This is a genomic window from Photobacterium sp. GB-50, assembly GCF_003026755.1.
GTDB lineage: Bacteria > Pseudomonadota > Gammaproteobacteria > Enterobacterales > Vibrionaceae > Photobacterium.
The window spans coordinates 1-97131 of record NZ_PYNX01000014.1 but is presented as its reverse complement, the minus strand read 5'-3'; the positions used below and the strand labels follow the sequence as shown (position 1 = coordinate 97131).

The 97131-nt window shown below is 38.7% G+C and carries 76 protein-coding genes and 1 pseudogene; 39 read left to right on the top strand and 38 right to left on the bottom strand.

The annotated features are described in order from the left end of the window. From C9J41_RS16005 to C9J41_RS15990, 4 genes are all read right to left on the bottom strand, one after another. A partial coding sequence (locus C9J41_RS16005) for an Ig-like domain-containing protein (protein WP_146151677.1) occupies positions 1-2156 on the bottom strand: 2156 nt, incomplete at its 3' end. Between the two features lie 259 nt (positions 2157-2415). Further along, a complete protein-coding gene (hrpA, locus tag C9J41_RS16000; RefSeq protein WP_107208793.1) occupies positions 2416-6330 on the bottom strand; it encodes an ATP-dependent RNA helicase HrpA in 3915 nt (1304 codons plus the stop codon). 217 nt (positions 6331-6547) lie between these two features. Continuing rightward, positions 6548-8602: a metallophosphoesterase gene (locus C9J41_RS15995; protein ID WP_107291306.1), complete on the bottom strand. Its 2055-nt coding sequence runs from the start codon at positions 8600-8602 to the stop codon at positions 6548-6550. Between the two features lie 261 nt (positions 8603-8863). Next, entirely contained in the window at positions 8864-10258 is a 1395-nt protein-coding gene (locus C9J41_RS15990; protein WP_107291305.1) for an MATE family efflux transporter, read from the bottom strand. Positions 10259-10382: 124 nt separating this feature from the next. Between C9J41_RS15990 and C9J41_RS15985 the strand changes: the two genes are divergently transcribed. The 7 genes from C9J41_RS15985 to C9J41_RS21945 all read left to right on the top strand — a co-directional run bounded on the left by C9J41_RS15985 (position 10383) and on the right by C9J41_RS21945 (position 18586). Next, a complete protein-coding gene (locus C9J41_RS15985; protein ID WP_107208449.1) occupies positions 10383-11243 on the top strand; it encodes an AraC family transcriptional regulator in 861 nt (286 codons plus the stop codon). 128 nt (positions 11244-11371) lie between these two features. Beyond that, positions 11372-12346: a zinc transporter ZntB gene (locus tag C9J41_RS15980; protein ID WP_107208450.1), complete on the top strand. Its 975-nt coding sequence runs from the start codon at positions 11372-11374 to the stop codon at positions 12344-12346. Positions 12347-12466: 120 nt separating this feature from the next. Continuing rightward, on the top strand, positions 12467-12922 hold the full coding sequence (locus C9J41_RS15975; RefSeq protein WP_107208451.1) for a TerB family tellurite resistance protein: 456 nt from the start codon (positions 12467-12469) through the stop codon (positions 12920-12922). Between the two features lie 493 nt (positions 12923-13415). Next, entirely contained in the window at positions 13416-15590 is a 2175-nt protein-coding gene (locus tag C9J41_RS15970) for an LruC domain-containing protein (protein ID WP_107208452.1), read from the top strand. Between the two features lie 19 nt (positions 15591-15609). Then, positions 15610-16098 (top strand): hypothetical protein, encoded by a 489-nt coding sequence (locus C9J41_RS15965; protein WP_107261792.1) that lies wholly within the window; start codon positions 15610-15612, stop codon positions 16096-16098. 34 nt (positions 16099-16132) lie between these two features. Beyond that, positions 16133-17704: an LruC domain-containing protein gene (locus C9J41_RS15960; protein WP_158259618.1), complete on the top strand. Its 1572-nt coding sequence runs from the start codon at positions 16133-16135 to the stop codon at positions 17702-17704. 87 nt (positions 17705-17791) lie between these two features. Next, entirely contained in the window at positions 17792-18586 is a 795-nt protein-coding gene (locus C9J41_RS21945) for a hypothetical protein (protein WP_199194444.1), read from the top strand. A gap of 47 nt (positions 18587-18633) precedes the next feature. Here C9J41_RS21945 and C9J41_RS15950 read toward each other — a convergent pair whose 3' ends face one another. Beyond that, positions 18634-21039, bottom strand: a complete 2406-nt coding sequence (locus tag C9J41_RS15950) for a helicase-related protein (RefSeq protein ID WP_199194445.1) — start codon at positions 21037-21039, stop codon at positions 18634-18636. 227 nt (positions 21040-21266) lie between these two features. Here C9J41_RS15950 and C9J41_RS15945 point away from each other — a divergent pair, with 227 nt between their 5' ends. From C9J41_RS15945 to C9J41_RS15930, 4 genes are all read left to right on the top strand, one after another. Continuing rightward, the gene (locus C9J41_RS15945) at positions 21267-22163 is read left to right on the top strand and encodes a 1,4-dihydroxy-2-naphthoyl-CoA synthase (RefSeq protein WP_107208457.1); all 897 of its coding nucleotides are present in this window, start codon (positions 21267-21269) and stop codon (positions 22161-22163) included. 489 nt (positions 22164-22652) lie between these two features. Next, a complete protein-coding gene (locus C9J41_RS15940) occupies positions 22653-24341 on the top strand; it encodes an NAD-dependent malic enzyme (protein ID WP_107294783.1) in 1689 nt (562 codons plus the stop codon). A gap of 200 nt (positions 24342-24541) precedes the next feature. Further along, positions 24542-25288, top strand: coding sequence for a vancomycin high temperature exclusion protein (locus tag C9J41_RS15935; RefSeq protein WP_107294782.1), 747 nt, complete (start codon positions 24542-24544; stop codon positions 25286-25288). Positions 25289-25772: 484 nt separating this feature from the next. Next, entirely contained in the window at positions 25773-27143 is a 1371-nt protein-coding gene (locus C9J41_RS15930; protein ID WP_107294781.1) for a DASS family sodium-coupled anion symporter, read from the top strand. A 58-nt stretch (positions 27144-27201) separates the two neighbouring features. Here C9J41_RS15930 and C9J41_RS15925 read toward each other — a convergent pair whose 3' ends face one another. Beyond that, the gene (locus C9J41_RS15925; RefSeq protein ID WP_107208461.1) at positions 27202-27600 is read right to left on the bottom strand and encodes a hypothetical protein; all 399 of its coding nucleotides are present in this window, start codon (positions 27598-27600) and stop codon (positions 27202-27204) included. Positions 27601-28411: 811 nt separating this feature from the next. Between C9J41_RS15925 and C9J41_RS15920 the strand changes: the two genes are divergently transcribed. Continuing rightward, complete coding sequence (locus tag C9J41_RS15920) at positions 28412-29374, top strand: TerC family protein (protein ID WP_107208462.1); 963 nt, start codon at positions 28412-28414, stop codon at positions 29372-29374. A 52-nt stretch (positions 29375-29426) separates the two neighbouring features. Here C9J41_RS15920 and C9J41_RS15915 read toward each other — a convergent pair whose 3' ends face one another. The 3 genes from C9J41_RS15915 to C9J41_RS15905 all read right to left on the bottom strand — a co-directional run bounded on the left by C9J41_RS15915 (position 29427) and on the right by C9J41_RS15905 (position 32717). Beyond that, positions 29427-30155 (bottom strand): HAD family hydrolase, encoded by a 729-nt coding sequence (locus C9J41_RS15915; protein WP_107294780.1) that lies wholly within the window; start codon positions 30153-30155, stop codon positions 29427-29429. A gap of 163 nt (positions 30156-30318) precedes the next feature. Beyond that, positions 30319-32082, bottom strand: a complete 1764-nt coding sequence (locus C9J41_RS15910; protein WP_107294779.1) for a murein L,D-transpeptidase — start codon at positions 32080-32082, stop codon at positions 30319-30321. Between the two features lie 377 nt (positions 32083-32459). Beyond that, positions 32460-32717, bottom strand: coding sequence for a DUF333 domain-containing protein (locus C9J41_RS15905; protein WP_107261781.1), 258 nt, complete (start codon positions 32715-32717; stop codon positions 32460-32462). Positions 32718-32839: 122 nt separating this feature from the next. Here C9J41_RS15905 and C9J41_RS15900 point away from each other — a divergent pair, with 122 nt between their 5' ends. Together C9J41_RS15900 and C9J41_RS15895 are read left to right on the top strand one after the other, a co-directional pair. After that, a complete protein-coding gene (locus C9J41_RS15900; protein ID WP_107261779.1) occupies positions 32840-34384 on the top strand; it encodes a YjjI family glycine radical enzyme in 1545 nt (514 codons plus the stop codon). Between the two features lie 14 nt (positions 34385-34398). After that, positions 34399-35271 (top strand): YjjW family glycine radical enzyme activase, encoded by an 873-nt coding sequence (locus C9J41_RS15895; protein ID WP_255418320.1) that lies wholly within the window; start codon positions 34399-34401, stop codon positions 35269-35271. 120 nt (positions 35272-35391) lie between these two features. Here C9J41_RS15895 and C9J41_RS15890 read toward each other — a convergent pair whose 3' ends face one another. Next, positions 35392-36339, bottom strand: coding sequence for a LysR family transcriptional regulator (locus C9J41_RS15890; protein ID WP_107208467.1), 948 nt, complete (start codon positions 36337-36339; stop codon positions 35392-35394). A gap of 151 nt (positions 36340-36490) precedes the next feature. Continuing rightward, a complete protein-coding gene (gene folE, locus C9J41_RS15885; RefSeq protein ID WP_107208468.1) occupies positions 36491-37144 on the bottom strand; it encodes a GTP cyclohydrolase I FolE in 654 nt (217 codons plus the stop codon). Positions 37145-37450: 306 nt separating this feature from the next. On the opposite strand from folE, the gene moeA reads away from it, so the two are divergent. Both moeA and moeB read left to right on the top strand, forming a co-directional pair. Further along, on the top strand, positions 37451-38686 hold the full coding sequence (gene moeA / locus C9J41_RS15875) for a molybdopterin molybdotransferase MoeA (protein WP_107292304.1): 1236 nt from the start codon (positions 37451-37453) through the stop codon (positions 38684-38686). A gap of 16 nt (positions 38687-38702) precedes the next feature. Then, the gene (moeB, locus tag C9J41_RS15870; RefSeq protein ID WP_107294778.1) at positions 38703-39473 is read left to right on the top strand and encodes a molybdopterin-synthase adenylyltransferase MoeB; all 771 of its coding nucleotides are present in this window, start codon (positions 38703-38705) and stop codon (positions 39471-39473) included. A 282-nt stretch (positions 39474-39755) separates the two neighbouring features. Here moeB and C9J41_RS15865 read toward each other — a convergent pair whose 3' ends face one another. Next, positions 39756-40964 (bottom strand): NupC/NupG family nucleoside CNT transporter, encoded by a 1209-nt coding sequence (locus tag C9J41_RS15865; protein WP_105060313.1) that lies wholly within the window; start codon positions 40962-40964, stop codon positions 39756-39758. Positions 40965-41441: 477 nt separating this feature from the next. Here C9J41_RS15865 and C9J41_RS15860 point away from each other — a divergent pair, with 477 nt between their 5' ends. Next, positions 41442-41675, top strand: coding sequence for a glutaredoxin family protein (locus C9J41_RS15860; protein ID WP_107208474.1), 234 nt, complete (start codon positions 41442-41444; stop codon positions 41673-41675). Positions 41676-41776: 101 nt separating this feature from the next. Here C9J41_RS15860 and C9J41_RS15855 read toward each other — a convergent pair whose 3' ends face one another. Continuing rightward, positions 41777-42619 (bottom strand): S1 RNA-binding domain-containing protein, encoded by an 843-nt coding sequence (locus C9J41_RS15855; protein WP_005367598.1) that lies wholly within the window; start codon positions 42617-42619, stop codon positions 41777-41779. A 311-nt stretch (positions 42620-42930) separates the two neighbouring features. Here C9J41_RS15855 and C9J41_RS15850 point away from each other — a divergent pair, with 311 nt between their 5' ends. Beyond that, on the top strand, positions 42931-44340 hold the full coding sequence (locus tag C9J41_RS15850; RefSeq protein WP_107208475.1) for a hypothetical protein: 1410 nt from the start codon (positions 42931-42933) through the stop codon (positions 44338-44340). 68 nt (positions 44341-44408) lie between these two features. Here C9J41_RS15850 and cfa read toward each other — a convergent pair whose 3' ends face one another. Further along, on the bottom strand, positions 44409-45551 hold the full coding sequence (gene cfa / locus C9J41_RS15845; protein ID WP_107246581.1) for a cyclopropane fatty acyl phospholipid synthase: 1143 nt from the start codon (positions 45549-45551) through the stop codon (positions 44409-44411). 264 nt (positions 45552-45815) lie between these two features. Here cfa and C9J41_RS15840 point away from each other — a divergent pair, with 264 nt between their 5' ends. Both C9J41_RS15840 and C9J41_RS15835 read left to right on the top strand, forming a co-directional pair. Next, positions 45816-46664, top strand: coding sequence for a hypothetical protein (locus tag C9J41_RS15840; protein ID WP_107208477.1), 849 nt, complete (start codon positions 45816-45818; stop codon positions 46662-46664). A gap of 51 nt (positions 46665-46715) precedes the next feature. Continuing rightward, positions 46716-46961, top strand: a complete 246-nt coding sequence (locus C9J41_RS15835) for a hypothetical protein (protein ID WP_233217646.1) — start codon at positions 46716-46718, stop codon at positions 46959-46961. Positions 46962-47027: 66 nt separating this feature from the next. Here the strand turns inward: C9J41_RS15835 and C9J41_RS15830 are convergent, their stop codons facing one another. Together C9J41_RS15830 and C9J41_RS15825 are read right to left on the bottom strand one after the other, a co-directional pair. Then, positions 47028-47426, bottom strand: a complete 399-nt coding sequence (locus C9J41_RS15830) for a hypothetical protein (RefSeq protein WP_107261770.1) — start codon at positions 47424-47426, stop codon at positions 47028-47030. A 16-nt stretch (positions 47427-47442) separates the two neighbouring features. Beyond that, positions 47443-50043, bottom strand: a complete 2601-nt coding sequence (locus C9J41_RS15825; RefSeq protein ID WP_107294777.1) for a choice-of-anchor L domain-containing protein — start codon at positions 50041-50043, stop codon at positions 47443-47445. Positions 50044-50230: 187 nt separating this feature from the next. Here C9J41_RS15825 and C9J41_RS15820 point away from each other — a divergent pair, with 187 nt between their 5' ends. Next, positions 50231-51694 carry a YdiU family protein gene (locus tag C9J41_RS15820; RefSeq protein WP_107291298.1) on the top strand — a complete coding sequence of 488 codons (1464 nt, stop codon included), beginning with the start codon at positions 50231-50233 and terminating at the stop codon, positions 51692-51694. 76 nt (positions 51695-51770) lie between these two features. On the opposite strand, the gene gpmA is transcribed toward C9J41_RS15820, so the two are convergent. From gpmA to C9J41_RS15805, 3 genes are all read right to left on the bottom strand, one after another. After that, a complete protein-coding gene (gpmA, locus tag C9J41_RS15815; protein ID WP_107246573.1) occupies positions 51771-52463 on the bottom strand; it encodes a 2,3-diphosphoglycerate-dependent phosphoglycerate mutase in 693 nt (230 codons plus the stop codon). A gap of 404 nt (positions 52464-52867) precedes the next feature. Beyond that, positions 52868-54055: a cystathionine beta-lyase gene (gene metC, locus C9J41_RS15810; protein WP_107292298.1), complete on the bottom strand. Its 1188-nt coding sequence runs from the start codon at positions 54053-54055 to the stop codon at positions 52868-52870. Between the two features lie 115 nt (positions 54056-54170). After that, positions 54171-56069, bottom strand: coding sequence for an LTA synthase family protein (locus C9J41_RS15805; protein WP_107294776.1), 1899 nt, complete (start codon positions 56067-56069; stop codon positions 54171-54173). A gap of 266 nt (positions 56070-56335) precedes the next feature. Between C9J41_RS15805 and C9J41_RS15800 the strand changes: the two genes are divergently transcribed. From C9J41_RS15800 to C9J41_RS15790, 3 genes are all read left to right on the top strand, one after another. Then, positions 56336-57952, top strand: a complete 1617-nt coding sequence (locus tag C9J41_RS15800) for a phosphoethanolamine transferase (RefSeq protein ID WP_107208484.1) — start codon at positions 56336-56338, stop codon at positions 57950-57952. A 77-nt stretch (positions 57953-58029) separates the two neighbouring features. Next, a complete protein-coding gene (locus C9J41_RS15795) occupies positions 58030-58701 on the top strand; it encodes a response regulator transcription factor (protein ID WP_107287433.1) in 672 nt (223 codons plus the stop codon). 2 nt (positions 58702-58703) lie between these two features. Further along, positions 58704-60104, top strand: coding sequence for a sensor histidine kinase KdpD (locus tag C9J41_RS15790; RefSeq protein ID WP_107294775.1), 1401 nt, complete (start codon positions 58704-58706; stop codon positions 60102-60104). A gap of 294 nt (positions 60105-60398) precedes the next feature. On the opposite strand, the gene C9J41_RS15785 is transcribed toward C9J41_RS15790, so the two are convergent. The 3 genes from C9J41_RS15785 to C9J41_RS15775 all read right to left on the bottom strand — a co-directional run bounded on the left by C9J41_RS15785 (position 60399) and on the right by C9J41_RS15775 (position 62661). Further along, positions 60399-60797, bottom strand: coding sequence for a hypothetical protein (locus tag C9J41_RS15785; protein ID WP_146147685.1), 399 nt, complete (start codon positions 60795-60797; stop codon positions 60399-60401). A gap of 328 nt (positions 60798-61125) precedes the next feature. After that, complete coding sequence (locus tag C9J41_RS15780; protein WP_045127031.1) at positions 61126-61764, bottom strand: hypothetical protein; 639 nt, start codon at positions 61762-61764, stop codon at positions 61126-61128. Positions 61765-61887: 123 nt separating this feature from the next. Then, positions 61888-62661, bottom strand: coding sequence for a GNAT family N-acetyltransferase (locus C9J41_RS15775; protein WP_107291293.1), 774 nt, complete (start codon positions 62659-62661; stop codon positions 61888-61890). A 149-nt stretch (positions 62662-62810) separates the two neighbouring features. Here C9J41_RS15775 and C9J41_RS22185 point away from each other — a divergent pair. Further along, a pseudogene (locus C9J41_RS22185) lies at positions 62811-63019 on the top strand (phage integrase N-terminal SAM-like domain-containing protein); the annotation flags it as partial. A gap of 474 nt (positions 63020-63493) precedes the next feature. Here the strand turns inward: C9J41_RS22185 and C9J41_RS15760 are convergent. The 4 genes from C9J41_RS15760 to C9J41_RS15745 all read right to left on the bottom strand — a co-directional run bounded on the left by C9J41_RS15760 (position 63494) and on the right by C9J41_RS15745 (position 67237). Further along, complete coding sequence (locus tag C9J41_RS15760; RefSeq protein ID WP_107247676.1) at positions 63494-64006, bottom strand: methylated-DNA--[protein]-cysteine S-methyltransferase; 513 nt, start codon at positions 64004-64006, stop codon at positions 63494-63496. Between the two features lie 139 nt (positions 64007-64145). Then, on the bottom strand, positions 64146-64604 hold the full coding sequence (locus C9J41_RS15755) for an isoprenylcysteine carboxylmethyltransferase family protein (RefSeq protein ID WP_233217597.1): 459 nt from the start codon (positions 64602-64604) through the stop codon (positions 64146-64148). A gap of 458 nt (positions 64605-65062) precedes the next feature. Beyond that, positions 65063-65515: a YaiI/YqxD family protein gene (locus tag C9J41_RS15750; RefSeq protein ID WP_107286950.1), complete on the bottom strand. Its 453-nt coding sequence runs from the start codon at positions 65513-65515 to the stop codon at positions 65063-65065. 126 nt (positions 65516-65641) lie between these two features. Beyond that, positions 65642-67237, bottom strand: coding sequence for an ABC-F family ATPase (locus tag C9J41_RS15745; protein ID WP_105060337.1), 1596 nt, complete (start codon positions 67235-67237; stop codon positions 65642-65644). Positions 67238-67569: 332 nt separating this feature from the next. Between C9J41_RS15745 and C9J41_RS15740 the strand changes: the two genes are divergently transcribed. After that, on the top strand, positions 67570-68922 hold the full coding sequence (locus C9J41_RS15740; RefSeq protein ID WP_107245290.1) for a phosphatidylserine decarboxylase family protein: 1353 nt from the start codon (positions 67570-67572) through the stop codon (positions 68920-68922). Between the two features lie 125 nt (positions 68923-69047). On the opposite strand, the gene C9J41_RS15735 is transcribed toward C9J41_RS15740, so the two are convergent. The 3 genes from C9J41_RS15735 to C9J41_RS15725 all read right to left on the bottom strand — a co-directional run bounded on the left by C9J41_RS15735 (position 69048) and on the right by C9J41_RS15725 (position 72122). Then, complete coding sequence (locus tag C9J41_RS15735) at positions 69048-69521, bottom strand: VF530 family DNA-binding protein (protein ID WP_005367537.1); 474 nt, start codon at positions 69519-69521, stop codon at positions 69048-69050. A 240-nt stretch (positions 69522-69761) separates the two neighbouring features. Further along, positions 69762-70793, bottom strand: a complete 1032-nt coding sequence (gene tdh / locus C9J41_RS15730; RefSeq protein ID WP_107290332.1) for an L-threonine 3-dehydrogenase — start codon at positions 70791-70793, stop codon at positions 69762-69764. Between the two features lie 135 nt (positions 70794-70928). Further along, positions 70929-72122, bottom strand: a complete 1194-nt coding sequence (locus C9J41_RS15725) for a glycine C-acetyltransferase (protein WP_107294774.1) — start codon at positions 72120-72122, stop codon at positions 70929-70931. A gap of 265 nt (positions 72123-72387) precedes the next feature. Here C9J41_RS15725 and C9J41_RS15720 point away from each other — a divergent pair, with 265 nt between their 5' ends. Together C9J41_RS15720 and C9J41_RS15715 are read left to right on the top strand one after the other, a co-directional pair. Beyond that, a complete protein-coding gene (locus C9J41_RS15720) occupies positions 72388-73299 on the top strand; it encodes a LysR family transcriptional regulator (RefSeq protein WP_107205911.1) in 912 nt (303 codons plus the stop codon). A gap of 187 nt (positions 73300-73486) precedes the next feature. Then, the gene (locus C9J41_RS15715; RefSeq protein ID WP_107205910.1) at positions 73487-73774 is read left to right on the top strand and encodes a hypothetical protein; all 288 of its coding nucleotides are present in this window, start codon (positions 73487-73489) and stop codon (positions 73772-73774) included. A gap of 245 nt (positions 73775-74019) precedes the next feature. Here the strand turns inward: C9J41_RS15715 and C9J41_RS15710 are convergent, their stop codons facing one another. Together C9J41_RS15710 and C9J41_RS15705 are read right to left on the bottom strand one after the other, a co-directional pair. Further along, entirely contained in the window at positions 74020-74538 is a 519-nt protein-coding gene (locus tag C9J41_RS15710; RefSeq protein WP_107294773.1) for a hypothetical protein, read from the bottom strand. Positions 74539-74619: 81 nt separating this feature from the next. Continuing rightward, on the bottom strand, positions 74620-74982 hold the full coding sequence (locus tag C9J41_RS15705; RefSeq protein ID WP_146151676.1) for a hypothetical protein: 363 nt from the start codon (positions 74980-74982) through the stop codon (positions 74620-74622). 178 nt (positions 74983-75160) lie between these two features. Here C9J41_RS15705 and C9J41_RS15700 point away from each other — a divergent pair, with 178 nt between their 5' ends. The 3 genes from C9J41_RS15700 to C9J41_RS15690 all read left to right on the top strand — a co-directional run bounded on the left by C9J41_RS15700 (position 75161) and on the right by C9J41_RS15690 (position 79343). Then, the gene (locus C9J41_RS15700) at positions 75161-76921 is read left to right on the top strand and encodes an ABC transporter ATP-binding protein/permease (RefSeq protein WP_107294771.1); all 1761 of its coding nucleotides are present in this window, start codon (positions 75161-75163) and stop codon (positions 76919-76921) included. A 218-nt stretch (positions 76922-77139) separates the two neighbouring features. Beyond that, entirely contained in the window at positions 77140-78255 is a 1116-nt protein-coding gene (locus tag C9J41_RS15695) for an anhydro-N-acetylmuramic acid kinase (RefSeq protein WP_107205906.1), read from the top strand. 119 nt (positions 78256-78374) lie between these two features. After that, entirely contained in the window at positions 78375-79343 is a 969-nt protein-coding gene (locus C9J41_RS15690; protein ID WP_107290335.1) for an LD-carboxypeptidase, read from the top strand. Positions 79344-79403: 60 nt separating this feature from the next. Here the strand turns inward: C9J41_RS15690 and def are convergent, their stop codons facing one another. From def to C9J41_RS15675, 3 genes are all read right to left on the bottom strand, one after another. Continuing rightward, entirely contained in the window at positions 79404-79916 is a 513-nt protein-coding gene (gene def, locus C9J41_RS15685; protein ID WP_005367524.1) for a peptide deformylase, read from the bottom strand. A 187-nt stretch (positions 79917-80103) separates the two neighbouring features. Continuing rightward, complete coding sequence (locus tag C9J41_RS15680; protein ID WP_233217600.1) at positions 80104-81981, bottom strand: ATP-binding protein; 1878 nt, start codon at positions 81979-81981, stop codon at positions 80104-80106. Positions 81982-82133: 152 nt separating this feature from the next. After that, on the bottom strand, positions 82134-83024 hold the full coding sequence (locus C9J41_RS15675; protein WP_233217601.1) for a sulfurtransferase: 891 nt from the start codon (positions 83022-83024) through the stop codon (positions 82134-82136). Between the two features lie 342 nt (positions 83025-83366). Here C9J41_RS15675 and C9J41_RS15670 point away from each other — a divergent pair, with 342 nt between their 5' ends. Beyond that, the gene (locus tag C9J41_RS15670; protein WP_173425657.1) at positions 83367-83648 is read left to right on the top strand and encodes a hypothetical protein; all 282 of its coding nucleotides are present in this window, start codon (positions 83367-83369) and stop codon (positions 83646-83648) included. A gap of 121 nt (positions 83649-83769) precedes the next feature. Continuing rightward, positions 83770-85137: a DEAD/DEAH box helicase gene (locus C9J41_RS15665; RefSeq protein WP_107290336.1), complete on the top strand. Its 1368-nt coding sequence runs from the start codon at positions 83770-83772 to the stop codon at positions 85135-85137. Between the two features lie 103 nt (positions 85138-85240). On the opposite strand, the gene fruA is transcribed toward C9J41_RS15665, so the two are convergent. The 3 genes from fruA to fruB are packed head-to-tail and all read right to left on the bottom strand — an operon-like array spanning position 85241 to position 89101. Beyond that, the gene (gene fruA / locus C9J41_RS15660; protein WP_107294770.1) at positions 85241-86980 is read right to left on the bottom strand and encodes a PTS fructose transporter subunit IIBC; all 1740 of its coding nucleotides are present in this window, start codon (positions 86978-86980) and stop codon (positions 85241-85243) included. 40 nt (positions 86981-87020) lie between these two features. Continuing rightward, positions 87021-87971 carry a 1-phosphofructokinase gene (gene pfkB / locus C9J41_RS15655; RefSeq protein ID WP_107290338.1) on the bottom strand — a complete coding sequence of 317 codons (951 nt, stop codon included), beginning with the start codon at positions 87969-87971 and terminating at the stop codon, positions 87021-87023. Positions 87972-87982: 11 nt separating this feature from the next. Then, positions 87983-89101, bottom strand: coding sequence for a fused PTS fructose transporter subunit IIA/HPr protein (gene fruB, locus C9J41_RS15650; RefSeq protein ID WP_107286958.1), 1119 nt, complete (start codon positions 89099-89101; stop codon positions 87983-87985). Between the two features lie 306 nt (positions 89102-89407). Between fruB and cra the strand changes: the two genes are divergently transcribed. The 3 genes from cra (at position 89408) to C9J41_RS15635 (ending at position 92075) form a co-directional block, all read left to right on the top strand. Then, the gene (gene cra, locus C9J41_RS15645) at positions 89408-90391 is read left to right on the top strand and encodes a catabolite repressor/activator (RefSeq protein ID WP_107294769.1); all 984 of its coding nucleotides are present in this window, start codon (positions 89408-89410) and stop codon (positions 90389-90391) included. Between the two features lie 140 nt (positions 90392-90531). Beyond that, positions 90532-91581 (top strand): FUSC family protein, encoded by a 1050-nt coding sequence (locus C9J41_RS15640; RefSeq protein ID WP_107205897.1) that lies wholly within the window; start codon positions 90532-90534, stop codon positions 91579-91581. A gap of 119 nt (positions 91582-91700) precedes the next feature. Beyond that, the gene (locus C9J41_RS15635) at positions 91701-92075 is read left to right on the top strand and encodes a hypothetical protein (protein ID WP_107205896.1); all 375 of its coding nucleotides are present in this window, start codon (positions 91701-91703) and stop codon (positions 92073-92075) included. Between the two features lie 97 nt (positions 92076-92172). Here C9J41_RS15635 and C9J41_RS15630 read toward each other — a convergent pair whose 3' ends face one another. Beyond that, positions 92173-93057: a putative PEP-binding protein gene (locus C9J41_RS15630; RefSeq protein WP_107205895.1), complete on the bottom strand. Its 885-nt coding sequence runs from the start codon at positions 93055-93057 to the stop codon at positions 92173-92175. A gap of 339 nt (positions 93058-93396) precedes the next feature. Between C9J41_RS15630 and C9J41_RS15625 the strand changes: the two genes are divergently transcribed. The 3 genes from C9J41_RS15625 (at position 93397) to C9J41_RS15615 (ending at position 96968) form a co-directional block, all read left to right on the top strand. Further along, on the top strand, positions 93397-94455 hold the full coding sequence (locus tag C9J41_RS15625) for a 3-deoxy-7-phosphoheptulonate synthase (RefSeq protein ID WP_107205894.1): 1059 nt from the start codon (positions 93397-93399) through the stop codon (positions 94453-94455). Between the two features lie 147 nt (positions 94456-94602). Next, complete coding sequence (locus C9J41_RS15620) at positions 94603-95085, top strand: YajQ family cyclic di-GMP-binding protein (RefSeq protein WP_005367504.1); 483 nt, start codon at positions 94603-94605, stop codon at positions 95083-95085. A gap of 593 nt (positions 95086-95678) precedes the next feature. Beyond that, positions 95679-96968: an HAAAP family serine/threonine permease gene (locus C9J41_RS15615; RefSeq protein ID WP_107205893.1), complete on the top strand. Its 1290-nt coding sequence runs from the start codon at positions 95679-95681 to the stop codon at positions 96966-96968. Positions 96969-97131 lie beyond the last annotated feature (163 nt).

The following is a 97131-nucleotide window of genomic DNA, read 5'->3' as shown; positions in this document are numbered from 1 at the left end:
GAACTTTGCGTGAAGGTTAAGTTATCACCGTCAACATCGGTCGCGGACAGTTGACCACTCACAGCCACTTCTTCATCAGTCGTAACGGTAATGTCTGTGCCTAATGGATCATTGTTATCATCAACCAATACTGGTGCATCATTGATTGGATTAACTTTGATATTCACGGTGATGGTGTCGGTACCACCTTTACCATCACTGACTTCAACCTTAAAGCTATCATCACCGTTAAAATCATTGTTTGGTGTGTAAGTCCACGTGCCGTCAGTATTCACGACGACGGTGCCATTGGTTGGATTAGAACTTTGCGTGAAGGTTAAGCTATCACCATCCGCATCGGTCGCGGACAGTTTGCCGCTCACTGCCACTTCTTCATCAGTCGTGACAGTAATGTCACTACCCAGAGGATCATTGTTATCGTCAACCAATACTGGCGCATCATTGATTGGCTTCACGGTTACGTTAACAGTAATAGTATCGATGCCACCGTTGCCATCACTGACTTCAACCTTAAAGCTATCATCACCGTTAAAGTCATTGTTTGGTGTGTAAGTCCATGTGCCGTCAGTGTTAACCGTCACTTGACCATTTGACGGGTTAGAACTTTGCGTGAAGGTTAAGCTATCACCATCTGCATCTGTCGCAGACAGTTGACCGCTCACTGCGACTTCTTCATCGGTCGTAACGGTAATGTCACTGCCCAGTGGATTATTGTTGTCATCAACCAATACTGGCGCATCATTGATTGGCTTCACGGTCACATTAACAGTAATAGTATCTGTACCGCCGTTGCCGTCACTGACCTCAACGTTAAAGCTATCTTCACCGTGGAAATTAGTCTTAGGTGTGTAAGTCCATGTGCCGTCAGTGTTAACCGTCACTTGACCATTTGTCGGATTAGAACTTTGCGTGAAGGTTAAGTTATCACCATCAACATCGGTCGCAGACAGTTGACCGCTCACGGCGACTTCTTCATCGGTCGTGACGGTAATGTCACTGCCTAATGGATTATTGTTATCATCAACCAATACTGGTGCATCATTGATTGGATTAACTTTGATATTCACGGTAATGGTGTCGGTGCCGCCGTTGCCGTCACTGACTTCCACCTTAAAGCTATCATCACCGTTAAAGTCATTGTTTGGTGTGTAAGTCCACGTACCGTCAGTGTTAACCGTCACTTGACCATTGGTCGGGTTAGAAATTTGCGTGAAGGTTAAGCTATCACCATCCGCATCGGTCGCGGACAGTTGACCGCTCACTGCGACTTCTTCATCAGTCGTGACGGCAATGTCTGTGCCCAGTGGATCATTGTTATCATCAACCAATACTGGTGCATCATTGACTGGATTCACGGTTACATTAACAGTGATGGTGTCAGTGCCACCTTGGCCGTCACTGACTTCAACCTTAAAGCTATCTTCACCGTGGAAATTAGTTTTAGGCGTGTAAGTCCACGAGCCATCAGTATTCACGACGACGGTGCCATTGGTTGGATTGGTCGATGAAGTGAACGTTAAGCTATCACCATCCGCATCGGTCGCGGACAGTTGACCGCTCACGGCGACTTCTTCATCGGTGCTTACCGTAATACTCTCACCTTCTGGCGCACCGTTTTCATCGACAATAATAGGCTTGCTGTTTATTGATATATTCGATTTACCGTCATCTTGAGGAGATTGCTGCTCTAGTGGTTTTGAAGGACTATAAAAATCATTACCATCATTGTAAGGAGAGGCAGGAGGACGAGGACTGGTATCACGACTATCATATCCAGACTCAGCTATGATTTCTTTTGCGTTTCTTTCAATGCTATTAAAACTAAAACCACCACTATTACTAATGTTTTGAAGACCAGCTGCAGTAGCTTCCGCAATAAGGGTTGGATCCTCTCCAGAAGCAATTAAAGCCTGAAGGTTGGCTATCTCATCAGGAAGATCTTCTTCTACACTATTAGAATTAACATTAGAAAATACGACTTGTGTTCCATCTGACTGCTCCAAACTCACATTTGCATAATTAGGCAATATTAATACATCGCCAACTGACAACATGAGCTGTTCAGTAACAACCTTGTTACCCATTTCATTACTCAATTCAACATTGCCAGAAAATGACAATACTTTACTTTCTTGAACGACCGCAAAAGATTTCATGGAATAAACAATCCTTGTTTAGTTACAAAATCAGATAGATATAGCTCTAGTGGTATTATCACCTGATGGTAATTGGCACAAAAACAATTTAATAAGTTCACACTTATTTTATATATCATATGGTGTCATTTTTTTGTCACCACCTCAACAAATTTGCATGTTAATTATTAATGACATAATAAATACTGTTTTTTATGCATAAAAAAGCCGATAATGTTATGTACATTATCGGCTCTTTATTATTTCGCTATTAACTAAATCAACATTCGTTAATTGCGTTTCGTACACGCTTGTCTGATACAGGGTATGGCGTACCCAACTGCTGAGCAAAGTAACTAACACGTAGCTCTTCAATCATCCATCGGATCTCTTTTACTTTATCAGGTACTGGCTGCCCTTTCGGGATCTTATTCAATAGCTCTTTGTACTCATTAACTACTGATTCAATCTTCAGAATATGCACACGATCTTTGTTTGGATCGATTGGCAGTTTTTCCATTCGACGCTCAATGGCACGCATGTAACGCAGAATATCAGGCAGACGTTTCCACCCACATTCTGTTGCAAAACCTTTGAAGATCAAGCTTTCAATTTGTGCTTTGATATCAGACATCGCAAATGCCATGCTTAAATCAATACGCCCTTTCAAACGCTTACTGATGTTAAATGCTGTGGTTAAGATTTCTTCTACTTGTTTGGCAATATCAACCACGGTGTCACCAAGCTCAGCACGAACAAACTCTTTCAACGCTTCAAATGATTCAGGCTGCCATGCTAATCCGCCTTTCTCTTCAATTAGCTTATCAACACCACAAGCAATACAATCATCAATCAGATCAAGTACACGACCATACGGATTAAAGTACAAACCTAGCTTCGATTTGTTTGGCAAGTTTGAATGAAGGTACTTAATTGGCGATGGTACGTTAAGTAAAATCAAACGACGTTGACCCGCCTGCATCGCATTGTTTTGCTGCTCTTCAGTTTCAAACAGTTTGATACCAACAGAATCTTTGTTATCCACCAGCGCAGGATAGGCTTTTACTTCAAAGCCACCGCGTTTCTGTTGGTAACGTTCAGGTAGCGTACCAAAACTCCAGGTTTTCAAACCATCTTGCTCAATATCATCATCAGCAACTTGTGACAAAGTTTCTTGAACCTTCTCTTTTAAGTTGTCTTTCAGACCATAGATATCTTTGCTCTCACGTAACTTACGATTGCGGTGATCAACAGCACGATAAGTGATCTTCAAGTGATCAGGGATCTGATCTAAATTCCAATCTTCACGCACAATTGTGACGCCACTCATACGCTTCAATTCTTTTTCTAGTGAATCTAGCAATGGTGCTTCCATTGGCTTAACACGTGCTAAGAACGCATCAGCGTAGTTTGGTGCAGGCACAAAGTTACGACGTAACGGTTTTGGTAATGATTTGATTAATGCAACAACCAGCTCATGACGTAAACCTGGAATTTGCCAGTCAAAGCCGTCAGGTTGAACTTGGTTTAAGATAGCCAATGGCACGTGAACGGTGACACCATCGTTATCTTCACCCGGTTCAAACTGGTAGCTCAGTTTTAGCTTCAAGTTACCTTGATGCCAGAAGTTTGGATAATCTAGATCAGTGACATGACTTGCATCGCCACGGAATAACATCTCACGCTCAAAGTTCAATAACTCAGGATCTTCTTTCGATGCTTTCTTCCACCATGAATCAAAGTGGCGACCTGACGTTACTTTCAAATCAATACGCTGATCGTAGAAATTAAACAGCTCGTCATCATCGATCAGAATGTCACGACGACGTGATTTATGCTCAAGTTCTTCAACTTCGCGCAATAGCTTACGGTTTTGTTGATAGAACTTATGGCGCGTATCCCAATCCCCTTCAACCAATGCTGAGCGGATAAAGATTTCACGTGATAACGTTGGATCAATATTGCCGTAGTTAACTTTACGTTTGGCAACCACAGGAATGCCATACAGCGTAACTTTTTCAAACGCATGAACAGCAGCAGACTTCTTCTCCCAATGCGGTTCGCTATAACTACGTTTAATCAAGTGACCTGCTAATGGTTCAACCCACTCCGGCTGAATTTTTGCGCCAATTCGCCCCCATAAACGTGACGTTTCCACCAGCTCCGCAACCATCACCCACTTTGGTTGTTTCTTGAAAATGCCAGAGCCTGGGAAGATATTAAAGCGAGCGTTACGCGCACCTTGGTATTCATTTTTCTCTTGGTCTTTCATACCAATATGCGAAAGCAATCCGCTTAATAGCGAAATATGAATACTGTCATAGCTTGCTTCGTTGCCATTCATTTTCAACTCAAGCTCTTTAATCACTTGGTTGACTTGGAAATAGATATCTTGCCACTCACGAATGCGTAAGTAGTTTAAGTATTCTTTCTTACATAAACGGCGGAATTGATTACTAGAAAGCTCTTTTTGTTGCTCTTGGACGTAATTCCATAAATTAACGAACGCAACAAAGTCAGAATCTTTGTCGTTAAATCGGCGATGTTTCTCATCAGACTGTTGCTGTTTATCTGATGGACGCTCACGTGGATCTTGAATAGATAAAGCCGATGCAATGATCATCACTTCACGTAATGCACCATGCTTAGGCGCTTCTAGTACCATACGAGCTAAACGCGGATCAATAGGAAGACGCGCTAATTGGCGACCCATTGGTGATAAACGTTTACGAGGATCTGTGGCTTTAGAGTTAATCGCACCTAACTCTTCCAATAATCGAATACCGTCTTGAATATTACGATTATCGGGCGCTTCTACAAATGGGAAAGCTTGGATATCACCCAAACCAATCGCGGTCATTTGAAGAATAACTGACGCTAAGTTAGTACGTAGAATTTCTGGATCGGTAAATTCTGGGCGCGATAAAAAATCTTCCTCAGAATATAGACGAATACAGATACCTTCTTGAACACGACCACAACGCCCCATACGCTGATTAGCGCTGGCCTGTGAAATAGCTTCAATCGGTAGACGCTGTACTTTAGTACGGTAACTATAGCGACTAATTCGGGCTGTACCCGGATCAATAACGTATTTAATACCCGGAACAGTCAGTGAAGTTTCCGCTACGTTTGTTGAAAGTACAATACGGCGACCAGAGTGTGATTGAAATACTCTGTTTTGCTCACCCGCCGATAGACGTGCGTACAAAGGTAGTATTTCTGTATGGCGTAATTTACGCTTTTCTAACGCATCTGCAGTATCACGAATTTCACGCTCACCGTTTAAGAAGATCAGGATATCACCCTCACCTTCATCACATAGTTCATCGACCGCATCAAAAATTGCATCTAATTGATCGCGATCAGTGTCATCACCGTCTTCAACCACAGGGCGGTAGCGAACTTCTACTGGGTACGTACGACCTGAAACTTCAATAATCGGTGCATTATTAAAATGCTTAGAAAAACGCTCAGGATCGATGGTTGCAGAAGTAATGATGACTTTTAAATCTGGGCGCTTTGGTAATAATTCACGCAGGTAACCCATGATGAAATCAATATTTAAGCTACGTTCGTGCGCTTCATCGATAATGATAGTGTCATATTGACTTAAGAAACGATCGTGTTGAATTTCAGCCAGTAAAATACCGTCTGTCATTAACTTTACATGGCTATGCTCAGAGACCTGATCGTTAAATCGGACTTTATAACCTACGTGAGAGCCCATCTCACATTCCATTTCTTCTGCAATACGAGAAGCAACAGAGCGCGCAGCCAGACGACGAGGCTGAGTGTGGCCGATCATACCGTGGGTACCACGACCGATTTCTAAACAGATTTTAGGTAGCTGAGTAGTTTTACCTGAACCCGTCTCACCCGCCACAATAACCACTTGGTTATTTAAGATCGCTTCAGCGATATCATCTTTCTTCTGGCTTACGGGTAACTGTGCTGGGTATATGATTTTTGGACGCTGAGTACGGCGACGTTCCACCGTTTGCATTGATTTCGCAATCTCTAATGCAATTTCGTCAAATACAGCGTGCTTGGATTTTTCATTTTTAATTCGTGATGCGCCTTGTACACGTTTGTGTAGGCGAAAACGATCGCGCATCATGCAATCTTTAATCGCAGACTTTAATGTTTTTTCGTTATTCAACACGTCTGCTTGAGTTTGATTCGACTGACTCAATTTAATTCCTGTCTTTCAATGACTAATGGATACCGAGAACATCATGATGACAACTCGCTTAGTATCACTTGGCGATTCGAAATTTTTGTTAATTCTATCACAATTAAAGCGGCGTGAGAGCAGGTTAAAAGACAATTACTGGGATGTAATGATGCGATATAGAACATGATGTGTAATGAATAAAAAAATAAAGCCGACTCTAAAGGTCGGCTATTGATTACGCTTTAATTCTAAGTGGATTCTCATTTGATAAATCCAACACTTCCCCTCGCGATGGGAAAACCCTGAAGTGCGTTGTTGGCTCTGTAATTCTGAACATGTGGAAAATTCTAGCCAGTGCCGCCAAACGTAATTTTAAGTTTGATAAATTATCTTTATTCTCATCAAACTCTTCATGAGAACCTGCTTCAGGATCAGCCTCAATATAGTCTTGAGAATAATCATGATTTTCGAGGTTATTGTCGATATCACAACGACCAAAAAGCTCTGCAACAACGCTGTAGCCAACAACCTTATCTAAACCAATGTCTTGTAATGCAAGCTCATCACCGTTTCGAATATGTAGCATTGCATTACAGTAATCTGTAAAAATAGCCTGATTTAATTGCTGACGGCTGTAGTTCATATTGATTAAGTGCTGATTGACGTCTTCAATTGCGTTATTAACACTCACTTGTTCTAGCCCCGCTCCCACCAATAAATCAATAACTTTAGTATCATTGGTATCTGGGTTGATGTTGTCTACAAGCGTTGAAAGTACCGTTCCTGATAAATCATCATCAATCACGCTTAAAACCATTAGCCAATATATTGGAAACGTTGACTGGTAAAGATGGCGCATATCCCAGCCCCAATCATCAGACTTATCATTAACAGTTAAGCAAATCAGGTGTTGATACATTAACTCTCGGTAAGAAGACACCTCAAGCATCGATTTCCAATGTGTATCTAAACCTTTAGCTGTACGCCAGCTTATTTCATTTTCATAATGATTAAATAAAGAATCAAATTCAGGCACATCTTCAATGACTTTGGTTTCTATTTCGAAGTCGTCGGGACCATAACAGGTGATTTTTTTATACGCTGGAATATAAGCAGCTAATGACGGTGCCTGAACATTAACTAAGGTTTGTCCATTACGACCAACATATTTAGCGGTATCGTTAATATGAATATGCCCAGCAAAATGCAGCTTTAAACCACAATCAATGAGCTCTTCAGTAGTTTCTGATGTTGGGACTCGCTTGTGGTTATACGATGAGTCAGCGAACAAATAATAAAAATCGTCAGCGCTGTAGTTTAAATATTCAATAGCAGGGTAATGTGAAAAAACGAGTAATGTTTTTCCTTGCTCATCTGCTCGCTTAATAACATCTTTTAACCAAGTTAATACCTGCGGTTTTTGAACTTTACCATCTTCATACCCTTTTGCATCATGATCCCACTGACTTCCCAGCGGATCCAAAGGTACATGAGTGTTCATGTCTACAGAGCAAATCCAAAAACCTTCTATTGGTTCGACGAGATAACTAGAGTCAGGACATTCTACTGTATAGGCTCCATCAGCAGATATTGCTTGATATACACGATCTTCAAGTTTGTTCGATTTCCATGGCGTTTCATAATAGTGATAATGCGGCTGAGATTGAAAACCAAATCGACCTAATTTTTCCATTAATGGTGTGAAACCTAGAGATTGCATTTTCGGGCTATAGAGTACATCGTCAACTTCATCACTAGGAATAAAGCTTTCAACATCGCCCTGATTGCTGGTTACTTTTACACCAGCACCATCTGATCGTAAGAAGGTCTTATCACAATTTTCACCATAGGGTGTAGTAGGATCGTGATTGCCATGAGTTAAGAAGAACTCCAATCCATATTCGTCACTATATTGTTCAAGTACTTTTTTCAAGCCATCAACATGGGCTTCTTGTCCATCATCAGAAAAATCGCCAACAAGAATAACGAACTTAATGCCCTCTGCAACAATGTCATCTAATGTCGCTTTGAAGACAAAGTAGTTTTCATTAAACATACGAGTAGAACCAACTGAGTCTTGCATCGTTCTAATACAAACTTCGTTATTGTTGAAGTCAAAATCACCATGAATATCATGAAAATGGACATCACCAAGTAAAGCAATTCTATGTGTTTGATCAGTCTGGTTATTATTACTTTGCATTTTACAACCAGGTAATACCGTTGCTGATGTCGCAGCAACACTTGCTGAATTTAATAAAAACTGACGTCTTGATAATTGGTAACTCATATACAACCTTGGTTAATACCCTAAAAAATGGATGGATATTAAGAAGCTGTTATTTCATTTCTATTATTTAAAAATGACAGATTTATTAAATACTTACACGTGGCAATATTCTACCTGCAAATTTTACTTGTGTAATAAGCAACAAAATATGTTTAATATTGATATTCTTAGGCGAGTTGATTACAAATAAAAAAAGCTAGACAATCTCTGTCTAACCCTTTTTATGCAGACTTAAATCCATCGCTATGTATTGTTTTATTTTTATGCTGTCATAGAAGAGGATTCTACGTCATCATTAATAAGGTTTTTTAACCACTTACGACCATAAATCCGATAAGTTGTCAGTCCAACTTTCACGACTTCTTCTGCCAATATAGCAACAAGCACCCAGTGTAATGGCCAGCCTAAAACAATACCCGTGAGTATGGCTAAAGGAATACCTATTGCCCATTGGCCAAATAAATCAATAAAAATGCTGTATTTAATGTCGCCACCGCTACGTAATACCCCACCAATACCCACCATATTGAACACTTTTAGGAACATACCTAACGCCATCACTAAGGTAACATTCAGCGACATTTCAAGGTTCGGTGCTTGAGCCTTTGCCAACCACTCTCCAACAAGCCCACTCGATAGCCAAATAGACACACCTAACACAAAAGCAATAGACACACTCAAAGCTAGAAAGAACCACGACTGATGAAACGCTCGTTGATAATTTTCAGCGCCTAATTCGTGTCCCAAAATCGTTGATGCGGCAACCGCAAAACCAATAAAGGCTGAAATTAATACCGCTTCTATCGGCGATAATAAGCTAATGATGGCAAGCTCTGTTACACCTAATTTGGCAAAAATAACGCTATAAACCAGTATTCCCATCGCCCATGCCCCGTCATGAACAATCATAGGCCAGGCGACATTAAAATAACGTTTCCTTGCTTTGGCGTTACTTGCTGGCTCTATATCTTCCTGTGTAGGTAATACTTTTTTATAGGTTTTATAAGTAATAAACAGCAAAATAGCTGTTTGTGCACCACGCGAAATCGTTGTCCCCAGCGCGGCACCAGCAACCCCCATTTCAGGAAAACCATATAATCCAAAAATTAATAGCGCATTAAGTACGCCATTAATAATGACAGCCACCAGCCCAACATACGTAGGCATTTTAGCTTCGCCTACTGCACGTAAAGCAGATTCAAGCGGTACGACAATGGCTGTAAAAATAATGCTCCAGCCGCAGACATATAAATAATCTCGTGCATAGTGAATAAAGTCGGCTTGATCATTAACCAAAGAAACAATTTGCTCTGGAAAAACACGGTATGCAACAGCAAAAGGCAATGTTAAAAAGATTGCACATACCCAAGATTGCAATAACGTACGTCTCACCCCTTCCATTTTCCCTGCGCCAAAATATTGAGCCGCGAGAACACCAACAGCTCCACTGACGCCAACAACAAGCAATAAATTAAAGAAAAATATGCGGTTACCAATACCAACAGCGGCAACTTGTGACTCACCGAGTTTAGAGACCATGATGACATCGACTAAACCAAGTAATGAAAACAACATAGATTGCATTGATACTGGCAACGCTAGACGCCATGTTTTTTGCCAAAAAGTTTTATCTGCTGAGTATCGCCAGTGTTGCATGACCGCCACCTAATTAATGTTATCTTACTGTGAAGCTGATCATACCTATGTTTACTCAAACACGTTTATTCTAAGCAATCAAAAAGCTTTGCTAGACTATCATTTTTTAATTTCGGAGCTCTGAATGGGGTATATTGATACTTTTACTATTTCGCCAAAATGCCAATCTATTATTATTGATCAAGTACAATCGATTGAACTTGAAAAGCAAAAAATTCTTCAATGTGGCATCAATTATGGCAAAGAGGCATTCAGTATTTATCGAAGAAACCCAGACATGTATATGCTGCTATACACAACGGGTGGAAAAGGGTTATTGAAAACACCAGACAGTGAATGGGCATTAGAAACCGGCAGTGTTATTTATGTACCGCCCAGTTATGAGAATGGCTTTGTCATCCACCCAGATGATAATCCTGATCTTATTTGGGATGTCGCATGGGTCATGCTTGAAAAACATAAGCGTTGGGATGAGAGCTTACCTCATGATATTACCTATCAAGATTCACAATCAGGCTCATTACTATTTAAGACTATCATTTGCTTAAGCGAATCTTTAAGTTTCAACTATCCATTGGGCGATGCGCTATGTAAAAGTATTACCGAACAGATTTGTTTATTAGTGAATACCCAAACCGCCTCTCACTCTCCTAAAGCACTTACCCGTTTAGAACATGTTTACCAGCAAACGAAAAGTCAGTTACATCACCCATGGCAAGTCTCCGATCTGGCCGCCTTATATCCATGCTCTGAGCCGCATTTTCATCGATTATGTCAACAGTATTACCAACAATCTCCCATTGCCTATTTAACTCAAATTCGAATGGAACATGCTGCTGGGCTACTGACTACCACCAATTGGCCAATTCAACATATTAGTGATTTATGCGGTTATCCAAACCCAACCAATTTTAGTACCCGATTTAAAAATTGGAGTAGTTTTACCCCTCGACAATTTCGAACGCAGTTTCAGCCTCAGCTTTAAAACCCCTATTCCTTTGTCGTGATTAAATAATTTTTCTCTCGAAGGCGATATCAGTTAAGCTAGTAAATAAATAAAGTGATAATAAAGCTTGTTAGATAATATACCTTTAACGATGAAAGGATCACCAGATGCAAAACTGCTTTACATATAGTTATCAACTTGATGCAAGTAATGGCGCTTCGCCTCTCTCACTTGATCAAATAAATAACTGGAGCAGTAATGATGGGCTAATGTGGGTGCATTTAAACTATACCGATGAAGAAGCACTAGCATGGATAAAAAATAGTCATTTGCCAGATGTAGAAAAAGAAGCCCTTACGACTCAGCGTATTCGCCCTCGATTAAATCAAACGAAAGAAGGTTTTTTCCTATCATTACGAGGAATAGATTTAGATTCTGATAATCAGTCTGATCCTCCATCAGAAATGGTCTCTATTCGAGGTTACTATACACACAACACCATTGTTACCACCTCAGATCGTCCTGTCAGAGCACTTGATCGTGTCGCGGCACATATAAATGGCGGCTTTGGGCCCAAAACCATTGGTGCATTCATTCTCTGTCTTTGCGATCACCTTACGAGCCATAAAATAGAAGTAATTGATTCCCTCGATGACAAGTTAACCCAGCTTGAAGATCAGGTGATGAATAATAGTGATGACGACCTCCGTAATAATATTGCACAATTAAGACGAGAGACCGTTTATCTTCGTCGCTATGTCACTCCACAACGTGATGCCATCGCTAAATTACTCACTATTGATACTCCACTGCTCTCGCTATCAGACAAACAAAAAATACATGAAGTAAATGAAAAGCTACTCCATGTAATCGATGACTTAAACGCCATTCGTGAACGTGCTAATGTGACACAAGAAGAATTAATGAGCTTACAATCTGAAGCATTAAACCAACGTTTATATTTTCTGTCTTTAATTACCACTATCTTTTTACCACTCGGTTTTTTAACCGGTTTACTGGGTGTTAATTTAGGAGGTATTCCTGGCTCACAAAATCATTGGGCATTTTATATATTCTGTAGCCTGTTATTCGGTGTATTAATACTTCAACTTATCCTTTTTTATCGTAGAAAATGGATATAAAAAACTAAAATAGATAAATTGGTTACATATGTGTAATCCAATATTTTTATTTTTAATGTTGATTTATTATAGGTATTATTAATATTATTAACTTAAACTGAAAAAATAATAAGGACAATAATGTTCAAATCGCTACGTACACTATTTCGACAACTGACGAATGATCCTAATAGTAATAAAGCCGTTGATACTCCAACGCTTCATTTAGCTATGGCTTCTTTATTATGTGAAGTAGCTATTGCCGACCATGAGAAGGATCCAAGAGAAGAGCAAGCTAAAATTCAGCTTCTAATGAAATTACTTGAAGTTGATGAAATCACATCAAAACAACTACTTGATAAAGCTCAACTACAAGCAGAGGCGTCTGTTTCTCTTTATGATTTTACTAATAAATTACGTTCACTTGAGCAACCAGAACGCTATCAATTAGTTGAAGCAATGTGGCAAGTTGCCTACGCTGATGGTGTGATAGACCCACAAGAAGAGGCTGTCATTCGCCAAGTTTCTGATTTAATATATTTAGATCATTCTGCATTTATAAAAGCCAAAATCAGCGCTAAAAATACTGCAAGCTAACCTATTTAAGAGCTATAACTATAGCTCTTTTTTTATTACCCCTTTCTTGATAGTTTTAATATCAAGACCTATCCTATGTATAGAGTGCAAAGTTAAACATATACTAATTTTTATGCACCTTTATATATTTTACTAGACAATTAAAGCAATCATTTAATAGGCAAATTTTAATAACACTATTATGTTATTAACATAGCGGCATTGATGGATAATATAACCATTTATGCTTTTTATTTAGAAAGAAAGACAGGTTTGAATATATAGACACTCCTGCCTAATTTATATTTTTATATTGATACTTATTTTAATAACTTCGCTATATGCAACGTACAATGGAAAAGTTTAAAAAATACTTTCCATTTATAATCATATAGATAGAAACACTGAAATTACTGCCTTATTAAATATTTGTTGGCTTGAAACTTGTACATTTTTTCAATGATGAACAAAACAATGCATGTCCATAAGTATTTTTAACTGAGTGAGGCAAGATATGAAGTGTTTGAAACACTCCCTGCTAGTTAGTTCGCTGGCTTTGTTCGCAAGTCCAGCTTACAGCATCATTCCCCACCCTTTTACAGATGATGGGGGGTGTCCACAAGAAGCCATCTTATTCCAAGGCGATCCAAGTGTCGTTCACAAACTTGATTTGTCGACAGGCTTCTATCAAAACTCTGATCCAATGACAGCGACTATCACTGCATCTGGTTATAACGAATCCGATGACTATGTTTACGGTCATGATAAAACTTCACAGACAGTAGTTAGAATTAATCAACTTTATCAACATGAAAGTTTAGCTGTAACAGGCTTACCAGCGACAACTTACATTACAGGTGATGTGATTAACAACAAATTGTACTTGTACAAAAATGGGGCTGGATTATATGAAATTGATTTAGTCACTTTAGCAGCGACAAATATCATGGCCTCATCGACGGCAACGCTTGGTTTGACTGACATGGCTTTCCACCCAGGTGGGCGTCTGTTTGCTGTGAATAATAGTAACCAACATTTATATGAAATTGTTGACCTCAACACAGGCAACGCAACTTTCAATGATCTCGGTGATATAGGCTTACCATCTGGTACTTATGGAGCTCAATATTTTGATTCAGCTGGCTTTCTCTATCTAAGCACCAACGGAAACGGACATGTTTATCAAATTGATTTGACTGATTTATCCTCTATCAGCCCAACAGCAGTGTTCTACTCTAACGGTCCTTCTACTAATATAAACGATGGTGCACGATGTGTTAGTGCAGCTATTACCTCGGAAAATACAGACTTTGGTGATGCACCGGACACCTATAAAACCTTACTCACTAGTAATGGTGCTCGACACTATAATGTATCAAGTGTTAATTACTTCTTTGGCCCTACTGTAGATACAGAGCCAGATGCCATTCTTTCCCCTAACTCTGATGATGCCGATAACATTGCGGATGAAGACGGTATCTCATTCCCTGCGAACTTTAAGCAAGGATCTGATGGTTTAGTCAATGTAACTATCGGTGGTTCTGCTTCAGGTTTCGTAAATGCATGGTTTGACTGGAATAATAATGGTGTGTTTGACGAAGCAACTGAGCATGCTGTTACTGATGAGGTGCTTATCGGTGGTGATGGTACAACACCTGCCAGCCATGTTCTTAAAGTGAGAGTTCCTGATGATGCTGCGACTGGTCAGATATGGGCTCGTTTCCGTATTTCACGAGATTCGGGAGTTCTCTCATACGGCGGTGCTTCCTATGGTGAAGTAGAGGATCATCAAGTTACTGTCGATTCACAAACTGTTACTCACAATTGGTACCCTTCAGCAGGTTCATGGGTAACACTGGCATTTGAGGATGATTGGCCGCAAGAAGGTGACTTTGACTTCAACGATATAGTAATGTACTACCGTGTAGACAAAGTGACTAATTCGTCTGGCGACATTCTTCGCTATGATATCTACGGAAACCTACGTTCTTACGGTGCAGACTTTGCTAATGGCTTCGCTGTTAAGCTTGATGGTATTGCAGCCACAGCAGTCGATTCAGACAGAACCAAACTTGTCATTAATGGCGCTACTCAACATGCGACACAAGTTCTAGAGTCTGGTACAACAGATGCTGTCGCTATTGCTACGAATAATCTTAAAACGGAAATTCCAGGTCCTACTTGTTCTGGTCCATTAGGGACTTATTATCGAGTATGGGCAGGTTGTACGGATGACGCTGCAGATTTATTCGAATTTGAAATGAGTATTCCGTTCTCGTCACCTATTGCAGCCTCTAGTGCCCCTAGCATGCCACTAAATCCATTCTTATTCGGTACCCCTGGTATTGATCATGGTGACGGTACTCGTGCAACCGACGGTCGTGCAATCGAAATTCATTTGAAAAATGCTGATGTAACAAGTAAGGCAAGTACTGCTTACTTTGCTACAGAACAAGATGCATCGGTTTATGTTGATGCAGATTGCCCTGGACCTAGCTGTAACACTTACCAAACTTCAAACGGTATACCTTGGGCTATTTTAGTTGATGGCACTTGGGATCACCCAAGTGAAGGTATTAATGTACTAACCGCATATCCAGATCTACAAGCATTTTCAACATCAGGTGGTGCAACTAATACAGATTGGTACCTTCGTGCTAACGCTGATGTAACTCAGCTCTTTGAATAATGGTAGGGAGTATTTAACGATGAAAAATTTATATGTGACTCTTTTTACTGCTGCTCTACTATTTGGTTGTGGTGGCGGTGGTGGTGATGATGGCGGCTCAACAAGTGCTGCATCACCAGAAGCATCTCCAGCAGCACCTGAAGTAAGCGATTCTGTTAGTGGTGCAGCACCAGTAACTGTTTCGAAGTTTGAGGATCTTGTTATTCCAGATAATTATGATTTGATTACTACCTATGATATGCCAATTAAGATAGACCTAAACACTTCTGAACCAATGAGTTTGAGTGTTTACTGTGATTATAATGTTGCTGACGATGGAACACTGACTCCAATTGCAAGTAGTCGCATTATTTCAGGTCAAATCGAAAATGGTGATTTTAATGGCGTTATTGCTGCAACGAGTTCAGTAAAATCTCTACTTATTGAGGCTTGGTATCAAGATACGACTAAAGCACCATTCCAAACTGTAGTTAATGCAGATGTTAACGGAGTTACCATCTCTAATTAATTCAAATAAGGCCAACTTTTACAACGGAGGAAAGTTGGCCATTTTTTTCAAAATGAACGTAAGAAAAACAGCTTTATTATTATTCCTATTTATATTTCTCGCTTGTAAAGGTGATAATGACCAACAAGCTACCACATCGCCATCTGAAAATACTTCAAATCTAATTGAAAGTTCATCAATTCAAGATGAAGTCGTAAATGATATTTATCTTGAAGGTGTCGTAACCGATAATTTTCTCCCTCAAAACACCTCACCATTAAACGATGACGAGATTTTTGAATCTATCGATAATAGTCAAGAAAATGAGATGAATTCGCAAGAAATAGTAAATAATCAAAACACTGAAACATCAACAAATAGTTCAGAAGAAATCCATTCTGTAAATAATATCGTTACATTCAGTACCCATTTTAAACAAGGTTCTGATGCTCTCATTGAAATTCAAACTCAAAAAGATATTAACTTTTTTCTTAATGCTTGGTTTGACTGGAATAACAATGGAATTTATGAAAATAATAATGAATATGTCTTAGTGAATGAACAATTAATATATGAAAAAGATAAGCCTTTTCATAAATTAAAAATTAGAGTACCAGAAAAATCATCTACAGGTCAGATATGGACAAAATTTCAATTATCTGAGCTTCAAAATAACAGCACTATAGATAAAAACACCCCCCCTATAACGGACATAGAAGAAGAGCATAACGTTACTATTGAAGCTCAAAACTTAATACATAATGTTTATCCATCTGAAAATAAATGGGTTACTTTAGCCTTTGAAGATAGTTGGCCATTTATTGGTGATTTCGACTTTAATGATGTCGCTTTACTTTACCGTGTAGACAAAATCACTAATAATCAAGGTGATATTGTACGCTATGATATTTACGGCAGCCTTAAAGCTTATGGCGCTAACTTAGCCAATGGCTTTGCAGTAAAACTTGACGGCATTCCTTCAGAAAAAGTAGATGGCTTGTTAACAAAACTTGTTGTTAATAATACAACCTTACATAATGTCCAAACGTTAGAACAAGGAACCATTGATGCGGTTATTATTATCAGCAATAACCTTAAAGATGAGATAGAACAGCCTACCTGTACAGGAGAACTTGGTGCTTTTTATCGAGTCTGGAAAGGATGTTTTGATGACGCTCCTAACCAATATATTTTCATTGCCAGCATTCCATTTATCACGCCTATTCCCCCTTCTGATGTTCCAAAAATGCCACTTAATCCATTTATTTTCGGTACTCCTGATATAAATCATGGCTCAAATATAAGAGGTATAAACGGTAGAGAAATTGAAATTCATTTAAAAAATCATGATGTCTCATCAAAAGCAAATATATCTTATTTTTCAACGCAAGATGACACATCTATTTTTATTAAAAATAGATGTCCAGGTATTGGTTGTGATACCTATCACAATTCAAGTGGATTACCTTGGGCAATACTCGTTGAATCGATTTGGAATCATCCTAGTGAAGGTTCCAATATATTACAGGCATATCCAGAGCTTACAAACTTCGCAATTTCGGGAGGCGGTGAAAATACTGACTGGTATATAAGAAGTAACGCTAACTTAGAGAAGATTTATGAATAATTCAATATTTTTTGGCACCTAACTTGCGTTAATAAATAACTGAACATATCTCTCTATAATTTTTTGATAATTATTTAAGTCTAATAAATGAAATTATTAATTCTATTAGTTGTAACTTTTCTTTTTGGTTGTAGAAGTGACACTTCTCCTGAAGCTGAGGAAAATATTAGTTACAATGAAGCTTCAGATTTGAGTGTTCAACAAAATATCGATGAACCCAGTGCCCCTCAGAATAATTCATCTATAGACACACAAGTAATTGATAATAGTCCCCCCCAAGATATTCTAAATGACTCTTCAACAACTGGGGCAACTGAGCAAAGTAATCATCAATTGTTAACTCCTTCTTTACCTGATGAAATAAAAGTTGAAAGTGAGCAGCACAGCGAAGAAGCGCCTTCATCGCAAAATGATAGCGGTAATAGTTCAGAGCCTATCTTATTAGGAGAGAATATTTCAGATTTAGAACCAGCAGAACCAGCAGAACCAGCAGAACCAGCAGAACCAGCAGAACCAGCAGAACCAGCATCAAATAATGAAAATGATGTAACAGCAAGTGACTTTAGCGAACTTTTCTTTCCTAATGATTTCAATTTAAACAGATCTTATGATATGACAATAAAACTCGATTTCAATACGGTAAAAACGTTAAGAATTAGCATTTACCAAGACTTTAATGTTATGACGAGTGGATCAGTATTGCCAATCTCATCGAGTCTGCTTACTTCCGGTACAATTGTGAATGGTGATTTTAATGGCACAATCCGTGTTACTCATTCTATGGAATTTATACTCATTCAACTTTACGACAGTAATGCCAACCAGCTCTTCTATCAGGCAGTAAAAGAAACATCACCAAGCGGCATTACTATTGTTGAATAGCCATTTAAATGAACAAGGATGAATAGTTACTGTGGATTACTATCTCATTATTTAATATCAATTGTTCGACTGGCTTTTTTATATTGCACTCGCCACCCTTGCCATCGTGGTAATTCCCATCGTTTTGGATCTGGTTTACGGTTGCCAGACTGATAATTTGCAACAACAAGTTTACGATGAATATCATATTCTATAGCCATCACAAGATCAGTGAGTTTAACTTCACACGGGTAACGCTCATCAAACTCTTGCCGTTCCCATTCAGGGATCCCCTCAAAGGTAAAATCTGAAGGTTCAAAGAGCTCGAGATCATCAATATGTTCAATCCCTAAATCTTCAATTTGTTGCGATAGCCATTCAATGGCATCAACCGGCTCAGGTGCACGTTTAACAAAATCTGCATTATATAAACCCAATGCGAGATATAAATTCCACTGCGAGATATCTGAGATAATTCGAGGTGCAAGATCTGGCATTACTTCACTTGCAAGTAGCATATCGACAATAGCAGAGCGTGCTGATTGCCCTTCAGGTTCAATCCATTGAGTATCAATAACCCGTCCAGCATAAATCCGCTGGACAGCCGTTTTAAAACTGCCATCCTGTTGCTCGATGGTATCACCTTGAACCAACTCACCTAACTCAGCATTATTTATTTGTGACAAGGTAACGGGAGAGCTACACGTTGCCAAAATGCGGTTTTGTTTAACCCCTCTTCCTGGTAAGGCAAATTGATCAAATACGATCACTGCTTGAGATAATGATCCATCTATCGGCGGGTTATCAATTAATGAATCTTTCGCACTACTGACTTCAATAATACCGTTACTCATTGCTTGCTGACGTTTTTCCCGACGAAGAAAAACCAATTCAGGTACCGCCTTAATTACAGTATCTTGCCATAACTCTCGCTTAAATCGGCTAGCAACAGACAGCTCTGGAAGTTCAAGTAACTCTCGCATTTGAACTGACAACAAACGCGCTTCTGCTAGCATATTGTCATCTACCACAAGCCATTCTGGACACTCATCCATACGCACCATTTTTATTAATGCCGTCGCATCACAAAATACGTTACCCAGCCATCGATACAGTTGTTCAATATTTTCTTCTGATCGCGGTGGCTGCCATAACCGTTGCGGAATAGACAATGCAGCAGCAAGATCGACCATTGCTTCTTTATTTGCTCGGGTATCCATCGCTGTTATTAAGTGGGCAAATAAAGTATCGATAGGTAGTTGATATAAACAACGGCCATAATCAGTAATAACTTCATTTTCAGTCATAGCTCCCATCGACAACAAAGCCTGCTGCGCTGCAACAAAGGTTTTTTCAGGTAGAGGATCAATAAACGAAAGTTGGCTGAGTTTTGCGTTACAACATAAAGCAGCCAAATAGGCTTCTACCAATTCTTCGCGTTGCAACTCTGGCGGTGTTAATAACTCTAGCGCTGCGGCTTTACCATACAAGCGAATACAAACACCATCTGTTACGCGCCCTGCACGCCCTTTCCGCTGCTCTGAGCTTGCTTTGGAAATAGCGTGTAATGATAATACTGTTCGACCGTTTCGCTGGTGAGTACGACGCTCTAAACCAGAATCAATGATCAACGTAACCCCTGGGATAGTTACCGAGGTTTCAGCCACATTTGTCGCAACAATAATGCGTTGCTTATCACTTTGTGTTAGAGCCCGCTTTCTTTCATCATCGGTAACGGAAGCGTGTAATGGAATAATATCAATGAATCCTGCTTGTATTTGCTCACTAAACTGTTGCGTTAGTGCATTTTGCGTTGATGCTATCTCTTTTCTTCCGGGTAAAAAGATCAAAATGTCTTGGTGGCTATCAATATGCGTTTGAACCAAGCTAGTTATCCGCTTATCGATATTCGTCACATCGGGCATATCTCGACTATCAGAGGTATGATGCAACACATTCACCGCAAAATTACGCCCTTTAGCTTGTAAGTGCTGTGCGGATAAATAGTTAACTAATCGTTGGCTATCAATCGTTGCAGAAGTAATAACTAAACGATGAGATTGTTGCTGTTTGAGTAACGCAAGCAGAAGATCAGTATCCCAACGTCTTTCATGGAACTCATCAATAATAATTGTTGAGAACTGATCTAAATTACCTTCACTTAACCAACGTAATGCAACACCGGGGGTCGCATAAATAATATCCGTATTTTCATCAAAGTGATGCTCAAAACGGATCGCATAACCAACGGATAACTGATCTGGGTTTGCGTCTTCTGTTAATAAATATTCAGCTAGCGATGTACAAGCAACCCGTCGAGGCTCAACCACCAGCACTTTTCCATAAATAGCAGCCCATAGTGGTAGACGGGTTGATTTACCCGACCCCGTTTCTGCTTCAACAACAATATGTTCATCACGTAACAAGGCTTTAAATTGTTGCTCAATGCTATCTATAGGTAACTTGTTCTGCATATCTAATATATCTTTAATGAATTCAACGCTATTTTCGCAATTATTACCTACCTTGTCAGTGAGAATCATAATATTCATTAAACTTGCTATTCGTATCAACCTAATTGTTTATTCCATCATCACTTAGGTTTTATTTCTTTGTGTAAACGCCACTAATTTCATCGAAAAATTGACTTTTTTTTGTAACTCCCTAGCCTTACAGCATCAACTTATGGAGGCAACGCCACATGACAACGAAAACCATATTTAATCCTGAGCTTTGGAACGAAGTTGAAGGCTTTGATTTTGAAGATATTACTTATCATCGCGCCAAAGATCAGGGTACTGTTCGTATCGCAATTAATCGTCCAGATTGCCTAAATGCATTTCGCCCCAAAACAGTTGATGAGCTTTTCACCGCACTCGATCACGCTCGTCAATGGTCTGATGTAGGCTGTGTATTACTAACGGGTAATGGCCCATCTCATAAAGGCCAGTGGTCATTCTCATCGGGTGGCGATCAACGTATTCGTGGTAAAGATGGCTATAAATATGAAGGCGAAGAAGCGGGTACTGCTGACGTTGCGCGTATGGGTCGACTTCATATTCTAGAAGTACAACGCATGATCCGCTTTATGCCAAAAGTCGTTATCGCGGTTGTTCCCGGTTGGGCTGTTGGCGGCGGTCATAGCTTACACGTTGTTTGTGATTTAACGCTGGCATCTAAAGAACATGCCATATTCAAGCAAACCGATCCTGATGTTGCGTCGTTCGATTCTGGTTACGGCTCTGCGTATCTGGCTAAAATGATCGGTCAAAAACGTGCCCGTGAAATCTTCTTCTGTGGTTTTAATTACAGCGCACAAGAAGCCTATGAAATGGGCATGGTGAACAAGGTTGTTGATCACTTTGAACTAGAAGAAGAAGCACTTCGTTGGGGTAAAGAAATCACAAGTAAATCACCAACAGCAATGCGTATGCTAAAATACGGTTTCAACCTTCCAGATGATGGTTTAGTCGGTCAGCAACTGTTTGCTGGTGAAGCAACGCGTCTTGCTTACGGCACTGAAGAAGCACAAGAAGGTCGTGATGCGTTCCTAGAAAAACGCGATCAAGATTTTAGCCGCTTCCCTTGGCATTACTGATCGACTCAATTTCTAGATAGATAAAAGCCACTTACTGATTATCAATAAGTGGCTATACTGCTTTACTCATTTATTTTGCTATGAATCCTAACGTAGAATAATCAATCGAAACAACACTGAAGCCTTCGCTAAATAGTGATTTATGACACATCTCCTTGCGTAAATGTCTTGTTAATCTCCCCCATCGTTGGTCAATATTTTTAAATTGAGTATACCGTTGTGACGAGACGATATTGTTCAAAAAAATGATTTATAAAATATGGCACGCGTTCACGCATATAAACTAATTACATCATTAACTCGCCAAAAAACGTCACTAAAACCAAGTATCAATTTAAAAAACAGCATTTTCACAAATAATATGGCTCAACTTTCAAAATAAGTGATCATACCCTTTGTATTCTTATCTTTGACGTTCTAGCATTAGTGACCAACTGAAAACTTGCACTTGTTTTCAATTTTAATCTTCTAGCTACAGAGTCTATTTGCATGAACAACGATAAAAGACCTTTATATATCCCCTATGCAGGTCCTGCACTACTTGAAACACCTCTTCTTAACAAAGGTAGTGCATTCTCTGTCGAAGAACGTATGTTCTTTAACCTTGAAGGGCTTCTTCCTGAAGCTATTGAATCTATTGAAGAACAAACAGAACGTGCTTATCAGCAATACCTAAAGTTTGATAACGATATGGATAAGCACATTTATCTGCGAAATATCCAAGACACCAATGAAACCTTGTTTTACCGTTTGGTAGAAAATCACGTAACAGAAATGATGCCAATCATCTATACCCCTACAGTGGGATCTGCGTGTGAGGATTTCTCAAATATTTACCGTCGTGGTCGTGGTCTATTCATTTCATACCCAAACCGTGATCGTATTGAAGACATGCTGAACAACGCGTCTCGTCAGAACGTTAAAGTGATTGTTGTAACCGATGGTGAGCGTATCCTTGGTTTAGGTGATCAAGGTATCGGTGGTATGGGCATTCCAATTGGTAAGCTTTCTTTATATACCGCGTGTGGTGGTATCAGCCCAGCTTATACTTTACCTGTTGTTCTTGATGTTGGTACCAATAACCCGCAACGTTTATCTGATCCTATGTACATGGGTTGGCGCCATACCCGCATTACCGGAAAAGAGTACGATGCGTTTGTTGATGAATTTATCCAAGCCGTAAAACAACGTTGGCCTGAAGCATTAATTCAATTTGAAGATTTCGCACAAAAAAATGCAATGCCTTTACTTGAGCGTTACAAAGATAAAGTTTGTTGCTTTAACGATGATATTCAAGGCACAGCAGCGGTAACTGTTGGCTCTCTACTTGCGGCATGTAAAGCAGCAGGCAATAAACTGTCTGAGCAGCGTGTAACCTTCCTTGGTGCGGGCTCGGCAGGTTGTGGGATTGCAGAAGCGATTATTGCACAAATGGTGTCTGAAGGTATTTCTGATGCACAAGCGCGCAGTCAAGTATTCATGGTTGACCGTTGGGGCCTACTCATTGATGGCATGCCAAATCTACTCAACTTCCAACAAGCTCTTGTTCAGAAAAATGCACAATTAGCAGATTGGGATGTGGCAGATAATAACATCTCACTCCTTGATGTTATGCGTAATGCAAAACCAACGATTTTAATCGGTGTATCTGGTGTTCCGGGACTGTTTAGTGAAGACGTGATCCGTGAAATGTTCGCGCACTGCGAACGCCCTATCATTTTCCCACTTTCCAACCCAACCAGCCGCGTTGAAGCAACACCGTTTGATTTGATCCGTTGGACGGATGGTAATGCACTTGTTGCAACAGGTTCACCATTTGAGCCTGTGATTTATGAAGGTAAAACTTATCCAATCGCACAATGTAATAACAGTTACATTTTCCCAGGTATTGGTTTAGGGGTATTAGCCATTAATGCTCGCCGTGTTACCAATGAAATGCTAATGGAAAGTAGTCAGGCCTTAGCGGAGTGTTCTCCACTTGCTATTCATGGACATGGCCCACTATTACCGCCATTAGAAGATATTCAGAAAGTCTCACGTAAAATTGCTTTTGCCGTTGCGAAGAAAGCGGTAGAACAACATAAAGCACCGAAAAACTCCGATGAACGTATCCGTGAAAAAATCGATGCTAACTTCTGGAAATCAGAATATCGTCGTTACAAACGAACTTCGTTCTAAACCTCAGTTTAAAAAAGGTGCCAATCTGGCACCTTTTTTTAATGTAAGTAATACTGCGCCTTTACTTGTTATTGAATATTATTTCAGCAGTCATAAGGTAAAATGACAATACGCAGACATTTACCTCTTAATTAATAAACATTTTATTAAATGATTAGGGTAAGATATAAGATAAGAACTTTGTACTTTCGTGGATAATTATGAAACTGCTCAACTTCATCCGTATTTCTGCAGTTATCTGTATCTTATTTGTTTCAACATTATTGTTATTTGATCGTTGGGTTTCAGCTCGTACATCTGATCGCATTTATCATGATATCTCTACAGTACCCAAACATTCTGTGGGATTAGTTCTTGGAACAAGTAAATATATAGCTAAGACACTAAACCCATATTATGAATATCGTATTACAGCAGCATTAGATTTATTTAAACAAGGTAAAATAGATTATTTTTTACTCAGTGGTGACAATGCACACCGCTCATATAATGAACCTTGGACGATGAAACGAGATTTATTAAAAGCAGGTGTTCCTGATGACAAAATTGTTTTAGATTATGCTGGGTTTCGAACGCTTGATTCTATCGTCCGCGCAAAAGAAGTGTTTGAAACGGATAACTTTACAATTATTACCCAACAATTCCACTGCGAGCGCGCCCTATTTATTGCTGACAGTTATAACATAAAAGCTACATGTTTGGCGGTACATGAGCCAAATGGTACGGCACAACTTAAAATCCGTATTCGAGAAGTACTTGCTCGTGTTAAAGCATTGAGTGATCTGTTTATACTGAATGTTCAGCCTAAGTTTCTAGGCCCTAAAGAACCTATTATAAAACCCGCACCTTCCACTGTTATCAGTGATGATACTGCACCATCTTCAGCTATTAATAGTCAAAAGCAGTTTGATAATTTAGCAGTGACAAAAAGTAACACTTCAAAGTAAAACATAAAGCCAGTGATTTCACTGGCTTATATTTTTAACCTGTCTTTAGCTTTTATCTCTCATCATCTTCATAAACCTATGCTTTACATCTTTCATATGATGAAAAACGTCGGTTTTCATCTTCTTTTTTAACTCTGTACGTTTAGTCTGTCTCTGCATCCCTGCCATTTTACTGCCCATCTTTGCGTCAATAATTTGTCGGAAAACATATTAGCACAGGCTACAAAAGTTATAGCGGCGATTCTTTGTGATCAACACCTAAATTATTAGTCATTGATAGAATGATATTGCTCTATTTTCTTAACCTTCGAATAAACAATAAAATATCTTTTTATTTCAATCGTCTAGAAATAACAAAATCACTTAATTATCACCAAAAATTAACCGATTATATACATAAGTCTCAAATTCTTTCGTTAACAAGCCTTATATTAGCAGCGCAACTAGATGCATTAACTACTGGCCTTGCTATTGGAGAAACGCTATGACAGCGCTCACACTCACGATTAAACAATGGATATTGAATCGTAATAGTCTAATTATCATTGCAGATATACTTTTGTTTTTAACGCTACTAAACACGCTACCATTTGAAGCTAATATCACATTAGGGCTTAGTATATTAAGCTTTATCGCTGTGCTCTGGTTAACTGAAGCATTACATGTCAGTGTCACTGCCATTCTCGTTCCCTTACTCGCCGTATTCTTTGGTGTTTTTCAAACTCAGCAAGCATTAGCAAACTTCTCTAATCCAATTATATTTCTCTTTCTTGGAGGCTTCGCGTTAGCTGCAGCATTGCATAAACAGCAACTCGATCAAGTCATTGCAGATAAAGTGCTAGTAGCTGCAAAAGGTAAAATGTCTGTTGCCGTATTAATGCTATTTGGTGTAACAGCAGGGCTATCAATGTGGATAAGTAATACAGCCACTACCGCAATGATGCTGCCATTAGTACTAGGGGTATTAAATAAGGTTAATAGTAAAACAGGTCATAACACTTATGTCTTTACCCTACTTGGTATTGCTTATTGTGCCAGTATTGGCGGCATTGCCACGATTGTCGGCAGCCCTCCTAATGCCATTGCAGCCGCAGAAGCAGGATTAAACTTTACCGAGTGGATGTACTTTGGCATACCTGTGAGTCTTTTTTTGTTACCGCTAACCGTTGGTCTGTTATATATTCTTCTAAAACCAAATTTAAATCACACCTTTGAGATTGACCACACTCCTGTCACTTGGACAAAAGGAAAGTTTCTTACTCTAGTTATTTTCCTTCTCACAGTTAGCTGTTGGATTTTCAGCAAACCTATTAACGCATTTTTAGGTGGGTTCGCTAAATTTGATACGCTGGTTGCCTTAAGCGCCATCGTATTATTATGTGTATCACGCGTGGTTAGCTGGAAAGATATTCAAAAATCAACAGACTGGGGTGTACTTATTCTATTTGGTGGCGGTATCTGTTTGAGCAATATATTAAAAGCCACGGGAACAAGTGTCTTCTTAGCACAAGAGTTAAGTACGTTTTTAAACCAAGCGGGTTTATTCCTTACTATTTTAGTTGTTGCTATCTTTGTTGTTTTTCTCACCGAGTTTGCAAGTAATACTGCCAGCGCAGCGCTGTTAATCCCTGTATTTGCAACCGTTGCAGAAGCATTAGGTGTATCGCCTGTTGTGTTATCAGCTCTTATTGCTATCGCGGCTTCTTGTGCCTTTATGCTGCCTGTTGCGACACCACCTAATGCGATCGTATTTAGTACAGGCTATATAAAACAACAAGAAATGATGCGTGTTGGTATTTATCTCAATATCTTATGTATTGCATTTCTAACAATATTTACTTGGCTATTCTGGTAATTTTAATAAAAAATACATATAAAGAAGGTGCCTGCCAACACCTTCTTTATCTATTATTTCATAATAAGGTTATGAGTAACCTTTCATTGTTTCCATTTTCTTTTTCTAATTTACACTTTCCTTTTTTTTCTATTTTTTTTAATTGCTCTTCTTCTAAAGCAAAAGGTAATAATAATAAAATACTTTTTATACCTTCATTTCGTGATAATAATAATAATCGAATAATATTCTGCGTATCACTGGCACTGCTTGATAATACTTTTAACGCCTGTTGATGTAACTTTTCTGCTGGGCTTATTTGTGAATATGTGCCTGTTTTAATATTTAATTCAAAAGATGAAATGATGTTTTTTACAACATCAATAAATGTCCATTTTTGATTACAAAGAAGCGAGAGGAAATGCGTGTAATCAAATATGATTTGCTCTTTTTCTGATGTGTTCAACATTGTTTCCATAACTATCCTTAGGTAGAAACATAACATCTTCTAGCATTAACTTAATGTCCTTATCACTATACGACTAGTAGAATAACAAACTAAATCACCCAACCTTGATTTGTGATTATCGTCACATAAAACATTTGATTTAACATTACAAAAAACACTTTCAAAACAAAGATTTAACAACAAGAAACCTTTTATTATCACTACTCATTTATGATTAAGCATGTTACGTAACCATATATTCTGTGGTAGCAATACCCCAAGATCTCCTTTAATACACAAAAAAAAATGCTTAACCATTCGATCAGGTTATTGAGAATAACAATCAATCGATATATTTAAGCGCGTAATTTTACCTTTAAAAACGCTGTACCATTATATAACTGCTTTATATGGTAATCATTTTGAAAAACGACTGGAAAATTTGTCAATACAAGACTAAAATCGCCTTGTTTTGGGGAGTAGTCACAATTGTTCGTCTGTCGTCATCTCGAAGTTTACACTTCCGGCAGCCGTGAATGGATTTGCATTATTATTCATGCACCATTTTGACGAGACCAATGCCATTATCGCTTGCACATTGGTGCAGTCATACTCAAACACTCAGAGGTTTGAGTTTTTAATGCGCGTAAGGTTGATTGTGAAACACCCTTTTACCCTGCCTTCCGCGTTTTTAATCTTTATGCGATAACATATTGTTGCCAAACTATATTGCCTTTTTATAGGCATATAACTTTATACTTATAAAAAACTAATATTTATTATTTAGTTTATAAAATAACAATACGTTATCGCTTTAAGGTCGATTTTTAGGAGAGACTCTATGAGCCTTTTTAGCTATGAAGGGTTCGCTGTATTAACAGTGTTAATGTTTGCGTTGGATTTGTATCAAACACGTGGTGGTAAGATTTCCATCAAGAAAGCAGCTATCTGGAGTGTATTCTGGGTTTTTCTCGCTTTCTTATTTGCGGTGTTTATCTACTTCAATTGGCAGTTGATGGCACCAGAAAGTACCTACAGTAATTCAAAAGCAGCAACTGCTTTTGTCACGGGCTACTTATTAGAAAAATCATTAAGTGTTGATAACTTATTTGTTTTCGCCCTAATTTTTGGCCAATTTATGGTACCTGAGCGTTTACGCCCGCGCGTATTAATGCTCGGCATTGTCGGTGCGCTTTTTTTACGTGGTGGTATGATCGCAGTCGGTGCTCAACTCTTGGATGACTTCCATTGGGTTATGTACATCTTTGCCGTTTTCCTTCTTTACACTGGTTTCAAACTCTGGAAAGAAGATGAAGAAGAACAAGAAGACTTCTCAGATGCGTTACCGGTACGTATTGTAAAACGCTTCTTTAAAGTTACAGATGATTATCACGACCATAAAATGTTCGTTAAAGGAGAGCATGGTTGGTTAGCGACACCATTACTTGTTGTGGTTGCAGTGATCGCGCTTACCGATGTCATGTTTGCACTCGATTCTATTCCTGCGATCTTTGCGGTAACACGTGAACCGTTCTTGGTGCTTACTGCTAACGTATTTGCATTACTAGGCTTACGCTCACTGTATTTCGTACTTGAGGGTATGTTAACGCGTTTCTGCTACCTACGTGTCGCACTGGCATTTATTCTAAGCTTCATTGGCTTGAAGATGCTTTTAGTCGGTACCGCTTGGGCTATCCCAACAGCGGTATCACTGTGTGTCATTGTTCTTACTATTTCCATCGCCATTGGCGCATCGCTATGGAAAACACGTAACGACGAACAAACGCCTATCAATCATGAGTAAAAAGTAAAAAAAACGCCACAGTAAGTCTGTGGCGTTTTTTTATCTTTATTGTCTAAGCTAATTTAGCAACAATAGTTTGAATATCAACAGGGTTAGTAACAATATAGTCAGGTTTAATCAGCGCTAATTGCTGATGATCGCTGTCTTTTTGGGTATCAACCCATACACTCTTAATACCTGCATTTTTAGCACCTATAATATCTGCCACCAATGAATCCCCCATATGGATGACTTCTTCAGGTTTACAGTTCACCAAGTTTAGTGCTTTTTCAAAAATACTTACTGCCGGTTTTTCCTCAGGCTCTTCCCCACCCACAATAATATGATCAACATATTGCTGCATTTCTGTTGCGGCCAACTTTGGATGTTGTGAAAAAACCGGACCATTGGTAATAACAACCAATTGATATGATTTGCGCAATGCCAACAGCGTTTCTTTCATCTGAGGAAAAAAATCAAAGCTAGCCATACGAGATTGATCAAAGCATGCTTGAATAGCGACTGCAGCATCAAAAGATAACTCAATGCCCTGCTCTTTAAATAAAACTAAAATAAGGTTTTGGCGGAAGAGAAGCTCATCGGATATTAGTGGCACTAGCTCAGGTAATTCATCATTGAGTTTTTTATATACACCTGCAATATAGCGTTCTAAAAACATGTCTACATTTAATTGTGGGTACAAATTACTGACATATAATTTCAGCTCGTTCGCGGCATGTTTGTCAGCTAAAGACGTTGCACACAAGGTTTCGTCCATATCGAGAAAAATAGCTTTTAACACGTTAACCTTCTTTATTAGTGATTACAGGCACACTTATAGTAACGAGTATGGTGCGCTTAACCTAGTATTTATCATGATTTCATTACCCAAACTGATGAGTATCACGTATTTTAAGTATAAAAAAACCAGCAACCTAGTGCTGGTTTTTATCTTTAATTACGACTTAATTTTTAACAAAATCTTTCATTGTAATAAATTTATTTTTAATCTTATTTGCACTTGGCGAGTCATAACCGTAGATATCTTCACGCATTTGTACTTTACCATTATTATCAACCCATGCCGTGAGATAGACAAAATCGACACCAATCCGCTTAGATAAACTCACGGTTTTTTGCTTTTGCGCATCTAACATTTGTTTAAATTCTGGAATGTTGCCACGATTTTGGTACTCGATTACATAATTAGCAAGATCATAAGCACGTTCAACACGTACACAACCAGAGCTTAAATCACGCTTAGTTTTGCTAAATAATCCGCGTGAAGGAGTATCGTGCAAGAAAATAGCGTAATCATTTGGCATAAGGAACTTAACACGACCAAGTGAATTACGAGGACCAGGACCTTGCTGAAACTCATGCGGAAATGTTTTTGGATTCACCGTCGCCCAGTCAATACTCGTTGGTGAAATCACAGTACGATCACGCCAACTATTTAAAATCTGCATATTATGCTGCTTTAAATAATCAATATTGTGCTTCACTTTTGGGATAACATCATGCTGCTTGATTGTAATCGGTACGTTCCAGTATGGGTTTACAACCATAGTCGTAATAGCCGATGAGAATAAGTTTGTAGGACGGCTATCACGACCGACAATGACTTTAGATTCAAATACGATGTTACCTTTATCAAACACTTCTAACTTATAGTTAGGAATGTTAACCCAAATATGAGGACGATTTTCATTATACTTATTTAAGGTAGCCACACGTAGCGTATTCAATGCTAAACGACGCGCAATATCCGCATAAGGCATAACAAGTTGCTGAACAGTTGCCTCACCAATAATACCATCACTTGCTAAACCATGACGTTTTTGGAATGCTTTTAAGCTTTCAAAAACAGCACCAGAATTGGTGATCTGATGTTCAAGTGATAAACGGTCGTAATCTGTCTGAACCATATCACCAAGGGTATACAATACTTTAATCAACTCATGCCCGTTAGGCAGTGTTGCCCCTTTGCGATAAACCTGCTTAAAGTTCGATGATGTTAAAGTATGCGCGGGTAAATTCAGGTATTTGGCAATCGCATCCATTGTTGGTTTAAATGCAATATAACCAGGACGTAATTGCTCAAGTCTCGCAAGTGTCATCGGATAAACATTAACGCCATCGGCATATTTGCTCATCGACTTACTCATGTTAATAGGCTTAGACAAGAACAGTACATCACGGTGAGTTGCAATGTAGTTTTGGAATGCGCGATACACATAATAGGTATCAGTCGCTAATAAGTCATAAGCTTGCTCGTTATTTTCACTCTTAAGCTTATTCAGTTCGGAAAGACGTTGGGATAAACCCGGTAGCATTTTTGTATCTACAACGGCTTTTAACTGTAGTTCAAACTCATCTCGCAGTGCTTTATTTTGCCAAAAAGGATAAAACTTATTCTCAGTATACGCTTGTTCTATTTGAGACTTAAAACAAACCTTATTCACCGAATCAGCACAAAGTGTTTTGGTGCTAAACACTGTTTGATTGTTTAAAGAAGACCAATCCACACTACCTGTACTCGTTGCAGGAGCTTCTCTATCATTTACAGGAGGAAACACAACAGTCTCTTTATCCGGCCCTGTAATGTTCACATAGTTATGTGGTGCAATGTGTGCTAATTCAATAGCAAAAGCACTACTCGGAAGAATCAAAGATAAAACAAGAAGCTTGCTGAAACACTGAGTGACAACACGCTGAGAATTAAACATCTTCAAAGCGATCCTTATCAAATAAAAGAAGAAAGATATCCGTATTAAAATAACTAAACGTTCATTTACAACCATGTAACGCTTATATACGGCACACAAAAAAAATAACCTGTATAAAGGCCAATATCAGTATATTTAGACAAATTTTTAATCACGATACAATTCAAATAACGTAACTTTAAACGTTAAATATACCCTAACAGGATTTTTTATACTGAGTATCACACATTTAATACAAATATCACCTTGATTTAAAAGATAAAAAAAACACTATTTGAAATGGTGTTCATAAAAACACCATTTATCTAAAATATCTATTAGCGCAAGTTAATCGGCATTTTATAGTGAGTTCGTCTCAATTATGCTCAAAAATAAAGCTACTTATTGTTTTCGCGATAGAAAGTCCACTCTTCTACAACTTTACCATCCGCTAAGTGACAATATCCCACTTCACCTTTTTCTTCTTTTTTAATTTCAAGTTTCCCACCCTGCTCCTCACAGTAAACAGAAGCTGGATTCGCCATACCAACCGCTTCTTTTTTGGGTTGTTCTGGTTGTTTTTGCTCTTCTTTATTACACCCAACTAATGCGATACCCAAACCGATAACAGCGAATAAAACTGTCCACTTTTTCATATTCATCCCTTATGTCATTCGCTTTTCCATTTTGGAAAACATACGTTAATTCTTTTTCACTTCTGGAAATTGTTAATCTCATCTAAAGTGCCACTAAATTATAACAATGTACGGTACTTGCAATGTCATTACATTCCAAAATAAAACAGATTATTTCTTCTTCTACATTAAGCCCGAAACAAAAAACATTGTTTCTCTCTCTCGAAGCTGAAGCAATTGTAGACTATATGCCAGTAAGTGACGAAATTTTAGAAGCAAAAAATGAAGGAATTATCTGTGATATGTTCGAAGGTAATGCGCCTTTTAAGCCTCGCTACATACTGCCCGACTATGCTAAATACTTACAGAATGGTTCAAGCTATTTAGAGCTAGAGCCCGCAAAAAATCTGGATGACGCGCTCAATGCGCTCACCATTATTTATCATCACGTACCGTCTGTAACTAACTATCCTGTTTATATCGGTCAACTTGATGATTTATTGTTACCGTTTGTAAATAGTGAATCTGAAACTGATATTTACAACAAGCTAAAGCGTTTTTGGATTATGCTCGACCGCACCCTACCCGATGCGTTTATGCATGCCAATATTGGTCCAACTGATAACATTATTTGCCGTACTATTTTAAAAATTGATGCAGAGCTTAAGCAAGTCGCGCCTAATCTCACTTTTATGTACGACGCTGAAGTATCACCAATATCTTTACTCGAACAAGCTTGCCAAAATATTTGTGAATGCAGTAAACCCCATATTGCCAACTACCCAATGTTTAAAGATACATTTGGTAAACAAGGCTTTGGTATTGTTAGTTGCTACAACTCACTACCGTTAGCAGGCGGCGCAAATACACTTGTACGCTTAAACTTAAAAGCGGCGGCAGAAAAAGCAACAGATGTAGATAACTTCATCAACCAAGTGCTACCGCATTATTGCCAAATGACTTTCGGACTTATTGAAGCGCGTTCAGCATTTCTTCATGAAGAATCAAACTTCTTTACTAGCTTTTTAGTACAAGAACAATTGATTGATGAAAACCGTTTTGCCCCAATGTTTGGTATCTACGGTATGGCAGAAGCAGTCAATTTATTATTGGAGAAATCAGGCTCAACAGAAAAATATGGCCACAGTGATTCAGCCAATGCATTAGCATTATCTATCACTCAACTATTAAGTGACATTGTCACGAATACACCAGTGAAATATGGTTATAACCAGCGAGCACTATTGCACTCGCAAGGTGGTATTAGCAGCGATCAAAACGTAACACCAGGGATCCGTATTCCTTATGGTACAGAGCCTGATCCTGTTTTGCACATTAAAGCGCTGGCTGCACATCATCAGTATTACCTATCAGGTATCAGCGATATTTTAACCATTGATGAAACAATCAAACAAAATCCACTCGCCATGGTTACCTTATGTAAAGGCGCATTAAATATGGGGTTTCGTGAGTTTACCGTAAACGTTCACTCAAACGATCTTGTTCGAGTAACGGGCTATATGATTAAGCTATCTGATGTTGCTAAATTCAAAGAGGCCGGTTCACGTACCAATACAACGTGGTTAGGCTCAGAAGCCAGCGAACAAACCGACATTTTAAAACGTATACCTCGTGTGTTAAGTCACGAGCAAACACCTCATTATTCACATCTCTCTATTGAGAATTAAGAGTTAACAAGTAAATGATTTCAGCCACTATTAGTAAGATACTTAATTTTTCGTGCGTTGATGGACCCGGCAACCGAATGGTGATTTTTTTTCAAGGATGTAACTACAACTGCAAAAATTGCCATAACCCACAAACCATCGGTCTTTGTAACCATTGTGCAGACTGTGTTAAGCAATGCCCAACACAAGCATTACAAGCTATTCATACGGAAAATGAAAAAACTAAAGTGGCATGGAATCAAGCATTATGCACTGAATGTGATAAGTGTATTGAGGCTTGCCCTCGACAAGCGAGCCCTAAAACCATAACGATGTCTGTTTCTGAATTAATTGAAAAAATTCATGAAAATAGGTTATTTATTAATGGTATTACCGTTTCTGGTGGCGAGGCATCACTTAATTTACCTTTTATTATTTCGCTATTTCGTTTAATAAAAACGACGGCTTCACTGAAACATTTAACATGCATGATAGACAGTAATGGCAGTTTAAGCGTAACGGGTTGGAAACACCTTACCCCCTACCTTGATGGTGCGATGATTGACTTAAAAGCATGGCACGATGAAACGCATAAATGGTTAACCAACAGAAGTAACCACCGCGTTTTTGAAACGATGAACTTTCTTCATGCTCAAAACAAATTACACGAAATAAGACTTCTGCATATTCCTAATAATACCGATTTTATGGAGCAGATAGAAAAAGTAGCGTATTACTTACGTCCCTTTTCAAGCAGTGTGAAAATAAAGCTCAATGCTTTCAGGCATCATGGTGTGGTAGGTGATGCACTCAACTGGGATGAGTGTAACCAAGAAGAGATTAATCAATTAGCTAACGAACTATCAGAGCGTGGCGTGAAAAACTTACTGACTCCTGCTATTTATTAAATCAAAAATTTAGATATTCCGTCTGCTGATCATAGCGACATAATTAATTAAGTCGCTCAGCAGTCGGAGTTACGTTTTCTTTAGAACCTCACTTCCTAACGTATCTTTTGAAGTGAGACTTTATAAATCAATCTCTGCTGTCTTATCTTCAACGCCACAAAGAATTAAAATTTGCTGATGTAACCAACGAAGAGCAGGATCATTCATGCTCGGTTGATGCCACACCAAACTATAAGCAACCTTGCCATAATTAAACGGTAACGGCTTTTCAACAAGTGCTTTAGACTGTAATGCAGTACTTGCCCAACGTTTAGAGCAGGTAAATAACAAATTACTGTTATGACACATCGTCGCTGCACCACCAAAGTCTGCGACATTCACCACCACTTTTCTTTTATGATGCTGTTGCGTTAATTGCATCTCAAAAAATGGCACACTTAAATCACTATCCAAAATACCAATATGACCACAATTTAAATAATTTTCTATTGTCAGCTCTTTATCGGCAAGAGGATGATCATGCGCCATTAAGCAAACCATCTCATCGGTAAACAAGGTCTGCCATACTAAGTTATTTTGCATCAATGGTGGCTGGCTAAGATCGTGTGGCAAAATCACAAAATCCAATATGCCTTTGGTTAAACCATCAAAACCAATGCTGTCTTTCGACCAAATATCAAAACGGACATTCGGCGCTTTTTTTAGAACATGGGCATAAAGACCACCGGCGATTAATTCAAAAGTACTTTCCCGCATCGCAAGTGAAAAACTCCCTTCATACTCTTCTGGCTGAAACGCTTCTTTGGTCATGATCTGATTCATATCACTGATCATTTGGTGAACCGTAGGGCCTAGCCTACGAGCTAAAGGAGTAGAAATTAGCTTATTACCATGACGATAAAAGAGTTCGTCATTGAGATTGTCACGTAATTGGCTGAGTGTTTTACTAACGGAAGAAGGGCTTACACATAATCGCTCTGCACATGCCGTAACACTTAGCGTATCTAGCATTACGTGCAAGGTAATTAAGTGTTTCATACTTATACGAGAAAGTTTAATTAAATCCATCTGCGACCTTTAATATATAAGCCAGAAAATCGATAATTCAGCAGTATGAGATAAAAAAAATGCTAGTCAATAAAGGACTAGCATTTCTGTTCATTTATTAATAGCGCACGTTGTTTTTGTTTTAAATTTCAACAATAGCGTAAACTATTATTTATCGAATACCGTTTAAGAACTCTGCACGTGTCGCTGAATTTTTCTTAAAAATACCACCAAGCGCTGTGGTTGTGGTTACACTGGTTGCATCCATAACACCACGCGCTTTTACGCAATAATGCGTTGCATCAATCGTAACTGCGACATCATCACTTTCTAATAATGTTTGAAGTGCGACTAACACTTGTTGTGTTAAACGCTCTTGAACTTGTGGGCGCTGAGCAAAGAAACGAACAATACGGTTAATTTTGGATAAACCAATAATTTTCCCACGAGGAATATAAGCAACCGTCGCTTTACCATCAATCGTTACTAAATGGTGCTCACACGTACTGGTTAACGTGATGTCTTTAACTCGCACCATTTCATCACACTTCATTTTATTTTCAATGACGGTGATTTTAGGGAAATTGGCATAGTCTAAACCTGAAAACACTTCATCAACGTACATTTTCGCAATGCGGTGTGGGGTTTCAACCAAGCTATCATCAGTCAGATCTAGCGCGAGTAACGATAAGATCTCACGCATGTGGTATTCAATCTTTTCTTTTTTCTCTTCGCGGCTAACATCTTGTTCAACCATTGGGGTTTCAAGTCCACGGGCTGCTAATGCATCACGAACTAGTACTGCAGATTCACTTAATGCTGTCATTCTTTTCCTCCAACTGGCACAGACTGAAATGCAATAAAACGAGCCTGTTTTTGCTTGCCAGCGCTAAAAACATACGAAGAATACCTCCAAATGAAAATAATTACACCTCCCATTTAATAGGGATTAGTCCAATTGGCCTAATTTTGGCATAATCAATCCCTTACAGCCCTTAATAATAAAGGGTAAAATCAAAATTAAGCGATTTACTACGTGGTTTTAAGGGCTATTGATATTTATCATTTTACTGATGCTCTTGCTTCAAAGCCACTATGATTCAAATTAAACAATAACGAGATGGATACCATTATGGGATGCTGCGACGTACCAGGCCTTATGCCCGTTGAAACTGCAATTGAAAATATTCTTGAGCAAGTTTCCTCTACAACTACAACATCAACGGTAGCATTAGCCGATGCAATGGGATTAGTGCTAGCGCAAGATATTCTTTCGCCTATCAACGTACCACCATTTGCGAACTCGGCAATGGATGGTTACGCGCTTCGTGCTGAAGACTTAGCAAATACAGATACATTGATTTTAGCGGGTAAATCTTTCGCTGGTGTTCCATTTGAAGGTGAATGTCAACAAGGCCAATGTATCCGTATTATGACAGGCGCTGAAATGCCTGCCGGTACTGATACCGTGATTATGCAAGAAGAAACGTCTGTTGATGGTGAGAACATCACTTTTAATATCAAGCCAAAAGCGAATGATAACGTACGCCCAATTGGTGATGACGTAAGCCTTGGTGAAACTGTGCTAGTAACAGGTACACGTTTAACTGCGCGTGAAATGCCTTTACTTGCATCACTTGGTATTGCAGAGCTTGAAACGTACCACCGCCCGAAAGTGGCTTTCTTTTCTACTGGTGACGAATTACGTCCAGTAGGCGAAACACTAGAAGCGGGTCAAATCTACGACAGCAATCGCTACGGTATTCGCGCTCTACTAGAAAAATTTGGTTGTGAAGTGTTAGATTTAGGCATTATTCCGGACTGCCCTGAAAAACTGCGTGACGCATTTTTAAAAGGCTCAACAGAAGCCGACGTATTAATCACATCAGGTGGCGTTAGTGTCGGTGAAGCGGATTACACCAAAGATATTTTAGATCAAGAAGGTCAAATCGGTTTTTGGAAAATCGCCATGAAACCGGGTAAACCTTTCGCGTTTGGTAAAATTAATAATGCTTGGTTCTGTGGCCTACCGGGCAACCCAGTATCAGCAATGCTGACTTTATACCAACTAGTACAACCTATGCTGGCGAAACTAGCAGGTAACAGCCAATACCAACCGCCTGTTCGTGTAAAAGCAAAAGCGACAACAATGTTTAAAAAACGCCCTGGTCGTACCGATTTCCAACGTGGTATTTACAGCATTAACGTTGAAGGTCAATTAGAAGTAGCAACAACAGGCAATCAAGGCTCTGGTGCCTTTAGTTCAATGCACCTTGCTAACTGCTTTGTGGTACTAGAGCAAGATCGTGGTCGTGTTCAAGCGGGTGAAGATGTGACTATCGAAATATTCAACCACACCTTGTACTAAGCAAACGGTATTTCTAATGACAACAGAAAACACAAATAACGTTGAACTGACAGATGATGAAATGCTGCGGTATAACCGCCAAATCATTTTGCGTCAGTTTGATTTTGAAGGGCAAGAAGCATTAAAGTCTTCTTCTATGCTTATCCTTGGTGCTGGAGGCTTAGGCTGTGCTTCTACGCAATATTTAGCCGCTGCTGGTGTGGGTAAACTAACCCTGATTGATGATGATAAGGTTGAAGTTTCTAACCTTCAGCGTCAAGTGTTACACCATGATGCTACGGTTGGCCTATTAAAGGTCGATTCTGCAAAAGAAGCGTTATGTCGTATTAACCCATATCTTACGGTAGAGACCATAGCCAAACGCTTAACCGATGAAGCGTTACTACCACTCATAGAAAGCCACGACATTGTTTTAGATTGTAGCGATAACGTTGATACTCGTAATCAACTTAACCGCCTATGCTTTAGAACCAAAACGCCGCTTATCTCCGGCGCAGCAATTCGTATGGAAGGTCAGCTCAGTGTTTACACGTACCAAGATAACGAGCCGTGTTATCAGTGTTTAAGCGCCCTATTTGGTCAACAAACATTAAGCTGTGTTGAAGCAGGCATTATGTCGCCCGTTGTCGGCATCGTTGGTGCAGCTCAAGCGATGGAAGCAATCAAAGTGGTTGCCAACATGGGGACACCATTAACAGGTAAACTGCTCATGCTAGATGCGCTCACAATGAGCTGGCGAGAAATGAAGTTAATGAAACAACCCACTTGCTCAGTTTGCGCTAATTGATCATATCCGCTGTATATGCCATCCATGAAATATACAGCGGTAATTCCTTTCACCCATCACTGCTTTACTAACGACTACCTCTAAATCCCCTAGCCGATCGGTTTCACACAACTCAAGCTCAAATTTATATATCGAGCATTTTTTTGCTAAAACACCTTAATACAAAAAATAAATTACGGGATAAAGTAAACCGTTTACTCTTCAGGTATTAAAAAGCCGACTGTGACTATTTTTCTAGTACTCATTCGGCTCTCTTATCCAATACTATTTTTCACTCTGCTACTAGAGCAATAAAATAATACTCACAATCGCTGCACTCATTAAGTTTGCCAGTACACCAGCCGCAACTGCGCGGATACCGTATTTCGCAATAAATGGACGGCGCTCAGGAATTAAGCTTCCCATACCACCAATCAAAATAGCCAGCGTTGTAATATTGGCAAAACCACATAATGCAAAAGTAACAACAGCAAGGCTGTGTGGCGATAAGGTATCCTGCACTTTAATCATATCAATGAAAGCAACAAACTCGTTCATCACTACTTTTTGACCAATTAACGAACCCGCAGTTACCGCCTCGCTCATTGGAATACCCAGTAAAAGTGCAACTGGCGCAAACAGGTAACCAATCAACATTTGGAACGTTAAGCCATGAATACCAAAGAACTCACCAATATCGCCTAACAAGCCATTAAATAATGCGATTACACTGATAAAAGCAATCAATGTTGCACCAATAGTCACTGCCATACGCAAGCCAGACATTGCACCATCAGCTAACGCTTCAACTACATTGGTTGCTTTAGGGATTTCAACACTGGTAATTTCATTGGCTGATAGCTTATTCTCGCTTGGTGGCATAATGATTTTTGACATTAATAAACCAGCAGGCGCAGACATAAACGCAGCGGCAATCAAGTAATTTAAATCAACACCAACAGCGGCATAGCCCACCATCGTAGAGCCTGCAACAGAAGCCAAACCACATGTCATCACCGCAAAAAGTTGTGAATCATCCATAGATTTTAAGTACGGTTTAATAACCAGTGGGACTTCAGACATGCCGACAAAAATGTTGGCACCAGCAGATAATGATTCAGCACGACCCGTACCTAAAATACGTTGCAGTGCGCCACCAAAAATATTAACGACTTTCTGCATAATGCCTACGTGATACAGCATAGAAATCAGTGCAGAAAAGAAAATAATAATACCAAGTACATTAACGGCAAATACAAAACCGATACTACCTGTTGCCAAACCACCAAATAAAAATGACAAACCATCTTTACCATAATCGGTGACGTACGTTACGCCATTGCTGACAGCTTGAAGTGCTGTTTTACCTGCTGGGATATATAAAACAATTAAAGCAAACAGTACTTGTAACGCAAACGCGATAGACACCATTTTTACAGGAATACGCTTTTTATCCGTTGAGATAAGAAACGCGAGTAAAAGTAGAACGAATATACCTAATAAAGCAATCATGAGATCTTTGTTGTTACCCAAAAGAGGGTTGCATTGTATTTACACTAAAAATACAAGCAACATCACATTGTTGTTTAGTTGTTACACCAAGAGTGATACACCTAAACTTATTGAGCCAAAAACAAAATCGAACCCATAAAAATCAAAACATTAGCTGTAAATGCTGCTTTATTATTTCCATATAAAAAAAATAATTTGCTTTAACGCAATAAAATCGAAAATATCAGCGTATTTAACAAGCATGTATGTGCTGATATTTTCAACAAAATAAAATACGTATTTGCAAAGCAATCTATAAGTTACAGCGTTATCACCTATGCCTTTACCGTATCACTTCTTTATTACTGATAGGAAAAAGTAAACAGGCTTAAAAACTTGTTTGATTTAGACCACTTGTAACTACTGTTCTGTCATTACTATCTTTCATTTCATTTATGTTAGAGTTACAGCAAATATTAAAATAAAAGAAACATCCCAATGAAACGTATTGTCTTATTTAGCCAGAAAAACTGCTCAAACTGTAAAGATGCACAACAATACATGACAAATAAAAACTACAGTTATCGTTTGGTTGATATCAGCTCACCAAAAGGAAGAAAGGAATTTAATAGTACTGGCGCTAGATCTGTCCCTGTTTTAAAAGTGGGTGATCAGGTGTTAATTGGCTGGAATATTACCAAGTTTGAAAAAGCATTAAAGTCAAAAGACTAAGAAAGCATTTAATACTACTTTTCAGTGAGTTATTATTTTTTAGATATAAAAAACCGACAGCATGTGTCGGTTTTCTTTTACTCGATTTATCGAGCAAGTTGTTAGTCGTTGTCGTTTAAGCGGATACCTTCACGCTCAATAACAATTAACCCTTTCTTGTATAAGCCACCAATCGTTTTCTTAAAGGTCGCTTTACTTGTACGGAAAACTTGGAAGATTTCATCAGGAGTTGATTTATCACTTACTGGGATAAAGCCACCTTTACGCTCTAACGAGGTTAAGATTTTATCCGCTAGATCGTCAACACGATCTTTACCCATTTTCTGTAGTGATAGGTTTAACTTACCATCTGGACGAATTTCTTTAATGTAGGCTTTTAATGCTTTACCAATAAATAGCTTACCAAATGATTCTGTTTTAAAGAAAAGTCCCCAATGTTTACCTTCAACCACGGCTTTAAAACCAAGATCTGTTACTTCAGCAATAATTACCTGCACTTCTTGACCGATCTGGTAAGTTGCTGGTGTCTTATCTAAGTAACGGTTAAATTTAGTAGTACCCACAATACGACCAGACGCTTTGTCTGTGTATACGTGAATAACCACTTCTTGACCTTCTTCTAAACGACGGCGTTGCTCACTAAATGGAATAAGCAAATCTTTCGTTAAACCCCAATCAACAAACGCACCAATGTTGGTTACACCCACTACACGTAGTTTTGCGAAATCGCCAACTTGTGCATAAGGTTCCGTTGTTGTAGCAATGACTTCGTCATTCGAATCGAAGTAAATAAATACTTTTAACTTATCGCCTAGCTCGGTACCTGCTGGAACTGAGTTCTTAGGTAACAGGATATTACCGAAGTCTTCACCACCATCAAGAAATACGCCAAAATCTACTAGTTTGACGACTTCTAGTGTGTTGTATTTTCCAATTCTAATCATGTATCAGGTACTCTCTGCGTAGGCAACGACACGCGTTTGGTGATGTTGCTTCAATATCTTTATCAATCAATTTATTAGCTGCATGATGAATTAGCTATATCTCGCTAATCAATCGGCTATAATGCACGTGTTGTGCTTAGATTGCTGCATTATACGTGATGTTGGTTCGCAACGCCTGACCTATCTGCATTTATTTGATGATTTTTCATGCTATCAGCGCAAACTTATATGTTAACAGTAATATTTAAAACCAACTTATTCTAAAATTAATAGAGTAAGTTATTGTTGTAGATCTTGGAGGATATCAATAAGTGATCACTGTCGATAAAAAAGATGGGCATAAATTAAAAATATCCCATGTTATTCAAGAAACAACCAATCGGCAGCTCGATATGTACATCTTCATTCCCGGTGAGCTTGGTTTAAATGCCAATATCATTTCTGAAGAAGAGTTCTATCATAACGCTATCCACGGTAAACGTACTTATTTCAGTGATATTAATCACCTTCCTCTTGTTCATAGTCGCCTTGCCAGCCGTGGAAAATTATCTATCGAACAATACCGTTTAAGCTTAAGCCTTTACGCTTATCAGTATGCACTCGCGCTAGAAAAAGCCACCAATGATTTATTAAATCAAAATGATAACCCGACATTTGAAGATGTTGAGGAATCTGCCAATATCTCGGTGCGTATTTTAAAGCGCTTACGTCGAAATATTCCAACCGACAAAAAGCTGCTTAAGTATTACGAGAATATTGATAACTATCTGTCTTGGTTTACTGAGCAGCGCTTCCTTCAGTTAATTTCTCATCTTCCGCGTGGCAACGATTACAACGCCATTAAAACAACGTTACTTGAAATCTGTGAATCTGAAACACAACACCGAATAAAGCATAATTATAACTCGGCTAAAGCGATGGAAGATCCAACCCGTATGTCGAATAAAATGCGGCTATTACGACGTTTGATTGAATACCCTGTTACGATGAGTGAGAAAACCATTGAGCTGGGTGCAAGCACAAAAAAAGTGGTGACAGGCGCAGCTGCCGGCATTGTGATGATTTTTGTCACCATGATGCTGATAAAAGCACGCGGTATGCTCGGTGATATTACCGCGTCATTCATTTTGGTGTTATCGCTAATTTATGCCGCACGTGAAGTGTTTAAAGATGACTTAAAAACCATGCTTTGGCGTTGGTTACGGAAAGGTAAAGCTCGTTGGCGGAAGCAATTCTTTGATGCGAATACCACTCATTTAATTGGTCGACAGCTCGAATGGCTTGAATATATTAGCTATGACAGTTTACCAACCGATATTCGTAAAACGCGTAAACATAAAGTGTCTCACCGGGAAGAAACCATTCTTCACTATAAAAGTACCACCCGTATGTCACCAACAAAGTTTTTAAGTGGTTATGAGCAAACGCGAGAATCGATCATTTTAGATTTACGTACTGTTGCAGCATTAATGGAAAAAGGCTCTCAGCGTTTATACCAACTGAATGATGGCCAAGTAACAAAAGAGTCTGTGGAAAAACGTCACCTGATTAACTTAATAACCAAAGAAACAGACGAAGATAAAACAGTGCGTATTCAGCGTTGGAAAATTATTATGAGTCGTTCCAAAATTGTGGACATTGAGCCTATTCTCCCTCCAGAGAAAAAGCCAGTTGCGGAAGCTCAAGCTGCGAAGGAAAGCGAAAAAGCGCAAACGGCCTAACACTCAAAAAGCTCACTGTTGACGATAACAATCGTGCAATAGTGAGCTTTTTACTGTGGCATTGAAAATTATGCTGCACGAACAGAAACTGGTAATTCTGCACCTTTTTTGGTTAAACCAAATTGCCACACATTTAAATCACGACAACGGAATGCCCCAGCGCAAGACAGCAAGTAATAACGCCACATACGGTAGAAACGCTCACCATACTTCTCTGCTAATGTCGGCCAAGCGGCTTCAAAGTTATCATTCCAAGCGACGAGTGTTGTATCGTAATCAGGACCAATGTTCTGTACATCTTCAATATTGAAATAATCTTCAGCTGACGCACCAATTTGCATCATTGATGGGATCACACCGTTAGGGAAAATGTACTTATTGATCCATGGGTCAACTGACGTTTTCGATTTCGGACTACCAATGGTGTGAAGTAAGAAAATACCGTCTTCAGCAAGAAAACTGTACGCAGATTTAAAGTAGTCTTCATAGTTTTCAGGGCCAACGTGCTCCATCATGCCAATAGAGACAACGCGATCATAAGGCTGCTCTGGGTGATATAAGCGGTAATCTTGAAGAATAAAGTTAACGGGTAAGCCTTTCTCGTCTGCTCTCGCCTGACCAAGTGCTGCTTGTTCTTTTGATAAGGTTAAACCATCACAAATAACACCATACTTTTCAGCAGCAAAGATCATAAAGCTGCCCCATCCACAACCAATATCAAGTAAACGCATGCCCGGTTGTAAACCCATTTTGCGGCAGACTAAATCTAGCTTTGCTTCTTGCGCTGCTTTCAGGTTGTCGCTGTCTTTCCAATAAGCACACGTATAAGTCATACGAGGATCGAGCATAGCTTCAAATAAATCATTGCCTAAGTCATAATGAAAAGGCACATCCTGAGTTACACGCTCAACACTTTGAGGGTTAAATAATTGCTTAAGTTTAGACGCGCCAGCTTTTAACCCTAATTGTATTTTTGTTGTGGTGGTTAGCCTATCTTCGATACCAGCATGTAATACACGAGAAATCATTTCATCAATAGCATCACAGTCCCACATGCCATCCATATAGCTTTCACCAAAGCCTAAAGAACCATCTTTTAATACGCGATCAAAAACACCTTCATCATGAATTTTAATATCCCAAGGACGATTACCATTAATTTTCACATCAGCAAAATCTAAAATGTCTTGAAAAAATTGATTATTTGTCATTCTGTATACCACTACTTTTTATTTGTATGACAAATTGCCTTTTTGTATTTATATTCACAATATAAAAATTCAAAAACTAATTTTTAGTTAATAATATCAATAAGTAAAATAATAATATTGCAGAAAAACAGTTTAACAATTTTATAATTAAGAATTGAATGATATTTCTTTTCAATTAACGCTCATCAACGTATATTTAGCTCAAATTTTTTCCATTATTTCGACATAATCATGTCAAGCTAACAAAGCATAAAGGAGCATGCAATGCGTCTACCAATGACGTCTTTACTTATCATTGATCCTCAATATGACTTTTATGATGTTCCCGTTAATGAACAATTCACATTAGGTTCAGCATCTCAGAAGATTACTATTTCACCAGCTCTTCCCGTTCCTGGTGCATGGGAAGACGCTAACAAACTTGCTGCATTTATTACAAAGCAACAAAAGAATATTAATCAGATTATTGTGACACTTGATAGCCATCATGAATACGATATTGCTCATGCGCCCTATTGGAAAAATGAAGCAGGCGAACACCCAGCCCCATTTACTCTAATTAACCATCAAGACATTGTGGATGGTATCTGGCTGCCTACTGATCCAACGCTTTTAAATCATGTCCTTAATTACACCCAGTCATTAGAAAAAGAGGGGAAATATAGCCTTCTTATCTGGCCGACCCATTGTGTGATTGGCTCTGTTGGACACAATATCGTTAAGCCTATTCATACAGCAATTCATGCTTGGGAGCAGCAAGCGAATACACAACATATCAGTATTGCTAAAGGCGAGAACCCACATACAGAGCATTACGGTGGTTGCGAAGCTGAATATCCGTTAGAAGATGATAAAAAGACCCAATTTGATCCTCAACTAGTCGAGCTCGTTAAGCAAAATGATCAGGTTTATATTTCAGGCCAAGCTCTTTCCCACTGTGTTGCCAGTACGGTTGAACAAATAGTCGAAAAGCTCACAAACGAAGAGATCAAAAAGCTAACAATTTTAATCGATACCACCAGTCCTGTTGCTGGATTTGAACAACAAGCAAAAGATTTTATGAATAGAATGTCATCTATTGGTGTGAATTTTGTAACCTCATCGAATTTATAAGACTATTATTGGTCTGATAAGTATATGAGTTCTAATTATTTAGGGTGCAAAATGAATAATTTACTGTGTTTATCTCTTATGATTGGCTGTATCTCCCCTGCGTTTGCGGCTAAACATAACAATGATGACATTTATGTCTGCACCCTTTCTCCGTTTACCGACACGTTTGCAGATGCCGCTAGAACTGAAGATGCAGCCCGCTATAAAGTTGCACAGCGCTGCTTAAAGTCACAAAGTGATATGTTTTGCCGAGCACAAGAAGCTAATTGCTTTACAACTTCGCTATCAGCTCAATGAAGATTTTGAAAAAGTAATATTAATAAAAATATAAGCCCTATAATCATTGGTTATTATGGGGCTTTATTAACATAATTGACGAAACACCTCCGGATATTTAAATACGTTAACGGTGTCATTAACATTAACGAAAATCCAGTCACTGCCTTTTATTAATGGGATATACCATTTTGCATCATTTTTAATAATGACTAATGCAGGCAATGTTTTTATCTTCATAATAAAAGCATCACTTTCTTGATACATAGCCTTTAATGGCAGCAACTCTCTTCTTTCAATTTGTAGATAGAATTGAGCAATCTTTTTATCTACTGCTTCTAAATCACAACCATTATTATCTTTATGTTGATATAAGACTTTACCTAAATCTTTTGATTGATAAACCACATCAGATTTAACATTACAACCATAAGTCAGCATCAATAAAAATAATAATGGTGCGCACGAAGAAAACATTTTCAGCATATGCGCACCTCTCTAATTATTTAACTTCTATGTTATCAATCAATATCGCACTATCGTATTCTGTATCACCTTTATCGATCGCCTCTATTGTTAGCTTCACGCGTTTGTTGGCCAAAGCAGAGACATCTAACTGCTCTTTTATCCAAGGGGTGTTATACACACCTCCTTGATCAAACGATACATCAGACTCCACCAGTACTTCTTGATTCTCGCAAAGTTTATTAACACTGGTTTCAAACGATGCGCAATTTGTTGTGCCTTCCTCGCACACGTTTAAAGTAAATGAATCATCAAAACCGGTACCACAATATTCTAAAAATTCCTCTGAATAGAACTTCCAGTCAAAATTTAATGTTGTTACGTTTTTATCTAAACAAGCAGATTGTTCGATACTACCTAGCTCATTGGTATAGCCTAATCCCGTTGATACAACACCAACAAATTGACCATCTAACGGTTTAGTTCCACCAAGATTTGTAATGATGCGACCATCACCCTTTTTCGCCCAAGCATTCAATTCGCCTTGTTCAAAACTGAGATTATCAAATGAGCCACTAGATAGTTTTAAATCTTCTTCGCCTCTCATACGTATAAATGCTTCATCACTGCTGTTATCACTGATACCATGTTTATTAACAGCAACATCAAAGGCTTCCTTCAATGTCGAATCATTTTCAAGCATGTCACTAATAATGGCATTCGTCGTATCTTGAGCATAAGAAGAAAGGACATAGTCATCATAACCAATCACCGCCCCTGCACCTTTTGATAAAAAGACATTGGCAAGTGAATTATTGTAAACAGACCGACACGCTGACAGTACGACTAAGCTCTTAGGCATAGTGGAAAGATAATGATCAAAGAACGAAGGAAGAATAATCAACGCGCCACCAGCACCAATGGCTAGGCGCTTCATATAAAGATCGCTTTCATAACCTTCAAGGTTATAAGTGCCATCCTCATTTTTAGGTAAAACTATGCCTGTATATAAACCAGAAACCGATAAATACCCTTTTAAGAAGTCACTTGGCCCCCACTTCTCATCCCAGATTTTAAATAATCCATTGAAATAGTTATTACCGTGGGTAGAAAAATGAATATATCCAAAAGTAGTAAAGTCTTTAAAGCTATCAAGCGAAACACCCACAGTTTCGTTATTCACAAACTCACTATCAGGGAATAATTTACATGATTGACTATCTTTAATCGTTTTCCAAACACCATAGTAATCATCCGCTTTGAAGAAGTTACTAAACTCAGACACATCAGGATTATTAATATACGGGCTGATCATCACGGCTTTAGAGCTTTGAATCCGGTTTGCCGGCGCTACTGATGAGTAGGTTGTGGCCTGTTTTTTAAATACATCATCATAATAACGCGTTTCACGTGCCGCTTTCACAACAGGTGTTGGCGCAACAGTCCCACTACGAGCCACTGACTTTGAATTTTCAACGAGAGGGTTATGAAGCCCTAAAATACCATCTTCATTTACCCACCAAATACCACCTTCATAGGTATACCCAGCAGCACCTACATCCTTATGGGTGTTAAGTTGATCAACCACCGCCTTGGCTGAAGCATGAACATCTTTTCCTTTATCTAATTCTGAGGTTAACCATGTTTCAACACTGTCAGCAATATCAACAGACTTAGTGACTTGATCTGAGGTGTATTTTTCAGCTACCCAAATACAGGCAGGCTCTGATTGGTATACATTCTTTTCGCTATCAGATACTTGTGCTTGATAACAAAATTTACCTTTCTTAGTTGGATTAAAAGAGAAAGAGGTCGCATAAATACCATCATCATCGATTCCATCAGCACCTTCATCAAAACTAATGCTACCGCCAGAGCCGATCAAGTTAACTTCAGGATCCTTATTATTTGATGTACCAATATTAGCGTAAATCGTTACTGCATCTTCATTTAACACAAAAGAGCGTTGGCTTAATGTTAACGGGGTAGTGAAATCCATCGCTGGGTGATAGTTAATCGTAGAAACAATCTCAACCTGCGCTTCATCAGCGGTTAACGCCATTACGGTGATTTGATTTCTACCTTTTATCAAATCAATTGTTGCTGACCACATTTCATCGACTTCAGCATTCACAGAAAGCTTGGTGGTACCGTTAGTCACTAAGATCTGTTTAATATCATGATCAGAAACAACATTTCCTTTTAAAGTCACCTTTGCTTCATTGGTTACTTTCTTGATATCACCTAAGCCAACAAAAGAAAGAGATAAGGATTTTTCCGCTGGTTTTGCATATACACTGATGTCATCAGTTGCTGTGTCACCGTCGTTATCAGTGACCGTAACGGTAAAATTAAACACTTCATTGTCTTGAATATCAGGAACAGTAAACGTAGCGCTATTGTTTACTTTTATCAGTTCGACTTTTGTTGCATCTGCGTCTGATTGCGTCCAAGAAACATCCACAATTGTCCCGCTTGGATCAATATTGTTAGATGAAATCACCACACTTTTATTAGCATAGGTATAAATATCATCACCAGCTTTAGCTTGTGGTGTTGACTCACCACTTCCACCGCCACCACAACCCAATAGCGCTAAGGCGGTGCTGGCAAAAAGTATGTTCCTTGTTAAGTTCATTGTATTCCCTTCAATAACAAACCAATAGAAATGAACAAAGGATCATATTGCTAAGCTAAATACTATTCTATTAAGCGATACCCCTACTCGATACACTTCATGATTAGAAATGTAATGGATGTAAGTACTTAACTATAATATATGGTTAGATCTATAATCCTTGTTAAACCCACCGAATACCTTTGTTATGAAATCATTACAACAGCTTGTTTTTAATAATACTTACAGCCAACTCCCTTCACTTTTCGGCACTTTCGTTAGTCCGCAACCGCTGAGTAACCCTTACTTAATCAGTGTGAATCCACACATTGCGAAATTATTAGAACTCGATATAAACGCCATTCAATCTGATGATTTTATTAATATATTCAGTGGTAACGACACCTTAACTGGATTTGATCCCATAGCAATGAAATACACTGGCCACCAATTCGGGCAATACAACCCCGATCTGGGTGATGGTCGGGGTTTATTATTGGGGGAAGTACAAACAAGTCATGGTAAAAAGTGGGATATTCACTTAAAAGGCTCCGGACTTACACCTTATTCGCGTATGGGCGATGGCCGTGCCGTTATTCGTTCAAGCATTCGAGAATATTTAGCCAGCGCCGCGATGGCAGGCCTTGGTATTCCGACCTCACATGCACTCGCGGTTATTGGTAGTGATACTCATGTGTACCGTGAAAAACAAGAATTTGGCGCAACCCTGCTCCGAATATCAGAAAGCCACATCCGATTTGGCCATTTTGAATATCTGTTTTATACCCAACAACACGATCAATTACGTTTATTAGCAGATTACGTTATTCAGCATCATTTCCCTGAGTGCCAACAAGTCGAAAAACCATACGCCGCCCTGTTTGAGCAAGTTTGTGAAAATACAGCTAAAATGATCGCCCATTGGCAAGCAGTAGGCTTTGCTCATGGCGTTATGAATACCGACAACATGTCGATTTTAGGCTTAACGTTTGATTATGGCCCTTATGGTTTTCTGGACGATTATAATCCGGGTTATATTTGTAATCATTCTGATTATTCTGGTCGTTATGCCTTCAATCAACAGCCATCCATTGGGTTATGGAACTTATCAGCACTCGGTTACGCCTTAGCACCTATCATTGATAAATCAGACATAGAACATGCATTAGAAATTTATCAGCACCAACTACAAATGCATTACAGCAAACTGATGCGTCAAAAATTAGGCTTATTCGATAACCAAGAACAAGACACTGAGTTATTTCAGCAGTTATTTAATTTACTCAAACAACAATCGATCGATTACACCCAGTTCTTCCGCACGCTTTCGACGCTTTCCCAAGACGAACTCGATAACACCAGTTCTCATTTTTCATCTCTCACTGAAAATACAACCGCAATCGATGAATGGTTAGCTGATTACAAAAAACGTATTTCAAATATCGATGATCAACAACGTTTAGCATTAATGCTTAACAGCAACCCGAAATATATTCTTCGTAACTATTTGGCACAGCTTGCTATCGATGCTGCCGAGCAAGGAAATTTCACATTTATAGAGAATCTATTAACCGTTTTACATGATCCTTTTGATGAGCATCCTAACTTTGAAGATCTTGCCGATCTTCCTCCTAAATGGGGTAAAGAGTTAGAAATTAGTTGCTCTTCTTAAGTCATTCTCTCGTTTTATTAATAAAAAAATGCCCTATTCAATAGGGCATTTTTCTCAATATTTCATTTAATACGCATTACAAATAATAGCTCTGTACAGGTTTCATTTGCTCGTTAAATTCATAAACTAATGGTGCACCTGTTGGTATTTCTAATTCTGTAATTTTGTCATCAGGGATATTATCTAAATATTTAATCAAAGCACGTAAGCTGTTACCGTGAGCGGCAATTAAAATATCAGAGCCAGGTTTAACATTAGGGACAATATTTTCATTCCAGAATGGTATTACCCTATCATAAGTATCTTTCAACGATTCACCATGTGGAAGTTGGCTATGTTGTAGTTCTTGGTAACGTCTATCATTACCTGGGTAAAAGGAGCTATCTTCACTTACTTGTGGTGGCTCAATATCATAACTACGACGCCAAATGTGTACTTGTTCGTCGCCAAACTCCTCTGCGGTTTCTGCTTTATTCAATCCTTGAAGATCACCATAATGACGTTCATTCAATTGCCAGTCGTGCTCAACAGGGATCCATAAAGAATCAAGCTGTTCTAATGCTAAGTTAGATGTTTTGATCGCACGATCAAGCATTGAGGTATAGCAAAAATTAAAGTTGAAACCATTCTCTTTCAATTTAATACCTGCGTTACGCGCTTCGTTTTCGCCTAATTCAGAAAGAGAGACATTCGCCCAGCCAGTAAAACGGTTTTCTTTGTTCCAAACACTTTGACCATGACGAAGTAAAACAATACGTGTATTTTTCATAACAGCCCCTTGAAACTCAACATCATGAGTTAAGTAAATTCGTCTTTTTAATCGCTGTCATTTCCATATGGCATTTAACAATTACTTTCTAATTGATAATCATTATCATCTTTAGTTGTAGATTAAATCCATTCCTCATCGATTACAATACTGACTATAAAGAAAAGTTATTAAATAAAAGTGCTACATACCGTCATTATGTGTATCTATCGCGTCATTATAGAGTTTGAGCAGAGTAACAATAGACATTAACCAGTTGATAAAATTAATTATTTTAACTTTATGGGGATGATTGAAAAACTCATTCGTAAAGTATTGTTTACATTAATAATAAAAAATCGCTTCTTCAAATGCCATAACAGATGAAAAAAGCGATTTAGTTTGTAGGATATATTTAAGGTTAATTAAGCGATGCGGCTAAAGCCATTGGCTAAATCTTCAATGAGATCGTCGCAATCTTCTAAACCAATATGAACACGAATTAGCGTGCCCTCAAAATCTACTTTGCCCACAGGACGAATACGATTTAACTCTTCAGGTTGGCTTGCCAAAATAAGAGATTCATAACCACCCCAAGAGTACGCCATACTAAAATGCTCAAAGTTATCTAAGAAATCAGCTACTTCTTCACTCGATAACCGTTTATTAAGCACAAATGAAAACAAACCACAGCTTCCAGAAAAATCACGCACAAAGAATTCATGGCCTTTACAGCTTGGTAGTGCTGGATGATTAACGGTTGCAACTTCTGGACGCTTTGCCAGCCATTCTGCTACTTTGATACTGCTTTCATGATGTTGTTTTAAACGAACGCCCATAGTGCGCAATCCGCGAGCAGCCACATACGCGGTATCAGCATCAACCATTTGCCCCATTAAATAAGAACGTTCACGTAGTTGATCCCAGCAACGTTCATTACTAACTGCCGTCCCTATCATCGCATCAGAGTGGCCAACAATGTATTTCGTACCGGCTTGAACAGAGATATCAACACCGTGCTCGAGCGCTTTAAATAGCACCCCTGCCGCCCATGTGTTATCCATAATAATCACAGCATCAGGGTTAACAGCACGCACTGCTTTCACAATTGCTGGAATATCTTGCACTTCCATTGTGATAGAGCTTGGTGATTCTAAGAAAACAACCTTGGTATTTGGCTGTACAAGTTCAGCAATCCCCTCACCAATCAAGGGATCGTAATAAGTAGTACTAACCCCTAATCCTTTAAGGACAATATTACAAAACTCTTGGGTAGGCTCATAGGCGGCACCTGTCATCAATACATGATCGCCAGAAGCAACAAACGCTAAAATACTGTTAGATACCGCAGCCGCACCGCATGGATATAAATAACAACCAGCACCGCCTTCTAATTCCACCATCGCATCTTGAAGTGCAAAGTGGGTTAACGTGCCACGACGTCCGTAAAACAACTCACCTTTCGCACGGTTCTTAATAGCATGTTTTTTATCTGCAACCGTATCGAAAACTAATGATGAAGCACGTTGAATAACACTGTTCACCGCACCGTGAGTGTATTTTTTCTTTCTTCCTGCACTCACTAATGCAGTATCAATTTTCTTACTAGACATAACTTCGTGATTCCCTTACTCGTCTATCTATTCTGTTTCTTGTATAACATGAATAAACACAACAAACTAGCAAGTTATCATAAGTATCAAGCACTAAACTGATGAACAATTATCCTTAAAGTTTGGTGTTTACTTTACGGTATTGTTGCGTTTTTCCCTCGAACAACAACTGCTGTGAAATAGCATTAAAATAACTTCCCTCTGCAAAAAGAGATTCACTCCAAGCTTGCTCAGAACACTCTAATGTTTTTTTAGTCACGACATCATTATCAATATCAAAACAAGAGCGTAACTCACCAGTCGCACTATCTATTGCTACACCGTGATCTCTGGTTAGCCAAAAGAAATTAGTGCCATACGAAAAACTTGAACGACCACTGTAGCTATCATCAAATAGCGAGTTGCCAGTAAACCATGGAACATAACCACCAAGCCAATCAATAATCGTCGGTGCAATATCTCTCTGAGATGAGGTGATCGACCTCTTTTCATTGGGGATAGATTGATCACTCGCATAGATGAGAAGTGGAATAGAATTTTTAACTAATCCTCCAGTTATCGTTTTTGCCGTGTGATCTGAGAGCAAAATAACGATGGTCGGCTTATCGAGTTGAGCAAGCTTCGCGTCCAATTTAGGAATAAAACGTTTCAGTGCATCATCAGCGTACTTCATCACACTTCTACGCTCGTTAATGATGTTTTCGCGACCAAAAACATATTCAACATTATCCGGTAAAAAAGAACCGTGGGTGGTCCCTGTATTGATGGTCATAAGAAAGGGTTTACCCGTTTGGCTGAATTTATCGATTTGGTTTAAAGAAAAACGATAGATATCATCATCCATAAATCCCCATTCATTGTGCACCGCTTTGAATGGGTAATCATATTTACCGTACGACTCCTCAAACCCTAACGTTTGTGCAAAAGCCCCAACCGCCCCTCTTCCACTTCCCTGAATAAAGGCTGTTTGCCAACCTCGCTCAGCTAAAATATGTGGTAAACATGAATAAGAAGCATTTTGTAATTGGCTATTTGCCATAAAGCCGTTTATAGGATTTGGGTAAGAACAAAATGTAGAAAACGTCCCTTGTACTGTTCGATAAGCATCGGCATAGGTTGAATACGTCGAAAAAGAACGTGCTCTAAGTTGATCAAAAAATGGGGTGGCATTCACAACACCCGAGTAACTTTGCATATCAAAAGCCAACCAACTCTCAAGCAGAACAACAATGACATTGGCCGATTTAAGTGATTGAAGCTGTGCAGGAGAAGCTGTTTCTTGTGTATGTTCAAAAAACTTAACTTGCTGTGACGTTGGATTTTTAGTGATTTTTTCTATGGCCGCAAGATCGCCTTTAGAAAGATAGTAACCAATGCTATAGGGAGCATTCCAAGCAATGAAGGCTTTATCTAAGTCACCAATAGTATAAACACTCATCGGACTCTGAGGTGAGTCTTTCCAGCCTCCGCGAACAATGATTAGTGTAGTAACTAACCACAAAAATATAAACAGACTATTAAAATACCAGCTTGCTTGCTTTCTATTGGATAATGGCAAATATTTCCAAATGAAAAACAGTGATACTAATAAACATGCAATACCAAGAGCGACAGTTCCAAAGTAACTTTTAAACGCAGTCTGAATAAGTGACACTTCCATCCCTTGCGTATTAAACAGTTCAAATGTGACATGTTTACTGGCTTCTTTGGCATAAATGGCATCAGAAAAGGTAGTAATAACAACCCAACAAATCGCAATGCAGAGTAAGAATCGAGTTAATTGATTGGTTGCTCGTTTAAATAAACTGGCAATGATTAAGCTAAGGAAAATGGGGATAGTCAGTAAAACAGCAGCGCTAGCATCAAAGTAAATACCAAAAAGTAAAGCATCGATGCCATCTTGCGAACTAAGTTCGATGGGAAGTTCAACAAAACTTAATAAAGCGAGCAACTTAGTAATAAAGATCGCTGCGATTAAAAAGGCAAAAGATATAATGGTATTTATTGCAAGCACAGCTATTCCTTGCTAATGAATGATTCCTTTTAGAGAAGCAAGAAAATGCATCTATGTCCAATTTATTCGCAGTATTGATTTAGATTAACCATATCATTTTCTTCATTTCTAACATCTGTTGAAAGTTAATTCAGTATTGATAGTCAATTTTGTTGAATAAGGGGTGAGCATGTTTGAAAATAATAGTGATTTTAATCCAAATATTAAGTAAGCCTTAAGTTATAAAATGGATGATATGGCTATTCGCTAATTCATAAGAGCTCGTAATGCGTCAAATTTTCCAAATTAAGATGACAAGCTTCATCGTGGTGATGTCAGCATACTTCACCCTATGCTTTAACTATCCGATCCTCGCTAAGATTTTCGATTTAAGCCATTCAGTGTCTAATGTCTTTTTTCCATATACTGCACCGATTGTATTGATGGCGGCATTTCTGATTATCTTCACAGTGTTATGTTGGCCATACCTGTTTAAGCCAGTAATGATTTTCTTAACCATTACTTCATCGATGGCACTCTATGCAGAAGTGAATTACCACACCTTATTTAATAATGCCGTAATTGAAAGTATTTTCGAAACACGTTCAGATGAAGCGCTGTCTTATGTCAATGCCCATTCTATTATCTACGTCATCGTATTTGGTATTGTGCCAAGTATTTGGATTGCAATGGTAAAAATCACCAAGCGAGAGTCTTTTATTAAAGATATCGTTGCTCGTGTCGCGTTAATCGGTATCGCTTGTACAGCGATTTTGCTCGTCGGATTAACGACATTTAAAAGCTATGCTTCTGTGGGTCGAAATAACCATTTTTTAAACCGTATGATCATTCCAGGTCATGTATATGCGGGTGGTAAGTACCTCTATAAGAAGTTTATTTACAAACCACTACCATTTAAACAACAAGGGTTAGACGCAAAACTAAGCCCAAGTAAAAACCATAAACCTACTTTATTTGTGATGATCTTAGGTGAAACCGCACGTACCTATAACTATGCTTATAACGGTTATAAACGTGACACCAATCCATACACCAAAAATGAAGGCATAATATCGTTCAAAAACGTTGAATCTTGCGGTACCTATACTGCCCTTTCCGTGCCTTGTATGTTCTCGAATTTAACACGAGCACATTACAACCAAGATCGTGCATATTCTCAAGATAATGCCGTTGATATTATCCATCGCGCAGGGGCGAAAGTATTGTGGCTTGATAACGATGGCGGATCAAAAGGCGTAGCAGATCGCGTTAACTATCAAGCGATCGATCCTTCACAGCATAATCAATTCTGTAATGGTACCAGTTGCTACGACAGTGTAATGCTAGATAAAGCACAAAGCTTTATTGATAAAGGCGATACAAATAAATTTTTGGTACTGCACTTAATCGGTAGTCACGGACCGACTTATTTCAAACGCTACCCTAAAGCGTTCGATAAATTTAAGCCATCATGTAATCGCAGCGACATTGAAAATTGTACTGACGAAGAAATTAGGAACGTGTACGACAATACTATTCTGTACACCGACTATGTGACAGAACAAGTGATCAAAATGCTAAAAGCCAAAGAAGATAAATATAATGTTGCTTTATTATATATGTCAGATCATGGTGAATCTTTAGGTGAGAACGGTTTCTATCTTCATGGTGCGCCCTTCTCTATTGCGCCTAAAGAGCAAAAACACGTGCCTTGGTTACTATGGTTGCCAAAGCAATACGCACAAGCGAAAGGGTTAAATAAAGCGTGTTTAGAGAAAAAAGAAAACCAAGCAGGACTATCACAGGATAATTTATTCCCTAGCCTATTGAGCTTATACGGTGTGAAATCAAAAGTGATAAATCCTAAGCTAGACATTACTGCAAGCTGTCGAGTAAAAGCATAACTATTCAATGATCCCATTGACTTAATGTATACTTGTAAGACATTACAGGTATACATTTTTATTTGAGCTCTCATTCCATGAAAATACTGATTATCGAAGATTCCTCGGCATTACGTCGTAGTTTAGCTGTGGGGTTTAATAATTTAGGCTTTTCCACTGATGAAGCAGAAAATGGTAATGAAGGGCTCACTTTAGCATTAGACAATGATTACGATATTATTATTTTAGATCTCATGCTCCCTGGCATTGACGGTATGACAATTTTAAATAAACTGCGTCAAACAGGCATTGAAACTCGTATTATTATTCTTTCAGCCAAAACACAAAGCCAAGATCGTATTGATGGCTTAATGCAAGGTGCTGATGATTATGTCACTAAACCTTTTTCATTTGATGAACTCCATGCTCGTGTGGTTGCAATTTCCCGTCGTTGCCAACCTGTAAGCATTACCAATACCATTGAAATTGATGGCTTTCTGTTAGATCTTAATAACAAAACGTTATTCTATGGTAACAACGATTTAGAACTCACACCGAATGAATTTAAGATCATCGATTATCTCTTCACTCACCGAGGTCAAATCCTGACCGCTAGTATGATCAGCGATAATATTACTAATAACTTCGACTATATTTCGAAAAATACCATTGAAGTACATATCTCTACGATGCGTAAAAAAGCGAAAAATATTGAGGCTGTATTGCCAATAAAAAATAAACGCGGTTTTGGGTATTACGTAGAGAGTTAAACATGACAAATCCTCGATCAATTAAAAAGAATTTAATTAACGCGATCAGCGCCGTATTTGGCTTCTTTATTATTATTGTTTTTACTTTCGTCGATTTCAGTGTGGATAATTGGGTTCAAGAACAATTTGAATTAGAGATCCAACAAAAAGCCGGACAGTTTAAAACCATCACCAATATCCAAGATTTTGCACAAACGATTAAAAGCGATAAAGATTATGCCTATTATCAGATCTGGAAAAATGATGATGTCATTTATCGTTCTACATCGCTCAATGATTATCCCAACATCCATTTACTACACAAGAAGTTACCACTAAATAGCTATCAAATTGTCGATGTCACTTTACCAAACCATGAGATAGGTAAGGCATTTCTATACTCTTATCTCGCAAAACCTAAAGATAAAAAGCCAACCCCTATTTATTTAACCATTTATGCATCAACGACAGGACTTGATAAGGTTACGGGCATTCTCGATATTTTACTGATTGGTAGCTTTTTACTCTCGATGATCATTATGCGTGTCGTCGCTAAAATCATTGTGACTAAAGGTCTCGATCCTCTCGTAAACTTAAACGATCAAATAAAACTGTTTAACGAAAATAAACAGCAACGACACAATCACACCTTTGCGTTTAAAGAAAATGCATCCTCTTATATTGAAATTGATTTGATCCGCAAAGAGCTTAATAACTTCCTCGAAACTAACCGTAAAATGGTCGATAACGAAAAACGGATCACCGCTGATATTGCCCACGAAATCAAAACGCCTATTGCAGAACTCATCACCCTAACCGAAGTGCATCAACGCTTTCCAGATGATGAACGTATAGCGAAAACCTTTACCTCGGACATTCTACAAATATCGAACCGAATGAAAGTAATAGTAGAAAACCTATTATTACTACAACGCACGTCTCATTCGCTTTCTCTTTATAAACAGCCGATTGAAATCACAACCTTATTAAGTACCGTGATTCACGATTTAAACTTTAAATATGACGTCATTAAGCAACGTGTAGTTTTCAATAACACACTTCAGCACCCTATTCTCGCTGATGAGTTTTGTTTAAAAACTATCGTCACCAACTTGTTAGATAATGCACTATTTTACAGCGTGCCTAATACCGCTATTAATATTACGATTAATAATGATGATCAGGATGTGGTATTCACTATCACCAACTCATCCTCTATTAATTACTCGCAGCAGGAAGTCGATAAACTGGTGCAACCGTTATTTCAGCATGATGATTCACGTTCTAATAACAATCGCTATGGTTTGGGATTATCTATCGTTGATAACATCTGCAAAATTAACGATTACGAGTTATCAATAAACCAGTTAGAGCATGGGGATTTTCAGGTATTAGTAAGGATTCCAAAAAAAGAATTGTCGTGAATAAACCAGTTGATAGGCTAAATATAAAAAAGCAGCAATGCGTATTATTCATTACTGCTTTTTATATTCATCAGAATATGGGGCTTTTGTTTGAGATAACTTATTTTTAAGCTATATTACCGTAACAAAGCTTAACTACATATTTAAAAGCATCGTTTTCAGCAATACTAGTCCTAAACAGTAAAGGTTAAATACTACTGTTCAATAAGCTCACGTGCAGTGGCTTTCTCTGCTTGATATTGTGCTATTGAACGATTTAATGCTCTAAGAGTAAACGTTCCGTTTGTACTCTTGTCATATCATCGATAACTCAAAACCTAAAAATCCTGCCACTACCTTTATAAAAACAACAGTCCACGTAGTGATAAAGAGCAACATAATTATCGAGTAAAGCGCACTTTGGCTTCCATTTTTATGTTTGGTATTTGTGTGTTGAACTAGTCCAAGTTCTGCTTCTAGCTCTTTACAACGAACGTATTTTTGATTGCGTATACTTCTAAACTGACGAGCAAACATCCAAGAGCATAAGATCAAAAATACACCAATCAAACAAAACAATAGTATGACTATTCCTAATTCGTTCTCGACAATGTTATTTAGCACAAAACCAAGTAGTACAGCGCTAACACCCCAAGTTAAAGTTGAAACGGACCAAACTAAGTTATCATGATGTTCAGCAGAGTTTTGCGCCATCTCATATTCCAACAGCTTGTTCTCATTATTTACTCTCTTAAACCTTTTCATAATCTCTTTCTCAAATAGATGGTATTACGCCGCCATAAGCGATTACAAAGGATTGACAATAATTGCTCGTAGCGAAAGCCAACCCTTTGTTCCTGCTTGCTGCCAACACGTCATGCAATTAACAGGAATATTTAGCCACAGATAACACTCGAATTCTTTTTGGCATCACCCTTGATGATCATTTCAATATTTACTTATATAAGTTGGCTTGGACTTATTCAAAACTTCAGATAGGTGTCGGCTGAACGACACTTATCCTTATTTGTCATAAAACAAATTACTGCTCCGTAACATCCATAGACTTAGGTGTCGGTATAACACCAATAAATCGCGCTAAACTCAACAATGTCATGAACAAACCTATCATTGCTTGCCCAATAACTAGTGAGTAAGCTAAAACCCCTAACGGTGTCACGTTGTAAAACCCGAAGCTAGTCATTACAACAAAACTCGTGTAAACCGCTCCTAAAACACTTTCGTGAGATCCATCAACTGCGAATGAGAAGATGTTTTGAAAGAAAATATATTGCGCTGCAAACCAGAAAATAATCTCGAAATAGTTCTGCATTAACAAGATCACAATTCGTCTATAACCATGCAATTTGTATTCTTTACCAGCCTTGATCGCTCGATATTCATCAAACAAAAGTACATTTGTTTGATAAATTACAACCTCATAAACCCGTAATAATGCATAAGAAGCTATAGCAAAGCCGATATATTGATTATTGATGTATAAGACAGCAGGCACAGACACGATAGATAAAAACACATGACTTAAAGCCCATATTTCAGAAAAACGACCAGTTCTAGCTTTAGGGCATAGCCTTCTGACCAAGTTGAAAAATGAAATTTTGCCAAGCATTTTGAATACAAATGCCCAAAAATCAACAATAAACGAATCTGACTTTTCCATAAATCACTCTTGTTTTATAACGTCACAATAACGGCATTTACTAGCCCAAACTGATTGAAACGCATGGATCACTACGTTTCTATAAAAGTTGCGCTACGAGTAAATGTCACGTTCATTATTCTGTTATATTTCCTTACACCAAACGTTCCTTACGCCAACACTAGTAAAGCCAAAAGACTTGCAATTACGACTGCTAGTGCTGTTTAATTCCACATCCGTTAGGACAACTTCAATACCGTTATCGAAAGCATCCTTTATGCGCGCATCAAGCAATGCTTTTTGGCAACCTCGGCCTCGAAACTCTTCTTGTGTATATGCGTTAGCTAAAATTACATGCTTACTTTCAAAAAAGCTTGTAGCCCATGCGCAAGGCATGCCATTAACGAATGCTACATAGCTACGAAATTTATCAGTACAATATAGCGAACGCTTTTTTAACCAAATGTCGTCTGAACAACTTACCCCAGACGTTTTTAACAGAGAGAGAAAATCGTCAACTTTACTATGTCCCCATACTTCTACATTAATAGCATTTGATGAGTCCTTTGAGGCCAGCAAATTCTCTTGTGTTAGTTGAAGAAATTCATGTTCAAACACATTAGTAAATTCGTGGCTTGATAGCCATGAATTGAGTTCGGGTGTAATAGCTTTTGGTTCAACACTGATTTCTAGTGGCAAATTAATGTCGAATAGCTCAAGGCTATTATCCAATGATTCTAAATTGCAGATATCTCGAACAATTATTTGATTGTCGTATCTACGCGTTTTGTCTACATAAGTAGCGTAAGAAGTTAAATCTGTAACGGAAAGCTCACTTGGTGTATCAGTAGACAGAGCCCGCTCGTTATTGAAGATAAAGTAAGAGTTGTATACTTCCTGTACTCTTTTGTCCTGCATTCATCTCTCGTCTTTTAATGAAATCTAACACCGCACTAAGCGGAAAAATTGTAGGCTAAAATAAATATACCTTTTAAAAAGGAGTATTCATCATTAATAAAGCACTGAAAAATCGCTCAGACTCTCTTTATTAACAATAACTTACCCCTATTACCTTGCAAGGTAAACGTACCGCTACGATTGATGCTTATAGTCGTGCACTACGTCACATCACACATCAACTGGATAAATCGGCAACAATTTAACTACCGACGATTTGAAGCGGTATTTTACACAACTGATCAAAACACATTCATGGAGTACCGTGAAAATTGATCGTAATGACTTACAGCTTTTCTTTAGGCATGTGCTTCAACGTTATTAAAGATGGATATTGCAGTATATATTACCGAAAGGATTTCGTCGGCTACGTGATTATGCTTTGCTGCGGGGTAATGAAAAGAAGCTGCTTCAAGCTATCCAATTTATGTTCATGTTCGCAGAACAACTGACGTTGCCCTCACCGAATAAAACGGTACGTATAAAAGCCCAACCCTTTTGCCCCTGCTGCCAACATGTCATGCAATTAACGGGAATATTTCGACCCAGATAACCGATGTTAAATAATAAGGATAATGGCATTCACGCTTCAGAATTAAAGAGGATTTTATTATAAATCAGGGTATTAATATTATTGGTTCACACCAAGGATAACGCTCGACTGCTTTTTGTCATCACCCTTCATGATATTTCCAATATTTACTTATATAAGGAGGCTTAGGCTTGTCCAACACTTCGGAGAGGTGTCGGCTTCGCGACACATATCCTTATCTGTTATAAATACTATTTAGACTTAGATGAAGAGATTCTGCTCTAATTTTAAAAGACGTTTTTTCAATGACAAACCGCCACCATAACCAACAAGCTCACCTTTGCTGCCAATTACCCTGTGGCAAGGAATTATAATCGCCAATCCATTTGCACCATTAGCATTGCCAACCGCCCTCACTGCGCTTTCATTACCAATTGATATAGCTAAATCTTGATACGTTACAATGTCACCGTATTTTACTTTATTTAATGCGTCCCAAACCGATTTTTGAAAATCCGTACCAACCAGTAATAAAGGAATATCGAAAACACTTCGCTCACCAAGAAAGTATTCTTCAAGTTGCGTTTTAGTAGATTCTAAAACATTGTCGTTTCTTTCTACGAATTCAGCGTTAAGGCTACGCTTAATACGGTCATCAACTGCACTTCTCATTTTACGATATCGAAAGTCACAAAGACAAAGCTTACCGTCATATGAACCAAGCACAAATTCGGCATAAGGATGTTTAAAGTGTTGGATATTAATCTGATTCATTGAATGTCCTTATTATGAATAACTTACCCGTATTTATAACGCCCGCTTAACGGGAATTTATGGCTTGGCTATAATTACGGAGCGTAGCGACGGGAGCCAAGCTGTAAATTTCCCGTTGAAGCGCTTGTTATGCTTACAATTACAGCCATCGTTTGACGTTATTTTTATAAGCAACATACTCATTACCAAAAATAGATGTTAAAAAGGTTTCTTCTGGTGTTATTTGGTATTTATTCATGTAAAGAATAAACATAATTAGTATTAATAAGTTTATAGGGTTAGACAAAAGTAATGCGTACCCTAATAAAGTAGTAAACATACCGACATACATTGGATTTCGAGTGTAACCAAAAATACCAGTATTAACTAGGGTTGATACATTATCGGTGCTTACAGGGTTAACAGTTGTTTTGTGTTTTTTAAACGAATAAACACCTGCGAGGGCAAAGCTAATACCTAATACAATAAATAAGAAGCATAGTTCTAGTGCAAATGGGAAGTTTAAATTAAAGCTTGGTGTAATAAAGCTTATGAGCTTCATAAAGCCAGCAAATAAAAATGTAAGTAATAGAGGAGGAATTTTTTGTTCAAGTTTCACTGTATTTTCCTTGTAAGCATAACAGTATATTAATAAGCATTCTTACTTTTACGCTTTATTAATACTGTAAATAACCCACATTTTACTATATAAAAGCACTACGTTTCATAGTGTTAATCGCAAAAAATCACATTCAATCGATATATTTCCTTTGGTAAAAGTAAGAATGGTATTTTGTCCGTCGGATTAAAAACACAAACAGCAAAACTGGCTATTTAATATCAATAGGTTAAAAACACCTACTGAGATAATTAAGAAAATTTTCTGATTAAAAACGAGACTTAATCTGCAAAATTTACGCTTTCCATTATAACTGGATAAATATACAGGCAATTCATTACCAGCAAACAAAAGCATTTCGCCTAAATTGAAATAGGAATAACGGAGGTACTAAAAGAAAGGAAATAGAGATAAGAAAGATGGAGACAAACGGTGTTCATCTCCATATTAAGCAATTATTATGGCTTGTGATTCTTGGCTAAAAACGCATCCAGTTTGTTAGCGAAGTTTTGGCGATCCGCTTGGCTAAGTGGTGCTGGGCCACCTGTTTGTACCCCACTACTGCGCATGGTTTCCATAAAGTCACGCATTTGTAAGCGCTGCTTAATGGTGTCTTTAGTATACATCTCACCGCGAGGGTTTAATGCATGTGCGCCTTTAGTGATCAGTTCATCAGCTAATGGGATATCAGCGGTAATCACCAAATCCCCTGCTTCGGCTTGTTGTACAATATAATTATCAGCAACATCAAAGCCTTGTTCCACTTGAATCGAACGTAAAAACGGTGAAGGTGGCGTGCGAATGTATTGGTTAGCCACCAGCGTTACGTTCACTTTTGCGCGATCAGCAGCGCGAAATAGAATCTCTTTTACGACGTTTGGACATGCATCAGCATCTACCCAAATTTTCATAGATAATCCTTTCATTCTTTCTCTACGTGCCATAAAACACGTAAGCTTTATTTGTAAAAAAGCCGCCCTATCTAAAGGCGGCTTTCAATTAACTTTTTGGCTTAGCCTGTTTTATTAAGTAAAAACTTAACCAACAAGACCTTTCTTCGCGATGTACTCATCGTAAGTACCGTGGAAGTCTTCTACGCCGTCTTTAGTGATCTCAAGAATACGTGTTGCAACGGATGTTACAAACTGGCGATCGTGAGATACGAACATTAATGTACCTTTGAAGTTCTCTAACGCAAGGTTAAGTGCTTCAATAGATTCCATGTCCATGTGGTTTGTTGGTTCATCCATTAGTAGGATGTTAGGACGTTGCATGATTAACTTACCAAACAACATACGACCTTGCTCACCACCCGAAATCACTTTAACTGATTTCTTGATGTCGTTTTGTGAGAACAGCATACGGCCTAGGATACCACGAACAGTTTGCTCGTCATCACCTGGCTTTTTCCACTGGCTCATCCACTCAAGCAATGTAATATCTTCTGCGAAATCAGCACTGTGATCCTGTGCGTAGAAACCAATATTATTGTTTTCAGACCACTTAACCATACCCGCCATTGGCTCCATTTGGCCCGCTAGCGTGTTTAGGAATGTTGATTTACCGATACCGTTCTCACCGATAATCGCGATGCGCTCACCGACTTCTACCAGTAAGTTAACACCGTTGATTAGGATGTTTTCGCCGTAACCTTGTTTCAAACCTTCTACTTCTAATGCGTTACGGAACAGTTCTTTTTCCTGATCGAAACGAATGAATGGTGTTTGACGGCTAGAAGCTTTTACTTCTGTTAATTGGATTTTATCCAATTGCTTTTGACGAGACGTTGCTTGTTTCGCTTTAGATGCGTTAGCAGAGAAGCGACTTACGAACGTTTGTAGTTCAGCCATTTGTGCTTTCTTCTTCGCATTATCTGCATGTAACTGCTCACGAGCTTGCTCTGCAGCCATCATGTATTCGTCGTAGTTACCAGGGAATAGACGAAGCTCACCGTAATCTAAGTCAGCCATGTGTGTACATACGCTGTTTAAGAAGTGACGGTCGTGCGAGATGATGATCATAGTGCAGTTACGCGCTAGTAGGATCTGCTCAAGCCATGCAATGGTGTGAATGTCCAAGTTGTTCGTTGGTTCGTCAAGTAGCATGATGTCTGGGTTAGCAAACAGTACCTGTGCAAGAAGCACACGAACTTTAAGACCCGGAGCAACGGCACTCATTAGGCCGAAGTGCTGATCTTCTGGAATACCAAGACCAAGTAGTAATTCACCTGCACGCGCTTCTGCTGAGTAGCCGTCCATTTCTGCAAATTCTACTTCTAGATCCGCAACACGCATGCCGTCTTCTTCTGACATTTCAGCCATTGAATAGATGCGATCGCGCTCTTCTTTAATTGTCCATAGCTCTTTGTGACCCATGATCACAGTGTCTACTACGCTATAGTTTTCGAATGCAAATTGATCCTGACCTAATTTAGCCATACGCTCATTAGGATCAAGTGAAACAGTACCTGCAGACTGCTCTAGCTCGCCACCCAAGATTTTCATGAATGTCGATTTACCACAACCATTCGCGCCGATTAGGCCGTAACGGTTGCCGCCACCAAATTTTACTGAGATGTTTTCAAACAATGGCTTATCGCCAAACTGCATTGTGATATTAGCTGTTGAAATCAATGTACTGTTCCAAAATTTATGAATATATCAAGCATTAAAAAAGCCGCCTACTACAAGCGACTTTTCTCTAAATTGGCGCCGAGTATAACAGATTTAGTGACTTACATCACCTTTAAATTAACAACAAAATTGTAACTAGTAATATTGCTGATAACTGCCCTTTTTTTCTTATTTCATACTTACCTTATTTTAATTAAGTATGTATTTACATTGAGTTAATAAGATTTGAAAAAAGAATAATGAAATATGAAGTTATGTTTTTGTGTGATGATTATGTTTATTCAAAGCGTATAGTAATTTTCAAACATTAGGTTAATAAATAGGGAGTTATTATGAATATCCATTCTTTCGGTAACTGGCTACCAAAAAGCAAAGCACATGTTAATGCTTGGATCCAACACTTAAAAACACACACTGAGCAACATCCAGCAGAGCTTGTTCAACCTATCCAAGAATTTAAAGATTTGGTTGATAATGATGAAAGCCTAAAAGAACTCGCTGAACGTATGTTTAGCTATGCGGGTAATCAAAAAGAATTAACGCCGCTAGGTACACCAGAAGTCATGAGTTTTGATGAATTTATTGTGCTATTAAACGCGATTATGACGCAAGCGCCTGAATGTACTGAATATACCGACCCTAAAACCGGCGAACTCAATCCTTGTGGTTTAATTGGTTTTCCTATTAATGCGTTATTAGATTGGCCGATGGCAACTCCTGCTGGCTACACATTCTTCTCAAATGCATTAGTGAATCAGCAAATTAAGAAAATATTAACTTACTGGTCTTCTTTCCTTTCAAGCTCTGACTCCCGCTACGTATTAGTAAACGATGATCTTAATCGTACACCGAAGGTGTTAGGTTGGTTAAATCCAACAGCTAAACGTGAAATGGTTGGAGTCGCTTGCCAAGCCACTTCTGATCCAGCACTTAAAGCATTACCGTTTGAGCACTTTTTCCAATGTGATCCTGATGATAAGTATTATGGCTTTAAATCATGGGATGACTTTTTCACTCGTGAGTTCGTAAAAGGTGTTCGTCCAATTGCTGAAGGTGATGACATTATTGCTAATGCATGTGAATCAGCACCGTTACAAGTGGCAGAAAACGTGGCTGAAAGTGCAGAATTCTGGCTAAAAGGTCAGCCTTATTCACTACAGAATATGATGGATTTTGATCCACTCGCGAAACAATTCGTGGGCGGTACAATTTATCAAGCATTCTTAAGTGCATTAAGTTATCACCGTTGGAATAGCCCTGTTTCAGGAACAGTGAAAAAAGCCTTCATTGTTAACGGTTCATATTACTTAGGTAATAAATACCAAGGTTTTGATAATCCAGAAGGGGCTGATGACAGCGCGCCGAATAACTCTCAGCCTTTCTTAACCGCAGTTGCAACTCGCGCAGTGATCTTTATTGAATCAGACAATCCAAAGATTGGTTTAATGTGCTTTATTGCAGTAGGTATGGCAGAAGTGTCGTCTTGTGAAATTACCGTAAAAGAAGGTCAACACTTAAATAAAGGCGATGAATTAGGTATGTTCCACTTTGGTGGTTCTACACATTGTCTTGTCTTTGGACCGGATGTGAAGTTAGCGTTTGACTTCCACAATACAACACCAGGTTTAGATGCAACCAATATTCCTGTTTGTTCACGTATTGCAACCGTATTATCCGATAAATAATACCAAGATTTAAATTAGCTGATCACTAAATACAACAACGCCTTATTACTATGTCACTTTGTAATAAGGCGTTTTTTTATTGCTTAAATATCAGCTTACTCGTAACTAATACTTACTAAACAAAATTATCGACGGTTACGACCACCGCCACGGCTATTACTGCGACCGCGAGAAGCACGTTCTTTGTAAGCTGAAGCCGCTTTTGCTTGCGATGCTAGAATTGATTCAACGGTTAGTTCCATTGGCTCTTTTGGTACAATGCCATCAGCAAAGGTACGCATACGTGGTGGAATTTCTAATTCAGCGGCTGTTGCACGTGGCATACGCTTAAAACGTGATAGGTAGAAAGCTTCTAGTTTCTCTCTCGCCCACTCTGTTTTCTTCAAGTATTTCACACTACTCGCAATAGACGGTTTAGTATTGAAACAGTTAAAACGCATTGCCGTGTCTAAAATTTCCCAACCGTAGTGATCGACGAGTTCGGTTAGCATTTTTTCAAGGCTCAAGCCATGAAGCGGATTATTTTGTAAAAGTCGCTGCTCTAGCGTTAATTCTTTTTCTTTTTTTGCTGGTTGAGCAGGTTGCTGTTGTTCTTGCATTACCTTTCCTAACGGATATTTACAGATATCTTTGTAGTATAAAGGCTACGAGCAAGAAGTTATAAACAATTTAATTTGTAATGGAATGAAATTTTAAAAGCGAAGGAAAGTATGACGAATAGTGGCAGTCAAAATATGTCTGTGGTGTTCGATTTGAATAGCACCGTCAATTCAACCTATTAATGAGATATCGTTGACAGTGCCGTTTTTATTATGCCGATTAAAAAATAACGTTAAATGTTATTCCCAATCAAGAATAACCTTACCAGACTGACCAGAGCGCATAACATCAAAGCCCTGTTGGAAATCATCAATCTTGTAATGGTGAGTAATGATTGGTGATAGATCTAAACCTGATTGGATTAAGGTTGCCATCTTGTACCATGTTTCAAACATTTCACGGCCATAGATACCTTTGATGATCAAACCTTTGAAGATCACTTGGTTCCAATCGATTGCCATGTCTGATGGTGGAATACCTAGCAGGGCAATTTTACCGCCGTGGTTCATGCTTGATAGCATGCTGTTAAATGCCGCAGGGTTACCCGACATTTCCATGCCCACGTCAAAGCCTTCTTTCATGCCAAGCTCTGCCATCACATCCATCAGGCTTTCTTTAGCTACGTTAACCGCACGGGTCACGCCCATTTTACGAGCAAGATCTAAACGGTATTCGTTCACATCCGTGATCACAACATAACGCGCACCCACATGTTTTGCTACAGCCGCAGCCATAATACCAATTGGGCCTGCACCTGTGATCAGCACATCTTCACCCACTAAGTCGAACGACAGTGCGGTGTGAACAGCATTACCAAACGGGTCGAAAATAGATGCAACATCATCTGAAATATCATCAGGAATTTTGAATGCGTTAAATGCCGGGATCACTAAGTATTCCGCAAATGCCCCTTCACGGTTTACACCCACACCAATGGTGTTACGGCATAAGTGAGTACGGCCACCACGACAGTTTCGGCAGTGACCACACGTGATATGGCCTTCACCCGAAACGCGATCGCCAAGAGCAAAGCCACGCACTTCCTGCCCCATCCCAACCACTTCACCGACATACTCATGACCAACAACCATAGGTACAGGGATCGTTTTTTGTGACCACTCATCCCAGTTGTAGATATGAACGTCAGTACCACAAATTGCTGTTTTCTTGATGCGGATAAGCAGATCGTTATGACCGACCTCAGGCTTATCTACTTCAGTCATCCAGATGCCTTCTTCAGGCTTTAATTTAGAAAGAGCTTTGATTTTCATTATATTAATCGCTTATTTCTTTAGGATACAACATGCTTTTCAGCGTCCATCTACCACTGCATGTTATTGAACCTTTGCCTTACCATGCAGTAGTAGCAATATGTTTTCGTCACATTGAATAACGTAAAGCTTAAATTAGATAATGCCCATCTCTTTACCCACTTCGATAAAGGCATCAATCGCTTTATCCAGTTGTTCTGGTGTGTGTGCTGCTGACATTTGCGTACGAATACGTGCTTTGCCTTTTGGTACAACAGGGAATGAGAAACCAACCACGTAAATGCCTTTTTCTAGGGCGCGCTCGGCAAACTCTGCCGCAATTTTTGCATCACCTAACATGATAGGAATGATCGCGTGATCAGCCCCTGCCATCGTAAAGCCAGCTTCTGTCATGCGAGTACGGAAATGCGCCGAGTTTTCCCATAAACGATCGCGAAGTTCGCCGCTTTCCGCTAATAAATCAATAACGCGATTTGAAGCAGAAACAATTGCAGGTGCTACTGAGTTAGAGAACAGGTATGGACGTGAACGTTGACGTAACCAGTCAATCACTTCTTTCTTACCTGCGGTATAACCGCCTGATGCACCACCCATCGCTTTACCTAATGTGCCGGTAATAATGTCGATACGATCTATAACGTTATGGTATTCATGCGTACCACGACCATTTTCACCCATAAAGCCAACTGCGTGAGAGTCATCAACCATCACTAGTGCGCCGTATTTATCCGCTAAATCACAAATTGCAGGTAGGTTCGCTACGACACCGTCCATTGAGAACACGCCATCAGTTACGATTAATGTATTACGCGCACCTGCTTCTTTTGCTGCAATTAATTGTTGCTCTAATTCTGCCATATCATTGTTGGCATAACGGAAACGCATCGCTTTACATAAACGTACACCGTCAATGATTGACGCGTGATTTAATGCATCAGAAATAATCGCATCTTCTGCACCTAAAATCGTTTCAAATAAACCCGTATTTGCATCAAAGCATGAGGTATAAAGAATCGTATCTTCCATACCAAGGAAATCAGACAGCTTACGCTCTAACTCTTTGTGCGCATCTTGCGTACCACAAATAAAACGTACAGACGCCATACCAAAACCGTGCTCATCCATCCCCTCTTTAGCCGCTTTGATCAACTCAGGGTGGTTGGCTAAACCAAGGTAATTGTTGGCACAGAAATTTAAGACTTCTTGACCCGATTGGATATATACCGCTGCTTTTTGCGGTGATGTGATCACACGCTCAGATTTGTATAACCCTTCACTTTTTACATCTTCAATTTGTTTTTGGATTTGGGTATAGAATGCAGAAGTCATGATGTCCCTCACAGTATTATTATGGTTAATGTTGGTTAGCGAAAATTAGCTCACAACATTCTCGTCACATGATATAAACAACTATCATAGCAACTATATCTGAATAAAAATCGTAGCTAGACCTTGTTTTAAGCTATTTGTATTCCTAAATCACAATTAATCCAATACAGATAACTACAAGCTAATATTGCCATTCTAAATCATGCTAAAAACAACTATTATCCCCTGCGATGGAAAATGATTAATGAACTGTAGGCACAAATAAATGGATACACATAAGCTCATCGCACTAATGCCAGATTTAGCCACCTTCATCGTTATTGTAGATGAAGGCAGTTATACTGCCGCTTCACGCAAATTAGGTGTTACGCCATCCGCACTCAGTAAACAAATCGCACGGTTAGAAAAAGCCTTATCGGTAAAGCTGTTAGAACGTACAACACGCAAATTGATGATCAGTGAGTCGGGTAATCGTATTTATAAACAATGTACTCAAATGATTGATGCGGCTAAACAAGCAATTGAAATTTCAAGCTCTGAGCATACTGTGCCCTCAGGGACTGTCACAATTGCAGCACCAAAAGCCTTTATGAACATTCTTCTTCAACCTTTAGTTAAACCTTTCTTAACACAATATCCTGAAGTAAATTTAAAACTAAAAGCCTGTGATGGTGATATTGATATTATCGCTGAAGGTATTGATGTGGTATTTCGTTTAACAGAAAGACCCTCTGAAGGCTTAGTACTAAAGAAAATTGGCAAAGTGAATCTGACGTTGTGTGCCAGCCCTAACTATATTGCCCAGCGTGGGATGCCAATACATCCGCGCGATTTGAAACATCACGATTGTTTATACCTTGGTGAAAATAACATCGATCACATATGGGATTTTGATAAGAACGGAGAACAAATAACCGTTGCTGTTTCTGGTCGATATGCCGTCAATCACTCTCAAATGCGATTGAAAGGCGTAATAGATGATTTGGGTATTGGGATATTTCCTGACTTTGTGATTAAACACGATCTTGTTGCTGGTAAGGTGATCCAAGTGTTACCAGATTGGACTATTCGAGGCAATTATCACGGTGATATTGCACTGCAATACGCGCAAAGTAAGTTTATGCCAGCAAGAATTCGTGCAGTCATTGACTATTTTACGGCTCATTTGACTCTTTAATGAAAATTGAAGTTGAGTAATTTGCTCAATCTCTCCTTTTTGGCGTTAGAGTAATTATTTTAATAACAATTCATCGATTATTCTTTCGTGATGGTTGATACTCTATCATCACTAAGTAATTATAAATAAAAGCATTTTTATACAATTAGACGTTAGAAAATGCACTAATACATCAAGGATAGAGCATATGAATGCTAAAATTATCGAAAACCACGATGAGTTGATGTACTGGATGAATTTAGTTGAAAAAGAGTATGGACACTCAATTTTGATTAATACTTCGATTCATTTTGTATCTGGTACATATGAAGATGGCACCACAGGCCATGCGATTGAAATCACTAATGATCAAGAAGAGCTGATTGCACGCTCTCCAGTTAGCCTTGAACTAATGAATTTTGCCAATAAGATGCAATCAGTCGTTTCGGATCAAGGCGTACAAAGTTTAAAAGGCAATACGACTAGATTACATTAATGATTAATTCACATTGTCTTTCTAATGAACAATAAAAAGCCACTAACCCAGTCAAGCCTATACGGATAATTGGATCTCAAGCAGGTGTCAAATAGAAAGCCATGCAGAAAAATGTATGGCTTTTTCGTTATTTAGTTACAATGCAGATACTACAAATACTTTAGCTTTTATATTAACTGGTATTAATCGGCAATAATTTGGGCTTTGATTAGAAGGAAGCAACACCGTTCTCGGCTAAAGTAAGTTTATAAAGTTGCTACATATGTAATACAGTAACTAACTTCTGAAGGCTCATTTTCATTGAGATATAATGGAACATACCTAATCTCGGATTCTTTGTTATTTGAGCCAGAATACTTTATTAGATCTGGATAACAAGCATCTGGTAAGTACTTGTCATAAACTGGAGCAATTCTCCATAAAGTATGGCTCCCTATTTCAATTACCTCGTATAAATGCCGGCCTTTCTTCTCTCTTCTCGCACTAACAACGCCTTTAAGTACTTGTGCATCTTCAAGTACTAATTTATCCCTGCCCCATTTAGAGTTAAACATCACATCATCAATCGCGAGTAAGCCAACCAAAGCTATAAAAGCAATAGCTGCTGTTAACGAAACTAAAACTTTTTCCTGCTTTTTCAGGTTTAATTTAATAGAGATTAAATAGCCGATTACCCCGAATATGAATAGACCGGGCAACATCCAAAGAAACTCAATTAGTAACTTACTAGTTCCAGATTCAGAAAATAAATTAAATATTTCCATAACTATTTGTCTCTAAATCAATTTTTAAATGTCCGTTTATCGCTCAAAGAAGTCTAACAGTACGACAATATATCAGCTATTTTATTTGTATTTATCAAAATAAATTATCTTCTCAACCTTTACAGGCCCCTTAGCTAAGCCCAATTTCATTGCAGGCGTTGACTTGTGCTTGTCATCTACATTGCAATAGTTGTAGTAGACTCTAAATATCTCGCCAAGCTTAATGTAAATCTCTGGATTATAGGGTTGATAACCGTACCAAGTACCTTGGTTTGTGTTGGCTGTTCGAGTTGGTCTTGAAAATGGGTTAAGTGAAGTCCTAACCTGATTAAAGAATCTATCAATCGCATTTAGAGAAGCTTTCTTATAGAGGTTTACCTGATGGTCTAAATCATACCTTTCGATGTTCGTGACCGCAGCGATACGCTTCTCAATTTCATTCATGCTAGGCATTGGGTTTCTAACCCAAGCTTCAAATCCAATTATCCGTATAGGCTTGCTAACCCAGTGGCTTTTTTGTTAGATGTAAAGCATTATTCAATGACTGATATAAAGTGATTACGATCTTTCAATTAGAAAAGTACGTATTAAGTGATTTGTAGCAAGGGGTCTTTCCAACACTATGAGTAAGAATAACAACAAAAGGCTCAGTATCCTTTTAAAGCTTAAGACCTACATTACACCGTATAAGTGGCGTGTAATTGCTGCTTTAGCTTCTCTTCTCACCACAGCCAGTCTAACACTCTCAATTGGTTACGGGGTTCGTATTTTGATTGATCAGGGGTTTGCCCAACAATCACTGACCGACCTTAGCCATGCCATTCAATTTATTATTGGCGTGACTATCTGTATCTCAGTTGGCACATATTTTCGTTTTTATCTCGTCTCTTCCGTTGGTGAGAGAGTGAGTGCTGATATCCGTCTTGCCGTATTTAACCATGTTATCTCACTACACCCTAGTTACTTTGAAACTAACAGTAGTGGCGACATTATGTCACGACTAACGACTGATACCACTTTATTGCAAAATATAATTGGCTCCTCATTTTCAATGGCCATGCGCAGTGCATTATTATGTTTCGGCGCCATAATCATGTTGTTTGCGACCAACTTTAAACTGACATTTATCGTTCTTGCTTCTGTTCCTTTTATATTGATACCTATTTTATTTTTCGGACGACGTGTACGCGCATTATCAAGAAAAAGCCAAGATACGATGGCAGATATTGGTAGCTATGCAGGAGAAGCCATTGAGCATATTAAAACAGTACAAAGTTTTAGTGCTGAGCAATATGAAAAGCAAGCTTTTGCGGAGGAAGTAGAAAAAGCCTATGAGGTGGGGCGACAACGAGTAAAACAACGCGCTATTTTAATAGCCGGTGTCATTGCCATCGTTTTTAGCGCAATTGCAGGCATGCTATATGTTGGTGGCAGTGATGTAATAAAGGGTGAAATGTCAGCTGGTGATTTAGGGGCTTTCGTTTTTTATGCCATCATGGCTGCATCATCAATGGCAAATATCTCAGAAGTGCTTGGTGAGTTACAAAGAGCAGCTGGCGCGACGGAAAGACTCATAGAAATCCTGCAAGTAAAAAGTGATATTTGTACGCCACATGATCACGAATCAATTGACTGTTCTCAGCCATCAGACATTCGTTTTAACAATGTGAGCTTTCACTACCCTTCTCGCTTAAATCATCCCGCTATCAATCAATTAAACTTAGTTGCTGAACAAGGAAAAATTTTAGCTCTTGTAGGACCGTCAGGTGCTGGTAAAACAACGCTTTTTGAATTACTTCAACGTTTTTACGATCCACAACAAGGCCAAGTTTTAGTTGGTAATAAAGATATTCGCCAATTTGCTCCAAATGAACTTCGTCAACACATGGCACTCGTTCCGCAGCAACCTGCATTATTCAGTAATGATGTATTCCATAACATTCGTTACGGCAACCCAGATGCAACAGATGAAGAAGTGATTGAAGCGGCAAAAAAAGCCCATGCCCATGCGTTTATTGAAAAACTACCTAATGGTTATCATAGCTTCTTAGGCGAGCGAGGCGTGCGTTTATCTGGTGGTCAAAAACAAAGAATTGCGATTGCACGGGCTATCCTTAAAAACCCTAAAATTCTTCTACTTGATGAAGCAACCAGTGCGCTAGACAGTGAGAGCGAACACCATGTACAGCAAGCACTTGAAGAACTAATGAAAGATCGTACTACATTAATCATTGCTCACCGACTATCAACGATACAGCACGCAGATAAAATCGCTGTATTAGAGGGTGGCGAACTTATTGATGAAGGCGATCATGAATCATTACTTAAAAGCTGCGAACTATACCAGCGCTTAGTCCATCTTCAGTTCAAGCATTTAAAATAAGACTATCTCGATATTACTTATTCACTCGTAATATCACTTCAATAGCCGACACTCCGTCGGCTGTTTCTTAGATCAATTTCAAAACCTTTTGGGCTATTCGCCTATATTTTGGTTTCACTTTTAAAATATATGCAAAGCACTTCGTTAAAATCTATTTAATTATGAAACAGTAAGCTCTAAAGTATGGCTACAGCCTTGTAATATGTATGGAATTTGCGATGGAAAAGTATATTGGCCTAATGTCTGGCACTAGCATGGACGGTGTTGATGCTGTGTTGGTTGAAATAGATAACACTAAAATCACCCTATTAGGCAATTATGACCACCCAATGCCGAGTGATTTAAAGCAAGCATTACTCGACGTTTGTATTGGACAGTCAACCAATCTCCTAGCCATTGGCGAGCTTGATCACCGTTTAGGCCATTTATTTGCAGATGCAGTAAATGGATTACTTGAGAAAACAGCTACCTCAGCAGAGAGTATCAAAGCCGTTGCCAGTCACGGTCAAACCGTTTTCCATGCTCCCGATTCACCCTATCCTTTTACCATGCAATTAGGTGACGCCAATATCATCGCTGCTAACACAGGGATTACTACCGTTGCTGATTTTCGCCGTAAAGACATGGCATTTGGCGGTCAAGGTGCGCCATTAGTGCCTGCATTCCACCAGCAACTATTTAGCGATAAAAACATTAATCGTGTCATTTTAAACATTGGCGGTATTTCCAATATAACCGTTCTGACACCGAATAAACCCGTAATAGGTTTTGATACTGGTGTTGGCAACATGTTAATGGATGCATGGATCAACCTACACCTTCAACAAAGCTATGATAAAAATGCACAGTGGGCATTATCAGGAAAGGTTAACTCAAAGCTATTAGCTAACCTACTCAGCGAACCTTACCTATCACTATCTGCACCGAAAAGTACTGGACGAGAATTGTTTAACTTGCCTTGGTTAGAGCAACATTTATCAGGTTTAACCATTAAGCCTGAAGATGTACAGGCAACCTTAGCGGAATACACTGCAGTAACCATTGCCAACGATGTAAGAAAAACAGCGCAAGATACGCCCGATAACATGCCTAATGAGTTATTAGTGTGTGGTGGCGGAGCCCATAACCCATTAATAATGCGTCGTTTAACAGAACTGCTAATTGATTGGACAGTGACGACCACCAATGAGCGTGGTGTCGATAGCGATAACATGGAAGCAATGGCATTTGCATGGCTTGGCTATCGCACGCTACATGGATTATCAGGTAATTTACCCGAAGTAACTGGCGCATCACGATTAACCACATTAGGTGCAATTTACCCTGCGCCGTGATTTCTGACGCTGACCTAAAATAACGAAGAAACAATCTGTTATACTCATTGCCATCTTTAAAAACCACGCTTTTCAGTGGTTTTTAACATGGCACACGCTAAATTGAAGACAGATCTAATATGAATACAATGAACAATAATGCGTTAGATTCCGATCATATTTGCGCAAAAGATTTGAACCAAATCGCCCTAATTTCATGTTCAACTCAATATGATGAACAAAGCGTCAATAACGTGGTTGATACTTTTATTGCCCATGGTTACATGGTTACCACCAAATATTTAAACCAAGTGATTTCCGACATCGGTTATGTGAATACAGATCAAGAACGAGCAAATAACCTTATTGCCGCTTTACTGGATCCTACGATTGATGTCCTATGGTTCTTCCGTGGTGGTGGTGGCGCGTTAAACCTCTTGCCATTTTTGCACGCTTACAAGATACAGTTGCAGGAAATAAAACCAAAAATGATTGTTGGTTTTAGCGATGTTACAGCTATCCATAGTTTTATTAATAACGAATTAGGCTGGCAATCAGTCCATGCTGTGAACGCCTCAACCAATCAAGCGACCAACGGCGGTAATGAGCAACCTATTCCTGATTTAAAAACCTTAATAAATGACGGGGTGAGCTACAACAACGTATTGCCTCTCAATGATTTAGCTAAGAGCGCATCTGTATCGGGTCAGCTTATCGGTGGTAATCACACATTAGTTTCAGCCACCTTTGGCACACATTACCAACCTGATTTTTCAAATAAAGTCCTACTGCTGGAAGATATTGGCGTTACTTACCGCCAGCTTGATCGCTATCTTCAGCAATTACTGTTCTTAAAAGACTTTGACGTTAATGCGATTGTGTTTGGTCAGTACTACAACATGGATCCTAACGATCAAGACCGTCTAATGTATAAACATGTGCTTGAACAATTTGCTAAACAACTTGGCAAACCCGTGTATTACTTCCCTTTTATCGGTCACGGTAAATATAACCAACCGGTTATTTTTGGTCGTCAAGTTTCGTTACAGCGTCACGAATTAAACGAGCATGGTATGCCATCTGATTACTGTAATTTGACGCAAAATTAAGACATAAAAAAACGGTGAGAGGCTATCAACCTTTCACCGTTTTTTCTAAGCGAGAGTGAATTACTTCGCTTGTGCCTTCAAGAATTTCTTCACTTTCTTCATTGCCATTTGGCGCTTAAGAGGTGATAGATAATCAATGAATAGAATACCTTTTAGGTGATCAATTTCATGCTGTAATGCGATAGCAAGGAAATCATCACGCTCAAGGTGAATATCATTACCATCACGATCAAGCGCTGTTAATTCGATTTTTTCAAAACGCTCTACATCTGCGTAGTAATCAGGAACAGATAGACAACCTTCTTGACCAACAACAGGATTTTCACCACGAACAATCTTAGGGTTTACGAATACCTGTGGCTCGTTGCGCTCTTCAGATAAGTCGATAACAATGATAGATTCTTTACGGCCAACTTGAGGTGCCGCTAAACCGATACCATTACCCGTTTCGTACATGGTATGAAGCATGTCATCAATCAGCGTTTGAATGTGCTCAGCTTTCACGTCTACAACATCTTCTGCTTGAACGCGTAGCTTTGGATTTGGTTCGGTTAAAATTTCTAAAACTGCCATTTTCTCTCTACTTACTTAATGGTGTTAAATACCTTGCTGGGTCGTAACTTATCAGATAGGCGCTAACTCTCAAAGTGATAATTCATATCGATACTTTATGACTAATAAATTACAGAAAATAGCGTGTAAAAAACAATCGTTTTTTTCAATTAGACTGATAGGCAGTATTAATAGGTAGGATAATTTTTTAAATATTGGCAGCCCAATATTCACCATGTTCATTATCAAATGCACGTAGTAAGCTTTTATAAAGCATGATTTTTTCAATCGGTTTCGATACATAATCATCCATACCGACACTTAAACAACGTTTCTTCTCTTCCTCCATGACGTTTGCTGTTAAGGCTATGATGATAGGTCGAGACATTGACGGCATCTTTCTAATTAATTCTGTCGCCTCTAATCCCCCCATATTAGGCATTTGACAATCCATTAATATCACATCGGCGGTATTTTCTATCATATACTCAACCGCCTGTACCCCGTCATTAACAATGGTGATGTTTTTCAAACCAAATGCGGTTAAAAATGCCTTAATTAATTGTTGATTTACCATACTGTCTTCAACCACTAAAATCTTACGATCTTCATACATGCTAAGATTAGTGATTAATGCATGATCTTCGCCATTTTCATTTCTCTGAATATCCGATTGTTTTAGTGGAATATCGAACCAAAACTCTGTGCCATTACCAATCGTACTTTCTACCTGTAATTTTGCTGACATTAATCGACATAAGCTGTTAGATATAGATAAACCAAGCCCTGTTCCACCAAATTGGCGAGAAATAGAGCCATCAGCTTGGGTATAAGAATCAAAGATAAATGCGAGTTTTTCTTCAGCAATGCCAATCCCCGTATCTTTCACTTTAAAGCGCAGCCATTGAATATGTTTATCGTTATATTTTTTTAATTCTTCGCACTGCTGCTCAGGCGGTTCTCGCTTTTCAACCACTAATGTCACAGAGCCTGTATGGGTAAATTTAACCGCATTACCAATAAGATTAATCAGAATTTGTCTTAATCGACCTTCATCTGCAGTATAGCTATCTGCCAACCCCTCACCTATTTCTGTTGATAATTGTATTTTTTTTATCTTGGCTTGATGGATAAATGGAGTCGCACAGCTATGCACAAACGGCTTTAAATTAAATGGCGTCATGTGTAATTCCACATTACCCGACTCTAGTTTAGAGTAATCCAATATTTCATTAATAATAACTAACAATGAATAAGCCGACTCTTTGATATAACCAATCTGCCGTTGTGATTCTTGATCTAAATTTCGCTCTTCTAAGCATTGTACAAAGCCAAGGACTCCATTCATTGGCGTTCTTATTTCATGGCTCATATTCGCCATAAATTCGGCTTTTATTTTTATTGCTTCGCTTAAATCGTTGGCCTGCTCTCGTAATTTTCTATTTAAGCCTTGTAGCTTGCTTTCCGTATTGTAAATACACTCATCAGCTTTTTTTAATTCACTGGCTAATAATGACACCTCCCCTTCTGCATCTTCAACTTCCGCAATATTCACACCACCCGAACCAATTTTAGGAAGTTGACCAATCAAAAACGTTAGTGGTCTTGTCACTTTGCGGTACATGTACACTAAAATAAAGATAATAAAAAACAAGAACGGGAGAATAAAAACAAAAAGCTGTATTAATATCGTCCGAATAATGTCAGCCGAACTGTAATATATAACGTAATTAAAAATATTATCGCCATTAAAAGATACTGGATAAGTAAGGGTATAGTTCCCATCATAAATAGATAAACCAGGGGCTTGTGCTAATGGTGTATAAGTGTTGCCATCATTCTTCTCATAAAAATGGATTAAATCCCCATCTAAATCATACAATGATAAAGAGAGTATTTTTTTATGGGTTTCTAATGAGCGATTTAATTCTATCGATGTTTCTGTATCTTTATAAATAGCGGCATCAATGATTAATGGTGAAAAGGTATTCATCATTACTTTAATGTCTTTGACGACTCGCTGGGTATTATTGTAATAACTAATATATAGCGCGGTTAACATCACACACAGTAGAACACTGCTCATTACCAGCGCTATTTTACTGAATAAACTCGTTTTATGGTACAAATGATGCACATCAATATCATGTGATATCTTGGCGTTTAATCGCTCATTCTTTCCATTTTTAAGACAATTATCGTCCAATTTATTTTTCATCATTAACCCTTTAGATAATATTACTTCTCTATGGGTAGTCCTTTTGCAGACCAATCTAACCATGAACCATCATAATGAGCGACATTAAATCCAGCTTGTTTAAATAAGAAATAAGATAACGTTGAAGCCGTACCTTTATTACAGTATGTAATTGTTTTCTTGTTATTATCTAATTTACTTAATATGTCAGACAATTCTGATTTAGGTTTTAAGATTTTTTGACCATCTGCATTAGTCGTAAAAAACTCATTCAACTCGATATATTTAGCTTTAGGTATTCGACCATATTTATCAGTCACGGATTTTTTCCCTAAATATTCATCATATGTGCGGCTATCATAAAGCTCATAATTAGGGTTATGGACAGCGACTTTTGCTACTGTCGTACTCGCATAAATATTCGATTTTAAGACAGGAACAAAATCAGACTTAGGTAATCTATTTGCTGTTTGGGACAAAGCATTATGTTGTTGCCATGCATTCAATCCGCCATTGAGTATGGCGACATTTTTCACGCCATATAGCTCTAATACCCAAAATAAGCGTGACGCATGCATAAGCTCACCTTGATCATAAACAATTATCTTGGTGTCTTTTGTTACCCCTTTTTTACGTAAAAGAGGGGCAATAGTGACCTTATTTTTAACGTAATAAACACCGTCTTTGATAACGTAAGTATCATCCACAGGAAAACTGATTGCGGTAGGTATATGGCCTTTATCATAATCTTCTTTCGCACGGGCATCGAAAATCACAACAGGCTGTTTATCTGCAATCTGCGCTTTTAACCAATCAGGCTCTGCGACCATATCTTGCTGTGCAAAGGCATTACTACTCAATAACGCCCAAGTCATAAACATAAAAGATGCTACGAATTTCGAGAGATCTCGCCTTTGAATCATTCTTGCCATCCTTATCACCCTGCAATACTGAATTTTATCAACACACAATCAAGTGACTTACCTAAAAACAGAGCAATTAACCAGCCAATTTATCAAACAGGCAACTTATTGATTTATCAGGTAATTAAGTCTTATTAATTAAAACTGTTATTCTCAAAATGCATTTTGCAAAGCATATTTGCGCTTTATGGCTAATTTTTTAGACATGATCATTGAATAAAAATAGTGTTTTATATCAATATGATATTTATCTATATCTTCGTTTTATTACCTTTCATAAGTATAGGATGATTACCAATAGATATTTGTTTTATGCTGTTTTAGAATATTATTTTATCGGAAGTCTTTATGATGAATAAGAAGCCCGACCGTAAAACGGCGATGTTGAGTATAATCAGCCAAGTAAAAGAACAATTTCCTCTTTATGATGAAAGTACGTTTGTCTGTGGCCCTGATAACAAATGCGTCGGTTGTCCTAAAAAATTGTTAGAGCTCGTTGATACTGATTTAACCTATTGGGAATCCGCTATTTCACGAGGTGAAACACCGCAATTTGATGAGATCCGTCGATTTGGCAAACTTTGTAATAATGTCCGCCGCGCATTAGTGAGAAACAACATCATTAGTAACTAGTTGCTTTTGTCTTCTCTGCCTGACTACATACAGCTGATTGTTAAGCGTGGTATAATATGTACGTATTTGCGTTAGTTAGTGCGCCGCATTAGCTATTTAATGATTTATTTTGAGATTCTACATGCCATTCTCTAAGCTTGGATTAAACGATTCTATCGTTAAAGCCGTAACCGAAATGGGTTACACCTCTCCTACTCCTATTCAAGAAAAAGCCATTCCTGTTGCACTAACCGGTAAAAACTTGATGGCAGCAGCACAAACAGGTACGGGTAAAACCGCCAGTTTTGTACTGCCTATTCTACAAATGCTAGATGATGGCACCAAAGTTCGCGCAAAACGTATACGTGCACTCATTCTTGCGCCTACACGTGAATTAGCCGTTCAAGTAGAAGACAATATTAAGCAATACAGTAAGCACTTAAATTTAACGTCAATGGCAATGTACGGTGGGGTTGATTACGAACCACAGAAACGTCGCTTAATTGAAGGTGTCGATATTCTTGTCGCCACTCCCGGTCGTCTATTAGATATGTACACTAAGCGTGCAATCCACTTTGATGCCATTGAAATTCTTGTACTTGATGAAGCTGACCGTATGTTAGATATGGGCTTTATTGAAGACATTAATAAGATTGTTGAGCGTTTACCTGTTGATCGTCAAAACATGCTGTTCTCTGCAACGCTTTCTGATCAAGTACGCTTTCTTGCAAAAACAGCGGTGCGTAATCCCATTGAAATCTCAGTTGCAAAAGATGCTTCTGCTGATCCAAAAATCGATCAATGGCTTGTTACTGTTGATAAAGACATGAAATCAGCACTGCTGAGCCATTTGATCCAAGAACAAAAGTGGGATCAAGCATTAATCTTTATCGAAACTAAACATGGTGCAGCAAAACTGGTTACCCAATTAGAAAAGCGTGGCATTTCCGCTGAGTCTTTCCACAGTGGTCGTAGCCAAGCCGTACGTTCTCAATTACTGGAAGATTTTAAAAACGGTAAATTGCAATATCTTATTGCCACTGGCGTCGCTTCGCGTGGTATCGATATTGAGCAACTGACTCGTGTTGTTAACTACGATCTGCCGTTCCCACCAGAAGAATATGTTCACCGTATTGGTCGTACGGGTCGTGCAGGAGCATCGGGTGAAGCGATTTCATTTGTTTCACGCGATAACTTTAAAAATCTATGCATGATTGAAAGCCTACTTGGTCATTTGATCACACGTAAAGAAATCGAAGGTTTTGTACCGAAAAAAGACGTACCGGTTTCGGTTTTAAACTATAAGCCTAAGTTTAAAAAACCAATGACATCTCGTGACGGTGATAGCGAAAATTCTGAGCGTCAACCTCGTCGCGATACACGCTCGAAAAGCAATGCACCACGTGGTGAAAATACAAAATCAACTAAGCCTAAACGTCGTAAACCAATTACTGATCGTGATACGGGCATTCCACGTAACCCACGAAATAAAGCGAAACCTGCTCAGTAAACACAACGTTAAATTTTAAGCAAAAAAATGGCGAGATGGACTGAATATACTTTCTAATAAAGTGTATTCAATACATCCCGCCATTTTTATATCTGTCGTTATATTACGCTTTTGCTGTATCTAGTTCTGTTGCCGAGTTTTGCTCTGGACGCTTTAATATCGCGTAAGAAATACCCGTTACTAATGTACCTGCAATAATTGCAACAAGGTAAAGTAGTGGCGGTGTGATGGCGTTAGGGATCAACAGTACAAACAGACCACCATGTGGAGCCATTAGTTTTGCACCAAATAACATCGACAATGCGCCTGTTAATGCGCCACCTAGCATACAGCATGGAATCACACGCATAGGATCGCGCGCTGCAAATGGAATCGCACCTTCAGAGATAAAGCATAAACCTAATACGAAAGAGGCTTTACCCGCTTCATTTTCACTTGCTGCAAATTTACGTTTTGCAAGGAACGTTGCTAAACCCATGCCCATTGCTGGTACCATACCTGCAGCCATTACCGCAGCCATTGGCGCATAAGTATGTGACGCTAATAAACCCACACCAAAGGTGTAAGCTGCTTTATTCACTGGCCCACCAAGGTCAAAACACATCATACAACCTAAAATCACACCTAAAAGCACAGCATTTGCAGAGCCCATTGTATTTAGGAAGTGGGTTAATCCTTCCATTGCTGCCGATACTGGACCACCAACAATGTAGATCATTACAAGACCGGTAATTAAACTCGCCACCAGCGGAATGATTAAAATAGGTTTTAATGCATCCATTGATTGTGGCAGTTTCACTTTTTCGGCTAAGAATTTTGCACTGTAACCTGCGAGGAAACCTGCAACAATACCGCCTAAGAATCCCGCACCTGTCGCACTTGCTAACATACCGCCAATTAAGCCAGGTGCTAGGCCTGGGCGATCTGCAATGGAGAAAGCGATAAAGCCAGCTAATACAGGAACCATCAATGCAAAGGCAGATTCACCACCAATTTTCATTAAGGCCGCCGCTAATGTGCCCTGCTCTTTAAATGCCTCGATACCAAAAACAAACGACAGTGCAATAGACAAACCACCGGCAACAACTAATGGCAACATGTAAGATACACCTGTCATTAAGTGTTTATAAACGCCTGCTTTTTCTTCTTTCTTCTCGCTATTTTCTTTAACGGTATGTGTATAAGGCGTTGCTTGTTCAAACGCCTTCTCTATTTCTTGGGCTGTTTTCTTTAGTGCCAATCCAGTACTGGTTTTATACAGTGCTTTGCCATTAAAACGCGATAAGTCGACATCAATGTCGGCGGCGATAATCACTAAGTCAGCAGCTTCAATTTCATCGGCTGTTAACTGGTTTTTAGCACCAACTGAACCACGTGTTTCAACTTTAATCTCATAACCTTGACGTTTAGCTTCGGTCTCTAGCGCTTCAGCTGCCATAAACGTATGCGCAACACCTGTTGGGCACGCGGTGATTGCGACAATCTTTTTCTTGGTCGATATCGCTTGAGTTGCCACACTTTCAACCGTCAGTTCTGATGCCAATTCAACCGCTTTTTGTAGCCACGCGGTTGGGTTTTCCATGCAAGCGGTAACATCTGCACGAAATACTCGCTTACCAATAAAACGTTGCTCATCAATGGCGAGATTTTCATTAGCGGCAATCACAATACAGTCAGCTTGTTCGATCTGTAGTTGTGTCAGCATATTGGTTGCTTTTAACGATGTATGGCGCTCAATATTGGCTTGCCATTTTAATTCGGCGGCGGCTTTTTCAAGTAAACCGGCAGCAATTAAGCTTGTTGCGATACCGCTTGGACATGCGGTAATAATACTAATATTCATTATTCGACCTCTGCACTTTTCACGTTATATTTTTATGTTGTTATGAAAGCTGAACGTTTTCTTCGATTGCTTTGACTGCGTTTATATCATCAACGCCAACACCCACTTGTGTGACCGCATACGCTGATAGCGCCGTTGCAAAACGTAATGTCTCTGATTTTGTCCAATGCTGTAGATGCCCCCAACACATACCTGCAACTAAGGTATCACCTGCACCAACAGTACTAACTACCGTCATTTTAGGCGGCTCGGCACGTAACCAACCTTCATGATTGCGCCACATCACTCCTTTCGCACCCAGTGACACCACTACATTTTCAATGCCTTTAGTAGTAAGCTGCTCTGCCACTTCAATGATTTCTTCATCGCTGTGTAATTCGCATTTTGCCCAGTCCGCTAATTCTTCATCATTCGGTTTCACCAACCATGGTTTTGCGTCTAACCCTTCAGCAAAAGCCGCTTTACTGCTATCAAACAACACCTGCTTACCTTGCTGTTGAAGTTGCTCAATCCATTTCGCACATTGCTGGGTTGAAATTCCACGGGGTAAACTACCTGCGATAACAAAAACATCATGGCTATTTGCCAGTTCAAATAATGTCGCTTCAAATTTCGCAATGTCAGTAGCATTTACTTCAACACCGGGGAAGTTTATGTCGCTGACTCGCCCATCTTGCTCAACCAATTTAACGTTAATACGTGTTGCGCCTGCGACCCTGACAAATTTATCAGTAACGCCAATCTGTTCAAATAACTGACAAAAACCGTCTTGATTTTCACGGCCTAATAATCCCGTTACCGTTACTTCCGCACCTAATTCCGCGAGTACTTTTGCAACATTAACGCCTTTACCTGCTGGATGAAGTGAACCTGAATCCACCACATTTACCGTACCGGCAGTAAGAGATGATAGGTGCCCAGTTAGATCCAAGGCAGGATTTAACGTCACGGCGACAACTTTAAGTGACGGTTTAATTTCTGTTTCGCTCATTATTTTCACCCTTAAAGTTTCTCGCCTAAACCATCGGCAATAGCTTGTCCGATCGCCGTTAGTGCTTGTTCAGCATCACTACCACTGGCTGTAAATTTCAATTCGTTACCACATTTAACACCAAGCCCAATCACTTTCATTAAGCTCTTTGCATTAACCGCTTTGCTGCCGCCAGAAACATTAACGACTTGTATATCTGCATCAAACTTCTTGGTGGTATTAACCAGCATTGCCCCCGGACGAGCATGTAAGCCATGCGGGTTTTTAATCGTAAATATTGCGCTATTGCCTTCTAATTGAGTTTGAGAAAGCACTGCACACATTTGCTCTGGGCTTGATGACAAAAACGCATCAACCGTTTGGCTGTAAATCAGCTGAGTAAGTCGGTCAATATTGGCAATATAGCTACTGTTTTTCGCCGCAATAACAATTACCCCTTTAACTGGATGATTGTGCTCTTCAAAGATTACTGATGGTGTCACAATAGCAATCGCTGTTCGCTCAACCTCTTGATTGCAACTTATTAACCACAATCCCTGACCTAAGTAACTCGGCTCTTTTGCGACAACATCCGCCACCATTTGCTTGCTCGCAAAGCCTTGATGCTTTATTAAACCGGCAGCAACCGCGCTTAGCTGTAATAAATCAGTTGCTGGAAAATCTTTTAAAACAAGTTGAGCATTGCATTCTGCTTCCGATTGCTCTGAACCCATTAAAATCGTAATAACTTCATCTGCTGAATCACAACGCTTTAATTTCTCATCGATACCATCTGCTGACAGCACTTTGGTTAATTGCTTTAAAATCTCAAGGTGCTCATCGGATTTAGCAGCGATCCCAATGGCTAAATAAACAGTTTGCCCCTCGCCCCAGTCTACGCCTTGAGGAAAATGATGAACCTTTACACCTGTTTTATTAACAAGATTTCGCGTCTCTGTTGTACCGTGTGGGATCGCTATACCATTACCAAGATAGGTTGAGTTTTGGGCTTCACGCGCCAACATACCATTGACGTATCCCGTTTTAACTAAGCCTTCTGACTCTAACTCTGATGCCAGTACTTTGATTGCATCTTGTTTATTGTTTGCTGATTTACGCAAAGCAATATCGTGTTTTGATAATGACAACATCTCTAACTCCGATAGTATCGAATCTTATTCATATTGGCTGAATCGTTTCAGCAAATGGGCAAATTAAAAGTTTCAGTCGAATTATGGGAACATTTTATACCTATAGATTCTGCTGAAACCTTTCAGCTTGAATACTGAATCGTTTCAGCTTAAATTACAATTGATCAACGCATAGCGATTATTAGATCTATGATGAGACGCACAAATTGGCCTTAAATCTATATCTAGTGTTATGAAATAAGGATAGGAATTGCTATTTATAGCAAAACGCGCTGCGCAAACAGCTTTAAATGGAAGTATCAACTGATGACATTGAATGAAATTGCCAAACTTGCTGGTGTATCAAGAACCACAGCTAGCTATATTATTAACGGTAAAGCTGAGCAATATCGAATCAGTAACAAGACACAACAAAAAGTCCTCGCTGTGGTTAATGCGCACAATTATCGCCCCAATCACGCGGCGTCTTCCCTTCGTGCAGGAAGTAGTCAATCGCTAGGTTTGATCATCCCCGATCTCGACAATACGAGCTATGCAAAGATTGCTAAGTTACTAGAATTGAATGCTAGAACTGCAGGTTATCAAGTTATTATCTCGTGTAGTGATGATGATCCTGTCACTGAAGTAGACGTCGCAAATCTATTATTAAGTCGTAAATTAGACGCACTTATTGTTGCGAGTGCCCTTCCTGCTGATAATGAGTTTTACAAAAAAGTACAGGCAAAAGGTACCCCTGTTATCGCCATTGATCGCGCGTTAGATGACGAATACTTTGCATCCGTTATCAGTGAAGATCTTGATGGTGCCTATGCATTAACGAACGCATTATTAGATCAACCTATTTCATCGATCGGCTTAATTGGCGCCGTTGCGGAACTGGGTGTTTCTATTGAGCGAGAGCAAGGTTTTCAAGCTGCAATCAACAATCACCCTAAAACAATGAATGTTAGCCTTGCCTATGGTGAGCAATTTAGCCAACACCATGGTGCACTAATTGCTCAACAATGGCTTGATGAAAACTGTTTTCCTGAAGCTATCCTTGCCACTTCTTATACCTTGTTTGAGGGTATTCTAGATTGTTTGTTAAAGTATCCCGATGTAATGGCAAAAACATACTTGGCAACCTTTGGTGATAATCGATTACTTGATTTTTTACCCAATAAAATCCAATCACTCCCACAGCAATTCGATTTAATTGCTGATCATGCGCTACAACTCGCCCTCTCTGCAGTTCAAGGTCATTATCAGCAAGGCGTTGAAGTCGTACCAAGAAAAGTGATCCGCCGATAAATAAATATCCATTACAAAATAACAGCATAATTTTTAGTAACCCGTTAGATACTCGATACCTACAACACATAAATAGGTGGATAGACTATGATTTTAATCGCATAATCACAGCAAGTAATTACCTAACTTTATGGCACGCTATGTATCTTCGTTTTAAAAATTTGCTGTTAACGCACGCACAATTTTCTCATGCCCTTCGTGTCACTATGGCTATCGCATTTAGCTTGGTCTTTTATCACTTTATTCCAGTACCTCATTCAATGTGGGGACCAGTCACAGTCGCAGTGGTGTTAATGCAGCCTTATGCAGGCGTGATCAAACAAAAAGGCTTTCAACGTGTAGGTGGAACATTACTCGGCGCCATTTTAGGTTTAGTTACTGTCTTTTTTCCACAAAACCTCGTTGCATTTATTCCTATTTGGATACTAACCTGGTGTTTTTTACTGTCGCTTAAGTCACATGGTAAAAATACATATATCTTTTTCTTAGCCGTAATGACGCTGATCATCGTGGCATATCAAGGTAACAGTGCCCAAGAAGTCTCTGTTGCATTATGGCGAGTCACTAATATCATTATTGGTAGTTTGATCGCGATGTCTTTTTCAATGCTCTTCCCTATTCGCGCTAAATATTCATGGGATATGCTATTTAATCAAAACATGCATGATTTACGTCAGCTTTATCAAGCACATGCATCAGCCCATATACCAAGTATTAAGATCCTAGCGCGGATCAAAAACCAAGTGAATGAACGCCAAATAAAAATGATTAGTTTGCTGGCGAATGTACAAAAGGAAAACCCAAAGTCAACAGGACACTATAAAGCGATTGTAACGATTCAAAGTTCAATGATTAGCTTAATTGAACAACTCATCGAAACCCATTGGAGCTCAGATATCGGTCGCCGTAAGTTATTAGAGCAAACAGGATTGAAAAACTATCAGCAGCAAATAGTGTTGATTTTAAATCAATTAGCCGATGATAAAGATCTTAATATTGAACTGCCGGACATTCATCAACTAAAACAGATGGCATTACAAATATCACAACCAAAAGACTCGATTTTATTGGGCCCTTATGGTTATCTATGGCTAACACGTCAATTGGTTTATCGTTTAGATGAGTTAATTGTGCAATTGAAATTAATTAAGAATACAAAACCTTATCATGATGATACGAATGGTGAATAATCGGTTTTGATAACAATTTTGACACTTGCATTATGTCTAAAAGAAAGAAATGCCAAACGGTAAACAACAACGTAAACTGACTCAATAATATATTTACAGCTATGTCGGGAGAATCAGCAATGACTCATAAAACGAAAACAATGGAAGTACCTGTAGCCATCGCCGATCGAGTACAGGCTTTAATTGATGCTTTTGAAGCCAAACAAAAGTTTAATGCTAAGCAGAAAGAAATAGTAAACAACTTCCTTGCTATGGATGGTTTGAGTTGTGAAATGGCCGTTTATAGCCTACCTCAAGCAGAATTAATGGATACATTACGCTTTGCTTATGAGCTCTCAGGTACGAACAGTAAATTTGTCACCAGTATTTTGACGCTAACCCGTGAAAACCCGAAAAAAGTTTTATCTGACGCTCAACGCGCTTCAGCAAAAAGCTTGTTATTTAACCTAATCAACGATCCTTCTGTTGTTTCTGCTATGCAAGAAATGGATTAATTCAGCCTATTCTCTTTATAAAATACAAAATATAACGGCATGGTTAAAATTAACCATGCCGTTTTTAATTCTATAGCACTAACTATTTAGCATTAGCTCAACATATAACGTGAGTGACACCTTGCTCTTGTAACCATGAACTAAAACGTGGTGAGTCTTCAATAAAACGACTGTATACCAAGCACGGCTTATTCGAGTTTCCAACCGAGGTTAATAACATTTTCACTAACAAAAGTAGCGCGTCGTTTTGTGCATCCGACATGTAGTTTAACGATGTATTCTCAATATCTTGACCAAGAGTAAATTGCGCTAATTGTTCAACATCAACAATAAAACCATCAAAATACTGCAAGAATGTTTCTGCTAATAATGCATTAGAAGGGACACTACACATCATAAAGACTTTTAAATCATCAGCACCGCGACATAATCCTTGCTCAGCCAATAAATCAATCACTGTTGCCGCTTCACTGAACGTACGAACAAACGGTACAACAAGTTCGATATTTTTCGCATCAAGGCGTGCGCGTTTAATCGCTTCACATTCTAGCTCAAACTCTTTTCGGTAATCGGCATGACCTAGTCGAGATGCACCACGTAATCCCATTGCTGGGTTAATTTCGTCTGGCTCTACTTCCGCACCTAATAAATGGCTACGAGAATATGAGTTATCACTGGTTAAACATACTTTTAACGGCGCATCACCTTGTGTGGCTGCCGCTGCAATTAATAACTGGCTAAGTTTGGTTACAAATAACTCAGCGACAGGCGTTTGATTATCGGCTTCTAGCGCATCAAAAATAGCCGCTGTCGTTTCAGTAGAAAGTGATTCAGGCTTTGTAACAGCACAAGGGTGAACACCAATATCATGAGCAATAAGATCATCGAGTGAGACAATCCCCACCTCACCACTTTCAAGTCCAGTTAACTGCACTGATGACGTCAACATTGCAGTTAACGTTAATTCATTTTCAGTTGTCATAAAACACCAATACTTCCTTGTTAATAAGACGAGTATTTAAATAAATCGTCATCTAAACCCTGTGTATTCAAAAATACATTAAACACCATTACTGTATATCGACCTTACTTTGTGTTGAATTATGAGGCAAGAACTAAAGCTAATTACTGATAACTTATTCATATCAATCAAACTTTAAAGTTAGATCATTTCTTGATTACAAAATCATCATTAGTTTTCAATCGTAGTCATAGGATGGTTAGAAAGCTAAGTGATATCACAAGTTTGGTTTATTAAAATCGATTTTTGGGATATCTTAGCGGTGTTATTACAGAGATCCCCAAGGTAGGCAAACATATTATGCCAATGAAAACAGATGAACTTCGCACCGTGAGTTTAGGCTTGATGCCAACTCCTGCTGAAATTGAAGCAACATCACCAATGACTGATGAAATTGCGGCGCATGTAGACCACTCTCGCAAACAGATTGAAGCAATTTTAACGGGTCAAGATTCCCGTTTACTGGTGATTGTTGGTCCATGTTCTATACATGATACCGATGCCGCAGTTGATTATGCGAAACGCCTTGTTGCTGTACAAGAAACATATAAAGACCAATTGTTTATCGTAATGCGTACCTATTTCGAAAAGCCACGCACTGTTGTTGGCTGGAAGGGTTTAGTTACTGATCCACATTTAGATGGCAGTTTAGATTTAGCAACTGGTTTAAAAAAAGCACGCAAACTATTAATTGATATTAACTCGCTAGGCTTACCTACTGCGACTGAATTCCTCGATATGATCACTGGTCAATACCTTGCTGACCTTATCAGTTGGGGAGCCATTGGTGCGCGTACTACCGAATCTCAGATCCACCGTGAAATGGCGTCAGCACTGTCGTGTCCAGTTGGCTTTAAAAACGGCACTGACGGTAATACCAAAATTGCGATTGATGCTATTCGCGCCACACGTGAATCTCACCTTTTCTGCTCACCGGCAAAAAATGGACAAATGACAATTTACCGTACTTCCGGTAATCCTTACGGTCATATTATTTTACGTGGCGGTAAAATGCCAAACTACCACGCTGAAGACATCGCAACAGCATGTGAGGCATTAGCCGAGTTTGAATTACCACAGCGATTAATTGTCGATTTTAGTCATGGTAATTGCCAAAAACAGCATAAACGTCAATTAGATGTTGCTGCTGAAATTTGTGAACAATTGAAAAATGGTAGCCATTCAATTGCGGGCATCATGGCAGAAAGCTTTATTGAAGAAGGGAATCAAGCGGTTATTGAAAACAAACTTGATGAGCTTGTTTACGGCAAATCTATTACTGACCCTTGTATTCATTGGAAAGACACGCTTAAGATGCTCGATATGCTAGCGGATGCTGTTAAAACAGCACAACGCTAAAATATCAATAAAAACAATTTGATGATATATAATACCGAGATAGAAAGAGAGGCATAGATTGCTTCTCCTTCATTAATAAACGGTATACTATTCGTGTTAATGTAGATGGGAAATATTCCCTTAGACTTATGATAAGAGGCCATAAACATGCCATCTTTTGATATTGTTTCAGAAGTAGATTCCGTAGAAATCAAGAATGCGGTAGACAACTCAAAGCGTGAATTAGACACGCGTTTCGACTTCCGTAATGTTGAATCAAGCATTGAATTAAATAAAGAAATCGTAAAAATCACATCTGAGTCTGAATTCCAAGTAGACCAAATTGTTGCAATTTTACGTAGTAACCTTGCTAAACGTGGTGTTGATGCTAATGCGCTTGAGCGTAAAGCAGTCACTTTCTCAGGTAAAACTGCGTCTCAAAATATTGAATTTAAGCAAGGCGTAGAAACCACAAACGCGAAGAAATTAGTGAAAGCGATTAAAGACGCTAAACTGAAAGTTCAAGTTTCTATCCAAGGTGAGAAACTGCGCGTAACGGGTAAGAAGCGTGATGATCTACAAGCGACTATGTCACTGGTGCGTGAACAAGAGTTAGGCCAACCATTCCAGTTTGATAATTTCCGCGACTGATTTTATCCAAATAGTTAAAAAAGGAAGGCTCTTTGCCTTCCTTTTTTTAAACTTTTTTTGCATGGATTAAAATAATATTGTAAAAAATATACTCAAGACGCATTATTCAAAAATATAGTTTAAAAGTCATTTTAATCATACAAATTGCATATTTTATCCAATATATACACTCTTATGACATAAAACCCCTACCATTATCACTACATAATAATGTTATTAATATAACGTTAACGCACTTGCATGCTTTTTAAGCAAACGTAAATTTTTTCTCTGCAAAATTTGTTGAACCCAAGTTTTTTCCCCTATAATGCGCGCTCTTCGATAAGGGGACTATTTACAAGGTTATTATAAGAGAGAATCACAGCAGACATTGTTTATAACTTGCTTGATGTAAGTATGGAAACACAAGATCGACAACGGACCCGTCACTGAATATAGAGTATATATCCTATATTTCACCATCAAATCGCACGTTCACTACTTCTTATTTTTTGAAGCTTTATCTGTTGCTCTTCGCGTATGCGACCAAGGAAGATCAGAATAACTCAGCCCTTTGAAAGTTAAACATAATACTTATAAAGGAGATGTCCATTATGGACACCGCACAAAATTTAACGGCGACGACTTCTGCACAAAACAAAAAATTAGGGTGGAGCAAAAGTGATACATTATGGATGCTTGGCCTATACGGTACCGCCGTGGGTGCAGGTACTCTATTTTTACCCATTAATGCGGGTGTTGGCGGTTTAATTCCATTACTTGTAATGGCCGCTCTTGCATTTCCAATGACATTCTTTGCCCACCGTGCGATGACACGTTTTGTGTTATCAAGTTCGAATCCGGGTGCTGATATTACAGAAGTTGTTGAAGAGCATTTTGGTAAGGGCATGGGCAAAGTGATCACATTACTTTATTTCTTTGCTATCTACCCCATTCTATTAGTTTATAGTGTTGCACTAACAAATACAGTTGAAAGCTTTATGCTTAACCAGTTAGGTATAGAGCCACCAGCACGTGCAATTTTAGCGTTAGTATTGATCCTTGGTTTAATGGCAATTGTTCGTTTAGGTGAGCAATTAATTGTTAAGGCTATGAGTATCTTAGTATTCCCATTCGTTGCTGTATTATTAATGTTGGCACTGTTTCTTGTACCGTACTGGAATGACTCTATCTTCCATAACATCATCCCAGCAGACGGTGGCTTAAACTCAGTAATGCTTGCTGTATGGTTAATCTTACCGGTAATGGTTTTTTCGTTTAACCACTCACCTGTTATCTCATCATTTGCTGTCGCTAAGCAAAAAGAATACGGCGAAAACGCAGAGCGTCAAAGTTCACGTATTCTAGCCCGTGCACACATTATGATGGTATTAACCGTAATGTTCTTCGTTTTCAGCTGCGTATTAAGCTTATCACCTGAAAATCTAGCAGAAGCTAAAGCAAATAACGTATCTATTCTAACTTACTTAGCGAACCACTTTGATACACCGATCATTGCTTACGTTGCGCCGATTGTAGCAATTATTGCAATTACTAAGTCTTTCCTTGGCCACTACTTAGGCGCCAGTGAAGGCCTAAATGGTTTAGTAATCAAAGTTACTCGTGATAAGAATAAAGAGATCTCAAAAAAAGCACTAAACCGCTTTACAGCAATCTTTATGCTAGTAACAACATGGGCTGTAGCGACACTAAACCCAAGTATTCTCGGTATGATTGAGAGCTTAGGTGGCCCTATTATTGCGATGTTGCTTTTTATTATGCCAATGTACGCAATCAAAAAAGTACCATCCATGAAGAAATACTCAGGCGCAATCAGCAATGTATTTGTGACGGTTATCGGCCTTGTTTCTATCTCTGCAATCTTCTACTCATTATTTATATAATGTATAAACAATGAGTTAAAAGGCTAGCTTAGTGCTTAATGCCGTTCGGATAAGCATCATCGTTTATACCTAAACGGGTACTTGGATGGCACAAAGAGGACTGAACGTGGAAACGTTCGGTCCTTTCTTTTGTCCGGCAGAATAAAGTGACTGACGGCCTCAC

What these genes read in the sequence shown, in the direction of transcription:
- C9J41_RS15725 (WP_107294774.1), bottom strand. Translation starts at nt 72,122, where the DNA reads ATGACTTCTGCATTCTATACCCAAATCCAAAAACAAATTGAAGATGTA.
- C9J41_RS15910 (WP_107294779.1), bottom strand. Translation starts at nt 32,082, where the DNA reads ATGTTTAATTCTCAGCGTGTTGTCACTCAGTGTTTCAGCAAGCTTCTT.
- C9J41_RS15680 (WP_233217600.1), bottom strand. Translation starts at nt 81,981, where the DNA reads ATGAGCAGTGTTCTACTGTGTGTGATGTTAACCGCGCTATATATTAGT.
- C9J41_RS15930 (WP_107294781.1), top strand. Translation starts at nt 25,773, where the DNA reads ATGACAGCGCTCACACTCACGATTAAACAATGGATATTGAATCGTAAT.
- C9J41_RS15630 (WP_107205895.1), bottom strand. Translation starts at nt 93,057, where the DNA reads ATGACAACTGAAAATGAATTAACGTTAACTGCAATGTTGACGTCATCA.
- C9J41_RS15635 (WP_107205896.1), top strand. Translation starts at nt 91,701, where the DNA reads ATGACTCATAAAACGAAAACAATGGAAGTACCTGTAGCCATCGCCGAT.
- C9J41_RS15740 (WP_107245290.1), top strand. Translation starts at nt 67,570, where the DNA reads ATGAATATCCATTCTTTCGGTAACTGGCTACCAAAAAGCAAAGCACAT.
- C9J41_RS15935 (WP_107294782.1), top strand. Translation starts at nt 24,542, where the DNA reads ATGAAACTGCTCAACTTCATCCGTATTTCTGCAGTTATCTGTATCTTA.
- C9J41_RS15905 (WP_107261781.1), bottom strand. Translation starts at nt 32,717, where the DNA reads ATGAAAAAGTGGACAGTTTTATTCGCTGTTATCGGTTTGGGTATCGCA.
- C9J41_RS15665 (WP_107290336.1), top strand. Translation starts at nt 83,770, where the DNA reads ATGCCATTCTCTAAGCTTGGATTAAACGATTCTATCGTTAAAGCCGTA.
- C9J41_RS15970 (WP_107208452.1), top strand. Translation starts at nt 13,416, where the DNA reads ATGAAGTGTTTGAAACACTCCCTGCTAGTTAGTTCGCTGGCTTTGTTC.
- C9J41_RS15940 (WP_107294783.1), top strand. Translation starts at nt 22,653, where the DNA reads ATGAACAACGATAAAAGACCTTTATATATCCCCTATGCAGGTCCTGCA.
- C9J41_RS15840 (WP_107208477.1), top strand. Translation starts at nt 45,816, where the DNA reads ATGCGTCTACCAATGACGTCTTTACTTATCATTGATCCTCAATATGAC.
- C9J41_RS15855 (WP_005367598.1), bottom strand. Translation starts at nt 42,619, where the DNA reads ATGATTAGAATTGGAAAATACAACACACTAGAAGTCGTCAAACTAGTA.
- C9J41_RS15920 (WP_107208462.1), top strand. Translation starts at nt 28,412, where the DNA reads ATGAGCCTTTTTAGCTATGAAGGGTTCGCTGTATTAACAGTGTTAATG.
- C9J41_RS15820 (WP_107291298.1), top strand. Translation starts at nt 50,231, where the DNA reads ATGAAATCATTACAACAGCTTGTTTTTAATAATACTTACAGCCAACTC.
- C9J41_RS15995 (WP_107291306.1), bottom strand. Translation starts at nt 8,602, where the DNA reads ATGAGTTACCAATTATCAAGACGTCAGTTTTTATTAAATTCAGCAAGT.
- C9J41_RS15800 (WP_107208484.1), top strand. Translation starts at nt 56,336, where the DNA reads ATGCGTCAAATTTTCCAAATTAAGATGACAAGCTTCATCGTGGTGATG.
- C9J41_RS15925 (WP_107208461.1), bottom strand. Translation starts at nt 27,600, where the DNA reads ATGGAAACAATGTTGAACACATCAGAAAAAGAGCAAATCATATTTGAT.
- moeB (WP_107294778.1), top strand. Translation starts at nt 38,703, where the DNA reads ATGACAACAGAAAACACAAATAACGTTGAACTGACAGATGATGAAATG.
- C9J41_RS15625 (WP_107205894.1), top strand. Translation starts at nt 93,397, where the DNA reads ATGCCAATGAAAACAGATGAACTTCGCACCGTGAGTTTAGGCTTGATG.
- C9J41_RS15670 (WP_173425657.1), top strand. Translation starts at nt 83,367, where the DNA reads ATGAATAAGAAGCCCGACCGTAAAACGGCGATGTTGAGTATAATCAGC.
- C9J41_RS15900 (WP_107261779.1), top strand. Translation starts at nt 32,840, where the DNA reads ATGTCATTACATTCCAAAATAAAACAGATTATTTCTTCTTCTACATTA.
- C9J41_RS15790 (WP_107294775.1), top strand. Translation starts at nt 58,704, where the DNA reads ATGACAAATCCTCGATCAATTAAAAAGAATTTAATTAACGCGATCAGC.
- C9J41_RS15780 (WP_045127031.1), bottom strand. Translation starts at nt 61,764, where the DNA reads ATGGAAAAGTCAGATTCGTTTATTGTTGATTTTTGGGCATTTGTATTC.
- C9J41_RS15795 (WP_107287433.1), top strand. Translation starts at nt 58,030, where the DNA reads ATGAAAATACTGATTATCGAAGATTCCTCGGCATTACGTCGTAGTTTA.
- pfkB (WP_107290338.1), bottom strand. Translation starts at nt 87,971, where the DNA reads ATGAGCGAAACAGAAATTAAACCGTCACTTAAAGTTGTCGCCGTGACG.
- C9J41_RS15785 (WP_146147685.1), bottom strand. Translation starts at nt 60,797, where the DNA reads ATGGCGCAAAACTCTGCTGAACATCATGATAACTTAGTTTGGTCCGTT.
- C9J41_RS15980 (WP_107208450.1), top strand. Translation starts at nt 11,372, where the DNA reads ATGCAAAACTGCTTTACATATAGTTATCAACTTGATGCAAGTAATGGC.
- C9J41_RS21945 (WP_199194444.1), top strand. Translation starts at nt 17,792, where the DNA reads ATGAAATTATTAATTCTATTAGTTGTAACTTTTCTTTTTGGTTGTAGA.
- C9J41_RS15950 (WP_199194445.1), bottom strand. Translation starts at nt 21,039, where the DNA reads ATGCAGAACAAGTTACCTATAGATAGCATTGAGCAACAATTTAAAGCC.
- metC (WP_107292298.1), bottom strand. Translation starts at nt 54,055, where the DNA reads ATGTCTAGTAAGAAAATTGATACTGCATTAGTGAGTGCAGGAAGAAAG.
- C9J41_RS15945 (WP_107208457.1), top strand. Translation starts at nt 21,267, where the DNA reads ATGACAACGAAAACCATATTTAATCCTGAGCTTTGGAACGAAGTTGAA.
- C9J41_RS15825 (WP_107294777.1), bottom strand. Translation starts at nt 50,043, where the DNA reads ATGAACTTAACAAGGAACATACTTTTTGCCAGCACCGCCTTAGCGCTA.
- C9J41_RS15735 (WP_005367537.1), bottom strand. Translation starts at nt 69,521, where the DNA reads ATGCAAGAACAACAGCAACCTGCTCAACCAGCAAAAAAAGAAAAAGAA.
- C9J41_RS15975 (WP_107208451.1), top strand. Translation starts at nt 12,467, where the DNA reads ATGTTCAAATCGCTACGTACACTATTTCGACAACTGACGAATGATCCT.
- cfa (WP_107246581.1), bottom strand. Translation starts at nt 45,551, where the DNA reads ATGACAAATAATCAATTTTTTCAAGACATTTTAGATTTTGCTGATGTG.
- C9J41_RS15640 (WP_107205897.1), top strand. Translation starts at nt 90,532, where the DNA reads ATGTATCTTCGTTTTAAAAATTTGCTGTTAACGCACGCACAATTTTCT.
- C9J41_RS15895 (WP_255418320.1), top strand. Translation starts at nt 34,399, where the DNA reads ATGATTTCAGCCACTATTAGTAAGATACTTAATTTTTCGTGCGTTGAT.
- C9J41_RS15750 (WP_107286950.1), bottom strand. Translation starts at nt 65,515, where the DNA reads ATGAAAATTTGGGTAGATGCTGATGCATGTCCAAACGTCGTAAAAGAG.
- C9J41_RS15675 (WP_233217601.1), bottom strand. Translation starts at nt 83,024, where the DNA reads ATGGCAAGAATGATTCAAAGGCGAGATCTCTCGAAATTCGTAGCATCT.
- C9J41_RS15860 (WP_107208474.1), top strand. Translation starts at nt 41,442, where the DNA reads ATGAAACGTATTGTCTTATTTAGCCAGAAAAACTGCTCAAACTGTAAA.
- C9J41_RS15720 (WP_107205911.1), top strand. Translation starts at nt 72,388, where the DNA reads ATGGATACACATAAGCTCATCGCACTAATGCCAGATTTAGCCACCTTC.
- C9J41_RS15865 (WP_105060313.1), bottom strand. Translation starts at nt 40,964, where the DNA reads ATGATTGCTTTATTAGGTATATTCGTTCTACTTTTACTCGCGTTTCTT.
- C9J41_RS15835 (WP_233217646.1), top strand. Translation starts at nt 46,716, where the DNA reads ATGAATAATTTACTGTGTTTATCTCTTATGATTGGCTGTATCTCCCCT.
- gpmA (WP_107246573.1), bottom strand. Translation starts at nt 52,463, where the DNA reads ATGAAAAATACACGTATTGTTTTACTTCGTCATGGTCAAAGTGTTTGG.
- folE (WP_107208468.1), bottom strand. Translation starts at nt 37,144, where the DNA reads ATGACAGCATTAAGTGAATCTGCAGTACTAGTTCGTGATGCATTAGCA.
- C9J41_RS15705 (WP_146151676.1), bottom strand. Translation starts at nt 74,982, where the DNA reads ATGAATGAAATTGAGAAGCGTATCGCTGCGGTCACGAACATCGAAAGG.
- cra (WP_107294769.1), top strand. Translation starts at nt 89,408, where the DNA reads ATGACATTGAATGAAATTGCCAAACTTGCTGGTGTATCAAGAACCACA.
- C9J41_RS15985 (WP_107208449.1), top strand. Translation starts at nt 10,383, where the DNA reads ATGGGGTATATTGATACTTTTACTATTTCGCCAAAATGCCAATCTATT.
- C9J41_RS15830 (WP_107261770.1), bottom strand. Translation starts at nt 47,426, where the DNA reads ATGCTGAAAATGTTTTCTTCGTGCGCACCATTATTATTTTTATTGATG.
- C9J41_RS15615 (WP_107205893.1), top strand. Translation starts at nt 95,679, where the DNA reads ATGGACACCGCACAAAATTTAACGGCGACGACTTCTGCACAAAACAAA.
- fruB (WP_107286958.1), bottom strand. Translation starts at nt 89,101, where the DNA reads ATGTTGTCATTATCAAAACACGATATTGCTTTGCGTAAATCAGCAAAC.
- C9J41_RS15710 (WP_107294773.1), bottom strand. Translation starts at nt 74,538, where the DNA reads ATGGAAATATTTAATTTATTTTCTGAATCTGGAACTAGTAAGTTACTA.
- C9J41_RS15965 (WP_107261792.1), top strand. Translation starts at nt 15,610, where the DNA reads ATGAAAAATTTATATGTGACTCTTTTTACTGCTGCTCTACTATTTGGT.
- C9J41_RS15690 (WP_107290335.1), top strand. Translation starts at nt 78,375, where the DNA reads ATGAATACAATGAACAATAATGCGTTAGATTCCGATCATATTTGCGCA.
- C9J41_RS15990 (WP_107291305.1), bottom strand. Translation starts at nt 10,258, where the DNA reads ATGCAACACTGGCGATACTCAGCAGATAAAACTTTTTGGCAAAAAACA.
- C9J41_RS15775 (WP_107291293.1), bottom strand. Translation starts at nt 62,661, where the DNA reads ATGCAGGACAAAAGAGTACAGGAAGTATACAACTCTTACTTTATCTTC.
- C9J41_RS15760 (WP_107247676.1), bottom strand. Translation starts at nt 64,006, where the DNA reads ATGAATCAGATTAATATCCAACACTTTAAACATCCTTATGCCGAATTT.
- C9J41_RS15620 (WP_005367504.1), top strand. Translation starts at nt 94,603, where the DNA reads ATGCCATCTTTTGATATTGTTTCAGAAGTAGATTCCGTAGAAATCAAG.
- tdh (WP_107290332.1), bottom strand. Translation starts at nt 70,793, where the DNA reads ATGAAAATCAAAGCTCTTTCTAAATTAAAGCCTGAAGAAGGCATCTGG.
- moeA (WP_107292304.1), top strand. Translation starts at nt 37,451, where the DNA reads ATGGGATGCTGCGACGTACCAGGCCTTATGCCCGTTGAAACTGCAATT.
- C9J41_RS15890 (WP_107208467.1), bottom strand. Translation starts at nt 36,339, where the DNA reads ATGGATTTAATTAAACTTTCTCGTATAAGTATGAAACACTTAATTACC.
- fruA (WP_107294770.1), bottom strand. Translation starts at nt 86,980, where the DNA reads ATGAATATTAGTATTATTACCGCATGTCCAAGCGGTATCGCAACAAGC.
- C9J41_RS15695 (WP_107205906.1), top strand. Translation starts at nt 77,140, where the DNA reads ATGGAAAAGTATATTGGCCTAATGTCTGGCACTAGCATGGACGGTGTT.
- C9J41_RS15700 (WP_107294771.1), top strand. Translation starts at nt 75,161, where the DNA reads ATGAGTAAGAATAACAACAAAAGGCTCAGTATCCTTTTAAAGCTTAAG.
- def (WP_005367524.1), bottom strand. Translation starts at nt 79,916, where the DNA reads ATGGCAGTTTTAGAAATTTTAACCGAACCAAATCCAAAGCTACGCGTT.
- C9J41_RS15715 (WP_107205910.1), top strand. Translation starts at nt 73,487, where the DNA reads ATGAATGCTAAAATTATCGAAAACCACGATGAGTTGATGTACTGGATG.